This window comes from Micromonospora alfalfae (genome assembly GCF_022230925.1).
Taxonomy (GTDB): domain Bacteria; phylum Actinomycetota; class Actinomycetes; order Mycobacteriales; family Micromonosporaceae; genus Micromonospora; species Micromonospora alfalfae.
In genome coordinates this window covers 1-115,343 of sequence record NZ_JAKKFH010000045.1, presented here as the reverse complement: position 1 = coordinate 115,343, position 115,343 = coordinate 1, and the positions used below count along the sequence as shown (strand labels likewise).

At 71.1% G+C, this 115,343-nt stretch carries 96 protein-coding genes (1 of these 96 running past the window's edge); 28 read left to right on the top strand and 68 right to left on the bottom strand.

The annotated features are described in order from the left end of the window. The 7 genes from MED01_RS29555 to truB form a co-directional block, all read right to left on the bottom strand. On the bottom strand, positions 1–81 hold the beginning of the coding sequence (locus MED01_RS29555; protein ID WP_238671760.1) for a GNAT family N-acetyltransferase. 390 nt of this gene lie to the left of the window's left edge; 81 of the gene's 471 nt are visible here — the first part of the coding sequence; the start codon lies at positions 79–81; its stop codon lies beyond the left edge, outside the window. A 114-nt stretch (positions 82–195) separates the two neighbouring features. Next, entirely contained in the window at positions 196–963 is a 768-nt protein-coding gene (gene dapB / locus MED01_RS29550) for a 4-hydroxy-tetrahydrodipicolinate reductase (RefSeq protein ID WP_238671759.1), read from the bottom strand. A 107-nt stretch (positions 964–1,070) separates the two neighbouring features. Further along, positions 1,071–2,468: a M16 family metallopeptidase gene (locus MED01_RS29545; RefSeq protein WP_238671758.1), complete on the bottom strand. Its 1,398-nt coding sequence runs from the start codon at positions 2,466–2,468 to the stop codon at positions 1,071–1,073. Between the two features lie 47 nt (positions 2,469–2,515). Next, a complete protein-coding gene (locus MED01_RS29540; protein WP_238671757.1) occupies positions 2,516–4,897 on the bottom strand; it encodes a polyribonucleotide nucleotidyltransferase in 2,382 nt (793 codons plus the stop codon). A gap of 227 nt (positions 4,898–5,124) precedes the next feature. Next, a complete protein-coding gene (rpsO, locus tag MED01_RS29535; protein WP_030337594.1) occupies positions 5,125–5,394 on the bottom strand; it encodes a 30S ribosomal protein S15 in 270 nt (89 codons plus the stop codon). A gap of 199 nt (positions 5,395–5,593) precedes the next feature. After that, entirely contained in the window at positions 5,594–6,523 is a 930-nt protein-coding gene (locus MED01_RS29530) for a bifunctional riboflavin kinase/FAD synthetase (protein WP_238671756.1), read from the bottom strand. Positions 6,524–6,599: 76 nt separating this feature from the next. After that, on the bottom strand, positions 6,600–7,484 hold the full coding sequence (truB, locus tag MED01_RS29525) for a tRNA pseudouridine(55) synthase TruB (protein WP_091402049.1): 885 nt from the start codon (positions 7,482–7,484) through the stop codon (positions 6,600–6,602). A 54-nt stretch (positions 7,485–7,538) separates the two neighbouring features. Here truB and MED01_RS29520 point away from each other — a divergent pair, with 54 nt between their 5' ends. Next, positions 7,539–8,612, top strand: a complete 1,074-nt coding sequence (locus tag MED01_RS29520) for a hypothetical protein (RefSeq protein ID WP_238671755.1) — start codon at positions 7,539–7,541, stop codon at positions 8,610–8,612. A 20-nt stretch (positions 8,613–8,632) separates the two neighbouring features. On the opposite strand, the gene MED01_RS29515 is transcribed toward MED01_RS29520, so the two are convergent. The 10 genes from MED01_RS29515 to rimP all read right to left on the bottom strand — a co-directional run bounded on the left by MED01_RS29515 (position 8,633) and on the right by rimP (position 18,652). Beyond that, positions 8,633–9,955: an MATE family efflux transporter gene (locus tag MED01_RS29515; protein ID WP_238671754.1), complete on the bottom strand. Its 1,323-nt coding sequence runs from the start codon at positions 9,953–9,955 to the stop codon at positions 8,633–8,635. 725 nt (positions 9,956–10,680) lie between these two features. After that, a complete protein-coding gene (locus tag MED01_RS29510) occupies positions 10,681–10,890 on the bottom strand; it encodes a DUF6186 family protein (RefSeq protein ID WP_238671966.1) in 210 nt (69 codons plus the stop codon). Continuing rightward, positions 10,890–11,297: a hypothetical protein gene (locus MED01_RS29505; protein WP_210784728.1), complete on the bottom strand. Its 408-nt coding sequence runs from the start codon at positions 11,295–11,297 to the stop codon at positions 10,890–10,892. The genes MED01_RS29510 and MED01_RS29505 overlap by 1 nt, the downstream gene beginning before the upstream one ends. A gap of 105 nt (positions 11,298–11,402) precedes the next feature. Further along, a complete protein-coding gene (locus tag MED01_RS29500) occupies positions 11,403–12,461 on the bottom strand; it encodes a DHH family phosphoesterase (RefSeq protein ID WP_238671753.1) in 1,059 nt (352 codons plus the stop codon). Continuing rightward, the gene (gene rbfA / locus MED01_RS29495; RefSeq protein WP_238671752.1) at positions 12,458–12,958 is read right to left on the bottom strand and encodes a 30S ribosome-binding factor RbfA; all 501 of its coding nucleotides are present in this window, start codon (positions 12,956–12,958) and stop codon (positions 12,458–12,460) included. Before rbfA ends, MED01_RS29500 begins: the two co-directional genes overlap by 4 nt. Positions 12,959–13,084: 126 nt before the next feature. Beyond that, positions 13,085–13,381 carry a DUF503 domain-containing protein gene (locus tag MED01_RS29490; RefSeq protein ID WP_238671751.1) on the bottom strand — a complete coding sequence of 99 codons (297 nt, stop codon included), beginning with the start codon at positions 13,379–13,381 and terminating at the stop codon, positions 13,085–13,087. Between the two features lie 90 nt (positions 13,382–13,471). After that, a complete protein-coding gene (gene infB, locus MED01_RS29485; RefSeq protein WP_238671750.1) occupies positions 13,472–16,492 on the bottom strand; it encodes a translation initiation factor IF-2 in 3,021 nt (1,006 codons plus the stop codon). Between the two features lie 93 nt (positions 16,493–16,585). Beyond that, positions 16,586–16,918, bottom strand: a complete 333-nt coding sequence (locus MED01_RS29480; RefSeq protein ID WP_238671749.1) for a YlxR family protein — start codon at positions 16,916–16,918, stop codon at positions 16,586–16,588. Positions 16,919–16,934: 16 nt separating this feature from the next. Next, complete coding sequence (gene nusA / locus MED01_RS29475; protein WP_238671748.1) at positions 16,935–17,978, bottom strand: transcription termination factor NusA; 1,044 nt, start codon at positions 17,976–17,978, stop codon at positions 16,935–16,937. Then, entirely contained in the window at positions 17,975–18,652 is a 678-nt protein-coding gene (gene rimP / locus MED01_RS29470; RefSeq protein WP_238671747.1) for a ribosome maturation factor RimP, read from the bottom strand. The genes nusA and rimP overlap by 4 nt, the downstream gene beginning before the upstream one ends. Positions 18,653–18,807: 155 nt before the next feature. On the opposite strand from rimP, the gene MED01_RS29465 reads away from it, so the two are divergent. The 7 genes from MED01_RS29465 to MED01_RS29435 all read left to right on the top strand — a co-directional run bounded on the left by MED01_RS29465 (position 18,808) and on the right by MED01_RS29435 (position 25,328). Continuing rightward, positions 18,808–19,335, top strand: a complete 528-nt coding sequence (locus MED01_RS29465; RefSeq protein WP_238671746.1) for a hypothetical protein — start codon at positions 18,808–18,810, stop codon at positions 19,333–19,335. Further along, entirely contained in the window at positions 19,332–19,769 is a 438-nt protein-coding gene (locus MED01_RS29460; RefSeq protein ID WP_238671745.1) for a ferritin-like domain-containing protein, read from the top strand. Before MED01_RS29465 ends, MED01_RS29460 begins: the two co-directional genes overlap by 4 nt. Positions 19,770–19,821: 52 nt before the next feature. Beyond that, the gene (locus tag MED01_RS29455; RefSeq protein ID WP_238671744.1) at positions 19,822–20,424 is read left to right on the top strand and encodes a PadR family transcriptional regulator; all 603 of its coding nucleotides are present in this window, start codon (positions 19,822–19,824) and stop codon (positions 20,422–20,424) included. Next, positions 20,421–21,155, top strand: coding sequence for an ABC transporter ATP-binding protein (locus tag MED01_RS29450; protein ID WP_372493747.1), 735 nt, complete (start codon positions 20,421–20,423; stop codon positions 21,153–21,155). The genes MED01_RS29455 and MED01_RS29450 overlap by 4 nt, the downstream gene beginning before the upstream one ends. Further along, a complete protein-coding gene (locus MED01_RS29445) occupies positions 21,152–23,932 on the top strand; it encodes an FtsX-like permease family protein (protein WP_238671743.1) in 2,781 nt (926 codons plus the stop codon). The genes MED01_RS29450 and MED01_RS29445 overlap by 4 nt, the downstream gene beginning before the upstream one ends. A 74-nt stretch (positions 23,933–24,006) precedes the next feature. After that, entirely contained in the window at positions 24,007–24,507 is a 501-nt protein-coding gene (locus MED01_RS29440) for a nitroreductase/quinone reductase family protein (protein ID WP_238671742.1), read from the top strand. Positions 24,508–24,599: 92 nt separating this feature from the next. Further along, entirely contained in the window at positions 24,600–25,328 is a 729-nt protein-coding gene (locus MED01_RS29435; protein WP_238671741.1) for a nucleotidyltransferase domain-containing protein, read from the top strand. Between the two features lie 6 nt (positions 25,329–25,334). Here the strand turns inward: MED01_RS29435 and MED01_RS29430 are convergent, their stop codons facing one another. Together MED01_RS29430 and map are read right to left on the bottom strand one after the other, a co-directional pair. Next, positions 25,335–26,048, bottom strand: a complete 714-nt coding sequence (locus MED01_RS29430) for a VIT1/CCC1 transporter family protein (protein ID WP_238671740.1) — start codon at positions 26,046–26,048, stop codon at positions 25,335–25,337. Positions 26,049–26,103: 55 nt separating this feature from the next. Then, positions 26,104–26,961, bottom strand: coding sequence for a type I methionyl aminopeptidase (gene map / locus MED01_RS29425; protein WP_238671739.1), 858 nt, complete (start codon positions 26,959–26,961; stop codon positions 26,104–26,106). 95 nt (positions 26,962–27,056) lie between these two features. Here map and MED01_RS29420 point away from each other — a divergent pair, with 95 nt between their 5' ends. Next, positions 27,057–27,371, top strand: a complete 315-nt coding sequence (locus MED01_RS29420; protein WP_238671738.1) for an STAS domain-containing protein — start codon at positions 27,057–27,059, stop codon at positions 27,369–27,371. 26 nt (positions 27,372–27,397) lie between these two features. Here MED01_RS29420 and MED01_RS29415 read toward each other — a convergent pair whose 3' ends face one another. The 11 genes from MED01_RS29415 to pcaF form a co-directional block, all read right to left on the bottom strand. After that, complete coding sequence (locus tag MED01_RS29415; protein ID WP_238671737.1) at positions 27,398–31,057, bottom strand: SpoIIE family protein phosphatase; 3,660 nt, start codon at positions 31,055–31,057, stop codon at positions 27,398–27,400. A gap of 193 nt (positions 31,058–31,250) precedes the next feature. Further along, positions 31,251–31,802, bottom strand: coding sequence for a pyridoxamine 5'-phosphate oxidase family protein (locus MED01_RS29410; RefSeq protein WP_238671736.1), 552 nt, complete (start codon positions 31,800–31,802; stop codon positions 31,251–31,253). A gap of 47 nt (positions 31,803–31,849) precedes the next feature. Continuing rightward, positions 31,850–32,548 (bottom strand): gamma-glutamyl-gamma-aminobutyrate hydrolase family protein, encoded by a 699-nt coding sequence (locus MED01_RS29405; RefSeq protein ID WP_238671735.1) that lies wholly within the window; start codon positions 32,546–32,548, stop codon positions 31,850–31,852. A gap of 53 nt (positions 32,549–32,601) precedes the next feature. Further along, on the bottom strand, positions 32,602–33,369 hold the full coding sequence (locus MED01_RS29400; protein WP_030489498.1) for a 3-oxoacyl-ACP reductase: 768 nt from the start codon (positions 33,367–33,369) through the stop codon (positions 32,602–32,604). A 5-nt stretch (positions 33,370–33,374) separates the two neighbouring features. Further along, the gene (locus MED01_RS29395; RefSeq protein ID WP_274526472.1) at positions 33,375–34,721 is read right to left on the bottom strand and encodes an aldehyde dehydrogenase family protein; all 1,347 of its coding nucleotides are present in this window, start codon (positions 34,719–34,721) and stop codon (positions 33,375–33,377) included. A 132-nt stretch (positions 34,722–34,853) separates the two neighbouring features. Beyond that, complete coding sequence (locus MED01_RS29390; RefSeq protein ID WP_238671733.1) at positions 34,854–36,218, bottom strand: glutamine synthetase family protein; 1,365 nt, start codon at positions 36,216–36,218, stop codon at positions 34,854–34,856. 126 nt (positions 36,219–36,344) lie between these two features. Further along, positions 36,345–37,931, bottom strand: coding sequence for an amino acid permease (locus tag MED01_RS29385; RefSeq protein WP_238671732.1), 1,587 nt, complete (start codon positions 37,929–37,931; stop codon positions 36,345–36,347). Between the two features lie 354 nt (positions 37,932–38,285). Next, positions 38,286–38,786, bottom strand: coding sequence for a DUF456 domain-containing protein (locus MED01_RS29380; protein WP_238671731.1), 501 nt, complete (start codon positions 38,784–38,786; stop codon positions 38,286–38,288). A 117-nt stretch (positions 38,787–38,903) separates the two neighbouring features. Further along, positions 38,904–41,108, bottom strand: a complete 2,205-nt coding sequence (locus MED01_RS29375) for a putative bifunctional diguanylate cyclase/phosphodiesterase (RefSeq protein ID WP_238671730.1) — start codon at positions 41,106–41,108, stop codon at positions 38,904–38,906. A gap of 4 nt (positions 41,109–41,112) precedes the next feature. Then, a complete protein-coding gene (locus MED01_RS29370) occupies positions 41,113–41,925 on the bottom strand; it encodes an SAM-dependent methyltransferase (protein ID WP_238671729.1) in 813 nt (270 codons plus the stop codon). A gap of 110 nt (positions 41,926–42,035) precedes the next feature. After that, positions 42,036–43,241 carry a 3-oxoadipyl-CoA thiolase gene (gene pcaF / locus MED01_RS29365; protein WP_238671728.1) on the bottom strand — a complete coding sequence of 402 codons (1,206 nt, stop codon included), beginning with the start codon at positions 43,239–43,241 and terminating at the stop codon, positions 42,036–42,038. A 105-nt stretch (positions 43,242–43,346) separates the two neighbouring features. Here pcaF and MED01_RS29360 point away from each other — a divergent pair, with 105 nt between their 5' ends. From MED01_RS29360 to MED01_RS29345, 4 genes are all read left to right on the top strand, one after another. After that, positions 43,347–44,312 (top strand): glutathione S-transferase family protein, encoded by a 966-nt coding sequence (locus MED01_RS29360; RefSeq protein WP_238671727.1) that lies wholly within the window; start codon positions 43,347–43,349, stop codon positions 44,310–44,312. Continuing rightward, on the top strand, positions 44,305–44,988 hold the full coding sequence (locus MED01_RS29355; protein WP_238671726.1) for a DUF998 domain-containing protein: 684 nt from the start codon (positions 44,305–44,307) through the stop codon (positions 44,986–44,988). Before MED01_RS29360 ends, MED01_RS29355 begins: the two co-directional genes overlap by 8 nt. A gap of 168 nt (positions 44,989–45,156) precedes the next feature. Next, positions 45,157–46,449 (top strand): dicarboxylate/amino acid:cation symporter, encoded by a 1,293-nt coding sequence (locus MED01_RS29350; RefSeq protein WP_238671964.1) that lies wholly within the window; start codon positions 45,157–45,159, stop codon positions 46,447–46,449. Between the two features lie 69 nt (positions 46,450–46,518). Next, positions 46,519–47,586, top strand: coding sequence for an NADH:flavin oxidoreductase/NADH oxidase (locus MED01_RS29345; RefSeq protein WP_238671725.1), 1,068 nt, complete (start codon positions 46,519–46,521; stop codon positions 47,584–47,586). 48 nt (positions 47,587–47,634) lie between these two features. Here the strand turns inward: MED01_RS29345 and MED01_RS29340 are convergent, their stop codons facing one another. Next, the gene (locus tag MED01_RS29340) at positions 47,635–51,264 is read right to left on the bottom strand and encodes an ATP-binding cassette domain-containing protein (RefSeq protein WP_238671724.1); all 3,630 of its coding nucleotides are present in this window, start codon (positions 51,262–51,264) and stop codon (positions 47,635–47,637) included. A gap of 1,119 nt (positions 51,265–52,383) precedes the next feature. Here MED01_RS29340 and MED01_RS29335 point away from each other — a divergent pair. After that, positions 52,384–52,947: a hypothetical protein gene (locus tag MED01_RS29335; RefSeq protein WP_238671723.1), complete on the top strand. Its 564-nt coding sequence runs from the start codon at positions 52,384–52,386 to the stop codon at positions 52,945–52,947. Positions 52,948–53,365: 418 nt separating this feature from the next. Here MED01_RS29335 and MED01_RS29330 read toward each other — a convergent pair whose 3' ends face one another. Together MED01_RS29330 and MED01_RS29325 are read right to left on the bottom strand one after the other, a co-directional pair. Further along, positions 53,366–54,205 carry a GNAT family N-acetyltransferase gene (locus MED01_RS29330; protein WP_196921561.1) on the bottom strand — a complete coding sequence of 280 codons (840 nt, stop codon included), beginning with the start codon at positions 54,203–54,205 and terminating at the stop codon, positions 53,366–53,368. A gap of 5 nt (positions 54,206–54,210) precedes the next feature. Continuing rightward, positions 54,211–55,464, bottom strand: coding sequence for an MFS transporter (locus tag MED01_RS29325; RefSeq protein WP_238671722.1), 1,254 nt, complete (start codon positions 55,462–55,464; stop codon positions 54,211–54,213). A 113-nt stretch (positions 55,465–55,577) separates the two neighbouring features. On the opposite strand from MED01_RS29325, the gene MED01_RS29320 reads away from it, so the two are divergent. Then, complete coding sequence (locus tag MED01_RS29320; protein ID WP_238671721.1) at positions 55,578–56,171, top strand: PadR family transcriptional regulator; 594 nt, start codon at positions 55,578–55,580, stop codon at positions 56,169–56,171. Positions 56,172–56,266: 95 nt separating this feature from the next. Here MED01_RS29320 and ispG read toward each other — a convergent pair whose 3' ends face one another. From ispG to MED01_RS29290, 6 genes are all read right to left on the bottom strand, one after another. Then, on the bottom strand, positions 56,267–57,439 hold the full coding sequence (gene ispG, locus MED01_RS29315; RefSeq protein ID WP_112588507.1) for a flavodoxin-dependent (E)-4-hydroxy-3-methylbut-2-enyl-diphosphate synthase: 1,173 nt from the start codon (positions 57,437–57,439) through the stop codon (positions 56,267–56,269). A 9-nt stretch (positions 57,440–57,448) separates the two neighbouring features. Further along, positions 57,449–58,699, bottom strand: a complete 1,251-nt coding sequence (locus tag MED01_RS29310; RefSeq protein WP_238671720.1) for a M50 family metallopeptidase — start codon at positions 58,697–58,699, stop codon at positions 57,449–57,451. Further along, positions 58,699–59,910 carry a 1-deoxy-D-xylulose-5-phosphate reductoisomerase gene (gene dxr, locus MED01_RS29305; RefSeq protein WP_238671719.1) on the bottom strand — a complete coding sequence of 404 codons (1,212 nt, stop codon included), beginning with the start codon at positions 59,908–59,910 and terminating at the stop codon, positions 58,699–58,701. The genes MED01_RS29310 and dxr overlap by 1 nt, the downstream gene beginning before the upstream one ends. Before the next feature lie 89 nt (positions 59,911–59,999). Continuing rightward, the gene (locus MED01_RS29300; protein WP_238671718.1) at positions 60,000–60,308 is read right to left on the bottom strand and encodes a hypothetical protein; all 309 of its coding nucleotides are present in this window, start codon (positions 60,306–60,308) and stop codon (positions 60,000–60,002) included. Positions 60,309–60,392: 84 nt separating this feature from the next. Further along, a complete protein-coding gene (locus tag MED01_RS29295) occupies positions 60,393–60,965 on the bottom strand; it encodes a hypothetical protein (protein ID WP_238671717.1) in 573 nt (190 codons plus the stop codon). A gap of 10 nt (positions 60,966–60,975) precedes the next feature. After that, positions 60,976–68,772 carry a ricin-type beta-trefoil lectin domain protein gene (locus tag MED01_RS29290; protein ID WP_238671716.1) on the bottom strand — a complete coding sequence of 2,599 codons (7,797 nt, stop codon included), beginning with the start codon at positions 68,770–68,772 and terminating at the stop codon, positions 60,976–60,978. Positions 68,773–69,217: 445 nt separating this feature from the next. On the opposite strand from MED01_RS29290, the gene MED01_RS29285 reads away from it, so the two are divergent. Beyond that, positions 69,218–72,331, top strand: a complete 3,114-nt coding sequence (locus MED01_RS29285) for a DNRLRE domain-containing protein (protein ID WP_238671715.1) — start codon at positions 69,218–69,220, stop codon at positions 72,329–72,331. Between the two features lie 195 nt (positions 72,332–72,526). Here MED01_RS29285 and MED01_RS29280 read toward each other — a convergent pair whose 3' ends face one another. Together MED01_RS29280 and MED01_RS29275 are read right to left on the bottom strand one after the other, a co-directional pair. Continuing rightward, positions 72,527–76,501: a CARDB domain-containing protein gene (locus tag MED01_RS29280; RefSeq protein ID WP_238671714.1), complete on the bottom strand. Its 3,975-nt coding sequence runs from the start codon at positions 76,499–76,501 to the stop codon at positions 72,527–72,529. A 451-nt stretch (positions 76,502–76,952) separates the two neighbouring features. Further along, on the bottom strand, positions 76,953–77,504 hold the full coding sequence (locus tag MED01_RS29275) for a GNAT family N-acetyltransferase (protein WP_238671713.1): 552 nt from the start codon (positions 77,502–77,504) through the stop codon (positions 76,953–76,955). Between the two features lie 51 nt (positions 77,505–77,555). Here MED01_RS29275 and MED01_RS29270 point away from each other — a divergent pair, with 51 nt between their 5' ends. Continuing rightward, the gene (locus tag MED01_RS29270) at positions 77,556–78,413 is read left to right on the top strand and encodes a YhjD/YihY/BrkB family envelope integrity protein (RefSeq protein ID WP_238671712.1); all 858 of its coding nucleotides are present in this window, start codon (positions 77,556–77,558) and stop codon (positions 78,411–78,413) included. Positions 78,414–78,515: 102 nt separating this feature from the next. Here the strand turns inward: MED01_RS29270 and MED01_RS29265 are convergent, their stop codons facing one another. The 4 genes from MED01_RS29265 to MED01_RS29250 are packed head-to-tail and all read right to left on the bottom strand — an operon-like array spanning position 78,516 to position 82,159. Further along, positions 78,516–79,727 (bottom strand): ABC transporter permease, encoded by a 1,212-nt coding sequence (locus MED01_RS29265; protein ID WP_238671711.1) that lies wholly within the window; start codon positions 79,725–79,727, stop codon positions 78,516–78,518. Beyond that, positions 79,724–80,413: an ABC transporter ATP-binding protein gene (locus MED01_RS29260; protein ID WP_238671963.1), complete on the bottom strand. Its 690-nt coding sequence runs from the start codon at positions 80,411–80,413 to the stop codon at positions 79,724–79,726. The genes MED01_RS29265 and MED01_RS29260 overlap by 4 nt, the downstream gene beginning before the upstream one ends. Further along, entirely contained in the window at positions 80,413–81,546 is a 1,134-nt protein-coding gene (locus tag MED01_RS29255; protein ID WP_238671710.1) for a peptidoglycan-binding domain-containing protein, read from the bottom strand. Before MED01_RS29255 ends, MED01_RS29260 begins: the two co-directional genes overlap by 1 nt. After that, positions 81,533–82,159: a hypothetical protein gene (locus tag MED01_RS29250; protein ID WP_238671709.1), complete on the bottom strand. Its 627-nt coding sequence runs from the start codon at positions 82,157–82,159 to the stop codon at positions 81,533–81,535. Before MED01_RS29250 ends, MED01_RS29255 begins: the two co-directional genes overlap by 14 nt. 113 nt (positions 82,160–82,272) lie before the next feature. On the opposite strand from MED01_RS29250, the gene MED01_RS29245 reads away from it, so the two are divergent. The 3 genes from MED01_RS29245 to MED01_RS29235 all read left to right on the top strand — a co-directional run bounded on the left by MED01_RS29245 (position 82,273) and on the right by MED01_RS29235 (position 86,623). Then, complete coding sequence (locus tag MED01_RS29245) at positions 82,273–82,968, top strand: response regulator transcription factor (protein ID WP_238671708.1); 696 nt, start codon at positions 82,273–82,275, stop codon at positions 82,966–82,968. Then, positions 82,958–84,931, top strand: coding sequence for a HAMP domain-containing sensor histidine kinase (locus MED01_RS29240; RefSeq protein ID WP_238671707.1), 1,974 nt, complete (start codon positions 82,958–82,960; stop codon positions 84,929–84,931). Before MED01_RS29245 ends, MED01_RS29240 begins: the two co-directional genes overlap by 11 nt. A gap of 96 nt (positions 84,932–85,027) precedes the next feature. Next, the gene (locus MED01_RS29235) at positions 85,028–86,623 is read left to right on the top strand and encodes a phytoene desaturase family protein (RefSeq protein ID WP_238671706.1); all 1,596 of its coding nucleotides are present in this window, start codon (positions 85,028–85,030) and stop codon (positions 86,621–86,623) included. A 95-nt stretch (positions 86,624–86,718) separates the two neighbouring features. On the opposite strand, the gene MED01_RS29230 is transcribed toward MED01_RS29235, so the two are convergent. Further along, positions 86,719–88,299, bottom strand: a complete 1,581-nt coding sequence (locus tag MED01_RS29230) for a Rieske 2Fe-2S domain-containing protein (RefSeq protein WP_091400310.1) — start codon at positions 88,297–88,299, stop codon at positions 86,719–86,721. A gap of 198 nt (positions 88,300–88,497) precedes the next feature. On the opposite strand from MED01_RS29230, the gene MED01_RS29225 reads away from it, so the two are divergent. Further along, complete coding sequence (locus MED01_RS29225; RefSeq protein ID WP_036412111.1) at positions 88,498–88,719, top strand: DUF2631 domain-containing protein; 222 nt, start codon at positions 88,498–88,500, stop codon at positions 88,717–88,719. Between the two features lie 86 nt (positions 88,720–88,805). Here MED01_RS29225 and MED01_RS29220 read toward each other — a convergent pair whose 3' ends face one another. The 3 genes from MED01_RS29220 to MED01_RS29210 form a co-directional block, all read right to left on the bottom strand. Beyond that, positions 88,806–89,969, bottom strand: a complete 1,164-nt coding sequence (locus MED01_RS29220) for a DivIVA domain-containing protein (RefSeq protein WP_238671705.1) — start codon at positions 89,967–89,969, stop codon at positions 88,806–88,808. Between the two features lie 31 nt (positions 89,970–90,000). After that, positions 90,001–91,158 carry a dual-specificity RNA methyltransferase RlmN gene (rlmN, locus tag MED01_RS29215; RefSeq protein WP_091400305.1) on the bottom strand — a complete coding sequence of 386 codons (1,158 nt, stop codon included), beginning with the start codon at positions 91,156–91,158 and terminating at the stop codon, positions 90,001–90,003. Positions 91,159–91,262: 104 nt separating this feature from the next. Further along, the gene (locus MED01_RS29210; protein WP_238671704.1) at positions 91,263–92,648 is read right to left on the bottom strand and encodes a phosphatidate cytidylyltransferase; all 1,386 of its coding nucleotides are present in this window, start codon (positions 92,646–92,648) and stop codon (positions 91,263–91,265) included. 389 nt (positions 92,649–93,037) lie between these two features. Here MED01_RS29210 and MED01_RS29205 point away from each other — a divergent pair, with 389 nt between their 5' ends. Continuing rightward, positions 93,038–93,481, top strand: a complete 444-nt coding sequence (locus tag MED01_RS29205) for a hypothetical protein (RefSeq protein WP_238671703.1) — start codon at positions 93,038–93,040, stop codon at positions 93,479–93,481. 52 nt (positions 93,482–93,533) lie between these two features. Here MED01_RS29205 and frr read toward each other — a convergent pair whose 3' ends face one another. From frr to MED01_RS29180, 5 genes are all read right to left on the bottom strand, one after another. Further along, positions 93,534–94,091 (bottom strand): ribosome recycling factor, encoded by a 558-nt coding sequence (gene frr, locus MED01_RS29200; RefSeq protein ID WP_088946658.1) that lies wholly within the window; start codon positions 94,089–94,091, stop codon positions 93,534–93,536. 83 nt (positions 94,092–94,174) lie between these two features. Next, entirely contained in the window at positions 94,175–94,942 is a 768-nt protein-coding gene (gene pyrH, locus MED01_RS29195) for a UMP kinase (protein ID WP_238671702.1), read from the bottom strand. Positions 94,943–95,103: 161 nt separating this feature from the next. After that, positions 95,104–95,931: a translation elongation factor Ts gene (gene tsf / locus MED01_RS29190; RefSeq protein ID WP_112588474.1), complete on the bottom strand. Its 828-nt coding sequence runs from the start codon at positions 95,929–95,931 to the stop codon at positions 95,104–95,106. A 134-nt stretch (positions 95,932–96,065) separates the two neighbouring features. Continuing rightward, on the bottom strand, positions 96,066–96,977 hold the full coding sequence (gene rpsB, locus MED01_RS29185; protein WP_238671701.1) for a 30S ribosomal protein S2: 912 nt from the start codon (positions 96,975–96,977) through the stop codon (positions 96,066–96,068). 389 nt (positions 96,978–97,366) lie between these two features. After that, complete coding sequence (locus MED01_RS29180) at positions 97,367–98,431, bottom strand: hypothetical protein (RefSeq protein WP_238671700.1); 1,065 nt, start codon at positions 98,429–98,431, stop codon at positions 97,367–97,369. Between the two features lie 204 nt (positions 98,432–98,635). On the opposite strand from MED01_RS29180, the gene MED01_RS29175 reads away from it, so the two are divergent. The 5 genes from MED01_RS29175 (at position 98,636) to MED01_RS29155 (ending at position 104,383) form a co-directional block, all read left to right on the top strand. Continuing rightward, positions 98,636–98,995, top strand: a complete 360-nt coding sequence (locus tag MED01_RS29175) for a YraN family protein (RefSeq protein WP_238671699.1) — start codon at positions 98,636–98,638, stop codon at positions 98,993–98,995. Between the two features lie 30 nt (positions 98,996–99,025). Next, complete coding sequence (locus MED01_RS29170; protein WP_238671698.1) at positions 99,026–100,546, top strand: YifB family Mg chelatase-like AAA ATPase; 1,521 nt, start codon at positions 99,026–99,028, stop codon at positions 100,544–100,546. Beyond that, positions 100,543–101,757 (top strand): DNA-processing protein DprA, encoded by a 1,215-nt coding sequence (dprA, locus tag MED01_RS29165; RefSeq protein WP_238671697.1) that lies wholly within the window; start codon positions 100,543–100,545, stop codon positions 101,755–101,757. The genes MED01_RS29170 and dprA overlap by 4 nt, the downstream gene beginning before the upstream one ends. A gap of 341 nt (positions 101,758–102,098) precedes the next feature. Beyond that, positions 102,099–103,157, top strand: a complete 1,059-nt coding sequence (locus MED01_RS29160) for a tyrosine recombinase XerC (RefSeq protein WP_238671696.1) — start codon at positions 102,099–102,101, stop codon at positions 103,155–103,157. A gap of 44 nt (positions 103,158–103,201) precedes the next feature. Next, on the top strand, positions 103,202–104,383 hold the full coding sequence (locus MED01_RS29155; RefSeq protein WP_238671695.1) for an aminotransferase class V-fold PLP-dependent enzyme: 1,182 nt from the start codon (positions 103,202–103,204) through the stop codon (positions 104,381–104,383). On the opposite strand, the gene MED01_RS29150 is transcribed toward MED01_RS29155, so the two are convergent. Further along, positions 104,304–105,005, bottom strand: a complete 702-nt coding sequence (locus tag MED01_RS29150; RefSeq protein ID WP_238671694.1) for a murein hydrolase activator EnvC family protein — start codon at positions 105,003–105,005, stop codon at positions 104,304–104,306. The genes MED01_RS29155 and MED01_RS29150 overlap by 80 nt on opposite strands. Positions 105,006–105,147: 142 nt before the next feature. After that, positions 105,148–105,594 (bottom strand): DUF4240 domain-containing protein, encoded by a 447-nt coding sequence (locus MED01_RS29145; RefSeq protein ID WP_238671693.1) that lies wholly within the window; start codon positions 105,592–105,594, stop codon positions 105,148–105,150. A gap of 146 nt (positions 105,595–105,740) precedes the next feature. On the opposite strand from MED01_RS29145, the gene MED01_RS29140 reads away from it, so the two are divergent. Then, a complete protein-coding gene (locus MED01_RS29140; protein ID WP_238671692.1) occupies positions 105,741–106,883 on the top strand; it encodes a sulfite oxidase in 1,143 nt (380 codons plus the stop codon). 63 nt (positions 106,884–106,946) lie between these two features. Here the strand turns inward: MED01_RS29140 and MED01_RS29135 are convergent, their stop codons facing one another. From MED01_RS29135 to proS, 12 genes are all read right to left on the bottom strand, one after another. Further along, the gene (locus MED01_RS29135) at positions 106,947–107,270 is read right to left on the bottom strand and encodes a DUF2469 domain-containing protein (protein ID WP_007075222.1); all 324 of its coding nucleotides are present in this window, start codon (positions 107,268–107,270) and stop codon (positions 106,947–106,949) included. Next, positions 107,267–108,079 carry a ribonuclease HII gene (locus MED01_RS29130; protein WP_238671691.1) on the bottom strand — a complete coding sequence of 271 codons (813 nt, stop codon included), beginning with the start codon at positions 108,077–108,079 and terminating at the stop codon, positions 107,267–107,269. Before MED01_RS29130 ends, MED01_RS29135 begins: the two co-directional genes overlap by 4 nt. Next, a complete protein-coding gene (locus MED01_RS29125; protein WP_372493745.1) occupies positions 108,073–108,594 on the bottom strand; it encodes an NUDIX hydrolase in 522 nt (173 codons plus the stop codon). The genes MED01_RS29130 and MED01_RS29125 overlap by 7 nt, the downstream gene beginning before the upstream one ends. Before the next feature lie 11 nt (positions 108,595–108,605). Continuing rightward, entirely contained in the window at positions 108,606–109,241 is a 636-nt protein-coding gene (gene lepB, locus MED01_RS29120) for a signal peptidase I (RefSeq protein WP_238671690.1), read from the bottom strand. Between the two features lie 10 nt (positions 109,242–109,251). Next, on the bottom strand, positions 109,252–110,121 hold the full coding sequence (lepB, locus tag MED01_RS29115) for a signal peptidase I (RefSeq protein ID WP_238671689.1): 870 nt from the start codon (positions 110,119–110,121) through the stop codon (positions 109,252–109,254). A 183-nt stretch (positions 110,122–110,304) separates the two neighbouring features. Continuing rightward, positions 110,305–110,661 carry a 50S ribosomal protein L19 gene (gene rplS, locus MED01_RS29110; RefSeq protein WP_238671688.1) on the bottom strand — a complete coding sequence of 119 codons (357 nt, stop codon included), beginning with the start codon at positions 110,659–110,661 and terminating at the stop codon, positions 110,305–110,307. Positions 110,662–110,804: 143 nt separating this feature from the next. After that, positions 110,805–111,578 (bottom strand): tRNA (guanosine(37)-N1)-methyltransferase TrmD, encoded by a 774-nt coding sequence (gene trmD, locus MED01_RS29105; RefSeq protein ID WP_124817732.1) that lies wholly within the window; start codon positions 111,576–111,578, stop codon positions 110,805–110,807. Between the two features lie 11 nt (positions 111,579–111,589). Then, positions 111,590–112,144, bottom strand: coding sequence for a ribosome maturation factor RimM (gene rimM, locus MED01_RS29100; RefSeq protein ID WP_238671687.1), 555 nt, complete (start codon positions 112,142–112,144; stop codon positions 111,590–111,592). Then, complete coding sequence (locus MED01_RS29095; RefSeq protein WP_186718042.1) at positions 112,144–112,404, bottom strand: RNA-binding protein; 261 nt, start codon at positions 112,402–112,404, stop codon at positions 112,144–112,146. The genes rimM and MED01_RS29095 overlap by 1 nt, the downstream gene beginning before the upstream one ends. Beyond that, positions 112,379–112,885, bottom strand: a complete 507-nt coding sequence (gene rpsP / locus MED01_RS29090; protein WP_238671686.1) for a 30S ribosomal protein S16 — start codon at positions 112,883–112,885, stop codon at positions 112,379–112,381. The genes MED01_RS29095 and rpsP overlap by 26 nt, the downstream gene beginning before the upstream one ends. Positions 112,886–113,113: 228 nt before the next feature. Further along, the gene (locus MED01_RS29085) at positions 113,114–113,734 is read right to left on the bottom strand and encodes a ribonuclease FAU-1 family protein (RefSeq protein WP_238671685.1); all 621 of its coding nucleotides are present in this window, start codon (positions 113,732–113,734) and stop codon (positions 113,114–113,116) included. Between the two features lie 49 nt (positions 113,735–113,783). Next, positions 113,784–115,190: a proline--tRNA ligase gene (proS, locus tag MED01_RS29080; protein WP_112588417.1), complete on the bottom strand. Its 1,407-nt coding sequence runs from the start codon at positions 115,188–115,190 to the stop codon at positions 113,784–113,786. Positions 115,191–115,343 lie beyond the last annotated feature (153 nt).

Below are 115,343 nucleotides of genomic sequence, written 5' to 3'. Positions count from 1 at the left end.
CACCGCCCGCCAGTTGTCGTCGTCGACCGGCCGCAGCGTCACTCGCCGCCCGGCCCGATCCAGGTATCCCCCATTGATCATTCGCCGGATGCTACCCGGCCCGCGCTCGTAGATCTTGGACACTTTCCGTCAGCTCGGAACGGAAACTGTCCAAGATCTACGGTGCCGCGATGTGGAGGAGCGGACCCGGACCGGTCAGTCGAGCAGGGCGTCCAGGCCGACGGTGAGGCCGGGACGGTTGCGCACCGCGCGGACGGCCAGCAGCACACCAGGCATGAACGACACCCGGTCGTACGAATCGTGCCGGATGGTCAGCGTCTCGCCGGTGCCGCCGAACAGCACCTCCTGATGGGCGACCAGGCCGGTGGCGCGCACCGCGTGCACGCGTACCCCGTCGATCTCGGCGCCGCGCGCACCCGGCACCTCGTCCTTGGTGGCGTCCGGGACCGGGCCGAGGCCAGCCTCGGCGCGGGCCTGGGCGATCTGCCTGGCGGTGTGGGTGGCGGTGCCACTCGGGGCGTCAAGCTTGCGCGGGTGGTGCTGCTCGATGATCTCGACGGACTCGAAGTGTCGGGCGGCGCGCGCGGCGAACTGCATCATCAGCACCGCGCCGATTCCGAAGTTCGGGGCGATCACCACGCCCACCTCGGGCTTGTCGGCCAGCCAGCCGCGCACCTGTTCCAGCCGCTGCTCGGTGAAGCCGGTGGTGCCGACCACCGCGCTGATGCCCTGCCCGATGCACCACTGGAGGTTGTCCATGACGACGTCCGGCGTGGTGAAGTCGACGACCACCTCGGCGCTGGAGACGGAGGAGCGGCTGTCGCCCTGGTCGACCGCCGCGGTCAGGGCGAGATCGTCGGCGGCGTCGACCGCCTTGCAGACCTCGATGCCCATCCGGCCGCGCGCACCAAACACGCCGACCCGCAGCTGCTGGGCCGGGGTCTTTCCCTGCTCGTCAGTCACGGGGCACAACCTATCCCAATCGGGACGGGTCCTTCCGGCCGGATCCGCTGTGCTCCACCTGCCGGGACGCCCGACCGGGGTGCCTCGACCGGGCCGGGCGGCAGACCTCAGACCGCGAAGTCGCCAGCGCCGAACGGGCCCACGACGGCCAGCGACATCGGCCGGCTGAGCAGTTCCGCGGCGAGGACGTTCACGTCCTCCACTGTGACCTCGTCGACCCGGCGGAGCAGTTCGTCGACCGGCATCAGGTCGCCGTAGAGCAGCTCACCCTTTGCCAGCCGGCTCATTCGGGAACCGGTGTCCTCCAGGCCGAGCACGAACGAGCCCTTGCTCATCCCCTTGCCCCGGGCCACCTCGGCCTCGGTCAACCCGTCGGCGGCCACCCGGGCCAGCTCGGCGCGGGTCAGGGCCAGCACCTCGTCCACCTTGCCCGGCGCGCAGCCGGCGTAGACGGCGAAGAGGCCGGTGTCGGCGTACTGGCTGGCGTAGGAGTAGACCGAGTAGGCGAGGCCACGCTGCTCGCGGATCTCCTGGAACAGGCGGCTGGACATGCCGCCGCCGAGCACGTTGTTGAGCACCCCGAGGGCGAACCGTCGATCGTCGAGCCGGTCGATGCCGGGGCAACCGAGGATGACGTGTGCCTGCTCGGTCTCCTTCGGCTCCACCAGAGTGGTCGCCGGCTTGGTGCGTACCGCAGGGGTCGCCGCGCGGTGCGGCGCCGGACTGGCCGGGTCGCTGTCCAGCGGGGTGCCGCGCACTGCCTGACGGACCAGCTTGACCACCGCGGCGTGGTCGAGGTTGCCGGCGGCGGCGATGACGATCTGCGGCGCGGTGTAGCGACCCCGGTAGAAGGTCTGGATCTGCCGCCGGGTCATCGGGGTGACGGTCTCGGCGGTGCCGGAGATCAGCCGGCCCAGCGGGTGATCGCCGTAGACGGCCTGGACGAAGAGGTCGTGCACCTCGTCACCCGGCTCGTCGTCGTGCATGGCGATCTCCTCCAGGATCACGCCACGCTCGGTCTCGACGTCGGCCGGCTCCAACAGCGAGTCCGCGACCAGGTCGCACATGACGTCGATTGCCAGCGGCAGGTCCTCGTCCAGCACGCGGGCGTAGTAGCAGGTGTATTCCTTCGTGGTGAAGGCGTTGGTCTCGCCACCCACCGCCTCGATCTGCGAGGAGATCTCCAGGGCGGTGCGCTTGTGCGTGCCCTTGAAGAGCAGGTGTTCGAGGAAGTGCGCGGCACCGGCCTGCGGGCCAGTCTCGTCACGCGAGCCGACCGCCACCCAGATGCCGAACGAGACGCTGCGCATCGCCGGAATCGCCTCGGTGAGGACGCGCAGGCCGCTGGGCAGCACGGTACGTCGTACCGTGCCGCCCAGCGGGTCGTCGCTGAGCGTCCGGGTCACCGCGCGGGCGGTGCCGCCGGAGCGGCCCGCCCCGGTGTCCCGAGACGGGGCCACCCCCCGTCGATCCGGTGGAAACGGCGCGCTGATGGCCCGACTCACGACTTGCTCCCGGTTCGACGAGGGGTGGGTGATGCGTTGTACGACTGTCAGCTGTGCCGGGTCCGACGGCGCGGACGCTCGCCGCCCTCGCCACCCTCGCCGTTGCCGCCCTCGCCGCCGCGCTCCGGGCCACGCCCGCCACGGTCGCCGCCACGCTCACGGTCGCCGCGGTCACGCGGAGCACGGTCGCCCCGGTCCCGGCCAGCCGGCCGGTCACCAGCGGCGGCCTCACCGGCGGCCGGAGCCTCGGTGCCCTCCGGGCGGACCTTGTCGAGGTAGATCTTGCCGCGGGCGTCGATGTCAGCGATCTCGACCTCGACCCGGTCACCGACGTTGAGGAAGTCCTCAACGCGCTCGACCCGCTTGCCGTCGCCCACCTTGGAGATGTGCAGCAGGCCGTCACGGCCCGGCAGGAGCGAGATGAACGCGCCGAACGCGGCGGTCTTGACCACGGTGCCGAGGAACCGCTCGCCCTGCTTCGGCAGCGTCGGGTTGGCGATGCCGTTGATCCGGTCGACGGCCGCCTGCGCCGACGGGCCGTTGGTGGCGCCGACGTAGATCGTGCCGTCGTCCTCGATGGAGATCTCGGCGCCGGTCTCGTCCTGGATCGCGTTGATGGTCTGCCCCTTCGGGCCGATCACCATGCCGATCTTGTCCACCGGGATCTTGACGGTGGTGACCCGCGGCGCGTAGTCGGACATCTCGGCCGGAGCCTCGATCGCCGCCTTCATGACCCCGAGGATGACCTGCCGGGCCTCGTTCGCCTGCTGCAACGCGGCGGCCAGCACGTCCGACGGGATGCCGTTGAGCTTGGTGTCGAGCTGGAGCGCGGTGACGAACTCCGGCGTGCCGGCGACCTTGAAGTCCATGTCGCCGAACGCGTCCTCGGCACCGAGGATGTCGGTCAGCGTCACGTACTGGGTCTTGCCGTCCACCTCGTCGGAGATGAGCCCCATCGCGATGCCGGCGACCGGCGCCTTCAGCGGAACACCCGCGGAGAGCAGGCCCAGCGTCGACGCGCAGACCGAACCCATCGAGGTGGAGCCGTTGGAGCCGAGCGCCTCCGACACCTGCCGGATGGCGTACGGGAACTCCTCGCGCGACGGCAGCACCGGGATCAGCGCGCGCTCGGCGAGGGCGCCGTGACCGATCTCGCGACGCTTCGGCGAGCCGACCCGGCCGGTCTCACCGGTCGAGTACGGCGGGAAGTTGTAGTTGTGCATGTAGCGCTTGCGGTTCTCGGGGGACAGCGTGTCCACCATCTGCTCCATGCGGAGCATGTTCAGCGTGGTGACGCCCAGGATCTGGGTCTCGCCCCGCTCGAACAGCGCCGAACCGTGCACCCGGGGCAGCACGCCGACCTCGGCGGTCAGCGCCCGGATGTCGCGCGGGCCACGCCCGTCCATGCGGACCTGCTCGCGCAGCACGCGGTTGCGCACCTCGGACTTGGTCAGCGACCGGAAGGCAGCGCTCAGCTCCTTCTCCCGACCCTCGAACCGAGCGCCCAGCTCCTCGGCGACCCGGGCCTTGACCCGGTCCAGGGCCTCCTCGCGGTCGGCCTTGCCGGCGATGGTGATCGCCTCGGCCACGTCGGCGCGGGCCAGCTCGGAGACGGCGTCGTACACGTCGTCCTGGTAGTCCAGGAAGACCGGGAACTCGGTGACCGGCTTGGCGGCGACCTCGGCCAGCTCGCTCTGCGCGCGGCACAGCTCACGGATCGCCGGCTTGGCGGCCTCCAGGCCGCTGGCGACGACCTCCTCGGTCGGGGCGGTGGCACCGGCCGAGATGAGGGCGACGGCGTTCGGGGTGGCCTCGGCCTCGACCATCATGATCGCGACGTCGCCGTCCTCGAGCGTGCGGCCGGCCACGACCATGTCGAAGGTGGCGCGAGCCAGCTCCTCCAGGGTCGGGAAGGCGACCCACTGGCCGTCGATGTGGGCGACGCGGGTCGCACCGATCGGGCCGGAGAACGGCAGGCCGGAGAGCTTCGTCGACATCGAGGCGGCGTTGATCGCCACGACGTCGTACGGGTGCTGCGGGTCGAGCGCGAGGATGGTCTCGACGACCTGGACCTCGTTGCGCAGGCCCTTGACGAAGGACGGGCGCAGCGGCCGGTCGATCAGCCGGCAGGTGAGGATCGCGTCCTCGCTGGGCCGACCCTCACGGCGGAAGAACGAGCCGGGGATGCGGCCCGCGGCGTACATCCGCTCCTCGACGTCGACGGTCAGCGGGAAGAAGTCGAACTGCTCCTTCGGGTGCTTACCGGCGGTCGTGGCGGAGAGAACAACCGTCTCGCCCAGCTGGGCGATGACGGAACCGGCGGCCTGGCGAGCCAGCCGACCGGTGGAGAAGGTGATCTCGCGGGTGCCGAAGGCCCCGTTGTCGATCACGGCGGTGCGGGATTCGGTGCCGAGTTTGGTCTCGGTCATGTGCTGTGGTGCTCCTTCGCGTCGTGGGCCCACGACATCGGGGAGCTGCTCAGCCGGCCGGTCTTCGATCGAAGCGCCCGGGTGGCCGGCATGATGCCGGGGTTCCCGGGGGCCACTACCGGAGACCGGTACGCTGACCGGCTCCCTCTCGGGTGGTCGCGCGGCCCGTGTTTCTTCAGGTGGGACGCGGTACGGGGGAGCGGCCGTCCGGCCACTCCCCCGTCACGTCACCGGCGCAGACCGAGCCGCTCGATGAGCGACCGGTAGCGGGCAATGTCCTTCTTCTGGACGTAGTTGAGCAACCGACGGCGCCGGCCGACCAGCAGCAGCAGCCCACGGCGGCTGTGGTGGTCGTGCTTGTGCACCTTCAGGTGCTCGGTCAGCTCGGCGATCCGCTTGGTGAGGACCGCTACCTGGACCTCCGGCGAACCGGTGTCGCCCTCGGCGGTCGCGTACTCCGCGCGGATGCTGGCCTTGGCTTCCTGATCGAGCGCCATGTTCTCCCTGTTTCGATGGGTTGATCAAGTGGGTGTCCGTCGTCCCGATGGACCGGGAACGGACCGGTACCTCGCACCCGCGGCGTCGAGCAGGCACGCGAGGCCCCACGCCGGTCACCCGACGTCCCGGCAAGACTACCAGCACTCGCCGGTAACACCCGGCGAAGGGCCTCGGTGGCGGCCCGTCGCCCCGGCACGATCAGGCCAGCACGCGCCGGGTGCGCTCGACGTCCTGGTTCATCTGGGCGATCAACGGCTCGATCGAGTCGTACCGGATCTGACCACGCAGGTGCGCCACGAAGTCCAGGGCCAGCCGCTCGCCGTACAGGTCGCCGGAGAAGTCCAGCGCGTACGCCTCCACCCGCCGCTCCCGGCCGGAGAAGGTCGGGTTGGTGCCCACGGAGACCGCCGCCAGCAGCGGCTCGTGCTGACCGCGGCGGATCAGCCGGGCCGCGTACACGCCGTCGGCGGGCACCGCCGCGTACCGGTGGCAGAGCAGGTTGGCGGTGGGGAAGCCCAGCTCCCGGCCCCGCTGGTCGCCGCGGACCACCACGCCCTCCACCCGGTGGGGGCGGCCCAGCGCGGCGGCGGCCGCGCCCACGTCGCCCGCGTCGACGCAGGACCGGATGTACGTGGAGGAGAAGACGGTGCCGGCCTCGGCGACCAGCGGGGCGCCCTCCACGCCGAAGCCGAACGTCTGACCCAGCCGTTCCAGCAACGCCACGTCGCCGGCGGCCCGGTGCCCGAAGCGGAAGTTACCGCCGACCACCACCAACGCGGCGTGCAGGTGCTCGACCAGGACGTCGTGCACGAACTGCTCGGGCGGCACCCGGGAGAACTCCGGGGTGAACGGCACCACGCAGAGCACGTCAACGCCGAGCGCCTCGATCAGCTCGGCCTTACGGGCCGGTTCGGTGAGCACCGCCGGGTGCGAACCGGGGCGGACCACCTCGGCCGGGTGCGGGTCGAAGGTGACCACCACCGACTGCACGCCCAACTCGCGGGCCCGGGCCACGGCGTGCCCGATCGTCGCCTGGTGCCCCTTGTGCACGCCGTCGAAGACGCCGATGGTGACCACCGAGCGTCCCCACCCGCCGGGCGCCGCGTCGTAGCCCCGCCACCGCTGCATGCCGTTCCTCTCTGCTGTCCCGCCGGCCGGCGGGTCGACACCGCCGGCTGCGGGCCGGCGGACCTGCGCTGCGCTGTCAGGCCGGCGCGAGCACGATCTCCGCGCGGGCCCGTCCGTCCCGCTCGCTGACGATAGCGATCAGGCCGCCGGCCGGCCCGAAGACGGCGTACGGCCCGGTGAGGCCGGCCGGGTCCAGTGGCCCACCGTGGGCGAGCACGCGGGCCTCGTCCGGCGTGGCCTCCCGGCGCGCGAAGAACCGGTCGGCCGCCGCGTCCAGTGGCAGGTTCACCACGTCCGGGGCGCGCTGTTCCAGCTCGTCGAGGGTCGCCGCCTCGGCGAGGGTGAAGCCACCCACGGCGGTCCGCCGCAGCGCCGTGAGGTGCCCGCCGACGCCGAGCGCCAGGCCGGCGTCCCGGGCGATGGCCCTGATGTACGTGCCGGAGGAGCAGGTCACGTCCACGTCCACGTCGACCACGTCCGGCTCGGTGCGACGGATCGCCAGCACCTCCAACCGGGAGATGGTGACCCGCCGTGCCGGCAGTTCGACGCTCTCCCCGTCGCGGACCCGCTTGTACGCCCGCTGCCCGTCGATCTTGATGGCGCTGACCGCGCTCGGCACCTGGTCGACCTCGCCGCTCAGCCCGGCCAGCGCGGACCGGATCGCGTCGTCGGTGACCTGCCCGGCCGGCACGGTGGCGGTCACGTCGCCCTCGGCGTCGTCGGTGACTGTGGTCTGGCCGAGCCGGATGGTGCCGGTGTAGCTCTTGCCGGCGCCGATCACGTAGGTCAGGAGCCGGGTGGCCCGGCCGACACCGATCACCAGCACGCCGGTCGCCATCGGGTCGAGGGTGCCGCCGTGCCCGACCCGTCGGGTCTTCGCCAGTCGGCGGATGCGCGCCACCACGTCGTGCGACGTCATGCCGCCGGGCTTGTCGACCACGATCAGACCATCGGTGCTCACGTCGGCCAAGCCTGCCAGATGACACCCGCTCCGCAGTGCGTGGGCAGGCCCTGCGTGACCCGAGCCTCCGGCACCTACTATCTGCTCGCGCGCGTCACCAGCGGCGAAACTGACGGGGGAAGCATGGTCAACACGTCGTCGAGCGAGCCCACACCGACGGACCCCGTCGACCCGCCACCCACCGCGATAGCGCAGGTCAACCCGGTGCAGCTACCGGAGTGGCTGCGGTCGTCGCAGACCGAGCACCAGCCCACCGGATGGGACCGGGTCCGTTTCTTCTCGGCCCGGCACAACGGGGCCCTGCTGCTCGGCCTCGGGCTGGTGCTGGCACTGCTGATGGTCGTCGGCGGGGTGGTGTTGGTCGGTCGGGTCGCCGATGGTGTCCGCACGTCCGCCTCGGCGAGCCCCACACCGAGCGGCACGCCACCGGTGAGCAGGGTCGGCGAACCACGGGACCTGTTCGCCGGGTCGCCGGCGGCCTCCTTCGCACCAGCCGAGGAGGCCGTGCGGATGCCGGCGGCCAAGGGCACCGGACCGTTCACCGCGACCCAGGTGCGGGCGGCGCTGGAGTCGGTGCGCAAGGCACTGATCGAGAGTCGGGTCGACATCTCGATGTTCTCCGGGGATCCGGCGCCGTTCCTCGCGCTGCTCGCCCCTGATGCTCGCGAACGGCTCCGGGGCGACTTCACCAACGGCAGCTTCCTGCGGTACGCCACGAGGATGGCGTCGCCGTCGGAGTGGGAGTTCGGCGTCCGCGCCGACGGCCGGGTCAGTTACCGGGCCACCAGGCAGAACGGCATCCGACTGCTGGAGGTCTCCACGGAGTTCGTCTGGGCGTACCCGTTCGACGTGGACCTGCGGGCGCCCGCCGGCGCGACGGTGGTGGCGCTACGCGACCAGGTGGTGTGGCAGGTGCCGCACCCGGACGACGTGCCGGCCTCCGCCCGCGGCCTCTGGATCACCTCGGCGGCGGCCGTGACCTGGAACGCGGACTGCGACCAACTCCGTGAGGGCTGGGTGCAGGAGCAGTTCTGGGTGGCCGATGTGCACGGGGACCGGATACCCGCGGGCGACCCGGGCACCATCTTCGACATCGACGCGCCCGCGCCGACCACCACGCGCTGCTGACCGGGGGGCCCGGCGACCCGTCAGCGGATCGCGCCGGTCACCGCCCACCTGCCGTTGCGCAGTCGCAGCAGCAGGGCGACCAGCCGGATCACCACGAACACGGTGAGCCCGGCCCAGATGCCGCCCAGCCCGAGGTTGAGCGCGTACGCCAGCCAGATGGCCGGCAGGAAGCCGCCGAGCGCCGCCACGATGGTGAGGTTGCGCAGGTAACGCACGTCGCCGGCGCCGATCAGCACGCCGTCGAGGGCGAACACCACCCCGGCCAGCGGCAGCATGACGACGAACCACGGCCAGGCCACCATGGCCTGCTCGCGTACCCCCGCATCGGAACTGAACCACGACGGCACCACGCCCGCGCCGGCGGCGACGAGCAGCGCGAAGCCCACGCCGCAGACGCCGCCGAGCAGCCCGATCCGACGGGCGAGCGCCCGCGCACCCGCGTCGTCGCCGGCGCCGAGCGCGGCACCGACCAGGGACTGCGCGGCGATGGCGAGGGCGTCGAGCACCAGCGCGGTGAAGAACCAGAGTTGCAGGGCGATCTGGTGGGCACCGACGGCGGCGGCGCCGAAGCGGGCGGCGACGGCTGTCGCGGACAGGAAGCTGGCCTGGAACGCCAGCCCACGGATCAGCAGGTCCCGGCTGAGCACCAGTTGCTGGCGGATCACGCGAGGTTGGGGGCGCAGCGACACCTTCTCACCGACCAGGGCGGCGGCGAAGAGCACCCCGCAGAGCGTCTGCGCGACGACGTTCGCCACCGCCGAGCCGACCAGGCCCAGCCCGCCGGGATAGACCAGCAGCGGGCAGAGCAGCGCGGAGAGCAGGTTGGGGCCGAGCACGAAGTACAGGGGGCGGCGAGTGTCCTGCACGCCGCGCAGCCAGCCGTTGCCGGCGGCGGCGAGGAGCAGGCCGGGAGCGCCGAGGGCCGCGATCCGCAACCACTGGGCGGCGGCGTCGGCGACCTCGCCACCACCACCGGCGAGGGTACGCGCGAGCGCGCCGCCGCCGACCTGCATGCCGATCGCGATCAGCAGGCCGACACCGAACGCCAACCAGGAAGACTGGACGCCCTCGGCGACCGCTGCGGCCCGGTCACCCGCGCCGAAGCGGCGGGCGGCGCGGCCGGTGGTGCCGTAGGCGACCACGGTGCCCACCCAGGCGGTGAGCGTCATGACAGTGCCGCCGACGGCGAGCGCGGCGAGCGGCACCCGGCCGAGGTGACCGACCACTGCGGTGTCGACAAGCACGTAGAGCGGCTCGGCGGCGAGCACCACGAGGGCCGGCAGGGCGAGCGCGGCGATCCGCCGAGGCGAGGCGGGTCGGTGAGCGGTGGTGGCGTGGTTCATCGCCGCCGATCCTGGCATGGCTGCGGTAAGGATCGCAATCCAGCAGGCTGCTTACCGTGGCCGGTGCGCCCCGTCGGCCTGCGGCGCGTCAGGCTCGCCCGAGCCCTTTGCGCGGTACCTGCCGGCGCGCAGTCGGGGCGTCGGCCGGACGCTGTGGAGTCGGGACGCCGGTCGGACGCTGTGGAGTCCGGACGCCGGTCGGACGCTGCCCAGTCGGGACGTCGGCCGGACGCTGTGGAGCTGATGTCGTAAACGAATCACGTCGTGATGTCGCAGACGATTCAGCTCCAAAGGCGAACCAGGAGGTGCCCGGATCCTCCGACCACACGGATCTGAGGGATCACCCTCGGAGAAATCGGATCACTGACGGGTGTCCATCGACGTCTGCAGCGCGCGGCGGGCCTGCTCACGGGCGTCGTCGGTGGTGGTCTCGGGCTTGGGCTTGTTCGGCATGGTGGCGCTCCCCTTCCCAGGGCGTGAGCCGCCGACACGCGGCGGCCCTCACGGGCGGTCGTGCTGAGCGCCCCACGGCGGTCCGGGGTTACCGGAGCAGCCGACTGGGCAGCGTGAGCCCGGGTCGATCCGACCCTGGAGGGAGGCGGCACGGGGTGTGGCACCACCGCCCATGACCTGCACCGCCAGGCGGCACCGGCCTTCTCCCAAGTTATCGTTCAGGTCCACATACTGCTTACGGTTCCCGCCATTTGGACGGTCAGCGACCCGGTTCAGCGAGCCAGGAAATGCCAGCCCAGCCACCACCAGAACCCGAACAGACCGATCCGGCCCACCGGCACCGGACCGACCTCGTAGCGCATCACATAGGCGCAGACCTCGCCGAGGGTGGGGATCCGCGACCCCTCCCGCCGGGCCATCCACTCGACCACCCCGAAAAGGATCAGCGCGGTGAGGAAACCGCCGATCGCAAGCGCGCGCATCATCGCCGCACCAGCCCCCAGAAGGCGGCCAACCAGGCGAACCAGGCTGCCGAGCGAGTCAGTTGATCCTCCAGGAGAGGATCGGCCAACCGGGAGAAGGTGGGGAAGTCATCGCCGGCAGCCAACACGAAGGTCACGCCCTCGAAGACCCCGAAGACCACCACCGGCACCGCCCACCAGGCCGCCCCCGCGCCCAACCGGCGCGGCGCCGGCCGGCGCGGCACCCGGTTGCTCAGACCGAGCCAGATCAGCACCCCACCCGTCCCGAGGGTGAACAGATTCGCCTCGGTGGAGAAGGACGCGAACCGGCCACCGACGAGCGACAGGCAGACGAGGACGGGAACGGAGACGGCGGGCCGGTCCCAGGCGCGGGGGGCCTCCACGGTGAGGTCGTGCGGCTGCTCCATCCCGCAATTCTTCCCGGTATCACGGAACGCGGGAAGACCAACACTCCCCGGAGCTGACCCTGATCTTCCAGGACCGACGGACCGCCGGCGGTCCGAGGCCGGCGCTCAGCCGATCAGCGCCGCGTCCAGCTGACCGCGAATCGACTCGACCACCTGCTCGGCGGTGCCCCGACCGGTGAACCCGGCCGCGAACGTGTGCCCACCACCGCCCAGTGCCACAGCGACCCGACTGACGTCCACCGCTCCCTTGCTGCGCATCGACACCGCCCACTCGGCGGGCCTGGTCTGCTTCACCACACAGCTCACATCCGCCTCGGCGGTGCAGCGCACGGAGTCGATCAGGGCCTCCAGCACGTACGGCCGCTGGTCGTGCCGGGCCAGGTCATCGAGGGTGGCGAAGGTCCAGACCAGGCCCCGACCACCGGCGGCGGCCGGCTCCAGTCGAGCCCGGCCGAGCACCTCACCAAAGAGGCGGACCGCGCCGAAGGGCCGGGTGTCGAAGACCCGCCGGGAGATGTCACCCGGCGAGATGCCGGTCGCCAGCAGTCGGGCGGCCATCTGATGCACCGCCGGAGTGGTCGCCTCGAACCGGAACGAGCCGGTATCAGTGGTCAACGCCACGTAGAGGCACTCGGCGATGGCCGGATCCACCACAACCCCGAGCCGGGCCAGCAGCTGCTCGGCCACGACCGACGTGGCCGCCGCACCCGGGTCGACCAGGTTCACAGTGCCGAAACCGGGGTTGGAGGCGTGATGGTCGAGCACCAACGCCGCACCCGCCGACGACAACCGCCCGGCCAACTCGCCGAGACGCGACTCGCTCGCCGCGTCGAAGCAGATCACCAGATCGGGTGCCGGGTCGGCGGCGTCCGCCGGGACCAGCAGGTCCAGCCCGGGAAGCCCTCGGAACGGCTCCGGCAGCTCCGGCGGCCCGGGAAAGGTCGCCTGCACGTCGTGTACGCCGAACTGCCGCAGGCCCAGACCGAAGCCGAGCATGCTGCCCAGCGCGTCGCCGTCCGGATTGATGTGGCAGATCAGCAGCACCCGGGCGGTCGGCGGGAGAGCCCGCACCAACGCCTCGGCCGCAGCCCAGTGCGCCTCGGCGGGGCCGACCCCGGCTGCCCCGGCCAACGGGGCGCTAGCGGTGCTGGCGGTGCTGGTCACCGCGTTTCCCCACCCCGCGGGGTCTCCTTGACGTCGGTGGCCTCGTCGGCCTCGTCCGTCTCGTCCGCCTCATCGGCCTCGTCGTCCACCCGGTACGGCTGGGCCTCGCCCGCGTACTTCGCCTGGGCGGCCAGCCGCTGCACCTCGGCATCGGCGTTGCGGGCGGCGGCGAGCAGGTCGTCGATGTGCTTGACCTGGTCCTGCACGTCGTCCAGGACGAACGTGAGGGTCGGCGAGTGGCGCAGCCCGAGGGCCTTGCCGACAGTGCTGCGCAGCAGCCCCTTGGCGCTCTCCAGCGCCGCCGCGGTGTCCGCCTGGGCCACCGAGTCACCGAGCACTGTGTAGAAGACCGTCGCGTCACGCAGGTCAGCGGTGATCCGGGCATCGGTGATGGTGATCATCCCGAGCCGCGGGTCCTTGATCTGGCTCCGCACCACCGACGCGACCAGCTCACGCACCCGTTCCGCGTGCCGGCGTACCTTGGCCGGATCAGACATCTCGCCACCTCCACGGCGTCCTGCTTCCGGTCGACCCGACGGCCAGGTGGCCGCCGGCCGACCGGCCAACATCTCGAACATTACCTTCGGGGCCGCTCCGGTCGCCCGGCACAGCCGGCACCATGGTCAGTCGTCGTCCGCGCCGTAGAGCCGGCGTCGAACCGACAGCAACTCGACCTCGGGGCGATTGGCCACCAGGCGCTCACAGGAGTCGAGCACCTCGCGGACGTGCGCCGTCTCGGCGGCCACCACGGCCACCGCCAGTTGCGCTCGACCATGCAGGTCGAGCGCACCCACCTCGGCGGCCGACACCTCGAAGCGGCGCAGCGCCGCCACGATCGGCCGTACATATGATCTCTTGGCTTTGAGCGACCTGGAGTCGCCCGGCAGCAGCAGGTCGAAGACCGCGGTTCCGGTGAACATCGCCCCGGACGATACCGCCAACCCGCCCCGCATGATCAAGGGGTTTACGCCACTCGGCGTAAACCCCTTGATCAGCGTGTCACTGCCGGATCAGGCGCGAACCTTCTCCCGCATCTCGAAGGTCTCGATGACGTCGCCGACCTGGACGTTGTTGTAACCACCCAGGGTCAGACCGCACTCGAAGCCCTCGCGGACCTCGGTGGCGTCGTCCTTGAACCGCTTGAGCGAGGTGATCGTGAGGTTGTCCGCCACGACCGCCCCGTCCCGAAGCAGTCGAGCCTTCGCGTTGCGTCGGATGATGCCCGACCGGACGATGCAACCGGAGATGTTGCCGATCTTGGATGAGCGGAAGACATCGCGGATCTCCGCGCTGCCCAGCTCGGCCTCCTCGTACTCCGGCTTGAGCAGGCCCTTGAGCGCTGCCTCGATCTCCTCGATGGCCTGGTAGATGACGGTGTAGTACCGGATCTCCACGCCCTCGCGGTCGGCCATCTCACGGACCTTGTTCGAGGCCCGCACGTTGAAGCCGATGATCGTGACCGGCTCGGACGAGGCGCTCGCGAGCATGACGTTGCTCTCGGTGATCGCGCCGACGCCCCGGTCGAGGACCTTGAGCTGGACCTCCTCGGGGATGTCGAGGTTGAACAGCGCGTCCTCCAGGGCCTCCACCGAACCGGAGACATCGCCCTTGAGGATGAGGTTGAGCGAGGTCTTCTCGCCCTCCTTGAGCTGCTCCATGAGCGTCTCGAGGGTGGCCCGACCGCGGGAGTTGGCGAAGGACGCCGCCCGCCGCCGTGCCTGCCGCTGCTCGGCGATCTGCCGCACCGTGCGGTCGTCCGCCGCGGCGAGGAACGTGTCACCCGCACCGGGCGGCGCGGTCAGACCCAGAACCATGACCGGACGCGCCGGACCAGCCTCGGAGAGCTGGTTGCCGTTCTCGTCGAGCATGGCCCGAACCCGGCCGTGCGCCCCACCGGCGACGATCGAGTCGCCCGCCCGCAGGGTGCCCTTCTGCACCAGCACCGTCGCCACCGCACCGCGGCCCTTGTCCAGGTGCGCCTCGATGGCCACACCCTGCGCCGGCCCGTCGATCGGAGCGGTCAGCTCCAGCGACGCGTCGGCGGTCAGCAGGACAGCCTCGAGAAGCTCCTCGATGCCGATGCCGGGCTTGGCCGCCACGTTGACGAACATGGTCTCGCCGCCGTACTCCTCGGCGACCAGGCCGTACTCGGTCAGCTGCTGGCGGACCTTGTCCGGGTTGGCGTCCGGCTTGTCGACCTTGTTGACCGCGACCACGATCGGCACGTCGGCCGCCTTGGCGTGGTTCAACGCCTCGATCGTCTGCGGCATCACACCGTCGTCCGCCGCGACGACCAGGATCACGATGTCCGTGACCTGGGCACCACGAGCACGCATGGCGGTGAACGCCTCGTGACCCGGGGTGTCGATGAAGGTGACCGCCCGGTCCTCGCCCTCGTGCGGGACGTGGACCTGGTAGGCGCCGATGTGCTGGGTGATGCCACCCGCCTCGCCCGCCACGACGTTCGCCTTACGGATGGCGTCGAGCAGCTTGGTCTTACCGTGGTCGACGTGACCCATGACGGTCACGACCGGCGCACGGCTGACCAGACGCTCCTCGGCCACCTCCGCGTCGAGGTCGATGTTGAACTGCGCGAGCAGCTCGCGGTCCTCGTCCTCCGGGCTGACGATCTGGATGTCGAAGCCCAGGTGCTCACCCAGCAGGTGCAGGGTGTCGTCAGAACAGGACTGGGTCGCGGTCACCATCTCGCCCAGGTTGAACATCTCCTGGACCAGCGAACCCGGGTTGGCGTTGATCTTGTCGGCGAAGTCCGACAGCGAGGCGCCACGGGAGAGCCGGACGATCTGACCCTGACCCCGGGGAGCGCCCGAGCTCATGGTCGGAGCCGACAGGTTGTCGAACTCCTGTCTGCGCTGCTTCTTGGACTTGCGACCGCGCGTCGGCCGGCCACCCGGACGCCCGAAGGCACCCGCGGCACCGCCGCCACGGCCACGACCACCGGCACCCGGACGTCCGCCGCCACCTGCCGGACCACCCGGACGGAAACCGCCACCGGGAGCACCCGCACCGCCGCCGGGACCGCCACGGTAGCCACCGCCACCGCCGGCACCCGCGCCGCCACCGGGGCCGCCGCGGTAACCGCCGCCGCCACCGGCGCCGCCGCCGGGACCACCACGGAAGCCACCGCCACCGCCACCGGGACGACCTGCGCCGCCACCGCCGGGACGACCAGCGCCACCGGGACCGGGGCGACCGGCAGCCGGCCGCTGGCTCGGCATGGACGCTGGGCTGGGCCGCGGCGGCATGGAGTTCGGGCTCGGCCGCGGCGGCATGCCCGCCGGGGTGTTGGGCCGAGGGCCACCCGCACCGGCGGCCGGGGGCCGCTGCTGCTGGCCACCCTGGATGCCGAACGGGTTGTTACCGGCACCGCGCGCCGGCGGACGACCGCCCGGCCGGGCACCCGGACCGGGAGCCGGCGTGCTCGGACGAGCTGCCGGCGAACCGGGACGGGGCGGCATCGCCGCGGGACCCGGCCGAGGACCGGGCCGGTTACCGCCGTCTGCCGGAGGCTCCCGGCGAACGGGGTTGTCCCGCTGCTGCTGGCGGGCGGCCTGCGCGGCCTTGACCGCGGCCTCCTGCTCAGCCTTCAGCGCGGCGGCACGCGCCTCCGCGGCCGCCACCTCGATGTCGTGGGCACTCGCCGGCTTGGCGACCGGGGTCGCCGTCTGCGGGGCACCGGGAACCGGACCCTTGGGCTTCGGACCGGGTGCCGGCGCGGCCGGCCGCCGAGGCGGCATCGGCTTGGCCGAGACCCGGGGCGCGCCCGGGGCCGGGGTTGGCGTCGGGGTCGGGTTTGAAGCCGGCGTCGACGCGGGCGCCGACGGGGCGGCCGGAGCCGGGGCGCCGGCGGACGCGACGAATGCGTTACGCAGCCGCCGGGCGACGGGCGCCTCGACGGTGCTGGACGCGGACTTCACGAACTCGCCCATTTCCTTCAGCTTGGCGAGAACGGTCTTACTCTCGACCCCGAGCTCTTTTGCAAGCTCGTGTACGCGGGCCTTGCCTGCCACTGCACTCCTCACTCCGAGGTCGTGCGGGCAGCACCCGCAGCGACCTCACTCGTGCACTTGAAGCCTGGTCATTTCAGGGACTTCATCGTGTGCTCATGTCGGTCGTCCTACCCTGCTAGCGACCCTCGCCCGGTCGGGCTGACCGGACGTAGTGGTTGGCGCATCGACGTGCTCCGCCAGCGCACCGTGGTCGAGGACCTCGGTGCTGCGCAGCGCACGCCCGAAGGCGCGGCGCCGCACCGCCAGCGCGAAGCAGGCCGGATCCGGGTGCATGTTCGCTCCCCGACCCGGCAGCCTGCGGCGTGGATCAGGCCGGAGACTGTTACCAGCCTCGTCCCTGACCGCGACGATCCGCAGCAATTCGCTGGCCGGCGCACGTTGCCGGCAACCCACACAGGTGCGCTCCGGCTGCGCGCGTCGTACCACTGGAGGAAGTCTACCCCTAGCTCCCCGAGATCGCGCCGCCCGGCTCCCGCACGTGATCAGTGACCCCACGCGCTGCCGGCGCGGTCTGCTCCGCATCGGAACGAATGTCGATCCGCCAACCGGTCAATCGGGCAGCGAGTCGGGCATTCTGCCCCTCCCGACCGATAGCGAGCGAGAGCTGGAAGTCGGGAACTGTCACCCGGGCGGCCCGGTTGGCCAGATCGACCACCTCGACCCGCAGCGCCTTGGCCGGCGACAACGCGTTGCCCACGAAGGTGCCCGGGTCGTCCGACCAGTCGATGATGTCGATCTTCTCACCGTGCAGTTCGCTCATCACGGCTCGCACCCGCTGACCCATCGGGCCGATGCAGGCGCCCTTGGCGTTCACGCCGGGGGTGGTGGAGCGGACGGCGATCTTCGTGCGATGGCCCGCCTCACGGGCGATCGCTCCGATCTCGACGGTGCCGTCGGCGATCTCCGGCACCTCCAGCGCGAAGAGCTTCTTGACCAGAGCCGGGTGCGACCGGGACAGGGTGATCTGCGGCCCGCGCATGCCCTTGGCCACGTGCACCACGACGCAGCGGACCCGCTCGCCGTGCGCGTACCGCTCGCCGGGCACCTGCTCGGACTGCGGCAGCACGCCCTCCAGCTTGCCCAGGTCGACGCTGACGATGCCCTTCTCGGTACGCGTCTCGTGCGCCTGCACCACGCCGGTGACCAGGTCACCCTCGCGGCCGACGTACTCACCGAAGTGCACCTCGTCGGTGGCCTCCCGCAACCGCTGGAGGATCACCTGCTTGGCGGTCATGGCGGCGATCCGGCCGAAGTCGTGCGGGGTGTCGTCCCACTCCCGCACCAGGCTGCCGTCGGCATCCATCTCCTGCGCGTACACCAGGGCGGCGCCCGACCTACGGTCGATCTCCACCCGGGCGTGCGGCTCGGCCCCGTCGGTGTGCCGGTAGGCGGTCAGCAACGCGGTCTCGATCGCCGCGAGAATCGTGTCGAACGGGATCTCCCGCTCGCGCTCGAGTGCGCGCAGCGCCGCGAGGTCGATGTTCACCTCTCCTCGTCCTCCACATCATCTTCGTCGTCGATGTCATCTGAATCGTCGAACTCGTCGGAATCGTCCGCGTCGTCCGGCTCACCGAGCTCGGCGAGCCGGGTGAACTCGACCTGCACGCGGCCCGGGCCCAGCTGGGCGTACGCCCAGGCGGCGCGGCCGTCGTCGGTCTCCAGGTGCACGCCCTCGTCGTCGGCCGCGACCACCCGGCCGGTCAGCTGACGGTCACCGGCGGGCTGCTCGCCCCGCTGACCGGGCAGCGCGGCCGCCCCCCGGGCGGTCACCTTGACCAGTCGACCCACGTTGCGCCGCCAGTGACGGGGCAGGGTGAGCGGTCGGTCGACGCCGGGCGAGCTGACTTCCAACTGGTACTCGCCGGCGACGATGTCGCCACCGGTCTCCTCCGCGGCGTCCAGCGCCGCCGAGACCGCGCGGGAGACGTCAGCGACGGCGTCCAGGTCGATCCCGCCGTCGGTGTCCACCATCACCCGCACCACGTGCCGTCGGCCGGCCCGGGAAACCGACAGGTCCTCCAGGTCGTAGCCGGCGTCGTTGACCACCGGCTCGATTACGGCCCGCAGTCGGTCCCGTCGGGCGGCGAGGTCACCGCCGCGGGGGCCCGCCGCACCGCGGGGTCGACCCGTCGGCCTGGTGGCACGGCCACGCTGCGTCATCTCCGCACCCTTTCCCTGGTCGACGGGGACCCGTGGTCCCGCCATGCCGGCACGCCACCGGAGTGGACACGCCGGTGGTTGCGCAGAGCGTAACGCGCCTGCCCGGCGGCGGACCGGGCGGCGCACCGACGCCGGTGACCCCCGGACCGGCACGGATGGTGTTGACTTGGCCGGTGGGGATCGGCAGAACGACACAGCGCGACCAAGCATCCGGACATTCCCGGCGAAAGCTCCTGGGGGTCGGGGCGCTGCTGGTGCTCGGCGGCACCGTGACGCCGCTGACCGGCTGTGATCTTTTCGACCGCGACGACCAACCAGCCCCGCCGCCCGACCCGCTGCGGCCGATGGTGGACGAGTCACTCGCGCTGGCCGCCGCGTACCGGGCGAACGCGACCGCCCATCCCGAGCTCGCCGACCGGCTCAACCCGATCGCCGAGACGCACACCGCGCACGCCGCCGAGCTGGCCCGGGTGATCGGGGTGACAGTGCCGTCGGCGGCCCCCGCCGCCCCGACCACCGCACCGGCCGCCGATCCGAACGGCGCGCGCGCCGCCCTGCGGGCTCTGGAGAAGACCGCCCAGCAGTCCGCCGCCGCCGCCTGCGCCGCAGCGCCAGCGGAGCGGGCGGCACTGCTCGGGTCGATCGTCGCCGCCCGGGCGACTCATCAGGAGGCACTGAAGTGAGGCAGCCGTCCGCCGGGGAGGCACTCGCCTCCGCCCTGTCCGCCGAGTACGCGGCCATCTACGCCTACGGACGGATCGGTGTCCGGCTCAGCGGAGCGGCACGGGACGCGGCACGCCAGGCGGAGGCCGCGCATCGGCACCGGCGCGACGCGCTGGTGGTACAGCTCACCACTGCCGGCGGCGTCGTCCCGCCGGACCGCGCCGGGTACGCCCTGCCGTTCCCGGTCACCGACCGGGCCAGCGCCCTGCGGCTCGCCGTCGAGGTGGAGGAGCGCACGGCCGCGCACTGGCGGGCCGCCCTGGCGTCCACCACCGGCGCCGAACGGGACCAGGCGCTTGCCGCCCTGGTCGAGTACGCGGTGCGGGCCACCCGGTGGCGGAAGACTGCGGGGCTGACCCCGCTGACCGTCCCGTTTCCCGGTCGACCGACCTGAGCCGGTCCACTCCGGTTGCGGTACGCATACCAGGTATGCATACTCCGTTTCCATGTCCATCCGTCACGGGTTGCTCGCCCTGCTCGAACGCGGCCAGATGTACGGCTACCAGCTGCGCGCCGCGTTCGAGGAGTCGACCGGCTCGACCTGGCCACTGAACATCGGGCAGGTCTACACCACGCTGTCCCGGCTGGAACGGGACGGTCTGGTGCGCCCGTTGCCGGAGAGCGAGGCCGGGCAGCGCCCGTACGAGATCACCGACGCCGGCCGGGCGGACCTGGCGCTGTGGTTCGCCACCCCGATCAGCCGTACCGACCGCCCCCGTGACGAGCTGGCGATCAAGCTGGCGCTGGCGCTGACCACCCCCGGGGTCGACGTCCGGTCGGTGGTGCAGGCCCAACGCAGCGCGACGATGCGGGCCCTTCAGGAGTTGACCCGGTTGAAGTACGGCAGCAACCGGCCGGAGGACCTTCCCTGGCGCCTCGTACTGGACTCGATGGTGTTCCAGGCCGAGGCCGAGGTGCGCTGGCTGGACCACTGCGAGACCAGTCTGGTCCGGCATCAACCCAGCGGCCCGGCGCCTCCCGCTTCCCGACCCGATGACCCCGACGCGCGGGACGCGGCTCGATGGGCCGGCGAGGAGGCAAGACGGTGAGCGGATCGGACGACGCGGTGCTGGACCTACGCGCCGTCCACCGCACCCATGGCGTCGGGCCGGCGGCGGTGCACGCGCTGCGCGGCGTCAGCCTGGTCGTCCGGCCCGGCGAGCTGGTCGCCGTGATGGGGCCGTCCGGCTCCGGCAAATCGACGCTGCTGGCTCTCGCCGGTGGGTTGGACCGTCCGACCGGCGGCGAGGTCCGGGTCGAGGGGCAGCCGCTGGGGGCGCTGGACCGCCGCGGGCTGGCCCAGCTGCGCCGCCGTCGGATCGGCTACATCTTCCAGCAGCTCAACCTGCTGGGCAGTCTGAGCGCACTGGAGAACGTGGCGCTCCCGTTGGAACTCGACGGGACCAGCGGACGTCGGGCCCGCGCACTGGCCATGGCCGCGCTCACCGAGGTGGGGCTACCCGCGTTGGGCGACCGTTTCCCGGACCAACTCTCCGGCGGGCAGCAGCAGCGGGTGGCCATCGCCCGCGCGCTGGTGGGCGAACGCCGGCTGGTCCTCGCCGACGAGCCCACCGGGGCGCTGGACTCCCAGACCGGTGAGGCGGTGCTGCACCTGCTGCGCCGCCGGATCGACGCGGGCGCCGCCGGAGTGCTGGTCACCCACGAGGCGCGGCACGCCGGCTGGGCCGACCGGGTGGTGTTCCTCCGCGACGGCGTCCTCGTCGACACGACGGCACCGCTGGGCAGTGTCGAGCAACTGCTGTCCGGCAGCGACCGGTGACCATCCGCCGCCCGACGCGGGCCCTCGGCCGGGCCGACACCGCGTCGCCGCGGCTGGTCCCACCGCCCGCCCCGGTCGGCCGGCGGCGGTTCGCCGAGCTGACCGGCTCCTGGCGGGCGGCGCTGCGGATCGCCCGACGGGAGTCACGCCGAGCCCGACGGCGGACCGCCCTGGTGCTCGCGATGATCGCCATGCCGGTGGCGGCGCTGGCCTTCCTGGCGGCGAGCTACGACATGGCCGAGCTGACCCCGGAGGAACGCGTCGACCGCCGGCTCGGGGTGGCCGACGCGCAGTTGCAGTGGATCGCGAACGCCCCGGTGGGGCAGGACGAGTGGGGTGAGGGCTGGTACACCCGCGACGGCGAGTTCTGCGCGAAGGTCACCGCGGCACGGCTGACCGCACTGCTCGGGCCGGGCAGCCGGGTCACCGAGGTGCGTCAGCGCGTTCCGCTGACACTGCGCGGCCCGCACCGCGACGAGGTAGTGGACGGTCGGGTGCTGGACCTCACCGATCCGTTGGCCCGCGGGCTGGTGCGGTTCCGGGCCGGCCGGGCACCGCAACAGCCCGGTGAGGTCGCGGTCAGCCCGGTGGCGCTGCGCCGCCTGGACCTGCGCCTCGGCCGCGCCGTGGCCGCCGCCGACGGGAGCAGGGCGTACACGGTGGTGGGGGTGGTCGAGTTTCCCGACGACCTCGGACCGGTGGTGGCGCTGCATCCGGGTGCCGTGCCGTCGACCGGTCCGGGGCCGGACCCGGACGGTGTCTGGCTGGCGGACGTGCCGGGCACCGTCGACGCTGCGCTGGTGTCCCGGCTCAACGACAGCGGGGTGGTGGTCACCGCGCGACACCCGACCGGCTCGGCGCCCGGAGCGGACCGGACGTGGCTCGGTTCGATCATGGGAGACAACCCCAACGACCTGAGCACCGGCGTCCTGATCGCCGGCCTCGGGCTGCTGGAGGTCGTCCTGCTGGTCGGGCCGGCCTTCGCCGTCGGCGTCCGTCGCCGTCGACGGGACCTGGCGCTGGTAGCGGTGGCGGGCGGGGACGCCGCCCAGCTTCGCCGGGTCGTACTGGCCGACGGTGTGGTGCTGGGTGTGCTGGGGGCCGCCGCCGGCCTGCTGGTCGGCGTCGGCGCGGCGTTCGCCGGTCGCCCGCTGATGGAGCAGTACGTCTTCAGCGCCCGCTTCGGCGGCTACCGCTGCTGGCCGAGCGCGCTGGTCCTGCTCGGTGGCGTCGCGGTGCTGGCCGGGGTGCTCGCGGCGCTGGCACCGGCGTGGACCGCCGCCCGGCAGGACGTCAGCGCCGGGCTCGCCGGACGACGCACCCCGGCGAAATCCCCGGGGCGGTGGTTGGCCCTCGGACTGGCGCTGGTGGTCGGCGGGGCGGGGCTGGCGGCGTTCGGGGCCACCCAGACCTCCCCGGCGGTGATCCTCACCGGGCTGATCCTCGGCGAGTTGGGCCTGGTCTGCTGCACACCCACGCTGCTCGGGGCGCTCGCCCGCCTCGGCCGGGTGTTGCCGCTGGCACCACGGATCGCGCTGCGCGATGCCAGCCGCAACCGGGCCGCCGCGGCACCGGCCATCTGCGCGGTGATGGCCGCCGTCGCCAGCAGTGTCGCCCTCGGCGGATACCTGGCCAGCGACGGCGCCCGGGAAGCTCGCGCCTACCGACCGGCGCTGCCGACCGGCCACGTACTGGTCTACCCGGTCGGAACGACCGGGCAGCCCACGCTGGCCCAGATCACCGACGCGGCCCGGAATCAGCTCGGGGTCGGCGCGGTCGCCCCGGTGCAGACACCGAGCTGCGGGACGGAACGCACCGGCTACTGCGACATCGCGCCAGTGCTCCCGCCGACCCGGGCCTGCCCCTGGCAGCCGGGTGTTCAACTCCCCGAGGCGCACCGCCAGCAGGCCCGCGCGGATCCCCGCTGCCAGACCCGCGAGACGGACTACTTCGGCGGCTACGTCGAGCCCGGAGTCGACGACGGGACGGCGCTCCCCCTGCTCACCGGCGCGGACCCGGCCGCGACCGCCGCCGCCACAGCGGTGCTGCGGGCCGGCGGCGTGGTGGTGACCGACCCGCGCTACCTGCACGACGGCCTGGTGACCGTCCGGGTCCGCGAGAGGGAGGCCGCCCCGGACCGGGAGACCGTTCTTGACCTTCCCGGGTACGCGCTGCCCGGGGCGACCGGCCAGTCCCGCCTGATGCTGTCCACCACCGCGGCCCGACAACTCGGCCTGAGCTGGTCCCCGACCGGCTGGGTGATCGGCACCACGACCCCGCCCGACGAGGAGCAACAGGCACGGTTCGCCGCCGCCCTGCGGCCCTTCGGGACGCTCTCGCTGAGCGTGGAGACCGGCGGCCCGCCGCGCGACGTCTCACCGCTGCTCCTGCTGCTCGCGGCGGCGGCCGGGCTGATCACGGTGGGGGCGGCCGGGGTCGCGACCGCGCTCGCCGCCGCCGAGGGACGAGCCGAACTGACCACCCTCGCGGCCGTCGGCGCGGCCCCAGCGGTACGCCGGCTGCTGGCGATCTGCCAGGCCGGGGTGATCGCCGGTCTCGGTTCGGTGCTCGGCATCGTGGCCGGCCTCGGCACCGCCGCGATCGTGCTGGTCTCGGTGAACCGGCAGTACGCCAGTGACTGGCCGGTAACCGATCCGTACCCGTTTCTGGTGCCCTGGCCCGCGCTCGGGGTCCTGGTGCTGGTGCCGGTGGTGGCGATGCTCGGGGCGGGCCTGTTCACCCGGGCCCGACTGCCGATCGAACGGCGGCTGGACTGACCGATCCGCGGGGCGACCGAAACTGGACCGCGCGGGGGTGCCGCCGGGGCCGGGCAGCCGGCAGACTGACCGACGTGTCAGTGCTCAGGAATGTCGTCCGTCGAGTCGGTCATCATCGCTGGTTCGGCGCCACAGCGCGCCTGCTGGTTCCGGCCGATCGGATGGTTGGTCGACTCACCCGGGGCCGGGTGGTCGCGCTCGGCCTGCTCCCCTCCCTGCTGATCACCACAACGGGCCGCCGCTCCGGCAAGCCCCGCAGCAATCCGCTGCTCTACGTGCCCGACGGCGACGCGTACGTGGTGATCGGCTCCAACTGGGGGCAGACCCACCACCCCGGCTGGGCGATGAACCTGCTCGCCGACCCGGCCGCCGAGGTGGACGTGAAGGGCCGGCGGGTCGCGGTGCGGGCCGAGCGGGCCTCCGGCGTCGAACGGGACCGGTTGTGGCAGCTTCTGGTCACCGCGTGGCCCGCGTACCACACGTACGTGCAGCGGGCCGGTGGCCGGGAGATCCACATTTTCCGGCTGGCCCCGACCGGGCGCGGCGCGCCCGAAGCTCCGCCGTCGGCTGGCTAGGCTGACGCTCGGTAGCCAAGGCGAGGTGGTCCCGTGAGCGCGAGGAGTGAGCCGGGGTTACGAGCCCCGCAGCCGCGAACAGAGCTGGTCCGATGAGTGAGCAGGCCGGCGTCGACAGGGGCCTCGACGATCGACGGTGGACGGTCGCGGAGCGGGTCGCCGAGGCGGTCCGACGCCGGTTCCCGGCCGATGCGCTGGCGATCGCGGTGCACGGGCCTCTGGCGCACGGGGACGACGACGGCGGCGGGGACCGCGAGGCCGGAATGCTGGTGGTCACCTATCGACCCGGGTCCGGCCCGTCACCGGCGACCCGGCGGGTGGACGGGGTTCTCGTCGATCTGACAGTGGCCTCCGCCGAGGACTACCTGGCCCAGGCCCGGGTGCTCTCCCCGCTCTGGCCGCTGACCGCCGACCGGTACGTCACCACGCAGGCGTTGCACGATCCGACGGGCTGGTTGCGGACGCTGCGCGACGAGCACCTCGGCCGGCTGGCGCGAGCCCGGCCGGCGGAGTTCAGCACCGCGGCTCGCCAGGCGTGGTACCGGGGCAGCGCGGCGCACTCCCGGGCGGCCCGGCTGGCCGAGTGGTACGAGACCGATCAGGCTCTGCTGATGCTCGGTGAGGCCCGGCTGGCGGCGGCCACGGTGACCGGTCTGCTGAGTCGCACCTACTTCCGTGACCCGGGGGACGCGGTGCGGCGCACCGGGTTGGCCGGGGCGGACATGACCGAGGTGGGTGTGGTGCTGGCCCGGCAGGCCGAGGAGTTGGCCGCCCGTGGTCGCGCCGTCGACGGCACGATCGACGAGCTGCTCAGCACCTGACGCGCGTCACAGCCCGCCCGGTACGCCGATCAGCGAGCCGATCAGGTAGGTGGCGCCGGCCGCCGCCGCGCCCAGTAGCAGTTGGCGCAGCCCACTGGTCCACCAGGGACGGTGGGTGAATCGGGCCACCACGGCACCGGCGACGAACAGCCCGAGCCCGCCGACGGCGAGCGCCAGCCACAGTTCGGTGGTGCCGAGCAGGTACGGCAGCAGCGGGACCAGCGCGCCGAGCGAGAAGAACAGGAACGACGAGATCGCCGCGGCCCACGGGCTGGGCTGGTCGTCGGGGTCGACGCCCAACTCCTCGCGGACGTGTACCCGCAGCGCCTCCTCCGGGTCGCGCCGCACCGCCTCGGCGACCTGGGTGGCGAGGTCCCGGGGCAGGCCCCTGGCCACCCACGCGTCGGCCAGCTCCCGGGCCTCCGCCTCGGGGTGCCGTTCCAGTTCCCGGCGTTCCTTGGCCACCTCGGCGGCAACCTGCTCGTTGGCGGAGCGCACGCTCGTGTACTCGCCGAGGCCCATGGAGATCGCACCGGCGACAAGGCCGGCGCTGCCGGTGAGCACGATGCTGCGGGGCGACACCCCGCCGCCGCCGACACCGGCGATCAGGGCGATGTTGGTGACCAGGCCGTCCATCGCGCCGAAGACGGCCGGGCGCAGCCAGCCGCCGGAGACGTCCGCGTGGTGCGCCTCGCGCAGCGCCGCTGGGGTGTCGGTCACGGTGCCTGCCCTTCGTTCGCGACTGCGGGACTCCGCTTCGCTGCGTTCCTCGCGCTCACGGCAGGGTCAGGATCTCGTGGCCGTCGTCGGTCACCACGATGGTGTGTTCGAACTGCGCCGTCCACTTCCGGTCCTTGGTGACCACTGTCCACCCGTCGTCCCACATGTCGTACTGGTAGGTGCCGAGGGTGATCATCGGCTCGATGGTGAACGTCATGCCGGGCTCCATGATGTCCGTGGGGCGCGGGCTGTCGTAGTGCGGCACGTAGAGGCCGCTGTGGAAGGCCTCGCCGATGCCGTGGCCGGTGAAGTCGCGGACCACGCCGTAGCCGAACCGCTTGGCGTACGACTCGATGACGCGGCCCACCACGTTGATCTGTCGTCCCGGGGCGACGGCGCGGATGCCGCGCATCATCGCCTCGTGGGTCCGCTCGACCAGCAGCCGGGCCTCTTCGCTGACCTCGCCGACGCAGAAGGTGGCGTCGGTGTCACCGTGCACCCCACCGATGTAGGCGGTCACGTCGACGTTGATGATGTCGCCGTCGGTCAGGACCGTGGTGTCCGGGATGCCATGGCAGATGATTTCGTTGAGGCTGGTGCAGCAGGACTTCGGGAAGCCCTTGTAGCCCAGTGTCGACGGGTACGCGCCATGGTCGCAGAGAAACTCGTGCACCACCTTGTCGATCTCGTCGGTGGTCACGCCGGGCTTGCAGTGTTCGCCGGCGAGCTGGGTCGCCTGGGCGGCGAGCCGGCTGGCGATCCGCATCTTCTCGATGGTTTCCGGCGTCTGAACATGCGAGCCACGCCACTCCCGCGGACGCGTCTTGCCCACGTACTCGGGTCGGGCGATCTGGGATGGCACCGGTCGCATCGGGGAGAGCGTGCCTGGTGTCAGCGGCGGGCGGACGGTCATGCCGCAAGCCTATCGCCGGAGCCGCTGGTGACCCGCGCCACGGCCGCCCGGTGGAGGTTGTTGCCCTGCCAGGGTGGCTGTGCCATGGTGTCAGCGTGGATCAAGGGGGAGCGCCGCCCGTCTTCTCCGCCAGCGCCGAGATCGACGGTGACCACCTCCACGTCGTGGTGGCCGGCGAGGTCGACATGGCGACAGCGGACACGATGCTCCAGACGGCGCTGCGCGAGCCCGCCGGCAAGATCACTCTCGACCTGAGCGCTGTCACCTTCTTCGACTCGGCCGCCATCCACGCCCTGGTCCGGCTCGCCCAGCAGTTTCCGGGGCGGCTCACCGTTCGCCCGTCCCGACAGGTCCGTCGGGTGCTGGAGATCTCCGGCCTCGGCGAACAGGGCTGGCTCGACCCGGCCTAGACGCCCGGCCGCCGCCGGGCGCGCGGTCAGTCCTGCAACTGCCGACGCAGCGTCACCTCGGTGCCTTCGGCGGTACGCCGTACCGACAGGTCGCCCAGCGCTCTGATCAGGGCCAGACCGCGGCCCCGGAAGCCGGAGCCGGTCGACTCCCGCCAATGCCCGCTGTCGCGCACAGTGGCCGTCACCGTCCGATCCTCGATGGCCACCTCCACACTGATCATGGCCTCGGCGGGGTGGACCGGGTGCTCGATGGCGTTCGCGGCGGCCTCGGAGACGGCGACGGTCAGGTCGAACAGGTCGGTCTCGCCGACGGAGTGCGCGACCAGGAAGTCCTCCAGCCGCTTTCGGAGCACACTGAGCCGGGTCGGGTCCGCCGGGAGCCGCAGCGCCAAGCGGTTCAGCTCCGCCGCCTCCAGGGCGAGAACCGCCACGTCGTCGCGGCGCGGCCGGCCGGTGACCCGCTCGACCACCGCGTCGATCAGGTCCACCACGTGCTCACTGGGGGTGGCCGCGTCGATGCGCAGCTGGGCCAGTGCGGCGTCGATGCCGAGCTGGCGGTCCTCGACCAGCCCGTCGGTGTAGAGCAGCAGTCGGGTGCCGGCCGGCAACTCGCCCTCGACCGACTCGTACGTCGCGTTGGGGAGGGCGCCGACCGGTGGACCGAGCGCCCGGTCATGCAGGAACGCCACGTCGCCTCCGGTGATCAACAGTGGGGACGGGTGACCGGCGCTCGCGTACCGCAGTCGACCGGTGCCCGGGTTGAACAGCAGACAGACCACAGTCGCGAAGGAGCGGCCCTCGGTGGAGCCGACCAGCCGGTTGAGCCGGGTCAGCGACTCACCCGGATCGAAGCCCTCCAGCACGTACGCCCGCAGCGCGTTGCGCAGTTGCCCCATCGCCGCGGCGGCCCGGACGCCCTTACCGACCACGTCGCCGATGACCAGCACCAGCTCGTCGCCGTTCAGGGCGATCGCGTCGTACCAGTCGCCGCCGACCTCGACGTCGGCGCGGCCGGGCAGGTAACGGCTGGCCACCACCGCGCCGGGCAGTTGGGGCAGCGACCTGGGTAGCAGGCTGTGCTGCAGCGTGGTGGCGATGCGGTGTTCGGCTTCGTAGAGCTGGGCGTTCTCCAGTCGCACCCCGACGAGTCGGGCAAGTTGGGTCAACGCGGCGTCGTCGGCCTGCGCCTCGTCGCCGACTGCCCGCCAGACCTGCAGCTCACCGAGCTGCTTGCCGGTCGTGCCGGTCAGTTCGGCCACGAAGGACGGATCGGCGGCGGTGGTGCCGCCGCCGTCCGCCTCGAAGCGCGCCTCGGCCGCGGTGACCACCACCCGAACCGCCTCGGCGAGGCTCAACGCGTGCCGGGCGGCGACCTGGAGCACATCGGCGGTGGACCTGGCGGTGTTCACCGCCACCGCCGCGTCGGCCAGCGCCCGGAGCCGGCGGATGATCTGCCCGCGCAACTGGCCCAGCTCGACGTTGGCCCGGACCCGGGCGATCAACTCCTGCGCGGAGAACGGCTTGGTGAGGTAGTCGTCGGCGCCGACGGCGAGACCGGCGACCGCCTCCGCGGAGCCGGCGCGGGCGGAGAGCAACACGATCGGCACATGCCGGGTACGCGGGTCCGAGCGCAGCGCGCTCACCAGCCCGAACCCGTCCAGCCGGGGCATCATCACGTCGGTGAGCACCAGGTCGAACCCACCCTCGCGGGCCAGTGGCAGGGCGTCGAGCCCGTCGTTCGCGGTGACGACGTCCCAGGTCGGGGAGAGCAGGCGACTGACGTGCTCCTGCAGGTCGGCGTTGTCGTCGACGACAAGGATCCGGCCAGCCGAGGTGCCGTTCGTCCGCTGTCGGTCGAGCTCGGGTGTCGACGTGACACCTGCCCACAGCGCGGTCTCCGCCACGAAGAGCCGGGCCTGCTCGGGCTCACCCATTGGCAGTGGGTCGAACGCCGCCACCCGGTCCGCCGGCAGGTGCGCCGACCCGAACGGAATGGTCACGGTGAAGGCGCTGCCCACGTCGACCTGGCTGGTCAACCCGACCTCGCCGCGGTGCATCTCGACCAGTTCCCGGACCAGCGCGAGGCCGATGCCGGTGCCTTCGTGGGTGCGTGCCCGCACCCCGGGGACCCGGTGGAACCTTTCGAAGACGTGCGGCAGTTCGTCCGGCACGATGCCGATGCCGGTGTCCGTCACCTCCAGGCGGGCCGCGCCATCAACGGCCCGGATCCGCACCCGGATCTCGCCGTCGAAGGTGAACTTGACAGCGTTCGACACCAGGTTGAGGACGATCTTCTCCCACATGTCCCGGTCGACGAAGACCGGCGTCGGCAGCGGCGGACAGTCCACCACCAGTCGCAACCCGGCCCGTTCGGTGGCCGAGCGGAAGGTGCTGGCCAGCCGGGCGGTGTAACCGGCGAGGTCGGTGGGCTGGTAGCGGGCGGCGAGCCGACCGGACTCCAGTCGGGAGAAGTCCAGCACTGTGTTGACGAGCTTGAGCAGGCGCAGCGCGTTGCGGTGCATCATGGTGAGCCGGTCGGTTTCGGTGGCGGGCAGCTCCGGGTCGGCGAGCATGTCCTCCAGTGGACCGAGCACCAGGGTCAGCGGGGTGCGGAACTCGTGGCTGACGTTGGCGAAGAAGTTGGTCTTCGCCCGGTCCAGCGCGGCCAGCTCGGCGGCGCGGGCCCGTTCCTGCTCGTACGCCCGCTGGGTGCCGAGCGCCCGGGAGATCTGGGCGGCGACCAGGCTGAGGAAGTCGCGGTAGTCGTCGTTGAGCGGCAGTTGACGGGCCACGCCGACGACCAGCGCGCCGACGGTCTCGTTGGTCGCCGTGAGTGGCAGCACGAGCGCCTGGTCGGCGGCGTCGACAGGCAACGCGTCGAGCAGAGCGGCCGCCTCGATCGTGGCGGGCGCGCCATCGGCGGTCAGCCGGGCCGACAACTGCGCTGCGACATCGACGGCGGGCGGGGTGGTGCCGGTGCAGCCGGCCACTGTGAGCTGGTCGTTGTCGTCAGCCAGACAGACCAGGGCGAACGGCACGTCAGCCCGGTGCCGGTCGAGCACCCCGGCCGCCGTCCGACCCAGTTCCGTGGCGCTGCCGATGTCGCTCAGCTCGGCACCCAGCTCGGACAACGCTCGCAGTCGACGCTCGCCGAGCACCCGTCCGGTGGTCTCGCTGACGATGCAGTAGACACCACTGACCGAGCCGTCGTCCCCCCGGATCGGGTCGTACGAGACGTTGAAGTAGGTCTGCTCGACGAAACCGTAACGGTTCAGCAGGAAGGGGTGGTCCTCACCGCGATAGGAGCGACCGGTGCTCCGGACGCTGTCGAGCAGCGAGCCGAGCACCGCCCAGGTCTCCGCCCAGTTCGCGCGGGCCGGTTGGCCGATCACGTCCGGGTGTTTGCCGCCGATGGTCGGCCGGTATGCGTCGTTGTAGAAGGCCAACTGCTCGTCGCCCCAGAACATGACGATCGGCGCGCTGGAGGCGAGCATCATGCCGACCGCATTGGAGAGCGCCGGGGGCCACTGACCGGGCTCACCCAGCGGGCCGGAGGACCAGTCGAAGGAAGCCAGCCGCTCGCCCATCTCGCCGCCGGCCGCGAATGCGGCCGCCAGCATCGGCGGGGTCTCACGACCGGACAGGGCGGCATGCCCGATGTCCGCGCCCCCCTGGGCCGAGCTCATGCAGCCTCCCGCTCCGGCCGTACCCCTCGACCGTTGATCTTCACCCGCCGTGCTCCGACTTGTACCCCAGCGGACCAGCAACGTAACGCATCACGAGCGATGGACGCTGGTTACGTACGCCTGGGCCGTCGGGCACCGGACAGTGCGGGTGGACGGCGGCGTCGAACGGCGGTGGCCGGAACGCCCTGACGAGTCAGAAGACCGGCAGTCCGTCGATGCTTGCCGCGTTCCTGGTGGCCCGGTAGACGACCAGATCATCGGTGCTGCGGCGGGAGTGTGAGGTGAGTAACAGATCGCGTTCGGCGCGGAAGTCCATCAGTGGCACCGCGTATCCGCAGGAATCACTGACCCGCTCCACCTCGACAGTGATGACCGCCCGGACGGCGTGCACGTCCGGCGGTGCGGGAAACTCGGCGAGCCGATCGGCGAAGGCGTCCTCGGTGACCGCGACGCTGCTGCCCCGACCGTGCAAGCGGACGATCTTCGGCGGGCCGTCGAAGGCACAGAACATCAGCGTGATCCGGCCGTTGTCCCGCAGGTGGGCGATGGTCTCCGCCCCACTGCCGTGATAGTCGAGGTAGGCCACCCGGTGCGGGCCGAGGATCACGAACGTGCCCCGCATGCCCTTCGGTGACACGTTGACGTGCCCCTCGACCCCGGACGGGGCGGTCGCCACGAAGAAGAGCGGCTGCGCCACGATGAAGTCACGCAGTCGATGGTCGATCTCCGGATAGACCTTGCCCATGCGCCGATCCTCCCACCGGTGCCGTGCGCGGGCGGGGGCGATCCCGGTCACACCCGCCGGCAGGCGGCCCGCACCAGCGCCGTGATCGGGGCGGGATCAGACTCGTTCTCCGGATGCCACTGCACTCCGAGCACGAACGGCAGGGCCGGATCCTCCACCGCCTCGACCACCCCGTCCCCCGCCCAACCGGTCACCGTGAGCCGGCCCGGATCGGCGACCGCCTGGTGGTGGTACGAGTTGACCTGGTCGACCCCGGCCAGCACCGATGCGGCCAGGCTCCCCGGCGCGAACCGCACCGCGTGCGCGCCGTACACCCCTGGTGCCGGGCGGTGCGCCTCGTGACCCACCACGTCGGGCAGGTGCTGGTGCAACGTGCCGCCGTACGCGACAGCGAGCAACTGCATTCCCCGACACACGCCCAGCACCGGCACCTCGGCGGCGAGCGCGGCGGCCAACAGTGTCAACTCGCCGGTGTCCCGGTCCGGCCGGTCCTCGGTACGGGGGTCGGGCGGCTGGCCGTACCGCCCCGGGCCGACGTCCGCGCCACCAGCCAACAGCAACCCGTCGAGGACGGCCACCACATCCGCGTCCACGTCGTCCGGTGGCAGCACCACCGCCCGGCCACCCGCGGCCGCCACCGCCCGCGAGTACGCCTCCGGCACCAGCACGGCCCGCACACCCCGCCAGACCGCCCAGTCGGCGGGTTCGACGTACGCGCTGATCCCGATCAGTGGGCGTCGGCGCACTGCCGGCACCGTTCGCGACTGTGGGGCGCGCAAACCCGGCCCACTCCTCGCGCTCACAACGGGGTGACGTAGGCGCCTGTGATGCCGCCGTCGACCACGAACTGCGCGGCGGTCATGAACGAGGCGTCGTCGCTGGCCAGGAACGCCACCGCCGCGGCGATCTCCTCCGGTTGCCCGAAGCGTCCCATCGGCACGTGCACCAGCCGGCGGGCGGCCCGCTCCGGGTCGGCGGCGAAGAGTTCCAGCAGCAACGGTGTGGCCACCGGGCCGGGACAGAGGGCGTTGACCCGGATGCCCTCACGGGCGAACTGCACACCCAGCTCCCGGGTCATCGCCAACACCCCGCCCTTGCTCGCGGTGTACGCGATCTGCGACGTGGCCGCACCCATCAACGCCACGAACGAGGCCGTGTTGATGATCGAGCCCTTGCCCTGCCGACGCATGTGCGGAATGGCGTACTTGCAGCACAGGTAGACGCTCGTGGTGTTGACCCGCAACACCCGTTCCCACGCGTCCAGGCCGGTGTCCAGGATCGAGTCGTCGTCGGGCGGTGAGATGCCGGCGTTGTTGAACGCGATGTCCACCCGGCCGTGCCGGTCGGCCACCCCGTCGAACAGGTCGCGTACCGCCGACTCGTCGGCCACGTCGGTGGCCACGAACTCGCCGCCGCACTCCTCGGCGGCCTTCGTACCGGCCGCCGCGTCGATGTCCACGCAGACCACCCGGGCCCCCTCAGCGGCGAACCGTCTCACGGTGGCCAACCCGATGCCACTGCCTGCTCCGGTGACCACTGCCACCCGGTCCTGCAACCGACCCTGCACTGGCGTCACTCCTCCGTCGCGATGAACACGTTCTTGACGTCCGTGAAGGAGTGGAGCGCGTCCGGGCCCAGCTCGCGGCCGAGCCCGGAGCGCTTCATCCCGCCGAACGGGGTCCAGTAGCGCACCGAGGAGTGCGAGTTGACGCTGAGGTTGCCCGAGTCGACGGCACGGGCCAGGCGCAGGGCCCGACCCACGTCCCGGGTCCAGATCGAGCCGGAGAGGCCGTACTCGGTGTCGTTGGCGAGCCGGATCGCGTCCGCCTCGTCGTCGAACGGCAGCACCGAGACCACCGGGCCGAAGATCTCCTCCCGCCAGTGCCGGTCGGCTGGCGAGTCGGCCAGCAGCACAGTGGGCGCGTGCCAGAACCCGGGGCCGTCGGGGCAGGAGCCGGCGAAGGCGACGGTCGCCCCGCTGAGGTACTCGGCCACCCGGTCCCGTTGGGCGGCGGAGATCAGCGGGCCCATCTCGGCGGTGTCCCGGGAAGGGTTCTCGACGCGCACCGCGCGTACCGCTGGTTCGAGCAGTTCCAGGAACCTGTCGTACACCGAACGCTGGACCAGGATCCGCGACCGTGCGCAGCAGTCCTGGCCGGCGTTGTCGAAGACCGCGCCCGGCGCGGTAGCGGCGGCGCGCTCCAGGTCGGCGTCGGCGAACACGATGTTCGCGCTCTTGCCGCCCAACTCCAGTGTGAGTCGCTTCACCTGAGCTGCGCAGCCGGCCATGATGCGTGTGCCGACCTCGGTGGAGCCGGTGAAGCAGATCTTGCGGACCGCCGGGTGGGTGACGAACCGCTCCCCCACCACCGAGCCCTCGCCCGGGATGACGGTGAAGACACCGTCGGGCAGGCCCGCCTCGCTGGCCAACTCGGCCAGGCGTAGCGCGGTGAGCGGGGTCAGTTCGGCGGGCTTGAGCACCACTGTGTTCCCGGCGGCGAGCGCCGGGGCGAACCCCCAGGCGGCGATCGGCATCGGGAAGTTCCAGGGCACGATCACGCCAACCACACCGAGTGGCTCGTGGAAGGTGACGTCCAACCCACCGGGCACCGGGATCTGCCGCCCGGTCAACCGTTCGGGCGCGCCGGCGTAGTAGTCCAGAACGTCGCGGACGTTGCCCGCCTCCCACCGGGCGTTGCCGATGGTGTGCCCGGAGTTGCGCACCTCCAGCACTGCCAACTCGTCCAGATGCGCGTCGACCACCGCGGCGAACCGCCGCAGCAACCGCGCCCGGTCCCCCGCCCCCACCTGACGCCAGGTCTCGAATGCCACGGCAGCGGCAGAGATCGCCGCGTCAACCTCGTCCACAGAGGCCGCCGCGACCTCCCGAAACCCCACCCCGCTAGCGGGATCCACCAGAACCGTCACGCGTCGCACCCCTCCCCGTCCCGGTCGATCATGGAGTTGTGGTGCCCCACGAAAGCCGCCTCACGGGACTTTCCGCCCACCACAAGTCCATGATCGACCCGGTGAGAGGGGGTGGGGCGCGGGTCAGAGGCGTTCGAAGCCACGGGTCAGCTCCCAGTCGGTCACCGCCGCGTCGAAGGCGGCCAGCTCGACTCGCGCCTGGTTGGCGTAGTGGGCCACCACCTCGTCGCCGAACGCCTCGCGGGCTGCCGTGGACCCCTCCCAGAGGGCCAGGGCGTCGCGCAGGGTGCCGGGAACCCGCTCGGCCTCCGGGTCGTCGTACGCGTTGCCGGTGCACTCCGCACCCAGCTCCAGCTCGCCGTCGAGGCCGTGCAGCGCCCCCGCGACCAGCCCGGCGATCGCCAGGTACGGGTTGACGTCAGCGCCGGGCACCCGGTTCTCCACCCGCATGCCCTGCCCGTGCCCGACCACCCGCAGGGCGCAGGTGCGGTTGTCGACACCCCAGCGCAGCGCGGTCGGGGCGAACGATCCCGGCTGGTAGCGCTTGTAGGAGTTGATGTTCGGGGCGAAGAGCAGGCTGAACTCCCGCATGGTGGCCAGCAGCCCGGCGAGCACCCGCTGCCCGGTCTGCGACAGGTGCGCCGGCCCGTCGCCGAGCATCGCCGACGAGCCGGACTGGTCCCGAAGCGAGAAGTGGATGTGGCAGGAGTTGCCCTCCCGCTCGTTCGGCTTCGCCATGAAGGTGATCGCCATCCCCTCCTGGGCGGCGATCTCCTTGGCGCCGTTCTTGTAGATGACGTGGTGGTCGGCGCAGGCCACCGCCTCGTCGTACCGGAAGGCGATCTCGTGTTGCCCGAGGTTGCACTCGCCCTTGGCGCTCTCCGGGGTGAGCCCGGCGTCGGCCATCTCGACGCGGATGCGGCGCAGCAGCGGCTCCACCCGGGCGGTGCCGAGCAGCGAGTAGTCGACGTTGTACTGGTTGGCCGGGGTGAGGTCGCGGTAGCCGCGCTGCCAGGCGTCCTCGTACGAGTCGCGGAACAGCACGAACTCCAACTCGGTGCCGGCGTACGCGGTCAGCCCGCGTTCGGCCAGCCGGTCCAGCTGCCGGCGCAGGATCTGCCGGGGCGAGGCGACCACGTCACCTGAGCCGTCGAGCCAGGTCAGGTCGGCCAGCAGCAGGGCGGAGCCGGGCTGCCAGGGCACCCGGCGCAGGGTGGCGAAGTCCGGCACCATCGCGAAGTCGCCGTAGCCGCGTTCCCAGCTCGACATCGCGTACCCGTCGACGGTGTTCATGTCGACGTCCACGGCGAGCAGGTAGTTGCAGCCCTCGCTGCCGTTGGCCACCACCTGGTCGAGGAAGAAGGGGGCGTGGAACCGCTTGCCCTGCAACCGGCCCTGCATGTCGACGAGGGCCAGCACCACGGTGTCGATCTCGCCCTCGGCGACGGCGACCCGCAGTTGTTCCAGCGTGAGCGGAGCTTTCCTCATTCGCGGGCCTCCATCACCAAGGTCTACTGGCAAACCGGATCACCGTCAATGCCCCCGGCGGCACGTGCGGCAAACGCGGCCGACGGCCGGCGGGACGGCAGCACCGCCCGTCCCGCCGGGTGCCGATCAGACCGGGCCGTCGGCCGGCGCCGGGTCGTCCGCCACAGCGGGCTCTTCGACGGTACGAACCGGGCCGGTGAACCACTTGTGGGCCGAGGCGTACCACCAGACGGCGACGACCAGGAGCACCCCGCCGACGGCGAGCGGCGCGTAGTTCACCGCCGACCAGGTGAACAGGTCGTTGCCGGGCACCCCGGCGGGCACGATCGGCAGCACGAAGTAGACGGCGATGATCGCGATCTCGATCACCGCGATCCAGCCGAGCAGCTTGTACTTGCGGCCCAGCGTCCACGGCCCGGGGACGAACCGGTCGCCCATCCGCAGCCGGAGTGCGATCGGGATGAGGAACGACAGGTAGAGCCCGAGCACCGCGACGGAGACGACCGCGTAGAACGCGATCGGGATACCGGCGGAGCTCTCGTAGAGCGCCGGCAGGGTCAGCACCAGGCCGGCCACCGTGGCGCCGATGATCGCGTTGACCGGGGTGCCGTTGCGGTCGACAGTCGACCACAGCCGCCATCCGGGTACGGCACGGTCCCGGCTGAACGCGTACGCCATCCGGCTCATCGAGGTCACGCAGCTCATGCCGCAGAAGAACTGGCCGATTGTCGAGATGATGATGACGATCTTGAAGAAGACCGGGGTCAGCGCGGACTCGAAGATCGCGCCGGAGAAGCCGCCCGCGGCGTTGACCGCCTCGACGTCGGTGGCCGCGAAGAGGAACGCCAGCAGCAGGATCCAGCCGCCGACAGCCGAGTAGAAGATCGACTGCCAGAGTCCCCGGGCCGCTGCCTGGGAGGCGCCCCGGGTCTCCTCGGAGACATGCGCGCAGGCGTCGAAGCCGGTGATCGTGTACTGGGTCAGCAGGAAGCCCAGCGGCAACACGTAGAACCAGAACGTCAGCCCGCCGATGTCCCCGTCGCCGAAGCCGGAGTTGTTGAACCGCTCGGTGAACACGAACTGGAAGCTCTGGTGGTTGTCGGGCACGAACACCAGGATGGCCACCACGACGGCCGCGCCGGCCACGTGCCACCAGACCGAGACGTTCTGAAGGACGTCGATGATCCGGTGCCCGAAGATGTTGATCAGCCCGTGCAGCACCAGGATGATCACGAAGAGCATGAACGCCTGCCGCAGCGTCCCGGCCCAACCGTCGAAGAGCGCCGACAGGGTGAGGTTGAGGAACGTCGCACAGCCGTAGTCCACCGAGGCGGTGACCGCGACCAGACCGATCAGGTTCAGCCAGCCGGTGAACCAACCGTGCACCGGGCGGCCCATGGTGGCCGCCCACCAGTAGATCCCACCAGCGGTCGGGTACGCCGACACCAACTCCGCCATGCAGAAGCCGATGATCAGGATGAACAGCGAGATCAGCGGCCAGCCCCAGGAGATGGCGACCGGTCCGCCGTTGTTCCACGCCTGACCGAAGGTGGTGAAACAGCCGGCCAGGATCGAGATGATCGAGAAGGAGATGGCGAAGTTGGAGAAGCCACTCCACTTACGGCGCAACTCCTGTTTGTAGCCGAGTTCGGCGAGCCGCCGGGCGTCGTCGTCCAAAGGTTGCTCGGCGGTCGGCACGGGTGTCGTGGCCACTGCACACCTCCCTGAGGTGGTTCCGCGTGCGAGTGGGCAAAGTGTCGACCCGGCCGATCAAGGCGGTCAATACGTAGTCGGTGGGATTCTCTCGGCCGTCGGGCTAATTGCGTTGCCGACCGGCCACCCCGCCCGGCATCCTGGACCAGTGACCAGGCCCGACAAGGGCCCATCCCGGGCGCTCGGACCGCCCGACCCGGTGGCGCGGGGCACGCCTCTCTCTCACGTACGGCCACTCCGCCGTACCCGAAAAGTGCCCCGCGCCCCTCTTCTCCGCGTGTTGATCAAGAGGTTTGCGTCAAACCGGGCCCGAATTTTGACGCAAACCTCTTGATCACCGACCGGAATGGGGGGTCAGGTCAGGAGGAGGCCGGTTGCCCAGAAGGCCGCGATCAGGAGGCCGGCCAGGAACTCCACAAGCATCGACAGGCCGGCCGCCTTCAGGGCCTGCACTGTCGAGGGCCACGCGAGCTGGTTACTGCCCAGCCGGAGCCGTTCGGCCGCCCACACCCCGGCGACGAAGCCGAGCACCAGTCCGACGACCGGCACCACGAAGAACCCGATGATGCCGAGCACCCCACCGGCGAGCAGCGTGGACGTCGGCACACCGGTGCGCTTCAAATTCCGGCCCGGCCACGCGTACTTGATCACGGCGCCACCACCGGCGACCACCGTGGCGGCGGCGAACACCGCCCAACCACCCAGGCCGGCGCCGCCGAAGACCGCCCAGAGCAGCACGCCGCCCCAGCACAGCGGCAGCGCCGGTAGACCGGGCACCACCACGCCGGCCAACCCGGCCAGGATGGCCAGCCCGGCCACCACCGTCACCGCCGTCTGCGAGTCCGTCAGGTCCACGCCGCCACCCTCCGTCGCCACCCTCCGGACCGGAACGGTCCTCCACTCACGCCAGCACTCCGCTTCGCTCCGTGCCGTCGCTTCGCGCCACGCTGCCGTGCCCGCTGGTTCGCTCGTTCACGCCAACGCTCCGCCGCGCAGCCGGGCGGTGATCACCTCGGCCGGGGCGGGCGCACCGAAGTATCGGCCCTGCCCGGTGTCGCAGCGCAGCGCCCGCAGCCGTTCCGCCTGCACGCCGGTCTCCACCGCCTCGGCAGTGACCCACAGCTCCAGGGCGTGCGCCAACCGGACCAACGCGTCCACGATCCGTTCGTCGCGGTGGTCGGCCGCCACGTCGGTCCCGTCCGCGCGGATGCCCTCGACGAACGGACCGGCGAGCTTCAGGCAGTGGATCGGCAACCGGCGCAGGTACGCCAGGTTGGAGTACCCGGTGCCGAAGTCGTCCACCGCCAGCCGTACGCCGAGTGCGGCGAGCCGGTGCAGGCTGCGCAGGGGTTCACCGGCACTGCCCATCACGGCGCTCTCGGTCAGCTCCAGTTGCAGCAACTCCGCGGGCAGCCCGCTGCTCTGCAACGCGTCGGCGACAGTGTCCACGATGGCCGGTTCGTCGGCCTGCCGGGCGGCCAGGTTGACGCTGACCACCAGCCTGGCGTCGGGGAACTCCCGCCACCACCGTTCGGCGTCCTCGCAGGCCCGCCGCAGCACCCACTCGCCGAGCCGGACGATCAGGCCGGTCTCCTCGGCCAGGCCGATGAACCGGTCCGGCCCGATCAGGCCCAACTCCGGATGCTCCCAACGGACCAGCGCCTCCACCGCGAGCATGGTGCCCTCCAGCAGCGACACGATCGGCTGGTAGTGCAGCACGAACTCGCCCCGCTCCAGGGCGGCCGGCAGCCCGGCGACCAGCGCCGAGCGGGCGATGTCCCGGGCGCCGCGCTCGGGGTCGTAGACCGCCCACCGGCCCCGGCCCGCCGCCTTGGCCCAGTAGAGCGTGGTGTCCGCGGCCTTCATCAGCTCGGACGCGCTGGTCTCCGAGGCCGGGCACTGCACGATGCCCACACTGGCCGAGACGGCCAACTGGTGCTCACCGACGTGGACCGGGGCCGCGACGGCGGCCAGCGCGGCCTCCGCGACGGAGACCGGGTCGTCGGTGTCGTCCCCTCCGTCGACGAGGATCACGAACTCGTCGCCCCCCATCCGGGCGACCAGGTGGCCGTGGTCGGCCACGCACGCGGCCAGCCGTCGGCCGATCATCACGAGCAGCCGGTCACCGAGGTCGTGGCCGAGACTGTCGTTGATCGCCTTGAAGCCGTCCAGGTCGAGGAAGCACACCCCGACGCGCTGCCCGGCGTCCGCGGTGTCGAGCACCCGACCCAACGTTTCGAAGAACAGCGTCCGGTTGGGCAGCCCGGTCAGCGGGTCGTGCAGGGCCTGGAAGCGCAGCCGCTGCTGGAGTTCGTACCGCTCGGTGATGTCCTCGATCATCGCGACGGTGAATCGCGGCCGGCCATCGTGTCGGATCAGCGAGACGGCCAGATCCGTCCAGACCGTCGTGCCGTCCTTGCGGTAGTAACGCTTCTCCACCCGGGCCGCGTCGTGCTTCCCTTCGATCATCTCCTGGTAGAGCTCCCACATCCCGGCCGCGTCGTCGGCGTGGACCAACCCTGCCACGTTGGTCCCGCGCAACTCCTCGATCGAGTAGCCCAGCATGTCGGCGAACGCCTGGTTGACGTCGATGATCCGACCGTCCACGCCGGCGATCCCGATCCCGATCGCGGCGCCGGTGAACACCGCCCGGAACCGTGCCTCGCTCTCGCGTAGCGCCTGCTCGACCTCGTCGCGCGCCTGCCAGGCCGACCGGGCGATCCGCTCCTGCTGGCTGAACGTGCGGTCGCGCAGCGCACGGGCGAACCCGGCGGCCAGCCCGCCCTGCACCGCCGCGATCCGGTCGGCGAGGTCGGCCGGCCGGTCACCGTCACCCAGCACCCGACGCCCGAACGTCGCACCGAGCGCGTGCAGCGTCCACTCCAGGGCCTGCGGCTCGGTGAGGTGCGCCTCCACCAGCGCCCGCCCGACCTCCTCGGCCGGGTGGGCGCTGAACGGCTCCGCCCGTACCGCCTGGGCCAGCCGGATCGTGTGCGCCAGCAGCAGCCGCTCGGTCTCGGCCACGCTGAGCGGCACGAAACCGAGTCGACGCACCGCGCGGGCCCAGTCGGCGGCGTAGCCCTGGGCGTCCGCCCAACCGGCGAGATCCCGGCCAGCATCGACCCCGGCGGGATCCCGGCCGGCATCGACCCCGGCGGGATCCGGGACGGCGGCCACGAGATCAGCCGGCGGGCTGGTCGTACCGGGCGACGCCCCCGAAGGCACCGAACCGCTCCGGGTGCTCGTCCACGTCGGACGGTGAGTCCGGGCGCCAGAGCGGCATGTGCACCACGCCCGGTTCCAGGACGGTCCAGTCGCCGAAGAAGCCGGTGACCTGGGCGCGGGAGCGCAGGGTGATCTCGGTGGCGGTGCGGGCGGAGAGGCGCTGGGCGTCCAGCATCTCCTGCGGCTGGTCCTCGAAGGTGGAGTGGGAGACGACAAGGAAGCTGCCCGGCGCGGCGGCGGCCCGCAGGGTGGCCAGGATCGCCTCGGGTCGGTCGGCGTCCGGGATGAAGTGCACCACCCCGGCCAGCAGGATGCCCATCGGACGAGTGAAGTCGATCAGCCCGAGCTGTCGGGTCTCGGCGAGGATCCGCTCTGGCTCACGCAGGTCGGCGTGGATGACACCGGTCAGCTCGTTGCCAGCCAGCAGCTCCCGGCTGTGCGCGACCGCCACCGGGTCGATGTCGACGTACACGACGCGGGCCTTGGGGTTCACTCCCTGCGCCACCTCGTGCACGTTGCCCACGGTGGGAATTCCGGAGCCGATGTCGAGGAACTGGTCGATGCCGGCGTCGAGCAGCACCCGAACGGCCCGGCGCAGGAACTCCCGACCGGAGCGCATGGTGGCGGCGAGATTCGGGGTCATGCTGGCGATCTGCTCCGCCAACTGCCTGTCGATCTCGAAGTTGTGCGCTCCACCCAGAAAGTAGTCGTACACCCGGGCCGCGCTCGGCCTGGTCAGATCGATCTCGGTCGGCAGTCCGTCCGGCATCAGCGTGCTCCCCAGTTCATCGCCGCGGCGCGGGACGGCACCGGCGTCGGGGCGCGCAGCGGGCACGCGTGGGCACCGGTCGACCCGCGGGTCGTGTGGTGTGGACCACTCTAGGCGGCTGACTCCAGCAACAGCGAGATGCCTTGACCAACGCCGATGCACATGGTGGCCAGAGCCCGGCGGCCACCGCGACGGCGCAGCTCCAGGGCGGCGGTCAGCGCCAGCCGCGCGCCGCTGGCGCCGAGCGGGTGCCCCAGCGCGATGGCCCCACCGTTCGGGTTGACGTGGTCGGCGTCCACCGGCAGCCCCAGCTCACGCAACACCGCCACGGACTGCGCGGCGAACGCCTCGTTCAGCTCCACCACGTCCACAGCGCCCAACTCGACGCCGACGCGATCGAGCAGCTTGCGGGTGGCCGGCACCGGGCCGATTCCCATGATCCGTGGCGGCACACCGGCCGCCGCCGCGCCGACGATCCGGGCCAGCGGGGTCAGGCCGTACCGGGCGACCGCCGCCTCACTGGCCACCAGCAACGCGACAGCGCCGTCGTTGACGCCCGAGGAGTTGCCGGCGGTCACCGTCCCGCCGTCGCGGAACGGGGTGGGCAGCGCGGCCAACTTCGCCAGCGTGGTCTCCCGAGGGTGCTCGTCGACATCCACCAGCCGGGTCTCCCGACGACCGGCCGGCACTGACACCGCCACGATCTCCTCGGCGAACCGGCCGTCGGCCTGCGCCTTCGCCGCACGCTGCTGCGACCGGTACGCGAAGGCGTCCTGCTCGGCCCGGCTCACGCCGTACTCGGCTGCCACGTTCTCCGCCGTCTCCGGCATCGAGTCGACCCCCCACCCGTCACGCATCAACGGGTTCACCAACCGCCAGCCCAAGGTGGTGTCGTAAACCTCGGCCGAGCGGGAGTACGCCGACGTCGCCTTCGGCATGACGAACGGCGCCCGGCTCATGCTCTCCACCCCGCCGGCGATCACCAGCTCGGCGTCCCCGGCGACGATGGACCGGGCGGCGCTCGCGAGCGCGTCCAGGCCCGAGCCGCAGAGCCGGTTGACAGTGCTGCCCGGCACCTCCTCGGGCAGCCCGGCCAGCAGCGCCGCCATCCGGGCCACGTTGCGGTTGTCCTCGCCGGCCTGGTTGGCGCAGCCGAGCACGACGTCGTCGACTCGGGCCCAGTCCACCGACGGGTGGCGGGCGACCAGTTCTCGGATCACGTGCGCGGCCAGGTCGTCCGGGCGGACGCCGGCCAGCGCGCCCGCGTACCGGCCGATCGGGGTGCGGACACCGGCCACCAGGTATGCCACGGTCATCGCGAGTCCTTAGGGGGTGCAGACGGCGGGGGTGGGGCACGCCCACCGGGTCACGAGGGCTGCCGGCGCCAGGATATCCGCGCCGGCAGCGGATAGGTTGACGGCATGGCCCGGGCCCAGTTCAGCGCAGAGACCAGCGGCGGCGGCGCGTTCGTCCGCCAGCCGAACCGGTTCACCGGTCGGGTCACCGCCGACTCCACCTCGCCACCCGGCGGCGGCCCGGACGAGCAGGACCGCTGGCCGCTGGAGGCCGGCCGTTACCGGCTGATCTGGTGCCGGGCCTGCCCGTGGGCGCACCGGGCGAGGATCGTGCGCGGCCTGCTCGGGCTGGACGACGCGATCTCACTGGGCACCGTCGACCCGATCCGGGACGAGCGGGGCTGGGCGTTCGCCCTCGACCCGGATGGCTTCGACCCGGTGCTCGGGGTGAGCTTCCTCTCCGAGGCGTACCTGGCCACCGACCCGGACTACACCGGCCGGGTGACGGTGCCGGCGCTCGTCGACACACTGACCGGGCGGGTGGTCACCAACGACTATCCGCAGCTCACCCTCGACTTCTCCACACAGTGGCGGTCGCTGCACAGGGCGGGGGCGCCGGACCTCTACCCGGAGGCGCTGCGCCCCGAGATGGACGCGCTGATGGCCGAGATCCACACCGACGTCAACAACGGCGTCTACCGCTGCGGGTTCGCCACCTCCCAGGAGGCGTACGACGAGGCGTTCCGGGCGCTCTTCGCCCGGCTGGACGCGCTCTCCGAGCGGCTGGCCGGGCAGCGCTACCTGATGGGCGACACGATCACAGAGGCGGACGTGCGGCTGTTCACCACGCTGGTCCGCTTCGACGCCGCGTACCACGGGCACTTCAAGTGCAACCGCAACAAGCTGACCGAGATGCCGGTGCTCTGGGCGTACGCCCGGGACCTGTTCCAGACGCCGGGTTTCGGCGAGACGGTGGACTTCGACCACATCAAGCGGCACTACTACGGCACGCACCGGGAGATCAATCCCAGCGGCATCGTGCCACTCGGGCCGGACGAATCCGGCTGGAGCACGCCGCACGGGCGTGGTTGAGCCGGGTCGGCCGGCCGCCCCGACAGTGCCGAGGGCCCGCGGCGAGGTCGCCCGCCGGGTCGCCGGGTCAGCGGCGGCGGGCTGCACGCTGGCCGGTGCGGTGGCGGTGACGCTCGCCGTGGTCGCCGGTCCCGGTCCAGGGCTCACCGGGTACGTCAGCGAGGCGGGCATCGCCGGCAGCGCCCACGCCGCGACGTACCGGATCGGGATCCTGGCGCTTGCCGGCGCGTTGCTGTTGATCGGCGCGGCGCTGCCTCCCGGGGTGTGGGCGGCCGCACCGGCGCTGCTCGCCACCGGGGCCGTGTTCACCGCCGTGTCCGGGGCGGTCACCTGTTCCGGCGGCTGCCCGTTGCCGCCGTTCGAGCGCGCGACGACGGCGGACCTGGTGCACGGCGGCGCGAGCATCGCGGCGACCGCGGCGGTGGTCTTTGCCATGATCACGCTGGCCGTCTCCGGGTCGGCCGGCCGGACGGTGCGTCGGTTGGCCGGGGTGGCCGCCGTGCTGGCCCTGCCGCTCTGTGCCACTGTGGGGCTGGCGATGCTCGTGATCGGTCGGGGCCCGGTGGTGGGGTTGCTGGAACGGCTGATCCTCGCCCTCGCGGTGCTGTGGGGCCTGGGCACCGCCACCGCGCTGGCCCTCTGTAAGGAGCCTCACGCCGTCCGGTCCTTCCGATAAGCGGGAATCGGCGTATCGTCGGCCAGCGATGACCAATGTCTGGGGCCTCACTGTCCGCCTGTATGTCGATCTCCGACTACAGGCCAGTGGCATCTGTCCGGGCTAGCCGCGTTCCTACGCCTGCCCCGATCGGACCGGACAATTGGATACATTTTCATGCCCTTCAGCCTGCGCAAAATTCCCTTCTCCGTGCAGATCCTGCTCGGCCTCGTGCTCGGCGTCGCGCTGGGCTTCCTTGCCCGCAGCAACGACCTGAGCTGGCTGACCAGCACCCTGCACACAGTCGGTAGCCTCTTCGTCCAACTCCTCAAGCTGGCCGTGCCGCCGCTGGTCTTCACCGCCATCGTGGTCAGCGTGGTCAGCCTGCGCGGCGTCGCCAACGCCGCCCGGCTCGCCGTCAAGACCCTGATGTGGTTCGGCATCACCGCGCTGATCGCGGTGAGCATCGGCATCGGCCTCGGCCTGCTCACCAACCCGGGCAAGGGCGTGACCCTCGACCTGGGTGGCGCGGCACCGCCGAAGAACACCGGCTCGTGGACCGACTTCCTCATCGGCATCGTGCCCACCAACCCGGTCGGCGCGTTCGTCGAGGGCAACGTCCTCCAGATCGTCTTCCTCGCCGTCGTCATCGGTGCCGCGGCCCTGCTGGTCGGCGAAGCCGCCGAACCGTTCGTGGCGCTGAACCGCTCCCTGCTGGAGATCGTCCAGAAGGCGCTCTGGTGGGTCATCCGGCTCGCCCCGATCGGCACCCTCGGCCTGATCGGCAACGCCGTCGCCTCGTACGGCTGGGACCTGCTGGCCCCCCTCGCGAAGTTCACCACAGCCGTCTACGTCGGCTGCGCCATCGTGCTGTTCGTGGTCTACCCGCTGGTGCTGATCCTGGCCGGCCGCCTCAACCCGGTGCGCTTCTTCGCCGGCGCCTGGCCGGCGATCCAGCTGGGCTTCGTGTCCCGCTCCTCGGTCGGCACCATGCCGGTGACCCAGCGCTCCGTCGAGCGACTCGGCGTGCCCCGCGAGTACGCCTCGTTCGCTGTGCCCTTCGGCGCGACCACGAAGATGGACGGTTGCGCCGCCATCTACCCGGCCCTCGCCGCGATCTTCGTGGCCCAGGTGTTCGGCGTGCACCTCGGCATCGGCGACTACCTGCTGATCGCCTTCGTCTCCGTGGTCGGCTCGGCGGCCACCGCCGGCCTGACCGGCGCGATCGTGATGCTCACCCTGACCCTCAGCACGCTGGGCCTGCCGCTGGCCGGCGCCGGCCTGCTGCTGGCCATCGACCCGATCCTGGACATGATCCGCACCGCCACCAACGTCGCGGGTCAGGCGCTGGTGCCGACAGTGGTCGCCGCCCGCGAGGGCATTCTCGACCGCGAGGCGTACGAGTCCGCCGGTCGGCGTGACCTGACCGAGCCGGAGCCGGTAGCCAACAACCGGCCCGAGCTCAGCCCCGTTCCTGCCTGACCGATTCACCAGTACGGCGACGGGCCCCTCTCCCCGGGGGCCCGTCGCCGTGTCGGAGAGGATGATGCGATGAGCTCCCTGTTCACTCCCCTGGCCCTGCGCGCTGTCACAGTGCCCAACCGGATCGCCATGGCACCGATGTGCCAGTACTCCGCCGGCCCGGACGGCCTGCCCACCGACTGGCACCTGATCCACCTCGGCAGCCGCGCGGTCGGCGGCGCCGGCCTGGTGCTGACCGAGGCGACCGCCGTACTCCCCGAGGGCCGGATCAGCCCGCAGGACACCGGCCTCTGGTCCGGTGCGCACGTCGACGCCTGGCGACCGGTGACCGCGTTCGTCGCCGCCCACGGCGCGGTGCCGGCCGTGCAGCTCGCGCACGCCGGCTTCAAGGCCTCCACCTACCGGCCGTGGGCGCCGCAGCGCGGTGGCGTGCCGGACGCCGAGGGTGGCTGGACGCCCGTCGCCCCCGGCCCGGAGCCATTCACCGCCGACTACCGGACGCCGACCAGCCTCGACGAGGCCGGCATCGCCGGGGTGGTCGAGGCGTTCGCGGCCGGAGCCGTTCGCGCGCTGGACGCCGGCTTCGCCGCCGTGGAGATCCACGCCGCCCACGGTTACCTGCTCAACGAGTTCCTCTCGCCGCTGACCAACCACCGCACCGACGCGTACGGCGGCGACCGGGCCGCCCGGATGCGGCTCACCCTGGAGGTGGCCCGCGCGGTGCGCGCCGCGGTCGGCGAGGACGTGCCGGTGCTGACCCGGATCTCCGCCACCGACTGGGTCGAGGGCGGCTGGACGATCGAGGACAGCGTGGTGCTCGCCGGTGAGCTGGCCGGCGTCGGCGTCGACCTGGTCGACGCGTCCTCCGGTGGGGTGAGCACTGACCAGCGCGTCCCGCTCAGCCCGGGCTACCAGGTGCCACTGGCCGCGCAGATCCGCCGCGAGGCCGGCGTACCGACCGGCGCGGTGGGCCTCATCGTCGAGCCCGAGCACGCCGAGCAGATCGTCGCCAGCGGCGAGGCCGACCTGGTGCTGCTGGGCCGGGAGTTGCTGCGCGACCCGTACTGGCCGCGCCGCGCCGCCGCGAAGCTCGGCGTCGCGTACTCCGGCCCCGCCCAGTACGCCCGCGCCTCCTGATCCCCACCGGTCGGGCGGCCGCCGCGTGAGCGGCCGCCCGACCGTCGGTCAACCGGCCAGGTGTGACCAGTCGCCCTCCAGGTCCTGCCAGGTGCCCTGGGCGGCCACCGTGCCGCCGAGCAGCACCACCACGTGGTCGGCCCGGACCAACGCGGCGCGTTTCGCTGTCGAGCCGACAACCGTCACCCCGTGGCCCCGCAACGCCTGCCACAGCGCCAGCTCGGTGGTGACGTCCAGCGCCGACGACACGTCGTCGGCGACAAGCAGTTCGGTACGCGGGGCCAGCGCCCGGGCCAGCGCCAACCGCTGCAACTGCCCGCCGGAGAGCCGGGTGCCCTTGTGCCCGATGAGCAGGCCCAGCCCACCACCGGCGGCAGCCAGATCGTGGTCGAGCTGGGCTGTGCTGACCGCCCCCGCCGCATCCACCTGGTGCCCGAGGGCGATGTTGTCGGCAACCGTGCCGGAGAGCACCCGGGGCAACTGACCGACGTAGCCGACCTGGTTGGGGCGCAGGAACAACTCCGGCTCGGTGACCGGGTCACCGTTCCAGGCCAGCTCGCCGGTGTGGTGCACAATGCCGGCCAGCCCGCGCAGCAACGAGGACTTGCCCGACCCCACCGGCCCGACGACCAGCACCAACTGCCCGCGCTGCACGGTCAGGTCCACGTCCCGGACGGCCACAGTGCCGTCGGAGTGCACCACCCCGAAGCGGCGCAGCTCCAGCCGGCGCAGCGGATGCCGGGGCGGCATGGTCGGCGCGGGCGCCGTCCCGGCGGTCAGGTCGACCTCCGGCACCCCAGCGGAGTACGCGCTCACCCCGGCCATCGCCGCCGTGCGCCGGGTCCAGACCCGCGCCGAGGGCAGCTGCGAGATCAACGACGCCGTCGTCCAGGCGAACCAGCGGGCCGCGCCCAGGGTGGACACGGCCACCAGCACCGCCCCGGCGGAGAGCGAGCCGTTCAGGTAGAGCGCCCACGCGCCGATCGGCAACAACCCACTGGCCATCGACGGTGTGGAGCGCGCCCACACCTGCACCGAGATCTCCCGCCGCTGCCTGTCGCTACGCAGCACGTCCAGGCTCGCCAGGTGGCGCAGCACCGCAGTGGTAGCGCCGGCGAGCTTCACCGTCCGCGCCGCGGAGAGAGCGGAGACCAGCGCCGTGGCGAAGGAGGCCCGCGCCGCCACCGTCGCCCGGGCCGCACGCTCCAGCTTCGGCCCGAACAACGTCGCGGCCAGCCCGGAGACGACCATCGTGCCGAGGAAGAACAGCCCGGGTACGACGCTTCCGGTGACCGCCGTCATGGCGACCACGAGCACCAGCGCGACCGTCTGGTCCAGCACGTTGTCGGCGAGTTGGACCACCCGCTCGGTGTCCCCACCCTGCGCCACCACCTCAGCGGGGGTGTGCGAGCTGACCCGGCGCGGCCCGGTCTGGCCGTGCACCAGGCGAAGGCCGATCCGCAGCATCTGCCGCACCCACCACTGCGGGAACCAGACGTGGGTGTAGAACGGCAACGGCAGGGTGATCAGCAACCCGGCGACGATCCCCACCGCCGGCAGGTACGGGTTACCGGTCCCGTCGACCAGGTCCGCCCAGAGCCAGGGCAGCACCGGGCCGTCCAGCCCGAGCAGGCTGAGACCGAGGAACAGCACGATCGCCGCCGCACCGTACCGGGGATCGTTGGTACAGAGTCGGAAGATCTCCCGCAGCGTCCGGGCCGGCGGCACCGGCGGCAGCGGCGGCGGGTCGGCCCGGGTCGGCCCGACCGCTGTGACCTGCTCCGCCGGCCCGACCGTTGTGGCCCGCTCCGCCGGCCCGACCGCAGTGGTCCGCTCCGCCGGCCCGACCGCTGTGGTCCGCTCCGCCGGCCCGACCGCTGTGGTCCGCTCCGTCGGTCCGACCGGCTCGATCCGGGCCGGCGGCGGCTCGCTCGGCCAGGCGTCGACCGGGCCGGGGCCGACCAGCAGGTCGGTGCCGACGCCGGCACGACCGGCCGGCGCCACAGTGGCGTACGCGGCGGCGTGGCTGGTCGCCAGGAGTTCGGCGAAGCGGGTCGACGTCTCCAGCGGACCGGCCTCGACCACCGCGCCGTCGGCCAGGACGACCACCTCGTCGCAGCGGCGCACCGAGGAGAGTCGGTGCGCGATGACGATGCCGATCCGGTCACGCAGCAGGCGTTCGGTGGCCCGCTGCACCCGCGCCTCGGTGACCGGGTCCAGCCGCGCGGTGGCCTCGTCGAGGATCACCACGTGCGGCTCCCGGACCAGGATCCGGGCGAACGCCACCAACTGCTCCTGGCCGGCGGACAGAACGTGCCCGCCCTCCCCCAACCGGGTCGTCAACCCGTCCGGCAGCTCGGCGATCCAGCCGGCCAGGCCCAACTCGTCGAGGGCCCGAGCCGCCGCGTCGAGCAACTCCCTGTCGAAGAGCGCCACGTTCTCGGCGAGAGTGCCGGCCAGGATCTCGGTGCGCTGCGGCACCAACGCCACCCAGCGGCGCAACTGCTCGACGTCGAGGTCGCACAGGTCGGTGCCGCCAAGGAAGACAGTGCCCGGCGGCACGTCGACCGCGCGGGTGAGCACCTTCGCCAGGGTCGACTTGCCCGAACCGGTCCGCCCGATCAGCGCGTACGAACGACCGCGCGCGAAGGTGAGGCTGAGCCCGCGCAGCGCGGCCCCCCGGCCACTCTCCCCGTACGCGAATGTCAGGTCCCGAATGCGCAGGTCACCCTCGCTCGGGCTGGCCCCGCCAACCGGCTCCTGCCGGGCCTTGTAGAGCAACTGCACCCGCGCCCACGCGCCGAGCGCCTCCTGGATCTCCGGCACCATCCGGCTGACGTGTTCAGCGGTCGCCCCGAAGGCCAGGGCGAGCAACCAGATGGCGGTGAGCCGGGCGGCGTCGATCCGGCCGGTGGCCAACGCCCAGGCACCGCCGAGCACCACAGCGCCGATGCCCGCCCGGATCGTCGCGGTGGCCACCGTCGCCACCCGGGCGGACAGCACCCAGACCACCAGGCCACGGGACAGCACGGCGGAGGCCCGCCGCGCGTACAACCGCAGCACGTACGGCCGCGCCAGACTGGTGCGTACGTCGTCCTGGCCGTGCACCGCCTCCTCCATCACGGCGGCCAGGTCGGACCACGCCTCCTCCTCGGCCATCCGGGCCGGGCCGATCCGCGCCGTGGGCCGGCGCAGGCCGACCGCGAGCACCACAGTGAGCAGCAGCATCGCGATCCCCGCCGGCCACCACACGAACACCGCCACGACCATCGACAACAGACCGACGCAGAGGCCCTGGGCGAGCCGGGTGCCCTGGTTACGAATTGCCGACGCCACCTGATAGACGTCCCCGTCGATGCGGTCCAGCAACTCGCCCACCGGAGTGGTCTCCAGGGTGGGCAGGTCCTGCCCGAGAGCGACGCGGCAGAGTCGGCGACGCACGTCCGCTGACCAGTCGGCGGTCAGGCCGGCCATCAGCAGACTCACCGCGAGGTCGCTGAGGACAACGGCAACCAGGGCCGCGGCCAGTACGGCGAAGAAGCCAGCCGAACGATGCACCAGCACCGCACCGGCCAGCGCCGACGCGCCCGCCTGCCCCGCGGCGCCCAGCACGATGAGGACGGCCACGATCGTCACACGACGGGTCGAAGTACCCCACAGATCACGGAGCAGGCGCATGGAAAGTCCTCCGGGACGTGGGTGGCGGAGACCTCAGCCTGCCGGCACCACCCCGTCACCTCAACCGATTTTCCGGCCGTGAGCAGGGACTCCGTCCGTTGAAGCGGACCCGGCGGCCACCGTTCTCGATGCCGCACCCACCGTCGCGCCACCCGTTGATCAGCTAGACGTGCGGCACCGCGCCAGCGGTTCTCGAGTCAGAGCCGGCGCCCCGGCGACCACCCTCGCGCCACCCACTCGATCAACCAAATCGGGATGCCGCGCCCGCGATTCTCGGATCAGAGCCAGCGGCCACCCTCGCGCCACCCACTTGATAGACCAAACCGGGCACCGCGCCAGCGATTCTCGGGTCAGGGGCGCACTCGCCCGAACCGGTGCGTGCCACGCCGCAGGCTTGCCACCGAAACCCACCGACGCTGGCCTTCTTGTCCGGTTTGCGCGGTCCGTGCGGCCCGACCGATTCGTGATCGACTCGGGTTTCATGAACTCGGGGTGTCCGCCCGTCCGGGACACCCCGAGTTCGGTGAATCCGAGTGGATCACCCGGGTGAGCGGCGAATCGACGCCGCCCAGCCGGTGCTGTCTGGGTGGTTTGTCCGTTGGTTGGGGTTTCTGGGGTGTGGCCGGGCGCACTCATGGGCCGGAATCATGGCGGGGCCGGGGTCGTTACATACCCTGACGATCGCAGTACCACCGACCCGCCGCCCGGACCCCTGAGGGCTGATCGCGCAGGTCGGAAATGCCAGACCCCCTCCGGTCGTTGCAGTCCCCACGAACGACCGACGGGCACCGCCACGATGAGGGTGCCGGCAGGTGAGCCATTCGGGAATGGTCCCGGCCCCCGGGTCGTTGCAGTCCCCACGAACGACCACCTTGCACCGCCTCGATGAGGGTGCCGGCAGGTGGGCCAACCCGGAATGACCCCGGCCCCCCGGTCGTTACACAGGGTCCCGGCGCCACGAGCCCCCCGGCTCGGCAGGTCGCCGACCCGACGCCCAGATGGGCGTCACCCCCCAGACTTTTTCCCCTTTGTTTGTGCAGCGCCGGACGAGGTGCTCACACCCCGCCGCCGCCCCCCTCTGGCGGTCGGGGTGTCCTACCCCCGAAGGAGCTACCCCTCATGAACACGATCTTCCGTAAGAGCATGCTGTCCGTTGCTGGTCTCGCGTTCGCCGGTGGTGTCTTCGCCGGCCCGATCGCCGCCCACGCCGCCACCCCGGCCGTGGATGCCAAGCCCGCCGCCGTGGCCGTCCAGTCGGCGCCGAAGCCGCAGGGCGACCAGTCCCACATCAGCCTCAACGATGAGCAGACCGCGAACGTGAAGGCGATCATCGCCGCGACGAAGAAGGCGGGTCTGCCGGAGCGGGCCGCGGTGATCTCGATCGCGACGAGCCTGCAGGAGTCGAAGCTGGAGAACCTGGGCCACCTCGGCGACATGAACGACCACGACTCGCTGGGCCTGTTCCAGCAGCGCCCGTCCAGTGGTTGGGGCACCCCGGAGCAGATCACCAACCCTGAGTACTCCACGACGGCGTTCCTCAAGGGTTTGAAGCAGGTCGACGGGTGGCAGGACATGCCCCTGACCGACGCCGCGCAGACCGTCCAGGTGTCGGCCTACCCGGACGCCTACGCCCAGTGGGAGCAGCAGGCCACCGACCTGGTTGGCCAGCACTGGAACAGCTGACCACCAGCACCACAGCAGGACAAGCACGCAACACCACCGCACGACAGCACCACCGCACAACAGCACCACCGCACGACACCGACCGCTGGCCGGCACCCGCAACCCCGGGGTGCCGGCCAGCGGCCTTTCCGTTGCGTCCGACCGCCGGACCGTCGGACCCGCGAGGCCGACCACCAACCACCGATACGCCGACCACCAACTGCCAACCATCAACAGCCGGCCCCGCTGGGGAATGTCGCGGCGCAGGGACCCAGGGCGGAGGCGGATGGCGTCACCATGCGGCACTCGTTCACAGATCTTGGACACTTTCCGTCCTGCGCTAACGGAAAGTGTCCAAGATCTGAAGGGACAGGCCGCCTTGTGGCACCAGGCTGGTGCGCGTCGGTAACGCGGACCGCCCGCAGCCAACCTGCAGCGGTCAGAAGAGGACGGTGGCCAGGGTGCCAATCGGTTGGAAGCCGCAGCGCTCGTAGACGCGGCGGGCCGGCAGGTTGAAATCGTTGACGTACAGGCTGACGGTGGGGGCGACCCGCAGCAGCGCGTCGCGGACCACGGCTGCCATGGCGGCGGTGGCGATGCCGCGGCCCCGCCATTCTGGTGCTACCCAGACGCCCTGGATCTGCGCCGTCCGTTTGGTCACCACGGCCAGCTCGGCTTTGAACACAACTTTGCCGTCGATGATGCGGGCGTACGCGCGACCTGTCCGGACCAGGTCGTTGACCCGCCGCCGGTAGCTGCGTCCGCCGTCCTCGGCCAGCGGGGAGACGCCGACCTCTTCGGTGTACATGGCCACCGCCGCCGGGAAGAGCCGGTCGACCTCGCCGGAGCGCACCTGGCGTACCTCCGGATCGGCTGGTACGGGTGGCAGCGTGTCGGTGACCAGCAGCGGCTGATTGGGGCGGACGTCTCGCGCTGGCCCCCACGTGTCGGAGAGGCGGTCCCACAGCCCGAGGACGGCATCGGCCCGGCCGACGATGGAGGAGCAGAGCCGCTCCTCGCCCGCGAGCAGGTCGGCGAAGGCAGCCACCGCTGCGTCACTGGCAAGCACGGGAGTCAGGTTGCCGCCGAGCCAGCAGAGTGACTCGAGGTTGCGGCGAGCCCCGTACCCCAGGATTCTGCCCTCGGCCCGCCACCACGAGAGTCCGCGCGCGGCGATCCGCTCGGCGACCTGCGCGCCCGCGAACGGGTCATGGTCGAGCAGTCGCTCGACCGCGCGGCGCTCCGATTCCCCCAGTTGGCGTACCGGCACCGTCAGCACGACTATCAGCCTGCCAGATCGGCACCCTGCTTCGCCGGTCGAGTGACAAGGCCGGCACCGTCTCCGCCGGGCCGGGTCCGCCCGGCCCATCGGACGACCGGGGGCACCAGGGCTCCGAGCAGGAGAAACAGGGCGCCGAGCACAAGCCAGCCGGGTACGCCCCAGCCGAGCGCGAGGGTGGTGACCACCACCGGTGCGAGCATCTTGCCCAGTTCGTAGCCCATGCCGTACGCCCCCTGGTACTGCCCTTGGGCGTCCGCCGGTGCGAGCCCGAAGGAGATCCCCCAGCCTGCGGCGGAGTGCCACAGCTCCCCGGTCACGTGCGCGACTGCCCCGAGGCCGAGCAGGCCCACCGCGCCGGCGGTGGGCAGCGCGCCGCTGGCGGCGAAGAGTACGCAGGCCAGGGCGATGGCCACGCCCGCTCGACGGGCGGCGCGGGCGGCTCCGGGCACGGTGGCGGCGCTCCGCGTGGCTCGTACCTGAAGGAGCACCACCAGCACGGTGTTGACCAGCGTCAACACGGAGATCATCCAGATGGGTGCCCGGGTATGCCCGGCGATCCACAGCGGCAGGGCGAGGGTGAGCAGGCTGAAGTGCATCGACATCAGCCCGTCGACCAGGGTGAAGGCGAGAAACGGGCGGTCGCGTAGGGCAATCAGCCGAGGCCCGTGCGCCGGGGCGGCGACCGGGGCGACGGCGGGCAGTCGGAGGAAGACCACCGCCGCGGCCAGTGACGCCGCCGCCGCGGTCAGGATCAGCGCGACGTACCCGGTTCGGGTGTCGGCGGCGATGGCGAACCCGCCGAGGACGGCGCCGACGGAGATCCCGACGTTGGTGGTGGCCCGCAGGTAGGCGCGGGTGCGGACCCGCTGGTCGGCCGGGATGGCTCCGGCGATCAGCGCGCCTCGGGCGCCCCGCTCGATTGCAGCGGCGAGCGCCGTAGCGGCTCCCACCAGCACGAATGTGGGGAACGACCGGACGGCGATCAGGCCGATGGTCGACGTGCCGCCGGCGAACAGTGCGCCGACCTGCACCCCGCGTGGGCCGATGCGGTCGGCTAGGTAGCCGCCCGGTGTGCTGGCCAGCACACCGACCAGCGCCGAGATGGTCAGGCCGATGCCCACCTGGGTCGCCGACAGGCCGACCGATCGGGTGAGGAAGAGCGCGCTTGCCACGAGCCAGAGGCTCCGCCCAGCGGTCTTGACCAGGGTGCCGAGGGTGAGGACCCGGGCCGGGCCCGGTGGGGGAAGTAGGCGCATGGTCGACACCCTAACAAGACGTACGTACGGTTTGGGAAATGCAGGGTTGTCGGCGATGCATTGCCGATATATCGTTGATGCATCAGCGATAGTCCTACGAAAGGGAGAGCCCGATGAGGTTCCACCGACAGCACCACCCGATGCACGAGGCGAGGATGCGGGGGTTCGGCTTCCCACCGATCCCGCCCGGTCCGCACGGTCATGGCCCCGAGCACGGATCCGGCGGCCCCTGGGGCGGGCGAGGCCGCGGCCGGGGTCGGGGCCGACGCCCCAACGTCCGAGCCTCCGTACTGGCTCTGCTCACCGAGCGGCCGATGCACGGCTACGAGATGATCCAGGAGATCGACTCCCGCACCGGCGGTGCGTGGCGGCCGAGCCCGGGTTCGATCTACCCCACGCTTCAGTTACTCGAGGACGAGGGTGTGATCGTCGCCAGCACCGAGGAGTCCGGTGGGGGGCGAAAGCGCTTCACTGTCAGCGAGGCCGGCCAGGCCGAGGCCGCCGAGGCCGCGCAGACCCCGCCGTGGGCGGACGTCGCCCAGGGCACGGTGAGCAGCTGGCACGACATCCGCGACTCCGGCGCGCAGGCGATGAACGCCCTGCGCCAGGTGATGATGCACGGCACCGACGACCAGCGCGAGCGGGCCGCCCAGGTGCTCGACGAGACCCGGCGCAAGCTGTACGCGATCCTCGCCGAATCCGAGTGACGCCAGCCCGCACCACAGCGCTCAAGCGCGCGATCAGCACAAACGCAGAGCGGCCGTTCCCCGCGCGGGGAACGGCCGCTTTTCCAGATGGAAAATCAGTGCACGGTGACGGTCGGGCCGGTGACCAGCCCGCGCAGCTCCTCGGGGAGCTCGGCGCCCATCTCGTCGGCGATCCGCAGCGCCTCCTCGATCAGCGTCTCCACGATCTGCGCCTCGGGCACCGTCTTGACGACCTGCCCCTTGACGAAGATCTGGCCCTTGCCGTTGCCGGAGGCGACGCCGAGGTCAGCTTCCCGGGCCTCGCCCGGACCGTTCACCACGCAGCCCATGACGGCGACCCGCAGCGGCACCGGCAGCCCTTCCAGGCCGGCGGTGACCTCCTCGGCGAGCTTGTAGACGTCCACCTGGGCCCGGCCGCACGACGGGCACGAGACGATCTCCAGGCCCCGCTCGCGCAGACCGAGGGACTCCAGGATCTGGTTGCCGACCTTGATCTCCTCGACCGGCGGGGCGGACAGCGACACCCGGATCGTGTCGCCGATCCCCTCGGCCAGCAGCGCGCCGAAGGCGACCGCCGACTTGATGGTGCCCTGGAACGCCGGGCCGGCCTCGGTGACGCCGAGGTGCAGCGGGTAGTCGCACTGCTCGGCGAGCTGCCGGTACGCCCGGATCATCACGACCGGGTCGTTGTGCTTGACCGAGATCTTGATGTCGCGGAAGCCGTGCTCCTCGAAGAGCGAGCACTCCCACAGCGCCGACTCGACAAGCGCTTCGGCGGTGGCCTTGCCGTACTTGCTCAGCAGGCGCTTGTCCAGCGACCCGGCGTTGACGCCGATCCGGATCGGCACCCCCGCCGCCCCCGCGGCGCGGGCGATCTCCTTGACCTTGTCGTCGAACTGCCGGATGTTGCCCGGGTTGACCCGGACCGCAGCGCAGCCGGCGTCGATCGCGGCGAAGACGTACTTGGGCTGGAAGTGGATGTCGGCGATCACCGGGATCTGCGACTTCTTGGCGATCGCGGGCAGCGCCTCGACGTCGTCCTGGGACGGCACCGCCACCCGGACGATCTGGCAGCCGGACGCGGTCAGCTCGGCGATCTGCTGAAGGGTCGCGTTGATGTCGGAGGTGAGGGTCGTGGTCATCGACTGCACGGAGACCGGCGCACCACCACCGACCGGAACCGAACCGACCATGATCTGGCGGCTGGCCCGACGGGGAGCGAGCGGCGGGGGCGGCACGGCGGGCATACCGAGACTGATAGCTGTCACTTCAGGCACTCACCTTGAGAAGAGCGTGATGGGGTTGACGACGTCCGCGGCGATGGTCAGCAGCGTGAACGCGCCACCGATCAGGATCACCACGTACGTGAAGGGCATCAGTTTGAGGTAGTCCACCCGACCGGGGTCGGTCCGGCCGATCCGCGCGTAGACCCAGGAGCGGGCCCGTTCGAACCAGGCGATGGCGATGTGGCCGCCGTCCACCGGGAGCAGCGGCAGCAGGTTGAACACGCCGATGAAGAAGTTCAGCGACACGAAGAGCATGAAGAAGACCAGCCAGGCGTTGTTCTCCACCGCTTCCCCGCCGAGTCGGCTGGCGCCGACCACGCTGATCGGGGTGTCGACGTCCCGCTCGCCGCCGGTGAGGGCGGTCCACAGGGCAGGGACCTTCTGCGGGAGGCGCTGGAGCGCCTGGGCGGTGCCGACAGCCAGGTCGCCGGTGAAGTCGGCGGTGGCGCCGAAGGCGCCGACCGGGCCGTACGTCACGCGGGTGGGCGTGCTGGGGACGAGCCCGACGCCGAGCGCGGCCACCGGCGCGGCGGCACCGTTGGGGTCGTTCAGCGGCGGACGCTGGGTCTGCGCGAGCACGGTGCTGGTGGTGCCCGGCTGCCCGTCGCGGACGTACGCGATCTGCGCGGTGTCGCCCGGCTTGAGCCCGCGCAGCGTGGTGAGCAGGTCACCGTATGAGTTGATCTGGGCGCCGTTGACCGAGGTGATCCGGTCGCCGTTCTTCAACTGCGCCTGGGCGGCCGGGCTGGCCGCGTCGGCGGGCGTGCATGCTCGCAGCGAGTTTTCCGGCACCACGCACTCACTGAGCCGGATGACGGCGGGCTCCTGGCGGGCCTGCGCGTCCGTGGTCGGGAAGTCGGGGTTGGGCAGGCCGGCGGAGACGGCGAGGATCCAGATCGTGACCAGGGCGAGCGCGAAGTGCGTGATCGACCCGGCGGCCATCACGATCGTCCGCTTCCAGACCGGGTAGCGCCACATCACCCGCGACTCGTCGCCCGGCTCGACGTCGTCGTCCTGCGGCGTCATCCCGACGATCTTGCAGAAGCCGCCGAGAGGGATGCCCTTGAGGCCGTACTCGGTCTCGCCGCGCTTGAACGACCAGATGGTGGGGCCGAAACCGACGAAGTACTTGGTGACCTTCATCCCGAACATCTTGGCGGTCAGCAGATGCCCCGCCTCGTGCAGACTCACCGAGATGAGAATGGCCAGGGCGAAGAGGACCACCCCGAGCAGGTACGACATCAAGCTCCTTCCACCGAACCCGCGATGATCTCCTGCGCGTGCGCGCGTGCCCACGACTCGGCCGCGAGCACGTCCTCGACGGTACCTGGTTCGTCGAAGTCCGGAGCCTCCTCCAACACCCGTTCGAGGGTGTCGACGATGCCGAGGAACGGCAGTCGGCCCGCCACGAACGCGGCCACGCACTCCTCGTTCGCCGCGTTGTAGATCGCCGGCCGGCACCGCCCGGTCTCCCCGGCGGCCTTGGCCAGGGCGACGGCCGGGAACGCCTCGTCGTCGAGCGGCGCGAACTCCCAGGTGTGCGCGGCCGTCCAGTCGACGGCGGAGGCGGCCTCGGGCACCCGGTCCGGCCAGCCGATACCGAGCGCGATCGGCAGCCGCATGTCCGGTGGGCTGGCCTGGGCGATCGTCGACCCGTCGACGAACTCGACCATCGAGTGGATCACCGACTGCGGGTGCACCATCACGGCGATGTCGGCGTAGGGCACGTCGAACAGCTCGTGCGCCTCGATCACCTCAAGCGCCTTGTTGACCATGGTCGCCGAGTTGATCGTGACGACCGGCCCCATGTTCCAGGTCGGGTGCGCGAGCGCCTGCTCGGGTGTGACCTGCGTCAACTCGTCGCGCCGCCGACCCCGGAACGGGCCGCCGCTGGCCGTGACGATCAGCCGCCGCACCTCGCCGCGCGAACCGGAGCGCAGACACTGGGCCAGCGCCGAATGCTCCGAGTCGACCGGCACGATCTGCCCCGGCCGCGTCACAGCGGCCTTGACCAGCGGGCCGCCGGCCACCAGCGACTCCTTGTTGGCAAGCGCGAGGGTACGACCACCGCGCAGCGCGGCCAGCGTAGGAGCGAGGCCCAGCGAGCCGACCACCCCGTTGAGCACGACGTCGCACGGCCACTGGGCCAGCTCGGTCATGGCGTCCGGGCCGGCCACGATCTTGGGAAGCTTGAAGTCGCCGGTGGCCCACCCGCGCCGGCTCGCCTCGGCGTAGAACGCGAGTTGCAGGTCCTGCGCGGCGGACGCCTTGGCCACCCCGACCGCCTCGACGCCCAACTCCAGGGCCTGGGTGGCGAGCAGCTCGACATTTCCGCCGCCGGCACCCACGGCGACCACCCGGAACCGGTCCGGGTTGCGCCGGACGATGTCGATGGCCTGCGTGCCGATCGAGCCGGTGGACCCGAGCAGAACAAGGTCGCGGGGGGAAGTCACAGGCCCATTCTCCCCCACCCCCGCCGCACGCCCGCTGGGAGCCTCAGCCCACCCCCGCCGCTGCCGCCCGCCCTCGCTCCCGCCCTTGATCAACACCACATCGCCGATCTGGCGGTAACACCGCTCCCCGATACCCCCACCTCGCCGACCTCGTGTCGATCAAGGGGTGACTCAGCCCTCCTCGCCCGACTCCTCTCGTCCAGCAACTCGGCCGGGTCGATGGAGAACTCGAAGGGCTCCCGCATCGCGAAGGTGCTCCCCGCCGCAGCGGCGGCCAACGGCCGGTACTCGCCGTCGGACAGCTCGAACAGGGCCATGGTCGGCACGCGGTTACGCAGAACGACCCGGAGAAAGAACGGCACCCCGACCGCGGCGTACTCGCGAAGCCTGTCGATCACGTGACTTGCGCCGTGAGACCCGCTAATCGACAGTCTGGCCAGCTTTCCTGTCCATGGCCCAAGGATCGCCACCATCGGCAGATTTCAGCGGATTCCAAGAGCCTTCATGCCATTGCGGTAAAACATGGACTGCATTCCCGCCTCCTCTCGCACGTTGTCAATGAATTGAGGGCTGAAGCCTGCGGTCGACCCTGCCACAAGATCAAAGACATGCGCTTGAGCGCGGAGCTCAAATGCGGCCCAAGATTGTTGGGAATCAGGCAAAGGCGCAGAGGCTCGATCCATCTCCATTGCAATCCGCAACGCCTGGCCGGCAATCGTGCAACACCGTTCGACATCGTCAACCGATCGATCAAGGAGGGTTGAAATTACATCGATGGCCGCCGCTGCTGCCTGAAACCCGGGGCGACTCGACGCTCGAATGCGTTCGGTGAACAGCTGGAAACTGTCCTTCAGGTGCATTTCTAGTGCATCGGACTGCGCAAACCCTGTCAACTCGCGCCATCTCAATTCCACCCCTTGCTTAGGGTCAAGGGTGTCAGTGGCGAATGGCCTGTCCAAACGCTCAAGAAAAATGGGAAGCAGAGATGTGACCCTTGTAGCAGCCGCCACAGAAACAAGGAGCTCTTCGTTAGGTATAGACATAGCATCCCTCACGATCGTTCCTTCACCACCTAGCTCGAGTGGGGGTCACAATGCGCCCGCCAAGCCGTTCGATCAGCGGCGCACAGTAATCATCACAGAAGTCGCGACTGGCAATCAGAAGCTTCGGCTCGACTCCCAGATTCATCGCCTCAGTCAACAGCTTCCCTTCTGCATGATTACGGCCCAGCAGGTGAGGGTTGTCGCTCACTCGAGGCAGTCCTGGGTAGATACGGAACGCTTCATCTGCATCATCAAGTAAATCGATCTGACGATTGGAAATGTTGGATCTCGCCCCAACCGCGAAGAGGTCCACACCTTCGACGACGTGCAAGCCGCCTACAGTCCGGAACCCGGCTCCGGCTCCCATCTGTTCGGTGAGGGCACTGACCCTACCCTGCAGCGCGGCCGGGTCTTCGTCGCCTGAGGTGCCACAGTTGTGAACCAGGACCGGCATGGTCCCGGCGAGCACGTAGTACGTGTGGGTGTTGGCGACGGTGAGGTTGTGGACGGTGGCCGACGCGGTGCTCCAGCGCTCGATCGCCGTGATCTGCACGAGGGTTCCGGCGCTGGTTCGCAGCATCTGGCCGGATCGCAGGTCGGTGGCGTCGACCCACTCGTTCAGCTCCGGCACCCAGAACGGGTGCCCGTCGGTCGCGGTGACCTCGGCCGTGTCCGAACCCTGCTCACCGTCGGTGTCAATGGTGACCTTCACCAGGTGTTTGACACCCTCACCCTTGATCGAGGCGGCGACCGTCTCCACCTCGACCCGACCCGTCTCCGGATCAGTCACCTGGACCTTGTCGCCCGGCTTGACGTCCTCGACCGGCTTGGCCGACCCGTCGGCCATGAGCACCTTGGTACCGGGTACGAAGCTGTTTCCAGAAGTCTTGCAGGAGCCGCCGCTGGAGCCGCCGTTACTACGTTCCGAGGCACCTGCTTTTCCGCCGGGCTTGGAGTCGCCCTTGCCGGCACTGGACTTCCCAGCACCGCTCGATTTGGCCGACGATCCCTTCGGGTTGCTCTTGGCCTGGGCCTGTTTCTGCGCCGGGTTGCCCGTCTTCTTCGAGGCGTTCGTCGCCTTGTTGCTCGTCGTGCTGACCTTGTCGGCGGCCTTCTTCTTGGCTGCCTGCGCGGCCTTCTTCGCCCGCTCGATCGCCAACTTCTTGGCGTTCAGCGCCGCTGTCTCCGCCGCTCGGACGGCCGCCAGGACAGCCTCAGCCGCCCGTTTCGCGGCCTTCCACGCCTGGATTGCCGCGATCGTCCGGTCGATCGCCCTGATCACGGCCGGGATCTTGCCGATCTTGCCCCAGGGGATCGCGCCGATGATCAGGCTGCCGCACGCCCACATGTCACCGCCGAAGCAGTTGATGGCGTCGTTGATCCCGATGAAGTCCTTCAGCATGTACCAGGCCGAATCGAGGATCACCGACATCAGCGACCGGCCCATGTTCGCCTGCGCCTGGGAGACCATCGCCGCCGACAGGCCCGCGCCGGCCAGCGCCGCAGCCGTCTCCGACGCGGTCAGCGCCACCGACAGACCCGACGCGTCCGAGTGGGTGACCGGGTTGTTGTGGGCGTACGCGTACCCGTTGGACTGGGCCGGGTCGTTCAGGTCCAGGACCGGGTCCGCGGAGAGGAACCGTCCCACTGTCGGGTCGTACAGACGCGCGCCGAGCGGGGTGTAACCGGAGGCGTCGTCGCGGACCGCACCGAGGAAGCCGGTGTTGCTTTGCATGTTGACGCTGAGCGGGGTGGTGCCACGCTGGTTGCCGAACGGGTCCTGCTTGCGGATCCGCACCGGCATCGCCGTGTCGTGCATGCCGATCTCGGCGTACGTGCTGCCCTGGTGGTCGCCGGCGAGGGCCAGCAGGTTGGAGCCGGAGACAGCGCGGTTCGCGTAGCGGACCACTGTGCCACCCGGCGCGGCGTACGAGCGCTGGACGGAGATCTGCACCCCGCCCGGCTGAACGGTGAGCTGCGCGTCGCCCAGGTTCAGGGTCGCCTGGCGCTGCTGGATCGTCAGGAGACGGGTGCCGCCCGGCCCGTAGATGTGCCGGGTCTCGTCCTGCGCCTCCCACTGCTGGGCGGGCACATTGGCACACGTGGCCAACACGATCGGCGTGCCATCGGCGGTCGCCGCGTCCTTGACGGCGACGCACAGTCCAGACGCGGTGTGCTTGAGCTGGCCGGTCGACAGGCGTTCCAGCTGCTGGCCCACCGAACTGTTGCAGGTCTGCACCGCGAGGACCGAGCCTGCGGTGTTGGCGGCCGGCTGGACACACCAGTTGTCGTACGCGGCCAGCGTGCCCAGGTTGGCGTTGCTCTGGTTCGGGGTAGCAGCGAACGCGAACTTCTGGGCGGGCGACTCGTTGCACGGGTAGAGCATGAGGGGCTGGTTGGGGGTGGCGAGTCCGTTGGTGAGGTCGAGGCACTTGCTGGCCAGACCGACGTACGGGCTCTTGCCCTTGGTGCCCGCACCGGCGATCCGGTCGATCTGGCCGTCGTAGGTCCAGGACAGCGTCTGCTGGTCGCCGTTCTGGATGGAGGTGACGGACTTCGTCTCGCCGGTCAGCTCGTACAGCCGCTCGGCCGCCGCGGTGACCGCGGCACCGGCCGGGGTGACGTAGTTCTTGGTCACCTTGGTGAGGGTCCGCGGCTGGCTGCCGTCGGCCTTGCCATAGGTGTACGTGCTGGTGGCGTCCTTCGCGGTGGCGCCGGTCAGGTCCTTCTCCACCAGCTTGGTGCGGTTACCGAGCAGGTCGTACTCGTACTCCTGCCAGTAGCCGGACTTGTCGGTGCCGATCGCGACGTTGAGGGTGCCGTCCGTGTTGATCGGGCCCGGGGAGCACTGCGCCTGGTTCTTGGCGGTCCAGGCCGTCTTCACCCGGCCGAGCGAGTACTGGAAGCACTGCCGTTCCTCGATGCCGGTCGCCTGCTCGCGGATCGCGAGGATGTTGCCCGCGTCGTCGTAGTTGTAGGAGCGGTTCGAGACGAGGTTCCCGCCGACGATGCTCTTGTCGCCGGTCTGCTCGCGGTAGACCTGCTGGCTGTTGAGGGCACCGCTGGCGTCGTCGTACGAGGCCATCGTCCAGACCCGGTACGGCTGGGCGCCGAGGGTGGACCGCAGCACCTGCCCGTACGGCGAGTAGACGGTCTCCGCGCCGTACCAGTCCTTACCGGACACCGAGAGGGGCAGACCGTCCTTGGTGTAGCGGACGAGAAGCTTCTCGGACGGGAGACTGCCGACGGCGGGGAGTGTGGTCGACTCGGGCAGACCGGTGTCGGTGTAGTTGTACTCGTAGGTGTAGGAGGTCCGCAGGCCCCACGTGTTGGCGACGGTCTGCGGCAGCGTGAGCGTCGTCGACGTGGGCTGGTAGTCGCTGCTGTAACCGCCGACCGTCTGGGTGTACGGCAGACCGTCGGTGTAGCGGGTGGCGCTGGCCGGCAGGCCCTTGCCACCGGCGACGGTGTCGTAGGTGAACTCACCCAGGAGCGTGCCGGTGCTGCTGCCGAGCCGCTGAGACGTCGGGCGGGACAGCTGGTCGTACCCGTTCCAGACCGTGATGCCGCGAGCGTTGGTCGAGGTCAGTTGCCGATCCCGGTGGTCGTACGTCATCCGGCTGGTGCCGGAGTCCGGGTCGGTGGAGGTCTCCATCCGGCCGCGCTGGTCGTAGGTCCAGGTCCACGGGCGGGTCGGGCTCGCGGAGTGGCTGGCCTGCGCGAGTTGGCCACGCGCGTCGTGCTGGTAGCGCATCGTGGTGAACTCGGTGCGGGCGCTGTTGGTGAAGGTGTCGACGCGGGTGGTCCGGCCCAGGGCGTCGGTGAACAGCCGGTAGGAGGTCGCACCCGCCGGGTTGATCACCGTGGAGTGGTCGGCGCCGTACGCGTAGCGGGTGGCCCGGGCCGGCTGCTCGACCTCGGCCAGTACCGGCAGCTCCTGGGTCACCCGGCCGAGGCCGTCGTAGGTGTAGAGGGTGGCATTGGGTACGGGTGCCGGGTTGTCGGGGTCAACGTACGGCGTGAACAGCTGGCCGTTCGGCGCTCCCTTGGCGAGGTAGGCGTTGTTGGTCCGCCACACCTCGCCGGAGCTGTTGTAGTGGGTGTCGGTGATCAGCCGGCCGCCGCCGGTGGCCTCCTCCTGGGTCTGCCGTTCGCGGCCCAGGCCGTCGTAGATGGCGACGGAGGTCTGGATGCGGTTCTCGTGCCCCCGGCTGAAGGTGGTGATGTACGGCGGCTTCCCGGCGGGCACTGTGTACTGGGCCCGGAAGTCCGGTACGGACGTGGACGACGGGGTGCGTCCAGGTCCCCACGCCTCGACGAGGCGGCCCAGCGCGTCGTACTTCGCCTCACTGACCCGGTCGTTCAGGTCGGTGGTCTTGACCGTGACGGCGCGGCCCGGATCCAACTCCCGGACCTGCCTGTGCCCGAGCGAGTTCTCCTCGGTGACGCTGGTGGCCTGGCCGGTGGCCGGAGTGTAAGTGATCTTGGAGGTCTTGCCGTCCGGGTCGGTGCTGCTGACGACGCGACCAGTGGCGTCGAAGCCCGTGGTGCCGTCGTTCTGGAAGCCGGAACCGTCGCCCTTCAACGACCAGGTCTGGCTCGCCAGCCCGCGGGTCGAGGCGCCGAGCGCGACGTCGTACGCCTGCCCGTCGTAGGCGACCCGGCCCGCGGAGCTCAGCGTCTTCAGGTCGTCGAAGTTGGCCGCGGCGCAGGTCGTCGGGCTGGTGCGGATCTGCTTGGTCAACCCGATGAGGTTCTTGTCGTCGCGGTGCAGGTACTCCATGAAGGTGCAGGACTCGTCGCCGGTCTTGCCGGTGTCACCGAGGGACTCGATGTACGTGGGCAGGCCGTGAGTCGCCTCGTGGGTGGTCTTCGTCTCGACGGTGCGCAGGGTGCGAGTGTCGTCACCGGTGCCGGAGGACCTGGTGTACGAAGCCTGCCGGGGCTCGGTGACCCGCCATGCCTGCAGGGGGCTCAGGCCGTCGTCGCGTGAGCGCGTCGCGAGTTCCTGCGCGGCGGGGAACGTCACGCTGCGGGTGAGCCAGTCGCCGTCGGCGTCGGCGGCGTCGGCGTCGGCGGCGTCGGCGTACGTCAACTCCTCGGCGACCCGGCCGGCGAACGCCTCGTGGTCCCTGGCGATCTCGGAGCCGGTGGAGTCCTTCACCGAGACGGTGTCGCCCAGGCCCCGGAAGTACCGGGTGACGGACTTGCTCCGCTTGCTGCCGATGTCGGGGTCGTCGGCACCGGTGATGACGGTGACCTTCTCGACGCCGGCGAACTGGGAGTACGTGCGGGTGGACTTCTTGGTGAATTCCTGCTCGGCGAGCCGCCATGCCGGCTTCTCGTACGCGTACCCGGTGATGGTGGTGTACGCGCCGTCCAGGTTGGGGAGTTCCTCGACGCTGTCGACGACGTACTTCTGGAACCAGTCGATCTCCTCGACCGCCGGGTCGGGGTGCCAGAAGGCGGGGTAGCACAGCCGGTCGTTGGCCTTCAGCTCGGCGGTGTCGCCCTTGCCGGGCAGGCCGGTGCCGTCCTTGCAGTCACCCACCGGCGCCTTGTAGTTGATGACGGTCTCGCCGCCGTACTCGTTGATGACCCGAGCGATGCGCAGGCGGGAGAAGCCGGGGCGGTTGTCCCGCTTGACGCGGTTCGGCATCTCCTCGGTGTTGGACTCGAAGCGCACCGCGTTGAGCGCGATCTTGTCGCCGCTTCGGCCGTGTCCGGTACGGGTGATGGACTCCAGCCAGAGCGCGGTGTTGGGGCCGGTCTTGAGGATCGGGAACGACTGCTTGAGCTGGTACTCGTCCACGAGTTGGAGGGTCTTGGCCGACGTCCGCTGCGCCGAAGTGGTGATCTTGTCGAGGCGCTTGCGGGTGAAGAAGGACGGCGAGGCGTTCCAACACTTCTGGTCGGCGGCGCACCGCAGGTCCGCCGGAGTGTCGTACCAGATTCGGTACTTGTCGGGGTTGGTGCTGGCGAAGTTGCCGTCGGTGCAGGTGAGGGATCCCTCGGCGAAGCAGCGTTCCGCGACGCTGAAGGCGATTCGCGCCAGCGGCGCCTCGGAGAAGAGATTGTCCTTGCGCTGCCCGTAGTCGATGCGGGTCAGGTAGCCGCCGCGGTCGTAGCTGACCGGGTCCTTGAAGTTGAAGTTCCGGGCGTAGTGGTTCGTCTCGCGTTCCCACCACAGGCTCATGGCGTTGCCGTGGATGTCCTCGACGTAGTCGAGGGACCACCGCCATGCCTCGGTGCAGACCGAGCCGGCCCAGTTGCCCGCCTTGTAGCAGGGCTCGTTCGCGTGGTTGCTGTACACCGGAACGGTGAGTACCGAGTTGGTGACCGGATCGTCCGCCGCGCTGCCCCGGTCGGACCAGCCCGGAAGCCGGTTGCGGCCGAAGTGGTAGCGGGTGCCGTCGCGGGTCGTGACGATCCAGTACTCGCCGTCGGCGTCACCGTTCGCCAGGCTGGTGTCCTGCACCAACTGGACCTTGGAACCATCGCCGTTGGCAGTGAACCAGGCGTCCCTGCCCTCGTCCCAGACCAGCTCGGTCGTCATGCCGGCAAGTGACAGGGTGGCGTTCTTCGAGCCCCAGCAGAGGTCGGCGGTGCGGTGCGAGGAGTTGTTCGCACCCGGCTTCTTCGAGTCCTCGCGGCAGCTGGCGTAGCTGCGGGTGATCGCCCCCGCGCTGTAGTCCCAGCCGTCACCGATCCAGGAGGACTGGTTGTTGCTGGCGGAGGTGCGGCCGTCCACCGACTGCGAGGAGTACGACAGCGACACCTTCGGCATCAGGCCGGCGGCCGTCTCGGGCGTCTGTACCTGGTACGAGTAGGTGAACGCGCCAGAGGACGAACCTGCGGCCCAGGAGCCCGAGGAGAGCAGCGGAGTGGCGGTGAAGTCGCCGGCCGCCGACGCGCCGGTGTCCAGCACGCCGACGACGCTTGAGCTTTCCGCCGCGGCGGCGCGTGCGCCCGCCGCACCCTGTGCGCCGAGCAACGCGCCGACGGGCACCTTGCCCGTGACGACCCGCTGCGTCGGCTCGTCCGCGGTGGCCGCGACGCGTGCCGACGCCCGCTTGGTGGGCACCAGCTTCACCTCGCTGGACACCGCCTGGGCACTCGTCGCACCGGGTGCTGCCCACATCGTCCCGCTGTCGCCGGTGGCGCAGTCTCCGCTGTCGGGGGCGTCGAAGACGCAGTCGGGCAACAGCATGACGCCGAAGCGGTCGGCCGCCTGCGGGCCGTACAGGTCGGCGAAGTCCGTGTAGTTGACGTCGAGAGCGACCTCGGCGGCCGGGTCGGCGGTGGCCGGCGGGGTGATCTTCATGATCAGGCCCGACACGCTGGCCGCCTGGGACGCCTCGGGTGCGGCGAGATCGACGGTCCAGGTCCCGGCGAGGGCAGCCGGGTCACCACCCGCCGGTACGCCGAGGGCGACCGGCAGGTCGTCGACCTGCTTGGTCGCGCCGGCCTCGACGCCGGTCAGGTCCACGGCGCCACTGTCCTGCTGCCACGGCGCGACGGACTTGGGCGCGTACGGAACGACCGGCACCTCGTCGGCGGTCAGCAGGTCCGAGTCGGCTTCCTGGTTCTGCAGGACCTGCTTGGTCTTCGGGACGTCCGGCAACTGGACCTGGGTGTCCTCGCGGCTCATGCCGGCGCCCGGCACCGCCCACGCCGGCGCGGGCACGGACGTCGCGACGAGTGTCGTGGACAGGAACAGCACCATCGCCGTACGGGCGCGGTGCCCCCGAGGGCGAAGCGGCTCCGTCGAGGTCCGTCGGCCATGCCACCGCCGGGACAGCAACCCGATACCACGCATACGTGTCGACTCCACCCAGGCGCAAAACGAACGAGGAGGCGCGGAAGACCGCGAAAAGCACGTGCCGGATCGGCACGTGCGTGAGCACTCTGCGGTAGACGGAGTCACTACTCAAGGCCAGCCGATCGTCACCGGATCGGCCATCGGTGATCTGGGTCACGCCGCCATTGGTGATGAGCTGGTTGCGGATGGCAACAATCGGGCGTGCGGGAAAATGCGCCCAAATATCCCTGAATCAGGCTGGCAAAACGTACACAAGATCGAATTACGCGTGAACCCCTGGCGACTTCCCAGTTTTTTGTAACGGATCAATAACGTTGCCCGGGCGGACGAAAAAGACTCACGTCGTGCGATCGTGTGCTCGCGTTTTGCCCCGCGGCCCGCCGAACGGGGCTGCTTGTTGTGCCATCCCCCTGTTGTCGGCCCCCACGGGAGTAGAAGCGCCGTGACCGTGCCTCGCCTGCTCAGCCCACTTGTGCGTACGCGCTTCAGGCTGACTCTCACCCTGGGCGTCCTGCTGGCCGCACTTGTCGCGACCCCACTGCCATTGCGGTGGACCGACCAACCGCGCGACACGGCCCTCGCGCCGGTGCCGGTCGCCCCGCGCGACGAGGCGACCGCGATGACCGACGCCCGGCGGACCGGCACGGACGTGCTGGTGGATACGGCCACCAGCGCCACCTCGCTCACCTGGGCCATGCCGAACGGGCACTTACGCACCACTGTCCACGCCATCCCCCAGCGGTCGAAGAACGCCGCCGGCCAGTGGGTGGCGGTCGACAACACGCTGACCCGCGGCGGAAGCACCGCCAGCGGGCTGGACATCCGACCCGTCAACGCCGTCACGCCGGTGCGGTTCTCCGGCGGCAGCGACCCTGGTCAGCCGGACGGTACCCCGACCGTACTGACCGAAATGGACGTCGAGGGCCACACCATCGCGTACACCTGGCCCGGCCGACTGCCGAAGCCGGTGCTCGACGGCCCGCGCGCCCTCTACCCCGAGGTCCACCCCGGAGTCGACCTGCTCGTCGTCGCCCGTGACGACGGCGGTGTCGGACAACTGCTGATCGTCAAGAACCGAGCAGCCGCCACGATCCAGGCCGTCAGCTCCCTGACCTACGGTCTGCGGTCCCAGACGGTCGTCTTCCGCCGCGACGCGACAACCGGCGGCGTCCTCGCCCTCGACAAGGTCAGCGGCGAGGAGGTCAGCTCGATCCCCAGCCCGTTCGCCTGGGACTCCGCCGGACGCGACCCGGAGGCGCCCGACAGCGCCCCCCGCACCTCCGTGGCCACGTCCGCCGACGTGCTGAAGTTGTCCGGCCTCGTCGGCAGTGAGCCGGGTGCACGCGAGGCCCAGATCCCCACCCGGCTCGACGGCGACGGCACCGGCGACGTCCGACTGCACCTCGACGCCGCCGCCACCGGGCTGCTCACCGGCCCGGACGTGCTCTTCCCCGTATTCCTGGACCCGACCCTCACCAGCGGCAAACAGGCCTGGGCCACCGTCTATTCACAGCACCCCAACACCAACACCTACAACGGCACCAACTTCAACTCCGGAACCACTGACGCCCGGGTGGGCTACGAGGAGGACACGCCGCTGCGAGCCCGCTCGTTCTGGCGGATGGGTTACAACGCCTCGATCAAGGGTGCAACTGTCACCTCGGCGAGCTTCAAGGTGCTGAACAACCACTCGTGGAACTGCTCCGCCCGCGAGATGCAGCTCTGGCGCACCGGTTCCATCTCCAGCGGCAGCACCTGGAACAAGCAGCCGGCATGGGCAGAGGAACAGTCCCGACGGTCTTTCGCCTACGGGTACGGCAGCAACTGCGCCGACGACTACGTGAGCTTCGACGTGAAGAAGGGCGCCCAGGACGCCGCCAACGGCGGCTGGCCGAACCTCACCCTCGGCATGCGCGCCAGCAGCGAGTCCGACACGCTGACCTGGCGCAAGTTCAAGGTCACCTCCGCCGAGCTGACCGTCACCTACAACCGGCCGCCCAACGAGCCGACGGGCGGCACCACCTCACCCGGCGGTAGTTGCGTGCCCGGCCCGGGCGGAGGCGTAACGGTGGCGAAGACCAACATCGTCCTTTCCGCGTCCGCCTCGGATGGTGACGGCAACCTCAAGAGCCTGCGCTTCCGCTTCTGGAAGAACGGCACCACCACCCCGGCGGGCACCGTCGTCACCGCCACTGTCGACGGCAAGGCCACACTGACGATCCCCTCCGGCAACCTGGAGGACAAGGCGATCTACTCGTGGGAGGTGAGCGCCGAGGACGCGGTGGGCGCCACGTCCTCGTTCTTCCCACCCGGCAACGAGCCGTGCCGCCTCACCATCGACGCCTCCGCACCCCCGGCACCGGACGTCGCCAGCGACGTCTTCAAGCAGGCCACCCCCGACGGCGCGACGTGGGCCACGATCAAGTTCGGCGAGACCGGTCCCATCACGTTCACCGCCTCCGGCGCCACGAGTTTCACCTACTCTTTCGAGAGCATCGGCGCCGTGACCGTGGCAGCGACCAGCGGCAAAGCCACAGTGCCCAACCTGGCACCCCGGCACGCCGGCCCCACCACCCTGCACGTGTACGCGTACGACTCGGTCGGCAACCGCAGCGCCCGCACCGATTACACGTTCTACCTGCCGCCACGCTCGACCGCCGACGGGCCTGGCGACACGGGCGGTGACGGGATTCCCGACCTGCTCCTGGTGGACTCGTCGGGCAACCTGCGCAACTACGCCGGTGACACGGGCGGCGAGCTGTACGCCTGGCTCGTCGGCTCCTACAGCGACGGCAAGCTCAACCCGACGGGTCACTGGTTCGACCCGAACACGGGCAGGGCGGCCCTGCTCACCAAGCACACCGACACCTATCCCGGCGACGGCACGACCGACATGTTCGCCCGTACCCCGGACGGCGGCTTCTGGCTCTACCCGGGCGACGGGTATGGCACCTTCGACGTCGAACGTCGGCTGCGGGTCATCCTCCCGGCCACCGGTGTCGGCGGAACCGCGGTGCCCTCGCCGGACACCTGGACCCAGATCAAGGCCGTCGGTGACATCACCGGCGACAAGCTCCCGGACCTGATTCTGCGGGCCGGGCCCGCCTTCTGGGCGCTGAGCGGCTACACGGGTGGCAGCTTCCAGGAGGCGACCCTGATGGAGGGCACCGCCTGGGCCCGACGCGAAGTCGTCAACGTGGCGGACATCGATCTGGACGGCACGCCGGACATGCTCTGGCGCAACCTGGACAACGGCAACATGTACGTCCGGCACGGCAAGCCCGGCTCGCTCCCGGGCAGCGTGAACCTTGATTCGCTCAAGTCGGCCGCCGGCTCGCGCAGCGGAGACGTCTCGTACGGGACGGGATGGTCCGAGGCCAACATCAGCGCCATGATCAGCATTCCGGACGTCAGCGGAGACCGGGTTCCCGACTTCTGGACCCGGTCCGGCACCGACGGCATGATGCGGATCTATCACCCTTCCACCACCAGCACCGGTGGGCAGGTGAAGGTCGTCCTGGGTGACGACTGGCGCGGGGTCAAATCGTTCGGCTGACCCACTCTCGTTGAGCGACACGCACAGGGCCTGAGTAGCTGTCTACTCAGGCCCTGTGCTTTCGGCTCGGCGGTGCGGGGGCTGCCGGCCCGATGCCCACGACAGACCTTGCGCAGCGGTGCCCAGCACGAAAGTCGGGGTGTCCGCAGATACGGACACCCCGACTTGACTGGAACCGTGTGATCAAGCGGAGGGCTAGCCGCCGTTGATGACGAACTGCGAGCCCGGCTGGATGACGATGTTGCCGTCGGCCGAGTTGGTGATTGTCACGTTGGTCAGGTTGGCGTTGCCGCGCGCACCGCTCATCGCGAGGATGCCGGCACCGTTGACGGACCTGTCGATCCGCACGTTGGTGACCGCAAGGTTCGGTATGTTGCCGCCACCGTTCTTGAACTGGATGCCGTCGTACGTGGAATCGATGATGTCGGTGTCGCGGATCGTGACCCCGACGATGTCCCTGGTGGCCGGGAAGATCGTGATGGCACCGAACTCCTGGTCCTCGTTCCAGAAGGCGCCGCCGGTGCGGTAGAGCCCGTTGTTGGCGATCAGCGTCGTGCCGGAGAACGGCAGCGGGTCGTGGTCGGTCGCCAGCATGATGCCCGGGTAGTTGGCCGTGTCGTAGATCAGGTTGTTCTCGATCGAGTTGTCGTAGCCGCCGTAGATGGCGATGCCGTTGGCCCGCCAGGGCAGCTGGATGGTGTTGTTGACGAAGTGGTTGTCGTGGGCGATGTCGACGTTGCGGTCCTTGACGTACGGGTTGGCCCAGACGGCGAGCGCGTCGTCACCGGTGGTGCGGAAGGACGAGTTGAACACCCGCGAGTTACGCGTGCCGTTGCTGAAGTTGATGCCGTCGGCGTACGTGTTGCGGATCCGCATGCCGGAGAAGTCCAGCCCGTCGGCCGGCCCCCACAGGTCGGGGATGTTGTCGTAGTCGCGCCCCACCCAGACGCCCACGTTGGCGTGCTCGATCCAGACGTTGCTGATCTTCGTGCCGGTGCCGAAGCGACCGTTCAGACCGACGCCACCCTCGGCGTTGCCGTCACCGCCGCGGATCCGGCCCGAGCCGAAGATGGCGATGTCGGAGATCTGGGTGTTCTTGTCGATGTCGAAGCCGAAGTTGCCCTCGTGCGGGTGGTTGATGCCGCCCACCACGTTCTGCGGTTCGGTCAGCGTGTAGAGCTGCGAGTGCCACATGCCGGCGCCCCGGATCGTGACGTTGCTGATGCCGACCTGGTTGTGCGTACCCCGGTTCAGCGGGTCGTCGGTCAGGATCTTCTGCTCCTGCCGCCACTGCCCGGCGGGGATCCAGACGCAGCTGATGACGCCGTTCTGGTCGTCGTCGGTCACCGCCCGTTGGATGGCGGCGGTGTCGTCGAGCCCGTCGTTGGGGACCGCGCCGTACGAGGTGATCGAGGTGCAGCCGGCCGGTTGGCTCGCCGCCGGCGCGACCTGCTCCAGATCGATCATGTCGATGACGTAGAAGGAGGCGGTGTCACCCGAGTCGCGCTGCAACTTGAACCGGGTGCCGGCCGGATACGACTGGGCCAGCAGCGCGTTCGACTCGTCGAAGAGCCGCCGGGCGTCGGCCTGCGGGGTGTTGGTCAGCGCCTCCGGCCCGTCGGTGTTGCCGTAGAGCCAGCTGTGCTTCGACGACAGCGTCAACTTCCGGGAGAAGACGTCGTTGACGTAGAGGCTGATGGTCGCCTCGATGCCGCCACCACCGGGCGCGTCCGGGATGGAGTTGCGCACCACTATGGAGTTGGCCTGGTTGGCCGAGGTGAACTCGACGAACTGGCCGGTGCTGGTGAGTCGTACCGACTTGCGACCCGAGGACTCGCTGGCGAAGTTGGTGTGCCCGAAGGTACGCAGCGGGTCGGCCTCCAGCAGCGTGCCCTGGTAACGGCCGGCCTCCGCCTCGTAGGAGACGTACGGGACGGCGGCCCCGCGACCGACCACTATCGACTGGCTGAACGCGTTGTTTGTCTCGTTGGTCTCGGTGACCAGGTTGGTGGCGTCGGCGGTGGCGGTGAGGGTGGCGCCCCCGCTGGTGGCGGTCCAGCTACCGCTGACGGGCACTGTGACCGTCGCGCCGGCGGCGATCGAGGCGGTGCTGGTGTTGAGGGTGGTGCTGCCCGCCACCAGCCGGGTGACAGTTGTCGCGCCGGTAGCTGTGGTGCCCCGGTTGCGAACCGTCACGGTGAAGGTGACGGCCGCCCCGACGGCCGGGTTCGGCGGGTTCGAGGCGATGCTGAGCACCTGGAGGTCAGGGCCCGGGGCCTGCGTCACCACCAGCGGCGACGCCGCGGTGAAGCTGTTGTTGCCGTTGTTCTGCTCGACGATCGTGTTCGCCGGGTCGACCACCGCCGAGACGGCGTAGCTGCCCATCGGCCGCGTGCCGGCGTTGAACGACACCGTGGTGGAGGCGCCCGTGGCGAGCGTGCCCACGGTGGCGCTGCCGACGACCGCGCCGGCCAGGCTGAAGTTCACAGTGGTCGCGCCCGCGGCGGCCGACCCGATGTTCTGCACCACGGCCGAGAGGGTGACCGCTGAGACCTCGCTGGGCGACGTGGGGGACCAGGTCACGGAGCTGACGACCAGATCCGGGTTGGGTGCCGGGGTGCCGCACACCTCAAGCTCGGCCACCTGGCCGGACGGGGCACCGGTGTTGCCGGTGAACCGCAACTGCACGTCAGCTGTGGTGGCGCTGACCGGGATGGTCACCAGGTTGGTGCCCTGGGTGAACTGGTAGGCCGCCGCCGACACCAGACTGGTGTACGTCGACGACGCCTGGTCGCGACCGAGGACCTGGATGGTCTGGGTACGGGTGCCCCAGGCCGGGTCCGGGTTGAGCTTCACTGTGACACCGGAGATGGAGTGGTTCGCGCCCAGCGCCACTGTCAGGTTCTGCGGGTAGCTCGCCGCCCCCTCCCAGTAGGTGCTGAGCTGCCCGTCGTTGGCCTTGTCCGGGGTGAAGCTGAAGGTGGAGCCGCTCGCCGTCATGCTCTTGCCCTGCGCCACGTTGGTGCAGGCCGGCGGGTTGCTGCCGGTCCGGGTGACGGTGTTGCTGTTGCCGGAGAGGTTGCCGGCGCCGTCGCGAGCACGGACGAAGTACGACACGGTAGCCGTCACCGGCTGGGTGTCCTGGTAGGTGAGGACGGTGCCCAACGTGGCGATCAGGCTGCCGCCCCGGTAGACGTTGTAGCCGGCGAGCCCACTGCCACCGGAGTCGGTGGAGGCACCCCAGGTCAGCGTGATTGTGCTGCCCGACGTGCTCTGCGACAGGGTCCCCGGGACGCTCGGCGCTGTGGTGTCACCGCTGCCGGTCCGGGTCACCGTGTTGCTGTTGCCGGACAGGTTGCCGGCGCCGTCGCGGGCCCGGACGTGGTACGACACGGTGGCAGTCGCCGGCTGGGTGTCGTTGAAGGTGGTCACGTTGCCGACGGACTGGAGGAACGCGCCGTTGCGGTAGACGTCGTAGCCGGCGATGCCGCTGCCGCCCGCGTTGTCGGTCGACGCGACCCAGTTGAGGCTGATGGTGGTGCCCGACTGGGTGTAGGAGAGGTTGCCGGGAACGCTCGGCGCTGTGGTGTCGGGGGTGGTGCCGCCGCTGCCGTACACCTCCAGCTCGGAGAGCTGCCCGGCCGGCCAGCCGCTGTTGGCGGTGATGGTGATCCGGACGTAGCGGGTGGAGGTCGAGCTGAAGTTGATCGTGGCGGTGCTGCCGCTCGCCGGGTTGAAGGTGTAGGTCTGCGACCCGACCAGGTCGGTGAAGGACGAACCGTTGGTGCTGCCTCGCACGCTCAGCGTCTGCGTCCGGGTGCCCCAACCGGAGGTCGGCAGCTTCAGGACGACCTGGTTGACGCTCTGCGATGAGCCGAGATCGACCTGCACCCACTGCGGGAAGGCGTTGTTGACGCTCTCCCAGTAGCTGCCCGCGTTGCCGTCGACGACCTTCGACGAGTCGTAGACGTCGGCGTGGCCGCTCTCCTGGGTGGGACGGCCCTGGGCGAGGTTGGTGGCCGCCGGCGCGAAGCCGGTGCTCGGTGCGGCAGCCGGGTCGACCGGTCGGGCGGCGGCGGCCGGGCCAGCGAGGGCGGTCGCCCCGGCCGTCGCGATCAGCGCGGCGGCGGCCGTGGCCGCCACCATCCTGAACAGATTCGTTCGTCTCATCACTGTCCTTGTCGTCGGGGGACGGTTGCCGCGGTGGCTGGACCACGGGGTGGGGGTGCGGCGGTGCAGCGCCGGCCGACGCGAGAGGGCCGGTGTCGAGAGAGACGGGATGGCATCGGGCGGCGCGGGGGCGGCGCTCGTCCTGGAAACACCAGATGGGTACGACCATCAACGGGCCTCCTGAGGAGGCCCGTTGAATCTTCCGGGAGCATGCACAGAATCGTGCATGCCTTTGTCGAAATCTTGCATTACTTTGGCCAAAGGTTACTGACGTGCTACCGGAGCGTCAACACTTCGACAGCAGTCACTATTGACGGACTTCCCTCCCCCCGACGGCTGCCGCCCGCACCGACCGGGCCCACAAATTCGGGGAAGGTGTCGCCCCCGACCACTGGAGGCCACACCTTCCCCGGAGTTGCGCAGGATCTTGCGTCAGGTCGTACGGGAACGATCAGACATCTGGCGCCGTCAGCACGAAGGTCTCCAGCAGCTCCCCGCCGTACCAGTCGGTGCGCTGACCGACATGCCCCATGCCCAGCCGCCGAGCGACAGCCATCGACGGTTCGTTGCTCGGCGACACGACCGCGTAGATCTCCCGGGTGCCGGCGGCGAACTCCCGGGCCACCACCGCGCGGGCCGCCTCGGTGGCGTAGCCGTGACCCCACGCGTCCGGGTGCAGGTGCCAGCCCACCTCGATGTCGTCGGTTCGGCGCGACTCGTCGCGCCCCGGCAACGGCTTGAGCAACACGGTGCCCACCACCTGACCCGTCTCGCGTACCTCGATCGCCCAGGTGCCGTACCGGCCGCCGTCGTCGGCGTGCCGCTCCTGCCAGCTCCGCAGCCGCTCGACGGCCTGGGCGGGGTTGGTCATCGGCAGACCCGACGCCACACCCAGATATCGACTGACCTCGGGACGCGAGTAGATGTCGTAGATCCGGGCCAGATCGGCCGGATCGTCGGTCCAGTCGCGCAGGATCAGGCGTTCGGTAGTGAGAACAGTCATGACCGGCGATCTTAAGGAGTGACGGCCTCGACGACGGGGAAGGAGAACCCGATGGGCAACGGATGGCAGCGCGCGAAACGGATCACCACAGCCGCGTTCCGTCCGGTGCGCGGACGGGACCTGTCGTTGCACGCCGCCGCGATCACCTTCTACGGGGCGATCGCCGTGGTGCCGGTCGCCCTGCTGGCGATCTGGCTCACCGCGCTGGTGGCCGGGGCCGACCGGGTACGCCGGCTGACCTCGTACGCCGTGGAGGCCCTGCCCACCGCGATCGGCGCGCCCCGGGCGGTGGAGGCACTGGTCGACGCCGGGGTGGGGTTGACGCCGCTGCTGGCGCTGGCCTCCCTGCTGCCCGCCTCACTGTATGGCGAGGGCCTGCGCAGAGCGTTCGTCTCGGTGGCCGCGCCCCGCACCGACGAGCACCTTGTCGGCTGGCGGGGCCGGCTCCTGCTGATGCCGCTGCTCGCGCCGGCCCCCGCGCTGCTGCTGTCGATCCTGTTGGCGCTCCCGCTCACCACCCGCCTCGTACGCCAGGGCGGTTGGCTCGGTGTACTCGGCGTGGTGCTGTCGTTCCTGGCGGTCTGGCTGGTGCTCACGCCGGTGCTGGTGTGGGTGTTCCGGGTCGTCGGGCCGGCCTCACCGGACTGGCTCTCCACCCTCGGGGTCGGGTCTTTCACCGCGGCGAACCTCTCCGGATTCCTGCACGGCTTCGTGCTCTTCGCCTCGCTCCCGCTGGACCTCGGAGTGCCCTTCGGCGGCTTCGACGACATCGGCGCCGGCGTGGCGGTCCTCCTCTGGCTCTACCTGTTCCATGTGATCGTCCTGGCCGGCTACTCCGCCACCCTGGCCCTCTCCAACTGGCGCACCAACCGCCCCACCCACCCCTCCCCTGAGCCTGGTCGATCATGAAGTTGTTGCCACCCGACTCGGCGTGTCCGGGCAATAACTTCATGATCAACGCGGGCTGGGGCGGGGGGAGGGGAGGGTGGGTGGGGGCGGCGGGTGGCGGGGTTAGGGGGTGGAGAGGGCTTCGGTGGGGGTTAGGCGGGCGGCTCGGATTGACGGGTAGACGCCGGCGATCACCCCTACCAGGAGGGCGCCGGTGATTCCGCCGAGCACCGCGGTCAGTGGAATCGTGGGCGGCCAGCCCTGGTAGCTGGCGTAGCCGACAGTCGCGAGCACCCCCAGGACGGCCCCGGCGGCACCGCCGAGCACGCTGAGCAGTACCGACTCGGTGAGGAACTGCACCCGGATCTGGCCGCGGTTCGCGCCGAGCGCTCGGCGTAGACCGATCTCCCGACGACGCTCCAGCACCGAGATGACCATCGTGTTGGCCACCCCGATCCCACCGACCAGCAGGGCGACCGCCGCCAACCCGAGGAACAGCGCGGAGAAGCTGCTCTCGGTGGCCCGTTTCGCAGCGAGCGCGTCGGAGGGGCGGCTGACCTGGACCAGCCCGGGCAACTGCGGGTTGAGGGTGGCCGGCAGCACGGCGCGGACGTCCTCCAACGCGTCCTCAGTGGCCCGCAGGTAGACGACAGTGGGGTGACCGTCGAAGTCGAGCATGGCCTTGGCGGCGTCCCACCCGACCAGCACCGAGCGGTCCAGATCCGGGGAGAGCGGCAACGGGTCCAGGATGCCGATCACAGTGAACCAGCGCTCGCCGATGAACACCTGGGGTGGTTGCCGGGGATCCACAGTGGCAAAGCCGAGCCGGCTCGCCGCTACGTACCCGAGGACTGCTGTCGGAAGCTGGGCCGCGCCGGCGTCGAGGGCCCGCCCGCTGCGGATCCGGCCGTTGACAGTCCCCAACAGGTCCGGCCGGGACGCGAGCACTGTGAGCCCGGACGTGTCGTACCGGTCCAGCAGGTCGTTGCGGCGTACGGCGGTGTGCGTGTTCGCGACCGCGCTCGCCGTCTGGACCGGCCCGATCCGCGACACCATGGCAGCGGCGTCCTCGGGCAGGAGGACGGGCGGGTTCTGATCCGGCACGGGCTCGACCCGCAGCAGGTTGGTGCCGAGGGCGGAGAGCTGGTCCATCAGGTCGCGCTGGCTGGACGCGGGGATACCCACCACGACCACCAACGTGGCGATGCCGATGGAGATGCCCAGGGCGGAGAGGACCGCCCGCATCCGGCGGGTGGTCAGGCCGAGCAGACCGAGCCGGAGTACGTCGGTCGGGGCGAGCCGGGTCGACCGGGTGTCACCCGGGGACGCGCTCACACCCCGCTCCCGGTGACGGTGTCGGCGACGATCCGGCCGTCGCGGATCTCCACCTGCCGAGGCGTACGGGCGGCGAGATCGCGGTCGTGGGTGATCACCGCGATGGTGGTGCCCTCCGCGTTGAGGTCTGTGAGCAGGGCAAGAACCGCCTCCCCGTTGACCGTGTCGAGGGCGCCGGTCGGCTCGTCGGCCAGCACCAACGCGGGCTCGTTGACGAGCGCCCGCGCTATCGCCACCCGCTGCCGCTCCCCGCCGGAGAGCTGCTGCGGCAGGTGGTCGACACGGTGCGCCAGGCCGACCCGGGCCAGCGCCTCGATCGCCGTTCGGCGACGGCGACGGCGGGGCACCCCGGCGTAGAGCAGGCCGGTGGCGACGTTCTCGGCGGCATCCAGCCCGTCGGTGAGGTGGAACTGCTGGAAGACGAAACCGAGCCAGCGGCCCCGCAGCGCGGAGAGCCGACGGTCGGACAGCGCGGTGACCTCCTGCCCGGCGACGCGTACCCGACCGCTGGTCGGCAGGTCGAGGGTGCCCATGATGTTCAGCAGCGTGGACTTGCCGGACCCGGAGGGCCCGACGATGGCGAGCATCTCGCCCGCGCGCACCGTCAGTGAGACGTCGTCAAGCGCCGTCACCCCGCCGGGGTACGTCCTACTGACTGCCTCGACGCTCAGCACCGGTTCGGCGATCACGATGCCGTCATGACGTCGAGGCCCTCGGTCACACCGGTGCCGCTGATCTCCACCAGACCCCGGGCGAACATCCCGGTCTCCACGGCCACCAGCCCACCGTCGGGCAGTTGCAGCGCATGCCCGCCCTCGCGGAGCGCCACCAGCGCGCCGACCGGCACCGCGAGCACGCCCTTGTGGACGGCGGTGGTGAAGCGGACCTGCACCGTTGCCGCGTCCAGCTTGGCCACGTCCGCCGCCCGGGTCGGTGCGACGAGGACGTCAACCGTCGGCGGGCTGCCCTGCCCGGTGCCGTCGTCCGAGCCACCGCCGCGCACCGTCTGCGAGATCGAGGCGACGGTGGCCGGGATCTCGGAGCTGTCCGGCAGGGCGACGACCACTGCGGCGCCCACAGTGATGGTGCCGACCTCGGTGGCCCCGACCGGCACTGTGACCAGCTTGACCTTCTCGGTGACGGCCAGCAGCTCACCGGCGACCGGGTCACCGGGCAGCGCCTTCACCGCGCTGACCCGGGCCGGCCCGGTCAGCACAGCTGCCTGCCCGACCCCGATCGTGCCCGTGGGGTCCAGGCCGAGTGCCTGCTGCCACTTCTTGATCGCGCTGACCAGACTCTTGGTGAGCAGTGCCTGACCTGTTCCGATCTTCGTGCCGTCGGTGCCCCGGGACGGCTGCGTACCGGTCTGGTAGCCCAGCGCCTTCAGGTTGTCCGACACGATCCGTACGTCGCTGCCCACCAGACCTGGCTTGTCGAGCGTGCGGAAGAGCGGCGTCCCGCCGAACAGCACCGGCACCGGTCGGTCGTTGACCCAGTAGAGCGCCTTGCCCCGGGCCACCGTGTCGCCCACCTTCGGCAGCCGGGTGACGACGCCCTCCCCTGCGCCCTTCACCAACCGCTCCGGGCCGAAGCCGAGTGTGCCGTTCAGCGAGCGGCTGTCCGACAGGTCGGCCCGGGTCACAGTCGTCGTGGCGACCGGCGGCGGGGCGCTGGGGGCGTCACCGCCGGGGTGACGCCGCAGAGCCAACGCCCCGACGCCGGCACCCACGGCGACCACCACTGTCACCACCGCCACCACGATCGCGGTACGCCGGGTCGTCCGCCGACCAGGGCCGTCGGTCGGGTTACTGCCGGGCACCGAAGATCTCCATCGTGCATTCCTTGTCGAGCTTGGCCACGGCCTGACCGTCAAGTCCGTTGGTCGGGTCGGCGACCCCGTCGTCGTAGGTCCAACCGGAGCCGTCCGGCAGCGAGTGGATCTTCATTCCGCGTCCACGCAGGCACTGGACGTAGTCGTTCCACTGACTCACGTAGTTCGGGTTCTTCTTCGGGTCCAGCTCCGGCGGCTGGAGCGGCAGCTTGTTCGCGCACGCCACGTACGCCGCCTTCGGCTCCCCGCTCTGGTCGAGGGACAGGCCCGTGCCGTCCCCCACCGGGCCGGGTTGTGACCGGCCGTCGTTCAGCTTCACGCCGTTGTCGTGCAGGCAGATGTTGTACGTCCCCCAGAGCCGCTCCTCCTCCTCGTCGGTCATGTCCAGGCGTAGCTGCGGCCGACCGTTGGCGGCGCCACCGGTCGGGGTGGCGCTCGCCCGGGCGGACGGGGTGACGAGCGACGCGACATCGCCGCTGGCGGTGCCCTTGTCGGCGCTGGACGCACCGCCGCCGCAGCCGGTGAGGGCGACGGCGAGGGCGACGGCGAGCACCGTGACCGCGGCGAGGCCGGCCGCGACCCGATGGGTTGAGTTGGTCATGGCGTGCAGCTTCACGCCCGGGTGTCAGAGACCTGTAAGGAACCGGTCGTCATCCGATAGTCCCAGCTCAGCGGCAGTGCTGGAACCGGTCGGGGCCACGTACAGTCGCTGCCGTGTGTGCGTACGTGCTGGTGGCCGAGGACGACCAGAAGCAGGCGGAGCTGGCGCGCCGGTATCTGGAACGCGAGGGGCACGAGGTGGTCGTGGTGGCCGACGGGCGGGCCGCGCTGGAGCAGATCCGGCAGCGGCCCCCGGATCTGCTGATCCTCGACGTGATGATGCCGAAGGTCGACGGCCTGGACGTCTGTCGCATCCTGCGCCGGGAGTCCGACCTGCCGGTGCTCATGCTGACCGCCCGGTCGACCGAGGACGACCTGCTGCTCGGCCTCGACCTGGGCGCCGACGACTACATGACGAAGCCGTACAGCCCGCGTGAACTGGTCGCCCGGGCCCGCAGCCTGCTGCGCCGGGGCCAACGGACGCAGGCGGACCCGGTGCTGCGGGTGGGCGCGGTGCACGTCGACCCGGTGCGCCACGAGGTACGCAGCGACGGCCGCCTCGTCGACTGCACACCTGGTGAGTTCCAGCTGCTCCAGGCGATGGCCGCCCAGCCCGCCCGGGCGTTCACCAGGGATCAGCTCCTGGGCTACCTGCACGGCTTCGACAGGTACATCACCAACCGGACCGTGGACGTGCACGTGATGAACCTCCGCCGGAAGATCGAGCCGAACCCGCGCAAGCCGGCCCGGTTGGTGACCGTGTACGGCATCGGATACAAGTTGGTCGAAGAGTCCCCCCGTGTCGGTTGAGGTCCCGCTGCGCCGCAGCCTGCTGCTCCGACTGCTGGCGCTGGCCGTCCTCATCGCCATCGGCTCGATCGCGGCGACCGCGTGGCTGGCCGTCCGCACCACCACCGGAGCGATCCGGCAGGAGCAGGGGCAGGCGCTGGCCGACGACGCGCGCATCTACGACACAGTGCTCGCGTACGCGGCGACCCATCCGAACTGGGACGGGGTCGACGCGGCAGTTCGGCCGCTCGCCCAGGACGTCGGCCGGCGGATCGCCCTGACCACCGAGACGGGTGCGCCGATCGCGGACTCGGCACCCGGCGCGGGCCCGTTGCCGACGACGTCGTCCGCGACCGTCGACGCGCTTGCCGTCGACACCGCCCTGATGCCCGGCACCACAATGCCGGGCGGCGGTGACGGCGGCGCCAGCCGCATCGACCCGCGCGCCATCGGGCCGTACCAGCTCCCACCGGAGGAGCGCGCCGCGCTGCGCGACGAGGCGGCCCAGGCGGTCCAGTGTCTGCGGCTCCGGGCGCAGATCGACGCCACCGTCGTGGACGGGCCCACTGGCCGCCCCCGCATCGACACCCCCGGCACCGACCTCGCCGACAGTGCCGTCTGCGGCCAGGCGAGAGTGGATCTCGCGACCCGTACGGCCACCGAGGGCAAGGCGCTCGCCCAGCTCAACGCCCTGGTGAACACCTGCCTGGCGCGGCGACGCCTGCCCGCCGTGCAGGTGGACCTGAACTGGACCTGGACGAGGCAGCCGGCGGCCAGCGCACCCGATTCCCGCAGCGCGGCCGGCGTCGACCAGGAGCACAACCGGGCGGTCAGTGCCTGCGTCGGCACCAGTCGACGCGAACAACTCCTCCCGTACGTCGCTCCGGCCGCGACCCTCTTCGTCAGCGACCCGGGCGGTCGCCCCTCGACCACCTTCGACCTCTCCCCGGCCAACCAGACCCGCATCGTCGCTGTCGCCGGCCTCGTCCTGCTGGTGACGATCGGCTTCACAGTCCTCGCCGGCATCCGGCTGACCCGCCCGCTGCACGCGCTGACCGGGGCCGCCCAGCGGATGCGCGACGGCGACGGCGCAGCCCGGGTCCGGGTGACCGGCCGCGACGAGATCGCCCGACTGGCCGAGGCCTTCAATGACATGGCCGAGCGGCGGGAACGGCTGGAGCAGTTACGCCGGGCCATGGTCAGCGACATCGCCCACGAGATGCGTACGCCGGTGAGCAACATCCGGGGTTGGCTCGAAGCGGTCGAGGACGGCGTCGCGGCCCCCGACCGCCGGCTGCTCTCCTCACTGCTGGAGGAGGCGACAGTGCTCCAGCACGTGATCACCGACCTGCAGGACCTGGCCGAGGCCGACGCGGGCGCGCTGCGGCTGCACCCCGAAGAGGTCTACCTCGCCGACCTGCTCGCCCAGGTCGCTGAGGCGCACCGGGCCCAGGCCGACCGGGTCGGCGTCACCATCACGGTACGCACCGAGGCCGACCCGCGGGTGCACGCCGACCCGGTGCGACTCCGCCAGGCCGTCGGCAACCTGGTCGCCAACGCGGTACGGCACACCCCGTCGGGCGGGCGCGTGACGATCAGCGCCAGCGCGACCGACGCCGAGGTCGTCGTCTCGGTGACCGACACCGGCAGCGGTATCAGCGCCGAGGACCTGCCCCGGGTCTTCGATCGCTTCTGGCGGGCCGAGAAGTCCCGTAGCCGGCTGACCGGCGGCAGCGGCCTGGGCCTCGCCATCGTGCGCAAGCTCACCGAGGCCCACGGCGGCACGGTCAGCGCCACCAGCACCCCCACCCAAGGCTCCACCTTCACCCTCCACCTACCCCCACCCCTACCTCCCCCACCCCTACCTCCCCCGCCCCTACCTCCCCCACCCCTACCTCCCGCCTCCTCCCAACCCCACCCCCCACCCGCCGGCCCGGTTGATCATGAAGTTATTGCCACTCGGCGCGGCGTGTCGTGGCAATAACTTCATGATCAACAGAAGACGGGGCAGGTGGGGCGGGGTATGGGGTGGGGTGGAAGGGGTGACCTGGTTGGGCAGGGCGGACTAGGCTGCCGCGGCATGAGCAGTGAGATTCCGGCCCGCGCCGACGTCGTGATCGTCGGTGCCGGGCACAACGGTCTGGTCTCCGCAGTCCTGCTGGCCCGGGCCGGCCTGGATGTCCTCGTGCTGGAGGCCGCCGACGTGATCGGCGGCGCGACCCGCACCGAGAACCCGTTCCCGAAGGTGCCGGGGCTGCGCCACTCCACCGGGTCGTACCTGCTCGGGCTGATGCCCCCGGAGCTGCTCGCCACGCTCGACGTACGGATTCCGGTGCTGCGCCGCGACCCGCACTACTTCCTCCCCACCCCGGGCGGCCTCGGCTCGCCGTACCTGCTCTTCGGCAGTGACACGGCCGCCACCCGGGCGCAGCTCGCCGATTTCTTCTCCCCCGGTGACGTGGCCGCCGACGACGCCATGCAGGCCGAGCTGGCCGCGCTGCGGGAAGACCTCGCCCCGGCCTGGCTGGCCGAGCCGCTGAACGTCCAGGAGACCGCCGAGCGGCACGTCCGCCCGGCGCTGCGCCAGGTCTTCGTCGACCTCGTGCAGGGCTCGGTCGCCGACTACCTGGCCCGGTTCGAGTTCCGCTCCGAACTGCTGGTCAGCATGTACGCGGTCACCGACGGCCTGTCCGGGCTCAACGCCGGCCCGGACGACCCCGGCACCGGCCACAACTTCCTCGTGCACAACATGTGCCGACTGCCCGGCTCCGGCGGCACCTGGATGATCGCCGAGGGCGGGATGGGCACCGTCTCCCGGACCTTCGCCGAGGCCGCACGCGCCGCCGGGGCCAGGATCCTGACCGGTACGCCGGTGCACGCGGTGACGCTGGACGGCGGCGCGGCGAGCGGAGTGGTGCTGGCCGACGGTCGGGAGGTCGCCGCTCGGGTGGTCCTCGGCGCGTGTGACCCGTACCGGCTGATGGACCTGTTGCCCGACGGTGCGCTCCCGGCGCGGCTCGGCGAACGGATGGCGGCGGTCCGCCGGCCCGGCACCACCCTCAAGCTCAACCTGGCGCTCACCGGGCTGCCGCGGTTCTCCTGCCTGCCGGACGGCACGCCGAGCCCGTTCGGCTCGACCATCCACCTGCTGCCCGGGTCGGCATCGCTGGTCGGCGGGGCGGAGGCGTCGCCGATGACCGCGCTGCGCGCCATGTGGGCGGACGTGCAGGCCGGGCTGCTGCCGGCGGAGCCCACCATCGAGTGGTACCTGCACACCACAGTCGACCCGTCGCTCTCCGACGCCGCCGGGCACCACTCGTCGGCGCTCTTCGTCCAGTCCGTCCCCTACGAGTTGGCCGGAACCACCTGGGACGCGGAGCTGCCCGGCTACGTCGACCGGCTCATCGGGATCGTCGAGCGGTACGCCCCCGGCACCGGTGACCTGATCGCCGACGCGGTGCCGCTGGCCCCACCCGGCATCGAGGAGCACTTCGGCATCACCGGTGGGCACATCCACCACGTCGACAACACCGTCTCGTTCACCGACCGGATGCCCTACGCCACCGGCGTCGACGGTGTGTACGCCGGCAGCGCCGGCTGCCACCCGGCCGGCAGCGTCATCGGCGCGGCCGGCCACAACGCCGCCCGCCGCATCCTCACCGACCTGGGCCGCTGACCAGACTCCCGCGATCTTGCACTTTCGGACGCCGATACGGGCGGTATGCCCCGCTCAGGCGCGACAGCAAGTGCAAGATCGCGGTGGTGAGGGGGTCAGATCACTGCCTCGCCGGCGGGAGCCGGGGTTTCCGCGTCCACCCGGTGGGCTCGCACCTTGTGGCCGACGCTGGTCAGGCAGCGGCCGCTGGGCAGGTCGAAGCGCCAGCCGTGCAACTGGCAGGTGAGCTGGTCGCCGTCGACGATGCCGAAGCGGGTCAGGTCCGCCTTCAGGTGCGGGCACCGCCGCTGCACCACCCAGTCGCCCAACGTGATGTCCTCGGCGTCGGTGCTGCGCTCGTGCTCGTCGTACCAGCCCTCGGCGTACTGGAGCCGCTCCTCGGAAAGACACTTGAAGAACGCGTAGACGAACTCGTTGTACTGGCCGATCCGGGCCGCCGAGAACCGGCAGGACAGGAAGAGCGAGTTGACCCAGTCCACCTCGTCGATGAAGAGCAGGTGCTCGATCAGCGACCGCTCGGTCCGGAACCGGTAGCGCACCTTCTCGTCCGCGTACGGCCGGACCTCCTTGCCGGGGAAGTCCACCACGATCGACTCGACGCTCTCGCCGTCATACCCCACCAGGTCGAAACGGACCGGACCGCCGACCCCCTTGGCCAGGTAGATCGACTCGTCGAGCAGCGGCTCGATCCGACGCTTCATCTCGCCGAGCACGTCCACCTCGGGGTGCCGCCAGGACGCCTTCTCCGCCTCGATGATCGGGCGCTTGCGCTCCCGCATCTCCTCCAGGTGCGCGACCTTGTTGGCGAAGAACTCCTGCACCGGCACCGGGTGGGTGGTGCTCGCGCCCTCGGTGGTGACCTCGGCGACGCTGCCCGGCAGCAGCACGATCCCGTTGGTGCCACCGACCTTGGCGTACTCCGACAGGAAGACCGACTGGTCGGGGAAGATGTTGCCCTCGTCGCCGTGGATGTCGTTGAACTGCCACAGGGCGTCGTCGAGGAAGCACGGCGGGCCGGCGATCGGGAAGACGTGCGACGCCTTCAGGTCGTCGATGTACCGCCAGGTCCGGTCGAACTGCCGGTCACGCTTCTGCTTACCGAACGCGGTCTTCGCCGCCTGCGGCAACTCGTAGACCATCGGGTACCAGATCGCACCGGAGAACTGGAGCAGGTGCGCGTGCACGTGCCCCAGCTCGGCGAACACGCTCAGGTCGGTGGGGCGGGCATCGTTCTGGTTGAGCAGCCGCACACCCTCGTACTCGACCCAGAGCGAGGAGTCGCCGATCGGCCCGTCGGTCGGGCTGGTCAACGCCTGAATCATGATCTTCAGGCCGCCGGGCAGCTCCACCACCTGCTCGTTGGGCGCCTTCAGGAACTTGGTGAAGCCCAGCGCCCGGAACTCGTCCTCCATCTCCGAGGTGGGGAACTCGGGGAGCAGGACCGTGGCGTCCTTGGAGACGAAGTCGCGCAGGTGCTTCGCGTCGAAGTGGTCCCGGTGCAGGTGGGAGACGTACAGGTAGTCGACCTGACCCAGGCTCTCCCAGTCCAGCAGAGAATTGTCCGGGAACGGGAACCACGACGCGAAGTAGGCCGGATTCACCCACGGGTCGCACAGGATGCTGCCCGCGGCCGTGTCGATCCGCATGCTGGCGTGCCCGGTTCCGGTCACTCGCACCGCACAGTCCCCCTCAAACAGACAATCAGGTGTACGCCAAACGCTACCGGAGCGAGTCTGACCGCCGCCCCGCGACGCCGGTAGTGCCATCCAGCCCAGGTGGGGCAGGGCCGATGGCCAGGAAACCCCCACCCCACCGCACCGCGTACGAGGCGTGCCAGACTAACCAAAGATCCGATCGCGAGGGAAGGACCGACAGTGGCAGGAAGCGAGCCGGTAACGTCGCCAGACCAGCACAAGCCCGGGCACCGCAAGGCCGGGCAGATCGGCGCCGTGCTGTCCGCACTGGCGCTGCTGGCGATGATCTGCGGCAACCACGAGGGCAGGGTCGAGGACATCTGGCTGATCGGCCTGGCCGCGCTGCTGCTGATCATCGTGATCGGCGACATCGTGTTGCGGCGCAGCGGTCTGCGCTCCTGACCCGACCCACCGCCGGACGACCGGCCGACGTACGCCGAGGGCCCGCCCCCACCCGGGGGACGGGCCCTCGTCCGTACCGCGTCGGGTCAGCGCCCGAAGAGGATGTCCTGCACGTCCTTGAGCGCCGCGTCGACCTCGGCCTCGAAGTAGCCACCCGGCACCAGGCCGAACCGGAGCGTGTCCAGGTCCTTCGGGTCGACAGGCATCGGGTTACGGCGCTGCATGCCACCGAGCAGGGTGTCGAAGAACCGGTCCACCTGGTCGGGGTCGTACCCGCTGCCGAACCGGCGCACCTGGAAGCTACGACGGATCTGGTCGACCCGGTACAGATCGCTGCCGGGCGGACCGGCCATCGGCGGACCACCCATCGGCGGGCCGCCCATCGGGGGGCCGGCCACCGCGGGCGGACCGGCCATCGGCGGGCCACCCATGCCCTGCTGCGGCAGCGGAGGCGGACCGGCCGGACCACGGCGCATGTCGCGCAGATCCCGCTCCGGCATCCGGATCTCGGCCGTCATGTCGGCGCGACCGTGCCGCCCCGCCTCGAAGCCGTCGAAGCGCGGCTCCTCCGGCGGCGGCGGATAACCGCCGGGCGCGCGCTGGTCGTCGGGGCCGTACCCGCCGCGCTGATCATCCGGGCCGTAGCCACCGGGTGAGCGCTGGTCGTCCGGCGGGCCGTACCCGCTGGGACCGGCGGGCAGGCCGCGCTGCGGCATGCCGTGGCCACCCATCGGGCCGGGGCCCATCTGGCCACCGGGGCCCATCGGGGGGCCGGCCGGGCCACGTGGCGCGTCGTAACCACCGCCGCGGGGGGCGTCGTACCCACCGGCGAAGGCACCGGTCGGCTCGTCGTAGCGGCCGTAGGGCGGGCCGGCCTGCGCGGGCATCGGCCGGGGCGGCATCGGCTGCGGGACCATGCCCCGGTCATCACGCATCGGCGGACCCATCCGGTCCGGTGGGCCCATCCGGTCACCCATCCGGGGGTCGCCACCGCGCCCGGCGCTGTTGCGCTCCTCCAGCTCGGCCAGCTGCCGCTCGACCCGGTCCAGGTGCAGGTCGACCTGCCACTCGTCGTAGCCGTTGAAGCGGACCCGGAAGACGACGTCATGAACCTCCTGGGAGGCCACCGGGGCACCGACCTGTCGGCCGTCGAGCGTCGCCTCGACCCGGTCGAGGAAGGCATCCACCTCGTCGACCTTGTATCCCCGGCGGAGCGCCTTGCGCCGGAAACGCTGACCCTGACTCGCCACTATGTCTCCTGGTCTCGTTCGCCACGCCCGGTCACGCCGGTGCCTCTCCGGCGCGGTCGGTGTTGGTGTCGTTGTCTTCGGCGGCGGCAAGCTGGCCACACGCGCCGTCGATCTCGCGACCTCGGGTGTCCCGAACTGTGGTGGACACCCCGGCGTCGCGCAACCGCCGGACGAACTCCCGCTCGACCGGCTTCGGGCTCGCGTCCCAGCGGCTGCCCGGCGTCGGATTGAGCGGGATGAGGTTCACGTGGGCCAATTTGCCGGCCAGCAGCCGCCCGAGCAGGTCGGCTCGCCACGGCTGGTCGTTCACGTCCTTGATCATCGCGTACTCGATCGACACGCGGCGGCCCGTCCGGGCGGCGTAGTCCCACGCTGCGTCCAGCACCTCGGCTACCTTCCAGCGCTGGTTTACCGGCACGAGTTCGTCGCGCAGATCATCATCGGGCGCGTGCAACGACAACGCAAGGGTCACTGAGAGGTCTTCGCTGGCCAGTCGGTGGATAGCCGGAACCAGGCCGACAGTGGAAACGGTGATGTGCCGCTGGGACAGACCGAGCCCCTCCGGTGCCGGGCTGACCAGCCGACGGATCGCCGCGATCACCCGGTTGTAGTTGGCCAGCGGCTCGCCCATGCCCATGAAGACGACGCGCGACAGCCTCGGCGGGGAACCGGCGACCACGCCGGAGGCCGCCACCCCGGCCATGTACACCGCCTGGTCGACGATCTCCGCCGTCGACAGGTTGCGGGTCAACCCGGCCTGGCCGGTCGCGCAGAACGGACAGGCCATGCCGCAACCCGCCTGGCTGGAGATGCAGACGGTCACCCGGTCCGGATAACCCATCAGCACGCTCTCCACCAGCGCGCCGTCGTGCAGCCGCCAGAGCGCCTTGCGGGTCGCGCCGTCATCGCAGGCCAGCTCGCGCACCGGGTTGAGCAACGTCGGCAGCAACTGGTCGGCCAGCCGCTCCCGGGTCGCCGCTGGCAGATCGGTCATCGCCTGCGGGTCGCGGACCAACCGCCCGAAGTAGTGGTTGGAGACCTGCTTGGCGCGGAAGGCCGGCTCCCCCAACCCGGTGACCAACGCCTGGCGGCCGGCCAGGTCCAGGTCAGCGAGGTGCTGAGGGGGCATGGAGGCCCGGCGCGCAGCGGGGGCGACCGAGATGGCGGGGATCAAGGGCAGGCTCGTCATGGCTGGTCCAGTGTGTCACGCCGTCGGCGGCGGCTGCCGCTCCGGAGGTGTCGAACGGGCCGCGACCACCACAGCCGGATGACCAGGTCGCCGTGATTCATACCTCAGCCCACCACCGGCACGAAGACCGCCAACAGCAGGTAGGCCGTCGGCACAGCGAACAGGATCGAGTCCAGTCGGTCCATCAGACCGCCGTGGCCGGGCAACAGGTTGCTCATGTCCTTCACGCCGAGATCCCGCTTGATCATCGACTCGGCCAGGTCGCCGAGGACCGCCGCGCAGGAGACGGCCACCCCGAACAGCGCACCCCACCAGGGGGCCACCTCGAACATCAGCCACAGCAGCAACGCCCCACCCAGGGCCGCCGCGGTGACCGAGCCGGCGAAGCCCTCCCAGGACTTCTTCGGGCTGATCGACGGGGCCATCGGGTGACGGCCGAAGGAGACCCCGGCCGCGTACCCACCGGTGTCGGAGAGGACCACCCCGATCAGCGTGGCCAGGATGCGCAGGCGCCCATCGCCGGGGGCCGCCGCCAGCAACGCCGCAAAGCCGGCGAGGAACGGCACGTAGACGGCGATCAGGGTGGCCGCGGTGAGATCCCGCTGGAAGCCGGCCGGCCCGTCACCCAACCGCCAGATCATGGTGCCCAGCACTGTGACCAGCAGCCCCAGGCTGAGCGCGTCCGGGCCGGCGTACCAGGCCAGACCCACTGTCAACACGCCGCCGGCGATCAGTGGCACCAGCGGCGGGTGCGCACCGCTGCGGCGTACCGCGCGGGCCATCTCCCAGATGCCGATGGCGACCGCGGCGGCGATCACCGGCAGGAACGCCAACGGATAGAAGACCAGCGGCACCACGATCAACGCGCCGAGGCCGAGCCCGACCCCGATCGCCGCGGGAAGGTTGCGTCCGGCCCGCCCGGTGCCCACCTGCTGGGTGGCCGGTCGGTCGAGGCTGGCCCGACGTCGCCCCTTCGACCGTCGACCGGTGGTCGGCTCCGCCGTCGGCTCCAGCTCCGGCCCGATCTCGGCCCCGATGGGCGCCAGCTGCGCGGTCGGATAATCGGTGTCGTCAGGGCGGACCGGCCCGTCGAACGGTCCCGGGCCGCCGTACCCGCCAGGCTCGTCGAAACGCGGGACACCGCCGCGGGGCGGGGCACCCTCCGGACCGGTGGACGCCCGGTCGCCGTACCGGTCACCGCGACCCCGGTCGTCGTACCGGTCGGGCTGGTTGCGGTCGTCGACGCGCCGGTCACGGTCGTCGAAGCGGTCATCCGGGCGGACCGGGCGGCCACGCTCGTCGTACGGGTCCGCAGGGTGCGGGTCGGCGTACGGCCGGGCGTGCGGGTCGGCGTACAGCTCAGGGCCGGCGGCCGGACGGCGGCTCCACTGGCCGGCCTCCAGCTCCTGGTCCGGCCAGGGCAGCGCCACCGGGCGCTCCGGCCGGTCCCAGCCGCGAGGCTCGCTGCCGTAGGGGTCGGGGTGGGACATCACGCACCGCGAAGCGGCACGAGAACCACCACATGACGCAAGACCACAAGCATCCCCTACACGTGCGATGTTCCTCCGATTGACCGCCCCGACGGTCGGTCGATCCCCGGTGTTCACCACCCGGTGGCCGGGAATCCTGCCGAGCCTACTGCACACGCCGGATCGGCACGGCGGACGAGGCACGCCCACGGACGCCACCCGGCGCCGCCGGCCCGCCGGCCCGCCGGCCAGCGGCGCACACCCATCCGGTACGGCAGACCGCAGGCGATCCGCAGCCGTCGATCCGACTCGTCGTGTGCGCGATCGAGTACTGAGCGCACCCGCCCGGCGTGGTCCGCTGGTGCCGCGCCGGCGCCAGCCCGCGCTCGGAACGGGGGAAGGGCACTCACATGTACAAGTTCGGTCTCGCGGTGCTGACGGTGGCCGCCATGGTCCTGGGAGCAGGGTCACCGGCCGCCGCCACCACGGCACTGACCAGGATCACCATCGACCGCCACACCAGCGAGCTGTACCCGTTCGAGCCGCCCGTCGGCGAGCCGGGAGTGACGTACCCGGCGGCAGCGGTCACCGCCACCGCCCGGAACTGCCCGGCCGGCATCGTCCTCATGTCGGCCTCGCTGGTGCAGGACGGCCTGCCGACCCTCTGGGCCACCGGGGGCCACGGCGCCGGCGAGATCCTCTGCGACGGCGGCACCGTCGAACTCGGGATGGCGTTCGCCCGGATCGCTCCGGCGCTGCACCCCGGCCGGGCCACCGCCCACTTCTCACTGCGCGGCTCGGACACCGGCGAGCAGTTCGCCGAAAGCACCAGGGCCGTCTGGATCCCCTGCTGACCTATGGAACGAGGCCCGTTCCCGACGTCGGGAACGGGCCTCGGAGCATGGGTCACACCTCGAGCAGCTCGGTTTCCTTGTGCTTCACCAGGTCGTCGATGCTGGCCACGTACCGCTGGGTCAGGTCGTCGAGTTCCTTCTCGGCGCGGCGACCGTCGTCCTCGCCGGCCTCGCCGTCCTTGACGATCCGGTCCAGCTCCTCCTTGCCACGGCGGCGGACGTTGCGGATCGCCACCTTGGCCTCCTCGCCCTTGTGCCGAGCCACCTTGATCATGTCGCGGCGGCGTTCCTCGGTCATCTGCGGGAGCAGGATGCGCAGCTGGTTGCCCTCGTTGTTCGGGTTGACCCCGAGGTCCGAGTCGCGGATCGCCTTCTCCATCGCGTTGATCTGCGAGTTGTCGTACGGCTTGATGATGGCCATCCGCGGCTCGGGAACCGCGATGGACGCCATCTGCGTCAGCGGCGTGGGCGTGCCGTAGTAGTCGATGATGACCTTGGAGAACATGGCGGCGTTGGCGCGACCGGTACGGATGGCGCCGAACTCCTCCTTGGCGTGCTCAACCGCACGCTCCATCTTCTCCTCGGCCTCGAGGAGGGTGTCGTCGATCACCGGTCTCCTCGCCTCCTTCTGTGCTCGTGGTGGGCTCTGCTGAAAGTCGTCAGACCGCTGTCGTCGTCGCCGGTCGGCGGGACTCAGGCGGTGATCAGGGTGCCGATCTTGTCGCCACCCACAGCGCGGATGATGGTGTCCTCACCCTGCGCGCCAAAGACCAGCATCGGCAGGCCGTTCTCCATGCAGAGGCTGAACGCCGCAGCGTCGGCCACCCGCAGGTTGCGGCGCAGCGCCTCGGAGAAGGTGATCGAGTCGAGCTTGCTGGCGGTGGGGTCGATCCGCGGGTCGGCGGTGTAGACGCCGTCCACGCCGTTCTTGCTCATCAGCACCACGTCGGCCCGGATCTCCAGCGCCCGCTGGGCGGCCACCGTGTCAGTGGAGAAGTACGGCATTCCGGCGCCGGCGCCGAAGATGACCACGCGGCCCTTCTCCAGGTGCCGGATGGCCCGCAGCGGGATGTACGGCTCGGCGACCTGGGCCATCGTGATGGCGCTCTGCACCCGGGTCTCGATGCCCTCCTTCTCCAGGAAGTCCTGGAGCGCGAGGCAGTTCATCACGGTGCCGAGCATGCCCATGTAGTCGGCGCGGGCCCGGTCCATCCCGCGCTTCTGCAGCTCCGCGCCGCGGAAGAAGTTGCCTCCGCCGACCACCACGGAGACCTGCACGCCGCGGCGGACCACTGTGGCGATCTGCCGGGCGATGGCCTGGACGACGTCCGGGTCGACGCCGATCGCGCCGCCACCGAAGACCTCACCGGAGAGCTTCAGCACCACCCGGCGGGCACGCCCCGGCGGCGGTGCCGTCGGATCGTCCAGCTCCAGCGTCCGGTCACTCACAACCTGCGTCATCCGCCCCGCCCTTCCCCACGCGCACGCCCCGTGCGGCGCGTACCGCGAACCTGCCGCTGCCGACCCTATGTGACGAGGAGGCCGCGGTGCCTGTCACGTACACCGGCGGCCTCCTCGTTGACGTCTTCTGCCCACGGGCGCGCGTGGCGCCCGGTGGCGGCTCAGGCCTGGCCGACCTCGAACCGCACGAAGCGGGTGACCTCGATGCCGGCCTCGGCCAGCAGCTGCTTCACCGACTTCTTGTTGTCAGAGACGGACGACTGCTCGATCAGGACGAAGTCCTTGAAGAAGGAGTTGACCCGACCCTCGATGATCTTCGGCAGAGCCGCCTCGGGCTTGTTCTCCTCGCGGGCGGTCTGCTCGGCGATGCGCCGCTCGGACTCGACGACCTCAGCCGGAACCTCGTCCCGGGTGAGGTACTTCGGCCGCATCGCGGCGATCTGCATTGCCACACCACGGGCGTCGGCGTCGCCGGCCTCGTCGGTCTTGCCGGTGTACGACACCAGCACACCAACCGCCGGCGGCAGGTCCTGGGCCTTGCGGTGCAGGTAGACGGCGGTGGTGCCCTCGACCCGGGCGAACCGGTTGAGGACCAGCTTCTCGCCGATCTTGGCGGACTGCTCCTGGATCAGGTCCGCGACGACCTTGCCGTCGAGCTCGGTGGCGAGCAGCTCCTCGGCGGAGTTCACGCCAGCGCGCTCACCGTGCTCGACCAGCTGCTGGCCCAGCGCGATGAACGACTCGGTCTTGGCGACGAAGTCGGTCTCGCAGTTGAGCTCGAGCAGCGCCTTGCCGGAGTGGGCGACCAGGCCGTTCGCGGCCGTACGGCCGGCCCGCTTGCCGACGTCCTTGGCGCCCTTGACGCGCAGGATCTCGACGGCCTTGTCGAAGTCGCCCTCGGCCTCGGTCAGCGCCTTCTTGCTGTCCATCATGCCGGCGCCGGTGAGGTCGCGGAGCTTCTTGACGTCCGCGGCGGTGATTTGGGACATGGCTCTCTCTTCGGTGTTGAGACGGCGTGTGGATGGTCAGAGGTGCCGGTTACCCGGATCCGGGCGAATCGTGCCCGGCGTACCGTCGCTGCCCGCCGTTCGCGAAAACGGACGGCAGGGCAGCGACGGTGCGATCACTCCGCGGTCGCGGCCGCCGGCTGCTCGGTGGCGGCCTGCGCCGGCTGCTCCGGGGTGGCGGGCTGCTCGGTGGCGGCAGCGGCGGGCTGCTCGGCCGGGGCGGCCGGAGTGGCCGACTCGTCGGCCTTCTTCGGCTCAAGCAGCTCGCGCTCCCACTCGGTCAGCGGCTCGTCGCTCGCGACACCCTCGGGCTTCTCGTCGTTGCCCCGGCGACGGCCGGAACGCGCGATCAGACCATCCGCGACGGCGGCGGCGACGACCTTGGTCAGCAGCTCCGCCGACCGGATCGCGTCGTCGTTACCCGGGATCGGGAAGTCGACCTCGTCCGGGTCACAGTTGGTGTCCAGCACCGCGATCACCGGGATGCCCAGCTTGCGGGCCTCGTCGACGGCGATGTGCTCCTTCTTGGTGTCGACGATCCAGACCGCGGCGGGAAGCTTCTGCATGTCCCGCAGGCCACCGAGGGTGCGGGTCAGCTTGATCTTCTCGCGGGAGAGCTGCAGGGTCTCCTTCTTGGTGTAACCGGCGGCGGTGCCGCTGAGGTCACCCAGGCCCTCCAGCTCCTTCATCCGCTGGAGCCGCTTGTAAACGGTCTGGAAGTTGGTCAGCATGCCACCGAGCCAGCGGTGGTTGACGTACGGCTGGCCGACCCGGGTCGCCTGCTCGGCAATCGCCTCCTGGGCCTGCTTCTTGGTGCCGACGAACAGGATGCTGCCACCCTCGGCGACGGTCCCACGCACGAACTCGTACGCCTTCTCGATGTACTCGAGGGTCTGGCGCAGGTCGATGATGTAGATGCCGTTGCGCTCGGTCATGATGAAGCGCTTCATCTTCGGGTTCCAGCGCCGGGTCTGGTGCCCGAAGTGGACACCGCTCTCCAGCAGCTGACGCATGGTCACGACGGCCATGGTTGGGGTACTCCTCAAGGTCCCTGGTTGTCACGCCCGGCCGGTGGCCGGGCGTCCTGGCGCCTGGTCGCCGACCCATGGTGGACCCGATCAAGATCGGGACCAGGGAGGCCGTCGCTCCACGACGATTCGTGAAGAGGGCGCGCGAGGTCGACCGCACGAGGCGGTCGCCAGTTGGCCAGTGTACGCCCCTCACCCGTTCAGCCGCCCCGGGGTGCGCGTGGCGTGCTGCTCCGCCGCTCGCTCGCGGGCGTTGCTTGCTCGCGGGCGTTGTCGGGAAGATCGCGCTGGTTCGTGGAAATAGTGGCCTCCGCGTCGCCGGAGGCCACTATTTCCTGGTTGTTGTCCGAATCATCAGCGCGCACCCGGCCGCTGGCGGGCCGGTCGGGTCAGCCGGCGGCGAGCGCGGCGGTCACGAAGAGCACCAGGCCGACGGTCAGGTAGGCCGTCGGTGGGCGCAGCCAGCCCCGACCGTTGTCGGCGAGCGCCAGACCTCCGGTTCGGAGCCCGTACAGCCCGGTCGCGAAGATCGGCAGTCCGGCGACCAGGGCGATACCCGCCACCACGTTCCCGGCGTCCACCGGGTCGCCGGTCACGCCCGCCAGCAGCACCCGCAACGCGGGAACCTCGAAGACCAACGCCAACAGAGCGAAGAGTACGGCCAGCACCGGTCGGCGGGTCCGATAGACGCCGTCGGCGGCCGGCGGATACACCGGCGGCTCACCTGTGGGCAGGTCGGGGCGCGGGCCGATCCCGGGCATCGGGCCGGTAGGCATCTCCAGCGGGTGCGGCGTGTCGCCGCCACCCCGGGTGGGCTCGATGATCGGGTACCCGGCGAGCGGAGCGGGACGAGCCTGGTCAGCGAGCATGCCGGCCGACTCTGTCGCCGCGCTGTCGCGGGTGGTGTCAGGTGCCGCGCTGGTCACCGGAGATCCCGCAGTGGTCGTCTCGCGGGCGGCCCGGCGTCTGGGCAGCTCACCAGAGGTCTCCGAGGGGTCCCGGTCCGCCCGCCTCGATCGGGTGGCCCGGTAACCGTCCACCTCCGGCCGGGCGGCACCCAACGGGTCGACAGCGCCGAAACGCCCCGAATCAGCCTCGCTCGCCCCGAACCGACCGGTCTGATCGTCCAGGACGCCGAAGCGACCGGAGTCCGGCTCCGGCGCACCGAAACGGCCCACGTCCACCGCGCTCAGACGACCCGAGTCCGACTCCGGCGTACCGAAGCGGCTCGCGTCGACGGCGCCGAAGCGTCCCGAGTCCGGCTCGCGGCGGCGGCCGACTCCGGTGTCCTCGACGGAGCGGCCGTCTTCCGCGCCACGCTGCTCGGGGATCTCACCGTCCCGGTACCGCGCTTCGCCCGCGCCACGCCACTCCGACTCGCCGTAACCGCGACCCCGCTCGTCGGGGTACCAGCGCGGCTCCTGATCTTCCGGAAAACTCCGTCGTCCGTCCACGTCAGGCACCGTATGCGACCGGCCACGCCCGCGCCATTTCAGCCCGGCCGGCCGCGCCGCCGATCGTCCGGGACAGCGCGGACACGAGTCGCGCTGTAGCACAGCGCCGGCATGATCATCCGACTGTCCACAGCACCCCCGTTGTCCACAGCCGGGCCCCCGCCGGGTCGCGGCGGTCACCCTCCGGCGGGCACCGTGCCGGCCATGACGAAGCGGAACCAGGCGGTTGGCGCGTACGGCGAGCAGTGTGCGGCCCGGCACCTGACCGAGGCGGGGCTGCGCCCTATCGCCCGAAACTGGCGCTGCCCGGCCGGGGAGATCGACATCATCGCGTGGGACGGGCCGGTGCTCGCCTTCTGCGAGGTGAAGACCCGACGGGGTGAGGCCTTCGGCACCCCGGCCGAGGCGGTGGTGCCGGCCAAGGCCCGCCGTCTGCGGGGGCTCGCCGCGCGGTGGCTGACCGAGACCGGCACGACCGCTGAGGAGGTGCGCTTCGACGTGCTGTCGGTGCGGCTGCCCGACGCCGGTCCGGCGCAGGTCGACCACCTCAAGGGCGCGTTCTGACATGCGTACCCGGAGGATTGGTGACGCGCCGTGAGCTACGCGAAGGTGCTCTGCGTGGGGCTGGTCGGGGTGACCGGCCACCTCGTCGAGGTGGAGGCCGACCTGGCCGCCGGCCTGCCGGCGGTGGTGATCTCCGGCCTGCCGGACACCGCCCTGCACGAGGCCCGCGACCGGGTCCGCGCCGCAGTGGTCAACTCCGGCCAGCGCTGGCCCAACCGGCGGATCACCCTCAACCTGCTGCCCGCCACGCTGCCGAAGTTCGGGTCGGCCTTCGACCTGGCCATCGCCGCGGCGCTGCTGGGTGGCTCAGGTGAGTTGCCGCTGCTCCCCCTGGAGGGGGTGGTGGTCCTCGGCGAGCTGGGGCTCGACGGGACGGTCCGGCCGGTGCGCGGCGTACTCCCGATGGTCGCCGCCGCAGCCCAGGCCGGCGTCGCTCGGGTGATCGTCCCGGTCGGCAACGCCGCCGAGGCCGCCGTCATCCCGGGGGTACGGGTGCGAGCGGTGGACACCCTGCACCGGCTCGTCGCCTTCGTTCGGGACGGGACCCCGCTCATCGAACCACCGGCGGACATCCCGGAGCCGCCGGCCGGTGGCCCGGATCTCGCCGACGTCGCCGGCCAGCAACTGGGTCGGCGCGCCCTGGAGGTCGCCGCGGCCGGCGGGCACCACGTGGCGCTGCTCGGCCCGCCGGGCGCCGGCAAGACGATGCTCGCCGAACGACTGCCGTCGATCCTGCCCGAGCTTGACGACGACGCGGCGCTGGAGGTCACCGCGCTGCACTCGGTCGCCGGGCTGCTGCCGCCGGGTGGTCGGCTGCTGCGTCGCCCGCCGTTCCAGGCGCCGCACCACACCGCGACAGTGCCGTCGCTGGTCGGGGGCGGCTCGGGGCTGGCCCGACCCGGCGCGGTGTCGCTGGCGCATCGCGGGGTGCTCTTCCTGGATGAGGCTCCTGAGTTCAGCAAGGGCGCGCTGGAGGCGCTGCGCCAGCCGCTGGAGCACGGCCGCATCCAGCTCAGCCGCAGCGGGGGCGGCACCGTGTACCCGGCCCGGACCCAGTTGGTCCTGGCGGCCAACCCGTGTCCGTGCGCGAAACCGGCTGGCGACGCGCACTGCGAGTGTTCGCCGCTGGTGCGCCGCCGCTACCTGGGAAGGCTCTCCGGGCCACTGCTCGACCGGATCGACGTCCAGGTGCGGCTGATGCCGGTGCGGGCGGCCGAGCTGATGGCGACCGACGGCGATGTCGAGCCCTCGGCGACTGTCGCCGCCCGGGTGGCGGCGGCCCGGCAGGCAGCCGCCGCCCGCTGGGCCGACCTCGGTCGACGGCTCAACGCCGAGGTGGAAGGTCCCCACCTGCGCCGACCGCCGTGGCGGCTGCCGGCCCGGGTCACCGTGGAGTTGCGCGGCCGGCTCGACTCCGGCTCGCTGTCGGCGCGCGGCTTCGACCGGGTGATCCGGATGGCCTGGACCATCGCTGATCTGGACGGTCGCGACCGACCTGACCAGGACGACGTCCGGGAAGCGCTTCAACTACGGACGGGGGAGGCGGCGTGAGCGCCGAGGACGAACGAAGGCTGGCCCGGGTCGCCCTGACCTGGTTGGCGGAGCCGGGCACGCGCGCTGTGCATCACCTTGTCGAACGACACGGTCCGGTGGAGACCCTGGCTCTGCTGCTCGACGGCGGCAGTCCGGACGGCTGGCTGCACACCACTGTCGCCGCACGCTCGGCGTCCGGCGACGCGCGGGCGGTGGCCGCGGAGGCGCTGGAGCGGGCGGATCGACTGGGTGCCCGGCTGGTCACGCCGGACGACGAGGAGTGGCCGGCCCAGGTCGCCAGCCTGGCCGCGATGCGGCTGCCGGACGTCAGCCGCCGGGTGGACTGTGAGACCGCCCCGCCGCTCTGCTTCTGGGTACGCGGGAGCTGGCCGCTCGGCGAGGCTCTGGACCGCTCGGTGGCAGTGGTCGGGGCGCGGGCGGCCACCGGCTATGGGCAGCACGTCGCGACCGAGTTGGGGTACGGCTTGGCGGAGCGGGACTGGACTGTCGTGTCCGGTGGCGCGTTCGGCATCGACGCCGCCGCCCACAGGGGCGCACTCACCGCTGGCGGTCTGACCGTCGCGGTGCTCGCCTGCGGGCTCGACCGTCCGTACCCGATGGGCAACGCCGCGCTCTTCGACCGGATCGCCGAGACGGGGCTGCTGCTCAGCGAGTGGCCGCCCGGAGCCGAGCCGCTGCGGCCCCGGTTCCTGATCCGCAACCGGGTGATCGCCGCAGGCACCCGGGGCACCGTCGTGGTGGAGGCGTCGGCGCGCAGTGGCGCGACGCAGACCGCGCGGCGAGCCATCCACGCCAGTCGGGTGGCCATGGTGGTGCCAGGGCCGGTGACCTCGGCGATGTCCGTCGGCGCGCACGAGTTCCTGCGCGAGCAGTCCAAGGCCCGACTGGTCACCGGGGTCGCGCACGTGCTGGAGGAGGTAGGTCGGATCGGCGTGGACCTGGCCCCGCTGGCACGTGGACCGCAGCGGGCCACCGACGCGCTGGACGACGACGCGCTGTCGCTGCTGGAGGCGCTGCCCCGCCGAGGCGCGATGGGAGTGGACCGGCTCTCCGCGCGCGCCGGCGTCGACGTCCGGACCGCGTTGCGCAAGCTGTCACTGCTGGAGCAGCTGTCCATGGTGGTCCGTCGCGACGACGGCTACGCCCTCGTCGCGCCAGCCAAACAGAAGCGTGCGGTGGCGGAGACGTCCGGTCGACCTGTTGCCTGAGCGGATGCGTCACCGCCGCCCGGCCGAGGTGGTCGTCCGGGATGCCGGTGCCCTCTCGCGGTCGGGATCCCGGCCAGCCGACACTGCCGGTACCGTGCCCGGTCATGGGTGCAATCAAGCCGTGGCACATCAGCGTGCTCTGCTGTCTCGTCGTGACCGCCGTGCTCGTTGTCGGCTTGGTCGTGTTCCTGATCAAGAAGAACAACCGCCGGTAGTCGCGGGTGGACACCGGCGCCGTCGTGTCCGGTGGCGGAGGCGGACCGGCCGTAGGCTGGTGCCGTGTCAGCCGTCAGTGAGGGTGCCGGGGCCGAGGAACCGGCCTGCACGTCGGCGCGACCACGATGAGCCGACCGGACCGGGGCACCCGGGCCATGCACCAGGCGCTCCCGCCAGCGTTGCGCGACGCTGTCGACGACTTCGCCGAACACCTGTCCCGGGTCCGTAACCGCTCGGCGCACACCGTCCGCGCGTACGTCACCGATCTGGTCTCGCTACTCGACCACGCCGTCCGAATGGGCTGCGTCGACCTCGCCGAGCTGGACCTGTCGGTGCTTCGCAGTTGGCTGGCACGGCAGCGCACCACGGGTGCGGCCCGCACGTCGTTGGCCCGGCGGGCCGCGTCGGCGCGGGCATTCAGCGCCTGGGCACACCGGGCCGGACTGCTCCCCGCCGACGTGGGCGCCGCGCTGGCCAGCCCTCGCGCGCACCGGGACCTGCCCAGCGTGCTGCGCGCCGACCAGGCCGCCGCTCTGGTCGAGGCACCGTCCCGGCAGGCGCCGCCCACCAACCCGCCACCGCACACTGACGCAACCCGCACGGACGACGCAACCCGCACGAACCCGCCACGCACGGACGCCGAAGCCGCGCCGACGTCGGACGCAGCGGAAGGGGCCGAGGCGGTGCCGCTACGGGACCGGGTGCTGCTGGAGCTGCTCTACGCCACCGGCGTACGGGTCAGCGAGGCGTGTGGATTGGACGTCGGGGATGTCGACCACGGCCGGCGGGTGATCCGGGTGTTCGGCAAGGGCGGGCGGGAGCGTTCGGTGCCGTACGGGGTGCCCGCCCAGCGGGCGTTGGACGACTGGCTGCGCCGGGGCCGCCCGGTGATGGTGGGCGCCCGCTCCGGCGACGCGCTGCTGCTGGGTGCCCGGGGTGGTCGGCTCAACCCGACGACCGCACGTCAGATTGTCGGTGCGTACGCAGAGGCCGCCGGGCTCCCCCGGACCAGCCCGCACGATCTGCGCCACTCCGCGGCCACCCACCTCCTGGAGGGTGGCGCGGACCTTCGCGCCGTGCAGGAACTGCTCGGCCACTCGTCGCTGGCGAGCACACAGATCTACACCCACGTCTCGGTCGAGCGGCTGCGTACCGCCTACCGGCAGGCGCACCCGCGCGCCTGATCAAGGGCCGGAGGGCGTGCGAGCGTGGCGGTTACGATCATCAAGTGAGCGTCCCGAATCCTCCTGAGCCGATCCCGGGCGCCCGCCTGCTCTTCTCCCTGGACCCGGCGGTCAGCCACCTCAACCATGGCTCGTTCGGCGCGGTGCCGATCGGCGTGCAGCGCGCCCAGCAGCGGCTGCGCGACGAGATGGAGGCGAACCCGCTGCGCTTCTTCACCCAGGGGCTGGTGGACCGGATCGCGCACACCCGCCGGCACCTCGCAGCGTTCCTGGGCGCCGACCCGGACGGCAGCGCCCTGGTGGGCAACACCACTACCGGCGTCGCCGTGGTGCTCCAGTCGGTTGGCCTCAAGGCCGGCGACGAGGTGCTGAGCACCGACCACGGGTACGGGGCGGTGAGCCTGGCGATTCAGCGCGAGTGCCGCCGCACCGGCGCTGTCAGCCGGGTCCTGCCGATCCCCCTGGCCGCCACCGACGAGCAGATCGTGCAGAGCATCCGCGCCGGCCTGCGCCCCGGGCGGACCCGGCTGCTCGTCGTCGACCAGCTCACCTCGGCCACCGCGAAGCTCTTCCCGGTGGCCGCCGTCGTCGGGGTGGCCCGCGAACACGGCGTGCCGGTCCTGGTGGACGCCGCGCACGCCCCGGGCATGCTGCCCACGGCGGTGGCCAGCGTCGGCGCGGACTTCTGGGTGGGCAACCTGCACAAGTGGGCGTTCGCACCGCGTGGGACCGCCCTGCTGGCGGTGGCGCCGCAGTGGCGGGACCGGATCGAGCCGCTGGTGGTGTCGTGGGAGCAGGAGTCGGGTTTCCCGGCCCGGCTGGAGTGGCAGGCGACGCTCGACTACACGCCCTGGCTGGCCGCCCCGGCCGGCCTGTTCACGATGCGCAGTCTCGGCGTCGACCGGGTGCGGGCGCACAACGCCGCGCTCGCCGCGTACGGCCAGCGGGTGGTGGGGGACGCCCTGGGGGTGGCCCACGCCGACCTGCCGGAGCCCGGCGGGCCGGGGGTGGCGCTGCGCCTCATCCCCCTGCCGCCCGGCACGGGCACCAGGATCGACGCGGCGCGGGCGTTGCAGGCGCGGATCGGTGAGCGGCTCGCCGCCGAGGTGGCGGTGATGAGCTGGAACGGCCGGGGGTGGCTTCGGCTCACCGGCCAGGTCTACAACGCCGCCGACGAGTACGAACGGCTGGCCGCACGGCTGCCGGCACTTCTCGCCCAGCGCTGACCGCACGGCCGGGAGCGGACACCGCGACCGGACCGACCGGAAGCAGCCGAACCTGGCCGAGGCCGAGCAGGGCCAGCGGGTCGAGGTATTCCTCGCCCCGGCGCAGGCCCCAGTGCAGGCACGCCTCGGCCGGGCACCCCGGATGCCCGGGCAGCAGCTCGCCCAGCGGCGCGCCGGCGGTGACCGGCTGGCCGGGGCGTACGGCGGGTTGGACCGGCTCGTGGGTGGTCCGCAGCCCGTCGGCGTGCCCCACGGTGACCACCGGTCGACCGGCCACCAGACCGGCGAAGAGCACGGTGCCCGGCCCGGCGCTGCGGACCACCGCTCCGGCGGGAGCGGCCAGGTCGACGCCGCGATGGCCGGGCAGCCACTGTCGCGGCGGCGGGTCGAACCGGCGCACCGGACGAGGCGGCCCGTCGACAGGCCAGCGGAACCGCCCGGCGGGCGCTGGGTCGACGACCGGCACGGCCAGGGCCGCTACCGGCACGGTCGGGGTCGGTGGTTGACCGGGCACCGCCGCTACCAGCACCGCCAGCCCGCAGAGCTGGACGGTCAGTGCGAGCGGGATCGCGGCGCAGAGCAGCACCGTGCGGCGGATCGAACGGGCGGATGGCTGTCGCATGACGGCAGCCTCCGGCCGACGCTGGGTCGTCAGCCAGCCCGGCCGACGAGGCTGTGGACAACCGGAGGCGCTGTGGACGACCACCCGACGCCCTCGATGATCTGCTATGCCCGGACGCTGAGCCGACACCTGACAGACCAGGTCACCACCACTGTTCGTTGGACCCGGTCTCGTAGTCGCACTCCTCGACGTGCTCCCACTCCTGCCCGGTCGCTTTCTGGTAGGCGTTGGACGGGACGTCAAGAAGCGATTCCGCGTGGGCGGCCTCGTCGGTGGTGAAGCGCGCGAACACCGCCGGATCGACCAGTACGGCATCGAACGCCGCTGGTCCGGCCACCACCACCGCGCAACGGGCGTACAGGAAACTGTCATCGGACAGACGGTCGCCGCCGGGCAGGACGGTCTGAGCGAGCACCCGACGGTCCAGTTGGTAGAGCGTGAACGCGAGCGTCTCCGCGAAGCCGATGATCCGCTCCACCGGCTCTTCCGCCAGCACGGCGGTCAACCGCTCGTACGGCCCGTCGTCGTGCGCCTCGGGCCGGCCGCCCAGCACCGCAACGAGCCGCCAGAATTCCTCATCCGCAATCATCACAACCCTCAATGGTCACTCGGCCCAACCGGTACCGACTCACCACCCCCGCGCGGCCGTAGCTCCGGTGTCGTTCTCGGGTCGCCACGCAGGGCCTAGGCTGGGCCGCGTACGGCGGGTGCCGCCGTCTGTGCCGGGGAGGCCGCATGACCACTCTCGATGACCGGACGTCGTCCCCCACCGGGCCCACCGTGACCGAGGTGAGCGGCCCGTCCCGGCTCGCGGAGCCGGACGAGACGATCAGCGCCGAGGAGTTGCAGCTCGCGGCCCGCAACCACGGCATCCCGTTGGAGGCGCTGCGCTACGACGTCACCCCGGCCGGGCTGCACTACCTGCTGATCCACTACGACATCCCGGAGCTCGACCCGGCGACGCACACGTTGACCATCGGAGGTGCGGTGGACAGTCCGTTGACGGTCACCCTCGCCGACCTGCGCGAACGGCCTCGCGTCACCCGGCAGGTGACACTGGAGTGCGCCGGCAACGGCCGGGCCCTGCTGCACCCCCGGCCGGTCAGCCAGCCCTGGCTGGTCGAGGCGGTCGGCAACGCGGAGTGGACCGGGACCCCCCTCGCTCCGCTGCTGCGGGAGGCGGGCGTCGGCCCGGACGCGGTGGACGTGGTCTTCACCGGCGCCGATCACGGTGTGGAGCGCGGGATCGAGCAGGACTACCAGCGGGCGCTTCCGGTCGCCGACGCGCTGCGCGAGGAGGTGCTGCTGGCGTACGAGATGAACGGCGCTCCCCTGCTGCCGCAGCACGGGGCGCCGCTGCGGCTGATCGTGCCGGGCTGGTACGGCATGGCGCACGTGAAGTGGGTCCACTCGATCGAGCTGCGGACCGAGCCGTTCGAGGGGTACCAGAACGTGGTGGCCTACCGGTTACGCCGGGACGCGGACGACCCGGGCGTGCCGGTCACCCGGATCGAGCCACGGGCGCTGGTCCGTCCACCCGGGTTCCCCGACTTCATGTCCCGCCGTCGGGTGCTGCGACAGGGCCCGTGCACGCTGGATGGTCGGGCCTGGTCGGGGCACGCCCCGGTGGTCGCCGTGGAGGTGACCACCGACGGTGGGCAGAGCTGGGCGCCGGCCGTGCTGGACCCGGCGGACGCGGGGGACTTCGCCTGGCGGCGCTGGCGGCACGAGTGGGTCGCCACCCCCGGCCGGTACGTGCTCGGCGCGCGGGCGACCGACGCGTCCGGGCGGACCCAGCCGGTCGAGCAACAGTGGAACCGTGGCGGCTTCGCCAACAACATGGTGCAGCGGGTCGAGGTGGTGGTGCCGGCCGAGTGATCGGCGGCGGGTGTCACGCCACGGGTGGGGGGCCCGTGGCACGGCCCGGCGGCTCGGGTGCGCTCAGCCGCCGAAGCCGGAGTCGGCGGGCAGTGAGATGTCGGGCTTCTCCAGCTCCTCGACGTTGACGTCCTTGAAGGTCATCACCCGGACGTTCTTCACGAAGCGGGCAGGACGGTACATGTCCCACACCCAGGCGTCGTGCATCTCGACCTCGAAGTAGACCTCGCCGTCGGAGTTACGCACGTGCAGGTCGACCTGGTTGGCCAGGTAGAACCGACGCTCCGTCTCCACCACGTAGGAGAATTGGCGGACAATGTCGCGGTACTCCCGGTAGAGCTGCAGCTCCATCTCGGTCTCGTACTTCTCGAGATCTTCCGCGCTCATCGCACTCCGCCTTCCATGGCCACATCTTCCCCCACCGGCGTCGGAGGCCGAGGCTGCTCGCCCAACGCCACGCCGACGGTACCCCCTGACGCCCACGAGCGCTCCATCGGCTCATCCGGGCCGTGGCCGCCGGGCCGTCGGGCGCGCGGCGGCCGGCCGTCGCGGCCGGAGACCGCGGCGACATTGACGTACGAGAACCGGTGCTCGCGGCACGGCCCGTGCTCCCGCAGCGCCGCCGAGTGCTCCGGGGTGATGTAGCCCTTGTGCTCGGCGAAGCCGTACGCCGGGAACACCCCGTCCAGCTCCACCATGAGGCGATCCCGGGTGACCTTGGCCAGCACACTGGCCGCCGCCACACATGCGGCCACCCGGTCGCCCTTCCACACCGCCAAGCCGGGCACACCCAGGCCATCCACGCCGAACCCGTCGGTCAGCACGTACTCCGGGCGGGTGGTGAGCGAGGCGAGCGCCCGGCGCATCGCGGCCAGGTTGCACACGTGCAGACCCCGGGCGTCGACCTCCTCGGCCGGGATGACCACCACGGCGTACGCGAGCGCGGTGTCCACGACCTCCGCGTACACCCGTTCCCGGCTGGCCGGGGTGAGCAGCTTCGAGTCGGCCAGCCCTTCGATCTCGCCGCGCCGCCCCTCGGGCAGCACCGCCGCGGCGGCGACCAGCGGACCGGCACACGCCCCGCGGCCCGCCTCGTCGGCCCCGGCGACGTGCCGGAAGCCACGCCGCTGCAACGCCCGCTCCAGGGCGTACAGGCCGGCCTCGCGACGCACCACGGTGCGCGGCGGGGTCAGCACGACGCCTCGCCCTGGCCGGCGGTGGTCGACAGCCCCAGCCGGGTCAGCAGGGCGGGCAGGTCGGGCGGGTAGAACCGGTCACCGCTGGCGGCCAGCTCGTCCGGAACCCACCAGCGGTGGTCGGCGATGCTGCGTCGCTCGATGTCGTTGAAGCCCGTGGTGTCCACCTGCCAGGAGTCCACCCGGAAGCTGAAGAAATCCTGCTCCTGGCGGTACCAGATGCCGTCGAAGGAGAAGTCGGTCGCGTCGGACCAGACCGGCTCGCCCAACTGGGCCGGGTCGAGTCGCAGACCGGTCTCCTCGGCCAACTCCCGGGCGGCGCCCGCTGCCGGCGCCTCCCCGGGATCGAGCCCACCGCCGGGGGTGAACCAGTAGCGGTGCCCGGGTCGGGCCGGGTCGAAGCCCTTGAACAGCAGGACCCGGCCGGCCGCGTCGACGAGCAGCACGCGGGCCGCGCGTCGAGGGGTGTAGACGGTCACCGCACCAGCCTGCCAGACCGACTGCAGATCGCCCACGCCCCGTCGGCCTACGGCTTGGGAATGCCGTCGAAGCCGTCAGGCACCGTCAGCCAGGTGGCCCGGTTGAACGGCCAGAAGACGGTGAACGCCCGCCCGACCACGTCGTCCTCGGGGATGGTGGCCTCGGTGATGTTCTGCTGGGACTGCTGCCAGTGCTCCAGTGAGTCGCCGGAGGCGGAGCGGTGGTCGCCCATCACCCACAGCCGGCCCTTCGGCACGGTGATGTCGAACTCCTGGTCGGCGGGCTTGTCGCGAATCCCGTCCATGGAGAAGATGTACGGCTCGTCCAGCGACTTGCCGTTGATCATCAGCCGTTCCTCGGGATCGCAGCAGACCACGTGGTCGCCGGGGACGCCGATCACCCGCTTGATGAAGTCCTCACCGTCGGGGTTGCCGCTCCACGCGGTCGGTGCCTTGAACACGATCACCTCGCCGCGGTGCGGTGACCGGAAGTCGTAGACCAGCTTGTTGACCAGCACCCGGTCATCGATCTTGAGAGTGTTTTCCATGGACGGGGAGGGGATGAAGAAGGTCTGCAGCACGAAGGCGCGGACCAGCACCGCGACCAGGATCGCCACACCCAGCAGGATCGGCAGCTCCTTCCAGAAGGAACTGCGCGGCTTGTCGGTCTGCTCGTCAATCACGCCAAGGAGCCTACGTTGCCCGGCTGGACGGCACCGTCCGGAACGCGCGGGAACCGCGTAGTGCGACTGCCAACGGAAGCATCAGCAGCGCACCGCCCTGCGGAGTCGGTCGCGCCGGAGTCGCACCGGGGGACGCCGTGGCCGGCCCGGAGACATCCTCGAACGTGGACGGCACCGACAGCGCGCTCCATCGCGACGACGGCCAGACCACCATGAAGGCCCGGCCGACCACGTTGTCGATCGGCACCGGCCCCTGGCAACGCGCGTCCTGGGAGACCTCACGGTGGTCACCCATCACGAAGATCTGACCGGGTGGCACGACGATCTCGTCGAAGCGCCGGGAGCGACACTCCGCCGGGTTGGGTGGCAGGTCCAGGGGTGAGTCCCGCAGGACGTACGACTCGTTGAGCGGGATGCCGTTGACTGTCACCCGGCCCTGACTGTCGCAGCACCTGACCCGGTCACCTGGGAGACCGATCACCCGTTTGATGAAGTCCTTCTCACCGGGGCGGCTCACCCCGACCAGGTCGCCGACGGTGCGGGCGAGCCGGCCGCCGACACCGGGCTTCGGCTGCTCGTCGACTTGTGGCGCCCAGCGGTCGGTGCCCCGGAAGACCACCACCTCGCCGCGCAGCGGGTCACGAACGTCGTAGACGACCTTGTTGACCAGCACCCGGTCACCGACGAGGAGGGTGTCCTCCATCGAGCCGGACGGAATGAAGAACGCCTGGAGCAGGAAGGTGCGGATCAGCACCGCGAGGCAGAAAGCGACCACCAGCAGCAGCGGCAGCTCCTGCCAGAGAGGCATCTGCCGGCGGGTGCGGCGAGCCCGTCGGCGCCACGGATCGACGGTGCCGTCCTCGTCAAGCGTCTGCACCACGCCACTCCCCGGTCCGCAGAAAACACCACCGCCCGGGAGCCTCGTCGAGGCTCCACGGGCGGTAGTGGACAACTGCCCGCCACCTGGGCGGGCCCGCCGCCTCGCTGCGCCCGTACCGACCAGGGTAGTGCGCTCTGGTCGTTACGGCATACGCGCAGCTCGGGCGGCGTGGCGAGCGGGAAGTCAGCTGGGCTGCTTCTCCCGCTTCTCCTTGATCTTGGCCTTCTTGCCGCGCAGCTCGCGCAGGTAGTAGAGCTTGGCGCGACGCACGGCACCGCGGGTCACGACCTCGATCCGGTCGATGCCCGGGCCGTTGATCGGGTAGGTCCGCTCGACCCCGACACCGAAGCTGACCTTGCGGACCGAGAAGGTCTCGCGCAGACCGTCACCCTGGCGGCGGATCACGACGCCCTGGAAGATCTGGACACGGGACCGGGCGCCCTCGACAACGCGGGCGTGCACCTTGACGGTGTCACCGGCCCGGAAGTCGGGAAGGTCGGTCCGCTTCGACTGGGCGTCAAGGGCGTCCAGGATATTCATCGCTGTGTCCTCGTAAGGCTCACGGCGCACCGTCACTCGGTGCGCGGGTGGGTGATTCTGATCCCCGGGTGGTGATCGGCGGACCGACCCCGGTCGGGGATCCTCGCAGCCGACCGCGGGCGCGGACGGATGCGGCAACCCCCCTACTTTGCCACATCCCCCGGTGGAGGTTGAAATCCGGCCTGGTCCAGGGCCGCGATGTCCCGTTTGTCGAGCCGATCGGCAGGCAGCGCGGCCAGCAGGTCCGGCCGGCGGGCGGCAGTTCGCAGCAGGCCCTCCTCGCGCCGCCAGCGGGCGATCTTGCCGTGGTCACCGGAGCGGAGCACCTCCGGCACGTCGTGCCCACGCCAACTCGGCGGCTTGGTGTAGATCGGCGCCTCCAGCAGCCCGTGCGCGTGCGACTCCTCGTCCAGCGAGCCCGCGTTGCCCAGCACCCCGGGCAGCAGCCGGGTGACCGCCTCCAGCATCACCAGGACCGCGACCTCGCCGCCGAAGAGCACGTAGTCACCGAGCGACACCTCGGTGACCGGCATCCGGGTGGCGGCGTGCGCCAGGACCCGCTGGTCGATCCCCTCGTAGCGGCCGCAGGCGAAGAGCAGATGCGACTCGGCCGCCAACTCGTACGCCATGGCCTGGGTGAAGGGGGCACCGGCCGGCGACGGCACCAGCAGCCTTGGCGGCGGGGCGTCGACCGGCGCGAGGGCGTCCAGTGCCTCACCCCACGGCTCGGGGCGCATCACCATTCCCGGCCCGCCACCGTAGGGGGTGTCGTCGACAGTGCGGTGCACGTCGTGGGTCCAGGTCCGCAGGTCGTGCACGGCGAGCTGGAGTACGCCGTTGGCCCGCGCCCGTCCGATCAGCGACAGGTCGAGCGGGGCGAAGTACTCCGGAAAGATCGACACGACGTCGACGCGCATGCGGGCTGGTCCTAAAGGTCGAGCAGTCCGGCTGGCGGGTCGACGATCACACGTCCACCGGCCAGGTCGACCTCCGGAACGATCGCCCGGACGAACGGGATCAACGCGGTACGCCCCTCGGGGCGCCGCAGCACCAGCAGGTCGGACGAGGGCGCGTGGTCGATGCGGGCGACCTCGCCCAGGCGTTCGCCGGCCGGGGTCACCACGGCCAACCCGACCAGCTGATGGTCGTGGAACTCCTCCGGGTCGTCCGGTGGGGTCACGTCGGCGCTGTCCACCACGAGCAGGGTCCCGCGCAACGCCTCAGCGGTGTTGCGGTCCGGGATGCCCTCGAACGCGATCAGCACCCGACCCTGGTGGAAGCGAGATTCCTCGATGGTCAGCTCCGCGGGAACCCGGAACGGCACCCCGGGCTCATCGCTGGCTGGCGGGGGTGTCGCCCCCGGCTCAGTGCGCAGCACTGTGCCGGGGGCGAACCGTGCCTCGGGCTCGTCGGTCCGCACTTCGACGGTGACCTCACCACGGACACCGTGCGGCTTGCCGATCCTGCCGACGACGAGCTGCATCAGTACGAGTCGACGATGTCGACGCGAACCCCGCGCCCGCCGATGGAGCCGATCACCTGGCGCAGCGCCTTGGCGGTCCGGCCGGACCGCCCGATCACAGTGCCGAGGTCCTCGGGGTGCACGCGGACTTCGAGCCGCTTGCCCCGACGGGAATCGACCAGCCGCACCCGGACGTCGTCCGGGTGGTCGACGATGCCCTTGACCAGGTGCTCCAACGCCGGACGCAGTGGCATGTCAGGCCTGCTCACCGGCGTCGGCAGCGGCCGGAGCCTCGGTCTTCGGAGCCTCGGCAGCCGGCGCCTCGGTCTTCGGAGCCTCGGCGGCCGGCGCCTCGGTCTTCGGAGCCTCGGCGGCCTTGGCGGCCTTCTTGGCCGGCTTGGCCGGGGTCTCCGGGGCGAGCCCGGCGGCGGCCTTCGCCTCAGCCTCGTACGCCGCCTTGCGGTCGGCCCGCTCGGGGGCGACCAGGAGCGGCGGCGGGGCCGGCAGGCCCTTGTACTTCTGCCAGTCACCGGTCAGCTCCAGCAGCCGCTGCACCGCCTCGCTCGGCTGAGCGCCGACGGAAAGCCAGTACTGGACCCGCTCCGACTTGACCTCGATGATCGAGGGGTCTTCCTTGGGCTGGTAAATCCCGACGAACTCGATCGCCCGGCCGTCGCGCTTGGTGCGCGAGTCGGCGATGACGATGCGGTACTGCGGGTTGCGGATCTTGCCCATCCGCAGGAGCCGGATCTTTACGGCCACAGTTGTTTCGCTCCTGTTGCGATCTCACCGGCCCAGGCGGGCGGTGTGCATGGGTGAGCGCCGACCGGACCCGTGGGGTTGGGCCGGAGACTACTCGGTGGACTGGCGACGTGCCCGGGTTAGAGGGCGCCGGACGCGCGCCGGATACCAGCGACCTATTCTGCCAGATCCGATGCCGATCTCGCGCATCGGACCCGTACACCCGTTGTCGGTGACCTGGAACACCGTTCAGCGAACCGGCGGGCGATCCCACCCCGGCGGCATTTTGTCCGGTATGCCCCATTCTGGCGGGGGTGTGAAGTCACACCAGGTGCCGTCGAACGGGAACTCGCCGGCCTCGGCGAGCGCGATCACCCGCTCCCCCTCGGCGCGGACCGCCTTCTCGTCGGTCACCCAGTAGTCGGCGCCGAAGGCGAGCCGCTCGACGAACTCGCCCTCGTCCTTCCACTCCCAGCTGCGGTCCGGCCACACCACCACGTCCAGGTCCTGGTCCACCACGTCGACACCGGCCACCGGGCCGTCGTCCCAGCGGACACCGGGCTCCTCAAGGTTGACGTACCAGTGGGCGAACCGACCCTGGGCGTCGGAGAACCACCAGACGGAGTGCGCCGCCCCGGTGGGCAGGAACTTCAACAGCGGCGGGCCGTTCCAGCGCCCCTCCGCCAACCGGTACGTCGACGAGATCCACTCGGCGAACGGCATCGCCCGCATCCCCAGCCCGGCCTCGGTCACCTCGTGGGCCACCGGCGAGTCCCGGGCGATCCAGACCAGCAACCCTCGATCGTCGTCGCTGACCACGCGGGCCGGCCGGACCCACCCGATCCGGCCGTGCCGCACGTTCCGATGCATGATCAGCCGACCCGGCTCGAACCGGTCGACGGGGTTACCCGGCCACACCTCAGTAGGCGCGGGCGAGGATGGCGACCAGATCCGGCTCGTCCTCCGAGTCCGGTACCGAACCGTCGGCGCGCAGCAGGCAGCGCACCGTGACGCCCTGACCGTTCGCCTCCGCCTCACCGGCCACACCGACCGCCGACCACGGCACCCGTGCCCAGCCGGTCGCGGCGGCCTCGATCGCCTCGGCCAGGGTGGCCACCTCCACGGTGCGCGACTCGCGGTTGGCCAGCGCCTGGTCGTGCAGCACCTGCTGGTCGGTCTCCAGGGCGGCCAGCACCGCGGTGACCACGTCCGCCACCGGGGTCGGGGTCTTCGAACCGTCGGTCCGACGCACCACAGTCGCGTTGCCCACGGCCAGGTCACGGGGGCCGACCTCGACGCGTACCGGATAGCCGCGCAGCTCGGCGTCGACGGCCCGGCGGCCGAACGGGGTGTCGGTCCGGTCGTCGAGCGCGACCCGGACACCGGCGTCGCGCAGGCCGTCGCGCAGCTTGGCCGCCGCCTCGCCGACGCCGTCGCCGTCCTTGACGATCATGACGTACGCCTGGATCGGCGCGAGCCTCGGCGGCACGCGCAGGCCGTTGTCGTCGCCGTGCGCCATGATCAGGCCGCCGAGCATGCGGGTGGACGTGCCCCAGGAGGTGGTCCAGGCGTGCTCCCGGCCGCCCTCCTTGGAGGAGTAGCTGATGTCGAACGCCTTGGCGAAGTTCTGGCCCAGCTCGTGGCTGGTGCCCAGCTGCAACGCCTTACCGTCGCCCATCATGCCTTCGCAGGTGTACGTGGCCGTCGCCCCGGCGAAGCGCTCGCGCGTCGTCTTCAGGCCGACCACCACCGGAATGCCGATCACGTTGACCATCAGGTCCTCGTACGCCTCGTGCAGGATCCGCCGCGCGTACGCCCGGGCGTCCTCACGGGTGGCGTGCGCGGTGTGTCCCTCCTGCCAGAGGAACTCGCTGGTACGCAGGAAGATCCGCGGACGCAGCTCCCACCGGACCACGTTCGCCCACTGGTTGAGCAGCAGCGGCAGGTCCCGGTACGAGTCGATCCACTTGGCCATGAACTCGCCGATGACCGTCTCGCTGGTCGGACGCACCACCACCGGCTCGGCCAGGGGCTTGCCACCACCGTGGGTGACGACCGCCAGCTCCGGCGAGAAGCCCTCGACGTGCTGCGCCTCGCGCTTGAGGTAGCTCTCCGGGATGAACAGCGGGAAGTACGCGTTCTCCGCACCCGCCGCCTTGATCCGAGCGTCCATCTCAGCCTGCATACGCTCCCAGATGGCGTAGCCGGCCGGTCGGATGACCATGGTGCCGCGAACCGGGCCGTTGTCGGCCAGCTTCGCCTTGGCGATCAGGTCCTGGTACCAGCGGGGAAAATCCTCCGCACGGGGAGTGAGCACGCGTGCCATGACCGCACATCCTATGCGCCGCTCGTCGGGGCGGTGCGCTCGGGCGCGGCATCGTTGGCCTCTGCCGTCACTACCTACCGCGATCCGCACGCCGGAGCGGCTCCCAGCCCCGAACGTCGGCGGTCGGCGGCGCCGTTCCGACGAGCGCACCGA

Bases quoted from the DNA above. Each gene is read 5' to 3' on its own strand.
- map (WP_238671739.1), bottom strand. From the start codon at position 26,961: ATGACCGTCCGCCCGCCGCTGACACCAGGCACGCTCTCCCCGATGCGA.
- pcaF (WP_238671728.1), bottom strand. From the start codon at position 43,241: ATGACCGTGGCATACCTGGTGGCCGGTGTCCGCACCCCGATCGGCCGG.
- rpsO (WP_030337594.1), bottom strand. From the start codon at position 5,394: ATGGCGCTCGATCAGGAAGCCAAGGCCAGCATCCGCGCGGAGTACGCG.
- MED01_RS29235 (WP_238671706.1), top strand. From the start codon at position 85,028: ATGAGCAGTGAGATTCCGGCCCGCGCCGACGTCGTGATCGTCGGTGCC.
- MED01_RS29370 (WP_238671729.1), bottom strand. From the start codon at position 41,925: ATGCCGGACGGACTGCCGACCGAGATCGATCTGACCAGGCCGAGCGCG.
- MED01_RS29310 (WP_238671720.1), bottom strand. From the start codon at position 58,699: ATGTCGTACCTGCTCGGGGTGGTCCTCTTCGCCCTGGCCATTCTCATC.
- MED01_RS29085 (WP_238671685.1), bottom strand. From the start codon at position 113,734: ATGCATCGGAACGTGCGGCACGGCCGGATCGGGTGGGTCCGGCCGGCC.
- proS (WP_112588417.1), bottom strand. From the start codon at position 115,190: ATGGCACGCGTGCTCACTCCCCGTGCGGAGGATTTTCCCCGCTGGTAC.
- MED01_RS29205 (WP_238671703.1), top strand. From the start codon at position 93,038: ATGTACAAGTTCGGTCTCGCGGTGCTGACGGTGGCCGCCATGGTCCTG.
- rbfA (WP_238671752.1), bottom strand. From the start codon at position 12,958: ATGTCTGATCCGGCCAAGGTACGCCGGCACGCGGAACGGGTGCGTGAG.
- MED01_RS29320 (WP_238671721.1), top strand. From the start codon at position 55,578: ATGAGGTTCCACCGACAGCACCACCCGATGCACGAGGCGAGGATGCGG.
- MED01_RS29290 (WP_238671716.1), bottom strand. From the start codon at position 68,772: ATGCGTGGTATCGGGTTGCTGTCCCGGCGGTGGCATGGCCGACGGACC.
- MED01_RS29435 (WP_238671741.1), top strand. From the start codon at position 24,600: ATGAGTGAGCAGGCCGGCGTCGACAGGGGCCTCGACGATCGACGGTGG.
- tsf (WP_112588474.1), bottom strand. From the start codon at position 95,931: ATGTCCCAAATCACCGCCGCGGACGTCAAGAAGCTCCGCGACCTCACC.
- MED01_RS29275 (WP_238671713.1), bottom strand. From the start codon at position 77,504: ATGACTGTTCTCACTACCGAACGCCTGATCCTGCGCGACTGGACCGAC.
- MED01_RS29490 (WP_238671751.1), bottom strand. From the start codon at position 13,381: ATGTTCACCGGAACCGCGGTCTTCGACCTGCTGCTGCCGGGCGACTCC.
- rimP (WP_238671747.1), bottom strand. From the start codon at position 18,652: ATGACGCAGCGTGGCCGTGCCACCAGGCCGACGGGTCGACCCCGCGGT.
- MED01_RS29270 (WP_238671712.1), top strand. From the start codon at position 77,556: ATGGGCAACGGATGGCAGCGCGCGAAACGGATCACCACAGCCGCGTTC.
- MED01_RS29415 (WP_238671737.1), bottom strand. From the start codon at position 31,057: ATGAGCTCGGCCCAGGGGGGCGCGGACATCGGGCATGCCGCCCTGTCC.
- MED01_RS29505 (WP_210784728.1), bottom strand. From the start codon at position 11,297: ATGGAGCAGCCGCACGACCTCACCGTGGAGGCCCCCCGCGCCTGGGAC.
- MED01_RS29335 (WP_238671723.1), top strand. From the start codon at position 52,384: ATGAACACGATCTTCCGTAAGAGCATGCTGTCCGTTGCTGGTCTCGCG.
- MED01_RS29135 (WP_007075222.1), bottom strand. From the start codon at position 107,270: ATGAGCGCGGAAGATCTCGAGAAGTACGAGACCGAGATGGAGCTGCAG.
- MED01_RS29510 (WP_238671966.1), bottom strand. From the start codon at position 10,890: ATGCGCGCGCTTGCGATCGGCGGTTTCCTCACCGCGCTGATCCTTTTC.
- MED01_RS29145 (WP_238671693.1), bottom strand. From the start codon at position 105,594: ATGATTGCGGATGAGGAATTCTGGCGGCTCGTTGCGGTGCTGGGCGGC.
- rimM (WP_238671687.1), bottom strand. From the start codon at position 112,144: ATGCAGCTCGTCGTCGGCAGGATCGGCAAGCCGCACGGTGTCCGTGGT.
- rpsB (WP_238671701.1), bottom strand. From the start codon at position 96,977: ATGGCCGTCGTGACCATGCGTCAGCTGCTGGAGAGCGGTGTCCACTTC.
- MED01_RS29410 (WP_238671736.1), bottom strand. From the start codon at position 31,802: ATGGGCAAGGTCTATCCGGAGATCGACCATCGACTGCGTGACTTCATC.
- MED01_RS29280 (WP_238671714.1), bottom strand. From the start codon at position 76,501: ATGAGACGAACGAATCTGTTCAGGATGGTGGCGGCCACGGCCGCCGCC.
- rplS (WP_238671688.1), bottom strand. From the start codon at position 110,661: ATGAATATCCTGGACGCCCTTGACGCCCAGTCGAAGCGGACCGACCTT.
- MED01_RS29530 (WP_238671756.1), bottom strand. From the start codon at position 6,523: ATGCAGCGGTGGCGGGGCTACGACGCGGCGCCCGGCGGGTGGGGACGC.
- trmD (WP_124817732.1), bottom strand. From the start codon at position 111,578: ATGCGCGTCGACGTCGTGTCGATCTTTCCGGAGTACTTCGCCCCGCTC.
- MED01_RS29540 (WP_238671757.1), bottom strand. From the start codon at position 4,897: ATGACCGAGACCAAACTCGGCACCGAATCCCGCACCGCCGTGATCGAC.
- MED01_RS29340 (WP_238671724.1), bottom strand. From the start codon at position 51,264: ATGCGCCTGCTCCGTGATCTGTGGGGTACTTCGACCCGTCGTGTGACG.
- MED01_RS29250 (WP_238671709.1), bottom strand. From the start codon at position 82,159: ATGACCAACTCAACCCATCGGGTCGCGGCCGGCCTCGCCGCGGTCACG.
- MED01_RS29325 (WP_238671722.1), bottom strand. From the start codon at position 55,464: ATGCGCCTACTTCCCCCACCGGGCCCGGCCCGGGTCCTCACCCTCGGC.
- MED01_RS29390 (WP_238671733.1), bottom strand. From the start codon at position 36,218: ATGAGGAAAGCTCCGCTCACGCTGGAACAACTGCGGGTCGCCGTCGCC.
- MED01_RS29360 (WP_238671727.1), top strand. From the start codon at position 43,347: ATGGCCCGGGCCCAGTTCAGCGCAGAGACCAGCGGCGGCGGCGCGTTC.
- MED01_RS29140 (WP_238671692.1), top strand. From the start codon at position 105,741: ATGACCACTCTCGATGACCGGACGTCGTCCCCCACCGGGCCCACCGTG.
- MED01_RS29160 (WP_238671696.1), top strand. From the start codon at position 102,099: ATGAGCCGACCGGACCGGGGCACCCGGGCCATGCACCAGGCGCTCCCG.
- MED01_RS29210 (WP_238671704.1), bottom strand. From the start codon at position 92,648: ATGTCCCACCCCGACCCCTACGGCAGCGAGCCTCGCGGCTGGGACCGG.
- MED01_RS29465 (WP_238671746.1), top strand. From the start codon at position 18,808: ATGGTGTTGACTTGGCCGGTGGGGATCGGCAGAACGACACAGCGCGAC.
- rlmN (WP_091400305.1), bottom strand. From the start codon at position 91,158: ATGACGAGCCTGCCCTTGATCCCCGCCATCTCGGTCGCCCCCGCTGCG.
- MED01_RS29515 (WP_238671754.1), bottom strand. From the start codon at position 9,955: ATGAACCACGCCACCACCGCTCACCGACCCGCCTCGCCTCGGCGGATC.
- MED01_RS29345 (WP_238671725.1), top strand. From the start codon at position 46,519: ATGAGCTCCCTGTTCACTCCCCTGGCCCTGCGCGCTGTCACAGTGCCC.
- MED01_RS29175 (WP_238671699.1), top strand. From the start codon at position 98,636: ATGACGAAGCGGAACCAGGCGGTTGGCGCGTACGGCGAGCAGTGTGCG.
- MED01_RS29455 (WP_238671744.1), top strand. From the start codon at position 19,822: ATGTCCATCCGTCACGGGTTGCTCGCCCTGCTCGAACGCGGCCAGATG.
- MED01_RS29150 (WP_238671694.1), bottom strand. From the start codon at position 105,005: ATGCGACAGCCATCCGCCCGTTCGATCCGCCGCACGGTGCTGCTCTGC.
- pyrH (WP_238671702.1), bottom strand. From the start codon at position 94,942: ATGACGCAGGTTGTGAGTGACCGGACGCTGGAGCTGGACGATCCGACG.